Here is a 115343-nt window from a genome sequence, read left to right on the forward strand (position 1 = left end):
TTTCTCTTTTTTAAATAAAATCTGATTTTCATCCTCTAAGACCCGTGCGACTTGCACAATCTTACTTCTTGCTTCGTTGATCTCTCGTAAGGTGACTCGTGGTTTCATATCAAGAATGTCTAATATATCTTCAGCACGGTTTTGGCTCATATTGTTTAAGAATTTTTTTCGAATCTCATCCCCAGCTCCACGAATGGCAAGAGATATGGAAGTATCATCGGCGAGCCTATTGATGAGGATTCGCATTTCCTTATTATCAAGGGAAAGGATGTCTTCAAAGGTATAAAGTTTTTCACGGACAAGGTCTGCCACATCGGGGGAGGTTTCTTCCAATTCGGAGAGGATCGTTTCCTCTGCCCCTTTTTCCATAAAGTTCAAAATGTTCGCAAGGACATGAGCCCCACCGGCTTCGGAGTATTCCTGTTTGTCCCTTTCTTCATACCGTTTCTTCAAAATCCGAGCGATGTTTTGGATCATGTCCGGATGGGTTTTGGATGTGGTAGCGAGCCGCACGGCAATTTTGGCCTGTTCTGGTTTGGGAAAAAGTTTCAAAACATCGGCGGCTTTTTTGGGATCTAGGTGAGAGAGTGTTACAGCAATGATTTGTGGGGATTCGGTTCCGAGCATTCCTTGCAAAACACCCGGATCCACTTGGTTCAAAAATTCAAAATCATTCTTTGTTTCTTCTTTATGGATCTTCTTTAAAATCACATTGGCTTTTTCCGTGCCCACCGTATGTTCCAAAAGGGATTTGGCAGTAGACAGTCCACCGGATGTGGTTTCATTCAAGTCTTCGATAGTATTATGAAATTCTTTTAGGATGACTTCGCGTTCTTCCTTGGAGATCGACCTGATTTTGGACATTTCCAAAATGACAGCTTCAAGCATTGCATCATCTAAGTGTTTGAGAACATCGGCGGCCCTCTCTTTGCCCAGGGATAAAAGGAGTAGGGCGGCTTTCCTTACGCCAGGAGTGGCGGATGTGGGGTTCTCAGGCTTCATGTGACATAATTCTCCCGGTTTCCTGATACTGTCAAAAAAAACTTATCTAATGAGACAAAATTTTCTAAAGGTCTCATAAAAACGTACGATACCCTTTGTAAGTTAGAAAGATAAGGAAATCAAAACCAGATGGACAAAGCACACAAATTCAAAAGCACTCTCGAAAGATACATCCACTACCGGGGAATCGATATCGTTCTCCACCTCAAAGACGGACAAAGCATTGAACTCGATAAAAATCGCCAAATGATGGACGATGTAGTGATCGGGAACTTAGCCAATGGTGTGGTGCGGATTCCCGTCGCTGACATCCAAAGTGCCGATTTTTTCGCCGCTTAAGTTTAACATCTCCTAGTTTCAAATAACACCCGCAATCAGGCTCGGACGTTCGAGAAGGGTCTTTAGGGTTTTTAGGAATTCGGCCCCAACAGCACCATCGATCACTCGGTGGTCGCAAGAAAGGGTCAGAGACAAAACTCTACCCGCAACTACGGCTCCATTTTCCACAACCGGTTTTTCTTCCACAGAACCCACCGCAAGGATGGCGCTCTCCGGTTCGTTGATGATGGCCGTAAACATGCTTATCCCATACATTCCCAAATTCGAAATGGTAAAGGTTCCATTCGAAAATTCTTCCGGTTTCAATTTTCGTTCCCGTGCTTTTTTTGCCAGTTCCTTCACTTCTCTGGAAATCTCTAAAATGGATTTTATATCTGCATTTCGTATGACAGGTGTTAATAGACCTCCATCGAGCGAGACGGCAATCCCGATATCCACACGACCAAATTGCAAAATGGAATCTCCTTGGAAGCTGGCATTCACCTTGGGATGGAGTCTCAGAGCCGCCGCAGTGGCTTTGACTATGATATCATTTAAGCTGACCTTCATTTGTATTTCCGGATCTAAATGTTTTTGGAATTCCAAAAGGTCGGCTCGGAATCCTTCCATGGCTTTGGCATTCACATCTACATTCAAATAAAAGTGGGGGAGATTTTGTTTAGATTCGGTAAGACGTTTGGCAATGGTTTTACGCATTCCATTGAGTGTCACCACTTCATCCGACCGAGAAGCAACTACATTGGAAGATCTGGAGCTTGTTCCTTTGTTCAATGTATCAAGAACATCATTTTTTGTGATTCGGCCTTCGGGACCCGTTCCAATCACTGTGTGTAAGTCGATTCCATGTTCCATGGCAATGGACTTAGCCAAAGGGGAAGCAAGAACTCGTAAGGTCCCACGATTTGCGGAGACTCCCACACTCGCACCGTTTTCTTTGGGGTTTGGTGACTGCGGTTTTGGTTGCGAAGTCAAACCTTTTGTATCTTTTACAGAGGAAACTACCACCGAATCTGCATTTGGTTCTGGTGTTTGATTTTTCGGCGTAGGATTTGTATCTTCCTTAGGATTTACTGCTTTTGGGTTTGGACTTGGGACGGAAGAACTTTTTTGTGGAATTCCAGCTAACAAAGAGTTAATGTCTTCGCCTGGTTTTCCAATCACTGCAAGTGCTTCACCTACCTTTAGTTTGGCGCCTTCGGTGTGCAAGATTTTTAGAATCACTCCGGTTTCAAAGGCTTCCATTTCCATTACTGCTTTGTCAGTTTCTACTTCGGCAATGATGTCGCCGGGAGATACGGAGTCTCCTTCTTGTTTCAACCACTTTACAATGGTTCCTTCCTCCATAGTTGGGGAAAGTTGGGTCATTTCTTGGATCTTTGCCATTACGGTTCTCCTACTGTAACATCTCGCGGATGGTATCGGCAACTCTTGTTGCATTGGGCAAACTCATTCGTTCTAAGTTGGCAGCGTAAGACATAGGTACATCGATTTGTGTCACTCGTTCGACGGGATGGTCCAAATAAGCAAAGGCATTTTTTTGGATGAGGTAAGCAATTTGTGCCCCAAATCCAGCTACTGGCCAACCTTCTTCTACAACCAGCGCACGGTTTGTTTTTTTTACCGATTCATAAATGAGATTTTCATCTAATGGACGTAAGCTGCGGAGATCCACTATTTCCACTGAAATTCCTTCTTTTTCTAAGAGGGCAGCGGCTTCTTCAGCAAACACAAGGGCCCTTGACCAAGTAACAAGCGTAATGTCTGTTCCTTTTCGTTTGATCTCCCCAAGTCCTAGAGGTATGGTGAATTCTTGTTCGGGGACTTCTCCTTTGGCCCCATACAACACTTCTGATTCGATAAAGATCGTGGGGTTATTGTCCCTGATGGATGATTTGAGTAGGCCATAAGCATCCTTTGGGGTTGCAGGACAAACCACTTTGAGGCCCGGGCAATGGGCATACCAGGATTCAAAGGCTTGTGAGTGTTGGGCACCGAGTCTTCCCCCCACACCGCCGGCTCCTCGAAAGACAATCGGCATCGGGAACTGGCCCCCACTCATATAATTGATTTTAGCTGCGGAGTTGATGATTTGGTCAATGGCAACGAGAGAAAAGTTCCAAGTCATAAACTCAATGATAGGACGTAGACCCACCATGGCAGAACCCACTCCAATTCCCGCAAATCCATTTTCTGAAATTGGGGTGTCGATGACACGTTCCTCTCCGAACTTGCCGAGCATTCCTTGGGAAACTTTATAAGCACCTTGGTAGTGGCCCACTTCTTCTCCCATTAAATAAATCAATGGATCTTTTTCCATCTCCTCAACCATAGCACGGTTCAATGCTTCTCTGTAGGTAAGTATGGCCATCTATTTGTCCTCCGCATACACATACTTGTGTAGTTGAGAGAGAGGTGGTTCTGGTGAGGTCTCCGCATACTCGTATGCCTCATCGATTTGGGTTTGGATTTCTAAATCCATTTTATCTAATTCTTCTGTCTTTATCCCTCCTAACTCTAGTTCGTGACGAGCACGCATTAGGGGGTCTTTCTTTTTATAAGCATCCAATTCTTCTTTGGTTCTATATTTTGCCGGGTCAGACATGGAATGGCCACGGAAACGATAAGTAGAAACTTCAATGAGAGTGGGGCCTTCGCCGCGACGAGCTCGTTCGACTGCTACTTGAACGTGGTCTCTTACTTTCCTTACCTCATCGCCTTCGATATGATCCCGTGCCATATCGTAAGCATAAGCTCTGACAGAAACATCTTTGACAGCAAGGGCACGGTATTCGGGAGTACCCATCGCATAATGGTTGTTTTCGCAAATAAAAACTACTGGGAGTTTCCAAATGGCAGCTAGGTTTAAACCTTCATGAAAGGAACCGATGTTTGCTGCTCCTTCCCCAAAAAAACAGATCGTAACGGAATCTTCTTTTTTGTATTTGGAAGCAAAGGCAATGCCGGCAGCAAGAGAGATATGTCCTCCTACGATTCCGTGCCCTCCCATAAAGTGAGCGTTGCGATCAAAAAAGTGCATGGAACCACCGTTACCTTTTGAGATTCCTGTTGCTTTACCAAATAACTCTGCCATCAGAGGTTTTGGATTTAGACCCCTAGCCAAAGCATGGCCGTGGTCTCTATAGGTAGAAACAATATAGTCTTTTGGGGTGAGGGCGGCAATGGAACCAACCCCAACAGCTTCTTGACCGATATACAAATGCAAAAACCCACCAATTTTTCCTACACTATAGGCTTTGGCGGCGGCTTCCTCAAACTTTCGTATAAGTACCATTTGTCTGTAGAACTCTTTCAACTCGCTCACAGATTGTGAGTCTTTTGGGACAGAAGAAACCAACTAGAACCTCCAAAACCAGTAAAAAACTACACCATTTAGACGGAGAATGAAAGCAAAAATCTTGCTCTCAGAAGGATCGTTAAAGACAGTTTCCTTAGGACCTTTATGAAAATTACGAATGCTGGTATCGAATTCTTAGAATTCAATGAATTTAGAAATTTTGCCGTTGATTATGATTTGTTAGGTTCTGTATCTCTCAGTGAACCTGTTGTAGATAAAAATGGTAGTATCTTAATCAAAGAAAAAGTTGCCATAAAAGAAAACATTTTAAAGAAACTGGAAGGGATGGAAGGAAACTACATCCCTTCCTTTAAGTTGGCAATGTCAAAGGATTTGATGAGAATGCTTCGAATGGTTCTTTCGAAAGCCATCCTTAGCCGAATCGAAGATAGATCCAATGAATTTATTTTTCACTTATATGAACAAAATGCGGAAAGAATGGCAAGCCTCAAAGGCATCATTCAAAATGCCTTTTATTCTAAATCCCTAGCACTGTCTTTTTTTCGAATTCTACTCAGCCACAAAGAGTTCTTTAATCACTTAGCTGACTTTGGGCTTTTAAGTTTAGGATCTGTGATTCAAAAACAATACGGCTTTAAGATGGTAAACCGCTTCAGTTTCCTTGCAGGTCTTTGTGCAGATATTGCAGTATCTAAAGAAGGATTGTACAAACAAAGTTTTTTGGGTTCGTCGCTTTCATCTGCAGTCAACCTCTCTTTGGAAATTGCAAGGAAACTCAATCTTCCAGAAGAAGTCATTAGTGCTATCAATAACCATGGTTCGAATGGATTCGAAATTCCTGGTGTTGTTCCTGCCACAGTCAATGTAGAGGACTTACGCAAACACCAATTAAACCAGGACCTACTTGCAGGGAGTGGAATGGAAGATGATTCCAGTGATGATGAAGAAGACGCAGGTGAGTATGCAGATGATACCGCAGCTGTCACTTTAGATGCATTAAAGATTGCTCGTTATATCATGGAAAATTTGAAGGTAACAACCGAGAAGGAACATGTCTCGGAAAAACTCCTTGTTATGTTTACTTACAATGCAGAGAAGGGACTTTTCCGTAAGGATCTGGCTGATCCAATGATTGACCGCTTTAAAGAATTCGACCAGGCAATCAAACGTATTCGTACGATTGCAGAAATTGAAAACAAATGTAAGTTTCCCACTTCTGCTTGGGCCTATCCAAAACCAAAAGCAGCACAGATTCTTTGTAAGGACAAAAATTACCAATGCCCTTGGATTGTAAACGGTTGGGATTTACGGATCATTTCACCACAAGATCCTTTTGGCCATATTGGAACCTCTCTTGATGTAGGAACCTATCCCAAATGTGCTTTAGAGGAAGAACTCCATGCAAAAATCAAGTATACTGACTCTTAGTGGAAATGTAGTTGGGAACGAAAGATTTGAATTAAAGTAGAGAGAATTTTGAAACTGTATGTGGGCTTAAAAAACAAAAACCAACCGAAACTCGGTTGGTTTTCTTTTACAGAAAAAGATGATTAGAAACCTGCTGGTTTTTTAATGTCTTTAGTTGCGTCGTTGATCGCGCCTGTTGCTGCTTTTTTAGCTTCTGCTTCTGCAGTTTTTACTGCTGCATCTACTTTTTTCTCTACTTCTGTAGTTACTTTTTTAGCTGCATCTTCAACAGATTCCATTTTTTCTTCAACAACTGGTTCTTCCTTTTTACAGAAAGCAAGCCCAGAAGCCATAGTGACACCAAGAATTAAAACGAGTAGTTTTTTATTCATTGAAAGTTTTCTCCTAAAATCTTTTAATTCTGCCAAAACTACCCGATAATCATTTCCAATGAAAGAAATTTCTGTATTTGTTTTGAAAATTATGCCTTGGGAATGAACGTAAGGAATTCTTCTACTTCCTTTTTGCTCCCAATAATGAGCGTTGTTCTTTCATGAAGGTCTTTCGGATTTAGGTCTAGGATTCGTTCTCCTTTCACTGTTACCGCCATTCCTCCCGCTTGTTCAGCGATGAAAGCCATTGGGGCCGCTTCGTATAACAAACGTAGTTTTCCGTTCGGATATTTTGATGATTTTGTATCATTAGGATAGAGGAAGATTCCCCCTTTGAGTAAGTTCCTATGGAAATCCGCAACAAGTGAGCCAATGTAACGAGCTGTTTTTGGTTTTTTGCCGCCTTCAATGGATTTGATCTTTTGGAGGTAGGCCTGGACTTCCGGGGACCAATAAGAAGCATTCCCTTCGTTGGCAGAATAAATATCTCCTGATTCTGGCATTTTCATATTGGGATGGGACAATAGAAATTCACCTACACTCGGATCTAAGGTAAAACCTGAGACTCCCTTTCCTGTGGAAAGAACAAGCATGGTGGACGATCCGTAAATGATGTATCCTGCACAACGTTGTAAATGGCCTTGTTGGAGAAGGTCTTTTTCCGTCCCCGGTTCTTTGGAGTTGGGTTCTAAACGTTGGTGGATGGAAAAAATAGTACCGATAGAAACATTTGTATCAATATTCGAAGATCCGTCCAGGGGATCGATCGCCATGGTATACTTTCCGATATTGTAACCCCCAGGGATGGGAATGATGTTTTCGTGTTCTTCACTGGCAAGGACACAAAGGTGGCCACAGATCTTTAGGGATTGGTTGAAGGCATTGTCTGCATATTGGTCCAGTTTCATTTGGGTTTCGCCCTGGACATTGGTGTCTTCTGTGGCACCCAGGATATCGTCCAAAAGTCCCGCTTTTCTGACCTCTCGGCCCACAATTTTGGCCGCATAGACTAGGTGGCTGAGTAGGGCTGTAAATTCTCCGGAGGCATGAGGGATTTTGAGTTGCTCTTCTAGAATGAATTGCGATAGAGAGATAAGTTTTTTTTGTTTCGGTGTTGCGTTCACAGGTTCCCCGATTAGTTTTTACACCATTTTGGGGGCATAACGTCAGGAGCAATCCTTTCTCCTTTTGATTGGTGAAGTCCCAACCGATACTAAAACTAGATTCCGATGATAGATTCAACTCATGTAAGTACTTCCCCCTCCATGCAAATGACAGATTACCATTCTAGGCGTCTTGGCATTAGTTTTGCCAGTGTGGGCGCCCATTTGGGTTGGGTGTATCTTGCCGGCGAGATTGTCTATGAATTTGGCCAAACCGAAAAAGAGGAATGGCTTCGCAGTCTTGTTTCTACACAAATCTCGGATCTTGTTCGAAACCTAGAATATATGGATCCAAAATCCTTAGGGACTTTTTCGGAAAAAGGAAAGGACTTTAAAATCAATATTATGCGTCTTCCTGAAGGAGAGGTTCCCGTTTTTGTCCTGGTGGCCCAAGAAGTGGAACCGGAACTTTCGATGCGAAACTGGGAAGACCTTTCTAACCAAGTGTTGACCTTTTGTGCCACGGGGATTTCCTTACGAGAAAAGAACCTTCTCGATTTCCTAACTATCACAGATCCGATCCGAAAGAAAATGGAACGTTCCTTCTCGGCTGATGTACATTCGGGAGTGATTGCTTTTTTCCATCTCCAAGACCTTTCGCCTTTTTTCAAACCCCTCGGCGTTGTCAAAAGCCAAGAGATTCTTCGGGAAGTCACAGCCACTTTACACAAAGAGACCCGGGAAAACGAATTCAATTTCCAACTAAACCCCCGTTCTTACTTTCTATTCTGCCCAGGAGAAACTCTTGATGGTGCTAACCACCGCTTTGGATCTCTCTATTTTCCGTCCAAACATTTGATTTTGGACTACAAGCTGAAGATTTTTCCCATCGATCGGGAGATTTTGGCTGATGATTCCCGGTTTTCTTCCATTTTTATCGAAAATTTCTGATTTGTTTTTCGGCTGAATTGACAAATCAGAGCGTTTTCCGTTACCGTCAAAACTAGACCATTTTTACAAAAGGACAGTTGTTTGTCTATGACCCCACAAGTAGGGATTTATTTAAAAGAAGGGGAATCAATCGAGGCTGCGCTTCGAAGGTTCAAAAGAGATTGTGCAAACGCTGGTATTATGAGCGAAATCAAACGTAGAGAATACTTTGAAAAACCAAGCGTTGTGAAAAAGAAAGCTGTTGAAGCTGCGAAACGCAAACGAGACAAAAAGAAAAGACTATTCGCTAAAAAAGATAAACTTTAATCTTTAAGTCGGTTTTAGAATGACCCTTCAAGAGACGATCAATACCGATCTAAAGACGGCGTTAAAGGCCAAGGATGAAACCGTCCTGGGAACTTTGCGTCTTTTGAAAGCGGAAATTCAATATGAATTAACCAAAACCGGTGCTTCCGAGCTGACGGATACTGCTGTGATGCAGATCCTCAAATCTAATTTCAAACGCAGAAAGGACACGGCAGTCGAATATGACAAAGCCAATCGTCCCGATCTTTCGAGCAAAGAAATTCAGGAAGCAGAAGTCATCTCTCGTTATATTCCAGAAGAAGTCTCCGATGAAGAAATCTCCAAGGCAGTTGCAGAAGCCATTGGAGAATTGAATGCTAGCGGAGCCCAGGATATGGGAAAGGTGATGGGTAAAGTTATGGCAAAATTTAAAGGACAAAATATAGACGGCTCCAAGGTATCCTCCCTCGCAAAACAAGCACTTAGCGCCCGTTAATACTGTTATACTGTGAATCCTTACCAAAGTTTTAAAGAAAGAGTTCGCAGAGAAGTCTCCATTGACTCATACATCAACAGATTTGTTCCCTTACGTCGTATGGGAAGAAATCTTGTGGGTATCTGCCCATTCCATAATGAAAAAACTCCCTCCTTCAATGTAAATTCAGAAGGTGGATTCTATCACTGTTTTGGATGTAAAGCGTCTGGGGATTTATTTCGTTTTGTGATGGACTACCAGAAGGTAGACTTTCTCAAATCTTTGGAAATTCTTTCTGATTATTCTGGCATTCCTCTTGTAGAAAGAACCAAAGAAGAAGAAGAGTCCGATCGTAAAAAAGAAGCCCTCTACCAAATTTCGCAAAAAGCCTTAGAATACTTTCAAAAGAATTTAAATACCCAGGCCGGCGAAGTGGCACTTAAATATTTAGAATCTCGTGGAATATATGCCGAAGATTTAAAAGTTTTTAAAATTGGATTTGGTCTTCCTGGATTTGGGAATTTACGTCAAGATTTGTTTAAAACAGAAACCGAAGTGAAGTTAGGTGAACAGTTAGGACTTCTCAAACGGCAAGACCAAAATAGAGATCCTTATGATTTTTTTCGCAGTCGCATTATGTTTCCGGTGATTGATACGAAAGGAAGAGTGATTGCCTTTTCTGGAAGAATTTTGGGTGAATCAGAAGAAGCTAAATACATCAACAGTCCGAATTCTCTGATCTACGACAAAAGTCGCACATTTTATAATTTAAATTTAGCACAAGATAGCATTCGGAAAACGAGAGAAGCCGTGATCGTCGAAGGTGTGTTTGATGCCATTGGACTCTTTCGCAAAGGGATTGAGTTTGTTGTCGCTCCTCTCGGAACTGGATTTACGGAAGGGCATGTTCGTATATTGAAGAATCTGGCGGACAAAGTATACTTAATGATGGATTCCGATAAAGCGGGAACCAAAGGTGCCTTTCGGGCAGTGAATCTCCTTTCGAAAGAGGGGGTGAGTGTAAAAGTCTGTCATATTCCGGAAGGAAAAGATCCTTTTGATTATTCCCTCCACCACAACAAACAAGAAATTCGTGATTTACTCGAAGCGGCGGCTCCTGCCTCACAATTTATGATCCGAGAAGTTCTCGGCGGGGCAGGTCCTACTTCCCTTGCCGAAGAAAAACAAGCCAGTGTCAAAAAACTCTTCGAATTTTTGCGCCCCATGGAAAAGGAAACGGACAAACAGGTCTATTTAGAAGAGGGGGCACGCCAACTCGGACTTTCGTTTTCTTCCCTTTTTCAGGACTTTCGTGGCAAACCAGGGGTAACTTCGACCCCCTCCGTGGTCGATACTAAGAAGGAAAGAACACAGGCCAAACCGGGAAAAGTTTCCCCCATTTTGGTTTGTGAACGAAAGATGATCGCCATGCTCATTCAGAATTTGGAACTTTTTAGTTTCGCTGATGATTTGCTGACATTAGAGTTTCGGGATGAGGTATCTGCCTTTCTTTGGGACTATTTATATACTAAGTATTTGCAGAATGAGAACCTAACAGCTGCAGAAATTCTTTCGAGGGAAGAGATTCCTTCGGAATACCTGGGAATGATTGCCGAACATTTTACGGCCGATGATTCGACAAGCCCAGGGCTTTTTAAAGGGATGTTTCTTTACCATGCGGATTTGTTGGATGACGCAAGGATGGAAGAACTTGTCAAAGAGATGGCCAAACCTGACTTAACGATTGAAGAAAAGAACAATCTTTTGTCAGAACTTTCACTGTTAAAAAGTGAAAAAAATAAGAGATCCGTGTATCTCCGAACGATCCAAACGTTAGAAGTTTAAAGAGGATAGAGGTAGAATGGAAAATCTAGCAAGCCTACCAGAAGTACAAAAGATCATCTCGATCGGAAAAGCAAATCGAGAGGTTTCTTATGATGAAATTAATGAAATACTTCCGGATAAAATCTTAAATTCCGAAAAGATCGATGATGTCTTTACTTTGTTGCACGAGATGGGGATTGAAATTGTAGAAGAGTATTCCAAAAAATCTTTGGAAGAATCTAGTTCCCTGACAACGACCAAAGAAGAGACAAACAAAGAAACAAAAGAGAAACCTGCACGTAAAAAAAGAGAGTCCAGTGTTTCTTCAAGTTCCGAAGATCCCATCCGCCTATATTTAAAAGAAATTGGTAAAGTATCCCTTATCTCGGGAGAAACAGAAGTGTTTCTTGCCAAACGAATTGAGAAGGGTGAAAAGATCATTGAAGAAACAATTCTTAGTTCTTCAATACTACGCCAAAACTTTGCAAAACTCATTCCAAAGATTAAGTCCAAAAAGATCAAGGTATATGACCTTGTAAAAGTGGACAAAATGTACGCACTCAACCAAGAGCAAGCGGACAAATTGGAAAAAGTATTCTTTGAAAATATGGAACTCATCCAACAGGATGAAAAAGTATTAAACGAATCCACAAACAGGATTCGTAAGTATTCTGAGAACTCGAAGAAGTTCAAAGAACTCAAAGAAAAAATTGATTTATCCACCGGAAAAATTGACGAAGCCATTCGTAAAATTGGTGTTTCTCAAAAAGAAATCCAAAAGATCTCTCAAAAGATCAAATCGATGGTTTTCCGTGTTAAGGAAATTGAAAAGCATTTCCTTAAAATCAAAGCCAAATACGGACATGATGTTCGTGAAATCAAAGCCCTCAACCGTTTCATCGAAAAAAATGAAAACTTAGATGAAATCGAAAAGATGATGGGTTGTGATATTGATGAAGTTCGGGAAGTCATCAAAGACATTCGCAACAACGAAAGAAAACTCCGTCGTATGGAACAGGAAGCTGGATCTCCTGTTGGCGAAATTAAAGACTGGGGTGAAAAAATCATCAAAGGCGAAAGAGAAATTGCACAAGCGAAAAGAGAACTTGTGCGAGCAAACCTTCGTTTGGTGGTCTCTATTGCGAAACGTTACGCCAACCGTGGAATGCATTTTTTTGATCTCATCCAAGAAGGAAATATTGGTCTTATCCGCGCTGTGGATAAGTTCGAATATAAAAAAGGTTATAAATTTTCTACTTATGCTACTTGGTGGATTAGGCAAGCCATCACTCGTGCAATTTCTGACCAGGCACGAACCATCCGAGTGCCTGTTCACATGATCGAACAAGTGAACAAAGTGATTCGGGAAACTCGTCTCTTTGTCCGAGAGTTTGGCCGTGACCCGTCCAATGATGAAATTGCCGAACGACTCGGCTGGCCTGTTCAAAAAGTTAAGGCTGTGAAAAACGTAGCCCGAGAGCCAATTTCTCTCGAGATCCCTGTGGGTTCGGAAGAAGATTCGGAACTCGGAGATTTCATCGAAGACAAGGAAGTGATCTCGCCACTGAACTCTGCGGCATCTTCTATCCTTTCTGAACAAATCCGTCAGGTTTTACAAACACTTCCGGCTCGGGAACAAAAGGTCATTCGGATGCGGTTTGGTTTGGATGATGGGTATGCGCAGACATTGGAAGAAGTGGGGTATCAGTTTAAGGTGACTCGGGAAAGGATTCGTCAGATTGAGGCCAAAGCACTTCGAAGGCTTCGTCACCCAAGTCGTTCCAAAAAACTCAAAGACTATATCGATTAAGAGAAATTGTTTTTCGCTTGATCGTCCTTTCGTTCAGATTCATGGTTTGACAGTCCATGGGTCTGAACCAATCTACTATTTCTACAATTCTTCCTTCTTTTAGAAATTCCTATCCAACCGTTATTCTTTGGCTCGTAATTTTCCTATCTGTTTTTGCAGGTTTCCAATGTAAGGGTTCCGAAAAACAATTTGATTACTTGCGAACCCAAAGTGTGGGCCAAGTCAGTCCCGAAGAACCGTGGCGGTTCAGTCCAGAATTTTCCTTAGATAACAAACTCACCACGGCGTTTTGTGCCAATTCCAAAGAGGTGGGTTCTGGATTTACTTTGTATTTAAAATCCTATTCGGAGTTTTCCGCCTTACAGATATTCAATGGATTCCATAAGTCTGCTTTGGATTTAAAATCGAATGATGCTGTGAAAAAACTTCGCATTACAACATTTACTATGGAAACAGAAGATTTAAAATCGAAATTGAATATCGGTTCCACAATCGATTTAGAACTGACGAAACCCAAGTTTGGCAAATCGGGATTTCAAGTATTGGATTTAGATTCTAAGTTCCAAGGTAATGTCATTCGATTCGAAATTTTGGAGACCCATGGTCTGGGTTCCACGGGACGAGTTTGTATTTCCGAAGTTTCATTTGGGGAAATAAAAAAAGATAACTTTGTATCTTACCCTTGGGTTTCCTTTGATAAAATTAAAAATACCATCATCCAATTTGGCAAAGCGGAACGCCACTTTTCTGGATTCAAACAACTGGTTTTGGCCAATGAAAAGGGAACCATTTCCTTTTATGACCAAGGAACCATCCTGCCTGTGTTTTTTAAATCCGACCAAACGTTTAGTTTTTCGGAGATGTATGGAGAGGGAGATCCTTTGGGATTTTTACCTTCGATTGTGGGAACTTATAGTATCCTCCAATCCTCAGAAGAGGGACTGGAGCTCAATTTAAGTTATTATGATAATGGTGGGATCGAACGGAATATTTCCTGGATATTCAAACGAGCCGAAGTGGGTGATGAAGACTATGAAAACTTCAAAACCAAACTAGGAACTCAGTTTTCCGAAGTTTTTAATCCCAAAACTCACTACTTACTTGTGTTAAAAGAAAAGGAATCAGGAAGAACTTTTTATCATTACGAACTAGCCAAACCAAAATAGATTTGGCTTTTTAGTTTTTAACTGATCGTTTTCTTTAAATCTTTGATATGATTAAGGATTTCGTTTAAAGAGGATTTTTTCTCTGTTTCCTTCCAACCCAGTTCTTTGCCGAGAGCATTGGCTACGGGAACTGCCAAAGATTCTGCTAGTTTCAAATCCAAAAACACAACTCGCCACCTTCTTGAAAGAACATCAGTAACAGAGAGTGCAAATTCCTTTTTCACAAAATGTTTGATTTCTTCTAGAAAGTAACCGGAGCCTTTTTTGATCTCCTTTGGTTTTTTTCCCAGAATGAAGGAAACTTCGCCGCCATACGCATCCACCAAACGAACGGAAGTTTCATAAGAAAGATCATACAGTGTTTGCACTTTTGCTACAAGATGTTTGGAATACCCATCGGCACCAGGAAAGGCAAAACTTGCTGTCACACAATTCATCTTGGGTGGCAAGTTACCTACGGATATGAGTTTGTCAGTAAGGTCCTCAGCCATTTTGCGAAAGGTAGACCACTTCCCACCAGACATGGTGACAAGACCCGATTCGGAAACAAGGATGGCTTCCTCTCTAGATATTGACTTTGTATCTTTTTTATCACCAGTAGAGATAAGAGGACGAAGGCCAGAAAAAACAGATTCGATATCCTCTTTGGTTAACTTGGTATCCAAATAATCATTTCCGGTTTTGAGTAAAAATTCTACTTCGGATTGGAGAGGTAGAGGTTCCTCATCAATTTTTTGGATGGGGGTGTCTGTGGTTCCGAGAAGGACTTTTCCTTCCCAAGGGATGACAAATACCACTCGTCCATCGGCAGTTTTGGGGATGATCATGGCCGTGCGACAAGGTAACTTTTGTTTGTCGAAGACTAGGTGGATTCCTTGGCTTGGAGCAAGGACGTTTTCTGCTTTTGGGTCGTCCAGTTTACGAAGAGAATCAATCCAAACTCCTGTGGTATTGGCGACGACTTTGGCTTTGATCGTGACTTTCTTTTTTGTGATTAGATCTTTTGCGGTCACACCGGTGATCTTTCCGTTTCCATCTTTTAAGAAGGATATGACTTCGATGCGAGACAATACATCTGCTCCATTTTCTTTGGCAGCTCGCACTGTGGTGACATTGAGTCTTGAGTCATTGAACTGGGCATCGTAATAGGAAATTCCACCCTTTAGTTTTTCTTTTTTTAAAGAGGCAAAATAATCCAATGCTGTCGCTTTGGAAATTCTTTCATGGCCTGGAACAATGGATCTACCCGCAAGGATGTCATACATAGTAAGTCCAATGGAGTAAAAAGGTTTTTCCCACCAAACATAGGTTGGTAATACAAACTGTAGAGGTTTTACTAAGTGAGGGGCATTGATCAGGAGACGTTTTCTTTCGGATAGGGCCTCGTAGATTAGTTTGAAATGGAACTGGGCGAGGTAACGAACTCCTCCATGGATGAGTTTTGTGGACCTGGAACTAGTTCCTGCCGAGAAGTCTTGTTTTTCGAGAAGGGCTACTTTGTATCCGCGAAGAGATGCATCCAATGCCGTACCAGATCCAGTGGCTCCACCGCCCAGTACTAAGACATCGTAGTCAGTTGATTCTAATTGTTTTAGTGTTTGTTTTCTTTCATCTAAATGATTCATAAGGGTTTTTACGTACTTTGGTGGTTGCCTATAGAGATTCTAAGGTTAGTATTGTCAAAAGTCACCATTTCGACCATCGAAAATTTTTGAATTTGTTATGAAAACTGAAAGAGAATTGAACCAAGAATTAGAAACCATCCGCCGAGGCACTGTCGAGATCATTAGCGAGGCAGAACTTTTAGAAAAGATAAAATCCAAACCTAGCCTTACGATTAAGGCGGGTTTTGATCCCACAGCCCCCGATTTACATTTAGGACATTTCGTTTTACTCAGAAAACTGAAACACTTCCAAGACTTGGGTCATGAAGTCTGCTTTATGCTCGGTGATTTTACGGCAATGATTGGTGACCCCACAGGAAAATCAGAAACAAGAAAACGCCTTACGAAAGAAGAGGTATTGGAAAATTCCAAAACCTACCAAAACCAAGTTTTTAAAATTTTAGATCCGAACAAAACAAAAATCCTCTACAACTCTCATTGGTGTTCGGAGATGAAGTTCGAAGATGTTTTGGTTTTAACATCCAAATATACTGTTTCTCAAATGTTGGAAAGAGACGACTTTACAAAACGCCATAAAGCGGGAACTCCGATCTCTATGATTGAGTTTTTATACCCACTGGTGCAAGGTTATGATTCCGTTGCGATGAAAGCGGATGTGGAACTGGGGGGAACAGACCAAAAGTTTAATATGTTAGTCGGTCGCGACTTACAAAGAGAATACGGTCAAAAACCACAATCGGTCATCACACTGCCACTCCTCGTTGGTTTGGATGGTGTGAAAAAGATGTCCAAGTCTCTTGGTAACTATGTGGGAGTGACAGAAAAACCCATCGATATGTATGGAAAGATCATGTCCATCTCAGATGATTTGATGTGGAATTACTTTGAACTTTTGACAGACCTTCCTCGATTGGAAATGGAAAACAGAAAGGCAGGGATCACTTCTAAAACTCTCCATCCCAAAGAAGTCAAAACGGAACTGGCTCTTCTTGTGATGGACCAACTCCATCCAGAAGAGGAAAACAGAAAGGCAGTGGAAGAGTGGACAGCCATTCACAATACGAAAAACCGAGCTCTTCCCGATGAAATTCCGACAGAGAATTTGGATCCTTCCTATTTTGCAGAAAAACCACCGCTATTGGTTTATGTTTTGTCCCAGTTAAAATTCATTCCGAGTGTGTCGGAAGGGCGTAGGCTTATCCAAGCCGGTGGTTTGTATTTGGATGAAGAAAAAATCACTGATCCGGGACTCTCTTTGGAGCTGGGAAAGGAATACCTGATCCGCCAAGGAAAGAAGGGAAAATTTTTAAAGATAAAGACTTAAGGGAGATGGTCGGTCGTTTTAGAACGACTGATCCAAATCCGATATTAGGTAGTAAGGAAACCCATACCCGCATGTCCCTCGACCCGACAAATGAAGAAAAGGAAATTCAGGATATTGTTCATGAACTTTCCCAGGACATCGAGAAGGACCGGTTGTTCGCAAAAAAACTTCGTAAGTTTGCGCTGGTTTCTGCCCTTTCTTTTGTTGGGATTACAGTAATTGTCCTTTGTGGGTATTTACTCTATCTTAGTTTGAGTGTCACCAAACTCGAGTCAGAGGTAAAAGAAAAAGAAAAAAATCTTCGGGAACTCGAACAATCCCTTTTTTCTCTTATGTACCAAGAGCAACTTCGCGAGGAAAAAGCTTTACCGGGAGACAGTGAACCCGATACAGAACTTGCCAAACAAGTAGAAGAGAATGTTCAGTTCTTAAAAGAAGTGAGCCAAAATACAAAAGGGCGCAATGTCCTTCGTGGAAATGAAACACAGAAAGAAATTGCGCTTACCTTTGATTTGGCGACAGGGGAAGAACTTCCCGTATTATACAATTATATCAAAGAACATAAAATCAAAGTGACTCTCTTTCTATCAAACGAGAGGCCTTCTGATATCAATGGTTCCTTCTTTATCCGTCAAAATTTAGAATATATAAAAAAAATGGCAAAAACAGGATCTGTAGAATTTGGAAACCATACCTGGTCCCATTTTAATTACCAACGATCGGTGACAGAAACTTCCTTAAAAAAACGAATGGTACTCGATTACCTTTCCAATTCGGTTCTCGATCTCCCTCGAATGGCAGAAGAGTTAAAACGAGTGGAAGATACCTTCCATTCTCTCACCAAACAAGAATTAAAGAAATACTATCGTTTGCCGTATGGTGCCCTCAGCCAATTGATTTTAGATGCTCATGCTAGTCTTGGATATACGGACCACATCATGTGGTCAAATAATTCTAAAGGGTCACTTGATCTCCCCGATTATATTAGTAAACAATTCCTCTATAAAAAAACATCAAAGGGAAAAAAAGAAGTGGTTCGTAATCCTCATTACAAAACGGGTGAGGAGACACTTACCTTTTTGGAAAATTGGGAAAAGGCAGATGCGAACGGAATGAACGGTGCCATCATTCTCATGCACTTAGGTGGTCCAAGAAAATTTGATAAATTGATTTATATCCTTCCCACATTCATTGAACGAATGAAAGAGAAAGGGTATAAATTTGTAACACTAACTGAAGTGTTAAATGATAAAAAGGATTAATCCTTTTTTGTTCTGTTTCGATTCCCCAATCACAGTTCCTAGTTTTGTTAGAAACCATTATTGGGATTCAATTCATTCTTCTTATACCAATCTCTTCTTTCTTGTATGGTATTTAGCGACCATCCAGTCTTTAAACGAATACAAGTTCAGGTAAAATACAGGCACCATGATGAGGGTGATAAAGGTCGCAAACGCAAGTCCCCAACCAAAGGCCAAAGCCATGGGAACAAGGAAAGGGTCTTTTCCTCCTATTCCATAAGCTGTCGGAAGGAGGCCAAGAACTGTAGTCACTGTAGTTAGCATTACGGCTCTTAGGCGAATGCTTCCCGCTTCTACCAGGAGTTCAAAAGTGGATTTACTCGGATCTTCTATCCTGAGTTGGTTGGCACAATCCACAAGAACAATGGAGTCGTTGACTACCACCCCCGCAAGTCCGATGATTCCAAGGAAAGCAAGGAAGGAGAATGGTTGTCCATGGATTAAAAAAGCAAAAATCACACCAATAACAGCAAAAGGAATGGCGCTCATCACAATGAGAGGTTGTGCCAAAGAACGGAATAGGGAAGCAAGGATCATATAGATAATGAGAAGTCCCACAAGGAAGGCTCGGCCAAGAGATGCCATCGACTCTTCTGTATCTTTATTTTCCCCGGAGAAACGAACAGAATACCCAGGGTATTTGGCGATAATCCCTTCGGTAAGTTTTTTGGCTTCTATATTGACTTGTCTAGAGGTAGAAACCGTTTCATCAATGTTAGACGTGACCGTTAATAACCGTTTCCCATCCAAATGGTTAATGGAAGCTCGCCCCGGCCTTCTATCGTGACTAGTAAGTCGTGAAACTGGGACTAGGTTCCCCGTTAGATTATTCACATACACTTTGTTTAGGTGGGTGAGGGACGAACGGTATTCTTCAGGAAATCGAACCCTAACATCTACTTCCTCATCGGCCCTTTTGATTTTAGTGGAAACTGTTCCTTGAAGTGCGGTGTTGATAGCAAGAGATACTGATTGAACACTGACCCCAGCAAAAGAGGCCAGAGTTTCATCTACAGAAACGCGGATTTCATCTTTTCCTTCATTAAAATCATCTCCAATGTCTGTCACTCCCTTGATTTTTGCGAGCGCGGCCTTGAACTCGGCACCAATTTTTAGTAAGGTGGCAAAATCATCTCCTTTGATTTCGATCGCCACTGGTTTTCCCACAGGGGGACCACCTGCCAGTTTTTCAAATTCTAAGTTTACTAATTTTCCCTTCAAAGGAAGAAAATCTTTCGGAACATCCGCTACGGGAAGGACTTCCTCATTTTTTTTATCAATATTTTCTTTGGCTAACTTCTCTTCTAAAAGGAGGAGGGCTTTCTCATTTAACATAAATTTGGTGTTTTGACGAACCACTTCAATGATTTTTTCTGTGGACCTTTCTCTATTGTCGTCGGGAGTTAAATACACCATTACTTGTGCATAGTTTTTCCCCCGTTTGGTGAATGGATCATTCGGATCTTTTTGGATGATCCCCACTCGGGAAATGTAGTTTTCTACTTCACCTTGGGGAAGTTTGGAAACTGCGTGTTCTATTGCTCGAATGAAACGATCGGTTTCTTCTAATTTTAAACCAGTTTCTGCCGTAACTCTTACTTGGAAGGTTTCAATGGCACCGGGAAAAAGTTTGAATTTTCCGAATTTGATTTGGATGGCGAGAGAAAAAACAAAAAGACCCACAAGTAGGCCCACCATTTTCCATCGGTTCCTGAGTGCAAAACTTAGAAGGGGAAGGTAAGTTCTCTCTTTAAACTTCACAAACCAATGAGATTCTTCTTTGACTTCACCTTTCATGTCTGTGGCTTTACTCACATCATACAAGTGAGAAGGTAACATAAAGAAGGCTTCAAATAGGGAACTACATAAAGATAAAATCACCACAAGCGGAATGGAGTGGATGAACTTACCAAAGATCCCTGTCATAAATAACATAGGACCAAAGGCAGCAATGGTAGTGGTTACTGTGGCTGTGACGGGTGCGAGCACTTCGCTTGTCCCTCGCATGGCCGCTTCAAATGGTTCTTCTCCCATTTCCAAATGTCGGTATACGTTTTCACAAATGATGATGGCATCATCCACTAAAATCCCCACCACAATGATAAGACCCATCATGGAAATTAAATTCAAAGTCAGACCCATATAGTTCATGGCAACAAAGGTCATCGCAATGGAGATAGGAATTCCGAGAGCCGTCATAAGGGCCATACGCCAGCCGAGAAAAACAAATAAAGAAGCCGTTACGAGAAATAGTCCCGAGACTGCATTAGAAGTTAAAACTCCGAGGCGACGACGAATGTATTTAGATAAGTCATTGACAAAGGCATGTTTGACCGTGCCCCCTGAGGACTTTATAAACTCTTCTACTACAAGTTTGGAATCATCCACAACGGTAATGGCATCTGCCTTTTCCCGCTTAATTACCGTTAAAGCAATGGCGATGTCCCCATTGGATTTGTCCAAATAATCCGAGTCTTCAAAGCCTTCAGTGACTCGGGCGACATCACGAATTCGTACAGAACGACCTGCATCATTGGACCGAACAAAAACATTTTCTATTTCTTCGGCAGTATCAAATTCACCAACAGTGCGGACAATGATCTCTCTTGTTTTTTCATTGATATTTCCTCCAGGGAAATTGATGTTTCGAAGACGAAGGGCATTGATCACTTGGGTGGAGGAAAGAGAAAGGCTTCTTAATTTGTCGGGATCTAAGTCGACTTTCATTTCCCGTTCTCGCCATCCGCGTTTGGTGATCCTTGCCACCGTAGGTAGGTCTTTCAGTTTTTCTTCTAAAATTTTGGCTTTATCGCGTAGTTCTTTGGCACTTAACAAAGGTTTGCCGTCTTTGGTAACCGAAGACAAATGGATTTCAATAACGGGTTGTCTTGCTGTTGTGATTTCAGTGACAATCGGATCCTCAACCTCAGTTGGCATATCTTGGATTCGGTCTATGGCCGATTTCAAATCATCGACTACTTTTTGCGTATTTTTTGTATTGGGATCAATAGTAACAATAATCCCTGAACGATTTTCCAAAGAGGCAGAGCGAAATTCTTTGATCCCGTCCACTTCTTTGATGGCATCTTCCAAAGGTTTGGTAACTAATTTTTCTACATCAGCAGGTGCCGCCCCTGGGTAAACCGTGGTCACACTCACAATATCAAAATTGATATTGGGGAAAGCTTCTCTGTTCATCGTGGCAGCTGTAAAACCACCCACAAGAAGAATGAGAAAGGTAAGAAGGTTTACGAATAAACTCTTTGAAAGAAAATATTGAACGATAGATGTGCCCATACAACTCCTTTTGGAGAAAAAAAATTAATCTAACAACTTACCGGCAGTATCAATGTCTTCGTTATACCCGAATAACTTTGTACTTTTGAGCCTATCCACATAAAGAACACCAAAGAGATGATCGCACTCATGTTGTAATACGATGGCACGATAACCAGTAATCACTTCTTCATGTTCCACAAAATTTTCATCCCGCCATTTCATTCGAATTTTATCGGGTCTTTCCACATAACCGCGCATACCGGGAACCGAAAGGCAACCTTCCCAGAATCCTTCTCCGGCTGCAGAAAGCGGTGTAATCTCTGGGTTCAGGATGATTTGGTTCGGAACTTCTGGGGTTCCTGGGTATCTTTCGTTGTCATCGTCTTGGCCAACAACAACTAGTTTTTTGAGCACACCAATTTGGGGGGCAGCAAGGCCTACACCTTCAGCGTGACGCATGGTTTCAAACATATCTCGAATCAGTTTTTTGAAATCCTTGGTTTGGATTTCGGATTCAGTTACGTCTTCGCTCGTTTGACGGAGTAAGGGATTGCCAATCTTGAGGATTTTTCTAACAGCCATAATCTAATATGGAATAGATTGAAAAAGGTCACTGATTGATCAAGTGATCTCCACTCCAAATGAAAAAGAATTTGACAGGGGAGGCTTTGAACTGTGAAATTCCGGGAGGGATTTTGGAGACGAGGGGAATCGAACCCCCGACCTTTTGAATGCCATTCAAACGCTCTCCCAACTGAGCTACGTCCCCTTGTGCTAATCCAAGGTGAGAGACCGCGTTTGTCTGTCAACAGAATCCTAAAATGGCTAAGGAACCAGAGATGTTATGGGACAAGATACAGTAGAAGAACTGACTAAAAAACTGAAAATCCAATCGGATATCATCAGAGGCTATGAAAAAGTTCTTAGACTCAACGAACAAGAATTAGCAAACGCCGATGAGATCATTCGGATGTATGAACAAATTATCGATTATTCACGAGTGGAACTGAGGGAAGCCAAAGAAACTGTGCAAGCAAGTTCGATGGTATCTAACTTAAGTCGGGACGAACTCATGTCTGCTTTCGACAAAATTAAGTCATTAGAAGATGCAAATCGAAAACTAAGAGAAGAATCACTAAAATTTAACAACGATTAAAACATTGAAACCCAGCTTTCTTCCGCCAATCATTCGAAAAAACGACGAAGGCGGATTTTACCTTTCATCTTCTTCCGAATTGGATGACTTGTACCATTTTATTCTTGGTCAAGCAAAACGACTCGTTTCGGCAAAATCAGCAGCTTTTTATTTTCGAAATGAAAGAGGGAACCTGAGTCGTTTTGGTTTAGTCGGCGACAAATCCAGCGCCGGTTTGGTTGCCAAACATGTTTTCAAAACTCGCAAGAGTATCCTTATCAAAAAAGGCTCTCACTTAAAGGATACCGATGGTCCTGTTGCTGAGTCATATATCGCCTGTTACGTGGGAGATGAAATTGGGGATTTGGCTCTCGGAGTACTCGTTCTCGAGGGGATCAAACACTTCCAAAATTTTTCCGAACAAGATTTAGACTTAATTAATTATTTTAGTGCTAACTTAAACGCCTTATTTAAAGACACAGTTCTCTCGGAAGCAGAACCACAATTTTTCAATTCCCTCACCACTTCCATTCTGTTACTCATCGACAATGCCAATATCCACAACAATAATAACAGACTTCAGTATTTTTTAGAGGAAATCATTCGAGTTGCGGTTCTAATCAATACCAGTGTCGATTTAGAACGTGTTCTCGTTATGGTAATGGAATCGGCAAAATCAGTTTTCCGAACGGAAGCAAGTTCCTTGCTTTTGTTAGATGATAAAAAGGAATATCTAATTTTCCATACGGTAACTGGCGAAAAACGTGAAGAAGTGGCTAAAATCAAGGTTCCTGTGGGCCAAGGGATTGCAGGAACGGTTGCTGTCACCAAACAACCCATGATCATTAATGATGCCCAAAATGACAATCGGGTCTTTCGGGATGTAGACAAAGCTTCCAATTTCATTACAAGAAATATTCTCGCAAGTCCTCTTATTGTGGGGGACGAAGTGATTGGTGTGATTGAAGCCATCAACACCATTGACAGAAATAATTTTAGCCAAGATGATATTGATACCTTTTTGTCCTTTTCTAGTGCTTGTGCGGTAGCCATCCAAAAAACTCGCCTGCTCGATAATCTAAATGAAACGAACTTAGAACTCAAACAAAAACTAAGTACTTTGGAATCTATTTTTGATTTGGGCCAAGCAGTCCTTGAATCCCATGATGAACTTGGCCTGATGTCAAAAACATTGAGTATTCTCACCAAAGAGTTGTCATGCGAAGATGCTGGTATGGTCATCATTGAAGAAAAAAACAAAAACCGTATTCAGGTTTACGCAAGACAACTCGGGATTGTTCGGGAGTCATTTTTTCCTATGCCAGAAAGTCGGCTTTTCCTAAGCCTAATGGAGTCGGGAAATCCCAGAATGGCTGTCGTTTCGCCACAACTGGAAGAATCCTTTTTAGAATTAGAAGCTTATACCTTAAAGAAAAATTTTTTAATTTTGCCGATTGCCCCTCGGGGTGGAAATTTAAGAGCAGCGCTTTATGTCAGTGGTAAACAATCCGCACATTCCTTTAATGAAACAGACCTTCGGATGTTAAAAACTTTGTCTTCGCCACTTGCAAAGGCTTATGAAAACTTAAGACTGAACCAAGAAATCATCACGAAAAAATCGATTGAAAAAGAAATCGAGATCACAAGAAAAATCCAGAACAATATTCTTCCGAACTCACTCATCCAGTCTCCTCTATTTGATTTGGGTGTGATGTCTGTTGCCGCCAAAGAGGTGTCAGGTGATTTTTATGATTTCCATTCTTTTGGTGAGGACCAGTTTTCTTTTTTAGTGGCAGACGTTTCGGGAAAAAGTTTACCTGCGGCCATTTTTATGGCGATGTCAAGTTCCATCATTCGCACTTTATCAAGGACCACAGACCTTTCACCTTCAGAACTTCTTTTTCGTGCCAACCAACTGATTTACGAAGATTCCCAATCAGGAATGTTTGTGACTCTTTTTCTAGTGAACTACCAAAGACGGACAAGGACTTTGAAATTTGCCTCCGCTGGTCACAACGACCAAATTTGGATTCGTAAAGATGGAAGTTTTGAACTTCTTAAAGGGAAGGGGGCACCACTGGGTGTGGTTCCGCAAACCAACTACCAAGGGGGAGAAATTCAAATAGAACCGGGAGATATTTTGGTCTTTTATACGGACGGGGCCATTGAAGAAAAAAATCCTGACGAAGAGGAGTATGGCCTCGACAGGTTTATCGATTTTATCATCGAAAGAAGGAATGAATCTTCCCAGAAAATCGTAGAAGATGTATATGACGATATCCGAAAGTTTTCACTTTCTGAGGAACAGTACGATGACTTTACGGTAATGATCCTAAAATTCGCGGAAGTGACGACTTTCGAAATTTCGAAAGTATTCCCGGCCCATCCCGATGAAATTCCCAAACTTCGAGATTTTATTTCTGAACATTTAGAAAACAAAATCACAAAACCCTTTGCCTTTGATGATGTTCTTATATCTTTGGATGAAGCAGCGACCAATATTGTGATGCACAGTTACAAGGACACCGCACTAGCGAAACCTAGTTTCGAATGTCGGCTAGAATTGATTGGAGACAATCTTAAGATTGTACTCATTGACGAGGGGAAACCCTTTGACAGAAAAAAAGTTCCTAAACCTTCCGTAGAAGCCAATGTAAAAGGGGAACGGAAGGGAGGATTTGGCGTTTATCTTATGGAGACTCTGATGGACAAAGTGTCCTATGACTTCAACGGGAAACAAAACATAACCTATTTGGAGAAATCGATCGTATGAATGAAGACAAAATTGGAATCCATTCGGAAGCCGTTGGTGATAAGATGGTTGTACATGTCCAAGGCAATTTGGATGTTCACAATACACATAAAATAGAAAAGGATTTGATGACCTTAGTTAGTGCTGCAGGTAAACCGGTCATTTTCAATTTGAGTGATGTTCCTTTTATATCCTCTGCAGGCCTTCGATTGCTTGTCACAACACTACGTCATTGCCAGGAACAAAAAATAAGCATTTCTATCTGTGGCCTTCAACCGGCGGTAGAGAAAGTATTCGATATCATTGGAATGCAGCAGCTATTTACAATTTATCCTGATTTGAGCTCTGCTCTGAAGTAAAAATCACTTTTCTAAGTGGTCCTAAACAAAACATTGGAAAAAAACTTATGGAAACCAAGCAGTATTCCCTAAACAACCCGTTCAAAGAAACCAAGGCTCCGGAAACTCAAACCGGAATTTATGATGATGCTCTCAAATTAGGAAAGGAACTCATTGAGAAACCTATCCTTGGAGGCGGAGAAGATAGAATCCGCGTCCAACACTCCAAAAACCGTATGACGGTTTGGGAGAGAATCAAAGTCCTTACAGATGAAGAACCTAATATCACGTACCAAAACTGGGGACCCAATTTAGATGGGGCTTCCATTGTTACCGGAATTTTAAATATCAAAGGACGAGATGTCGCCGTTTACGGACATGACTTCACACTTCGTGCGGGTTCTATGGATGCAACGAACGGAAGTAAACTGGCTCGCCTCATCCAGATGGCAGGAACCCATGGGATTCCTTTGATTGGAATGAACGACTCGGCAGGTGCTTATGTTCCTGCGGGAGTGGGTGGACTTGACGGATATTCGGAAGCATTTACCGCACTCAGAAAGATCAGTGGTGTGGTTCCTTCCGTCATGTTAATGTTTGGTTTTAACGCAGGGGGGGGAGCTTACCTTCCGCGCCAAGGATCTTTTATGATCCAGAGTGATGGAACCTTCTTTGGTCTGACAGGCCCTGGTGTAGTCAAGTCGGTTCTCGGTGAGGACATCTCTGCCGAGGATTTAGGTGGACCCAAAGTTCATGGACAATCCGGTGTGGTTGACCTTGTCACAGGTGATGAACTCGGATCTCTCAGAACAGCCATTCGCCTTCTTTCTTATTTGCCGGACAATAATCATAGTTTTGCGCCGTTTTATCCTACTTCAGATCCTGTAGACAGATTCATTTACGAAGAAGACATTCTTTTTAGAAAAACATTCAATTCGCCTACAGGGATGAACACCCCGTTTGATATCACTTTGTATTTACAACAAATCTGTGACCATGGCGAGTTCTTTGAATTACAACCACAAAGAGCAAGAAATATAGTCACCGCCTTTGGTCGAATAGGTGGTCATGTTGTGGGTTTTCTTGCCAATAACTCTGCTGTTTCTTCTGGTCAGATTGATATTGGTGCTTCACGTAAAGGAACTCGTTTCGTTAGATTTTGTAACTTGTACAATATCCCTATGGTTTTCATTGAAGATACAACGGGTTTTTTACCAGGTCGCGACCAAGAGCATAATGGGATTGTTCTAGAGGGTAGAAAACTTCTCGATTCCATCATTGATCTTCGCACTCCAAGACTCACTCTTATCATCCGTAACGCGTTTGGTGGAGCTTATGCAACATTTAACTCTTATTTTACGGGTGCGTCCATGGTGTTTGCACTTCCTACAGCAAGGATTGCGGTCATGGGTCCTGCCGGAAAAGAGTATGTTTACAAAGACGAAATCACCGGAGTCCAAAAAGAATTTTTGGCCAATGTAAAAAAAGGGATGAGTGAAAAGGAAGCCGCTTCCGTTCGTGATACAAAACTTTTTGAAATAGGCCAAAGATACGAAAAAGAACTGATGAATCCAAAAGAGGCACTTTCTCTTGGTTCTGTTTCTTCTATCATTTTGCCAGGATACACAAGAAATGTGTTATCTAAAAACTTGAGTTTCCTGATGTCCAAATACAAACCGGCAGAAATGTCCGGTCCTCAAAGGGAGTTTGAGTAATTTCCATGTTAGATAAGAATTTAAAACGCATTCAGTTCCAAGAGTCCGAGTCCAATTGGATCCGGTCTTTTAGTGTAGAATCGATCAAGTGCCTCATTGTTTGCCGTGGCCCCGTTCGCAAAGAAACCATGGATGTATTTGATGCCATCGGTGTGAAAGAATATGGAATTCTACTTTCAGAAAAAGATTCCATCGTGTATCCAAAGGCTTTGGCACCAGAGCTTCGTAACTTCCGTTTTGCGGAAAATATCCACCGTGTTCCTGACTATATGGGAGCAGGGAAAGAAGAGAAAGAACAACGCATTCACCAAATCATAGGAATTGCCAAAGACAATGGATACACTCATATCTTTGCCGGTTACGGATTTATGGCTGAGGATGCGGAATTTATCGAGGCCATTGAAAAAGCAGGAATTATCTTTATGGGACCAAGTTCCCATGTAGCTAAAGGTGCTGGCGCTAAAGACGAAGCAAAAAAACTGGCAAGAAGTCTGAACGTATCGGTAACCCCAGGTGTGGATAATATCACAGCTCTTGCTTTACTTCGTAAAACGGGAAATTCCAAAGAGGGACTTCTTAAAGTTGCCAAAGAAAACAATTTATCCTTTTCTTTCAATGAATCCAGATCACTCGAAGACAATGCGGAAGATTTACTTCAGCTTTCTTATGAAAAAACCATAGACATCACTTCCATTCCTGATTTACAAAAAGAGTCTGCGATCCTTTGTGAAGACATTTGGAAAAAATATCCAGGAAAACGAATCCGATTCAAATACATCGGTGGTGGTGGTGGAAAGGGACAACGTGTCATCGGTGAAAAATCGGAAATTGATGCAGCCGTTATGGAGATCCTAGCGGAATCTAAAGTCACAGCCGTTGGATCCAATAGAAACTTCCTTATTGAGCTCAATATTGAAAATACACGCCACAACGAGATTCAACTCATCGGTAATGGGGAGTGGTCTTTGTCTCTTGGGGGTCGTGATTGTTCTTTGCAGATGCATGAACAAAAACTTTTAGAAATTTCTCAAACGGTAGAGTTACTCCAAAAAGAAGCAGATCTCGTTCGTTCTACAAATCCTAAAAAAGCCGCAATCTTAGATAAAGACACACAAACTTTAAAAGATATGGAAAACCAAGCAGAAGTGTTTGGAAAAGCAATTCGTTTGAATTCAGTTTCTACTTTTGAATGTATTGTTGAGGGAAATAGTTTCTTCTTTATGGAAGTAAACACAAGGATTCAGGTGGAACACCGTGTCACAGAGATGGTGTACAAAATGAAGTTCACGAATCCCAATGATCCGAACGATTTCTTTTATATTGATTCGCTTGTGGAAGCGATGGCTGTCCTTTCCATTCATGGTCTTCGTGTTCCCAAACCAGAACGAATTTTGCGAAATGTATCTGGTGCGGAAGTCCGAATCAATGCCACAAACCGTGCGTTACAACCACATGCGGGTGGGATCATCCAAAACTGGTCGAATTCACTACCGGAAGAGATTCGAGATGACCAAGGAATTTGTACTCGTAACCCCGATACAGGTGCCTTTGTTCACTACAACCTAGCAGGTGCTTATGATTCCAACGTGGCTCTCATTGTTTCTTATGGAAATTCGAGAACAGAAAACTTGGAAATTTTAGGCAACATCCTTCGCAAAACAGAGCTTAGAGGTCTGAATCTCGAAACCAACTTACTTGTTCACTATGGACTCATCCAGTGGATTTTGGGTAAGGATGCGATGTTCAAACCGTCTACTGCTTTTATGATTTCTTATTTAGCAGGAATCGGAGCTCTGCAATCCATCATCAATGATTTGGATTTAGAATATCTTTGGTCTGAAAAAACAAAGGCCTCTGATCCTGAACTCAAAAAAATCCTAAACAAAAAGATGACTCTTGTCATTCGTCCTATGGAACGCCTTCTTGCCAACCCGCACCTTCTCGGTGGATTTCTTGGATACTTCGATGGAAAACTTTGGACAAGGACAGGAAACAATCTTTCCTTCTCTGAAAACCCCATTCAATTTTTAGATTCTTTGTATTACTATTTGAACTTAGATACAACAGAACAAAAAGCAAGTTCCGAAAAGATTTGGGATCATGATGCGAACCTACTCACAGAAGCAAAAGCATTCTATTCTGAGCTTACAGTTAGAACAGGACTTAGTTCTTGGAAAGAACTCTCTGATGCATTGGCCAAAGGTAAAAATCCTTCGAAAACTCTTTCTGAGGAACTCTGGACTGCCTCTGTTGCAAGCCATAATGGATTCCAAGCAGGTCTTGAAACTCTTTTACTACTTCCCAAAATCGGTATCAAATCTAACTTTTTTGGTTTGGATGTGAATGCAGATTTGGACGGAGTGGTTCCTGACGAATTCAAAAACAAAGAAACTAGAGATGCTTTGATCAAAACTTTGAACCCACCACCGAAAATGTCTGGGGATGAAATTGTGGCACCGATGGGTGGAATGTTTTACTCTAAGGAAGCTCCGAACTTACCACAACTTATCAATGAAGGGGATCATTTCCAAGCGGGACAACCTCTCTTTATCATTGAAGTAATGAAGATGTTTAACAAAATTCTGGCTCCAGTCAGTGGAACCGTTGTTAAAAATCTAATGGTAGATTCCGATGGAAAGATTGTTACAAAAGCACAACCTATCTTCAAAATCAAACCAGACGAAATTCTAAAGGAAGAGTCTCCTGAAGACATTCGATCGAGAAAGGTTAAGGTAACAAAAGAGTTGGGTCTCGGTTAATCAACCGTAACCCACAATTGTTTTATAGATTTCAGTCAAAGGGAGGATGTGGTTTACACCTCCCCTCTTGATTGCTTCTTTCGGCATCCCAAAGACAACAGAAGATTCTTCATTTTGTGCAATGGTATCTGCCCCAGCTTCTTTCATCTCAAATAATCCAAAGGCTCCATCGTCACCCATTCCTGTCATGATGATCCCTTTGGCATTTTTTCCCGCATTCCTTGCCACAGAACGAAAGAGCACATCCACTGATGGTTTGTGGCGATTGACAAGAGGACCATCCGCAACTTCTACATAATACTGGGCACCGGAGCGTTTCACCGTCATATGTCGATTTCCAGGTGCAATGAGGGCGAGGCCTCGAACCACACGGTCTCCATCCTTGGCTTCCCTAACACTAATTTCACAAATGGAATCCAATCGTTTGGAAAAGGTCTCTGTAAATTTTTCGGGCATATGTTGAACGATGACAATACCTGGAGTTTTGTCCCTGGGTAGTTTTGTGAGAACTTCTTCTAAGGCAATGGTTCCGCCTGTTGAGGTCCCGATAGCGACAATTTTTTCTGTTGCCTGTAATTGGGAGATGTCCTGTTTTTTTTCCGTTTTGATGGTGAACTGTTTTTGATTTGAAAAGTTTGGAAGTGCTTTTAAGGAAACCGCTGCCGCTGCCATCACCGCATCGATAAGTTCAATGGTGCTTTCATTTAAAAAATCTTTTAATCCGATTTTAGGTTTTGTAATGATATCACAAGCACCAAGGCTCATCGCAATCATAGCCGTATCGGATCCTTCTGTAGTTAAGGTGGAACAAATGACAACGGGGGTTGGTCTTTCTGACATGATTTTTTTTAAAAAAGACAACCCGTCCATTCTAGGCATTTCGATATCCAAAACAATGACATCGGGCCAATCGTTATTCATTTTATCCAATGCAAAAAGTGGATCCGAAGCACTGCCTAAAAATTCGAAACTCGAGTCGGATTTGAATATTTCAGCTAATACCTGTCTTACGACAGCTGAATCATCGATGACAAATACCTTAATTTTTTTCATAAATTATTTTTTCTCAACCCAGACTTCCCCATCCCAAACAGTAAAATAAATCTTTCTGGATAAAGTCCCGCCAACGTCTTCAGAAATGATTTTGATTTCATTGTCTCTTAGAATCTTTTTGGCAAATTCTGCATTTTTTGTACCAACGTGAGAAGTGGAATTGTCCTTTAAAATCTCTCTTTCTTCGTGTAGAAACATGTTCGATCCTCCGAATATTTTCGCGTAATACTCGTTTGGTGACGATCTATGTTTTTTCATTTCAGCTAAAAAAAAGGAAACCGCATCGATTCCATATTTGTGGGTTTTTTCAGAGTGGAGATCGGCAGGAGAAGGAAGGAGGTAATGACACATCCCACCTAAGTGGCGATTGGGATGCCATAAAACAATGGAAACACAAGAACCGAGTAAGGTTCTGACCCGAAATCCTGAGCCACCGAAGAATATCTCTCCGGGGTTTAGAAAACGGTCTATAACTTCACTCGGTGATTCCATTACATCACATTTGACGATGTTTCTTGGATGGTTTGTAACTCAGAAAGTTCCAGAATTTGGTTCACTTTCAAAATAATCACAAATCTGTTTTCTAATTTTCCAAGTCCTTGGATAAAATCTAATCGGATTTTTGAACCGAAACTAGGGGGGTCTTCGATGGAATCAGGAGGAATGTCGACTACCTCATTGACTGAATCCACAAGGAGACCGACATCTATGATTTCGTTTTCCAACTTGATTTCAGTGATGATGATACAAGTTTTCCGATTGGTTTCTGTTTTCTTTTTGTAAAATCTCATATTGAGATCAATGACTGGAACTACATTTCCTCTGAGGTTGATCACCCCAGGAATGTATTCTGGCATCATTGGAACATGGGTCACAGATTCAAATTCAATGATCTCTTTGATATATAATATTCCGAGACCAAAGAGTTCTTCCGAAATTAGAAAAGTTAAGTATTGGAGTTCCTGCATATAGGTATCCTATTTAATACTTCTGGAACTTGTTATTTTCATCGGTTGAATCCGCCTTTCTGGGGTTAGGTGTTTGAAGCCGTCCAGTAGGTTTTGACGCCGGTTTTGCATGTTTGGAATCAACAACAGATTGGAAGTTTGTTTGTTTTCCCAATTTAAAGAAACTAATAGAAGAGAGGAGTTTCTCTGCTTGGGCTTGTAATTCTTCCGCAATCGCTGCTAATTCTTCTGAGGCACTTGCTGATTGTTGTGAGACTTGGTCCAGTTGTCCCATTGCTTTATTGACCTCATTGACACCGGAGGATTGTTCCTGGCTTGCTGCGGTAATCTCTTGCACGAGGTCGGCAGTTTTATTGATGGCAGGAACAATTTCTTCAATGAGTTTTCCGGCAGATTCTGCAATTTGAACCGAATTTCCAGCCAAACTACCAATTTCATTTGCTGATTTTTGAGAACGTTCTGCAAGTTTTCTGACTTCTGATGCCACTACCGCAAATCCTTTTCCATGTTCACCAGCTCTGGCTGCTTCAATAGCAGCATTTAACGCAAGTAAGTTGGTTTGATAAGCAATATCTTCAATGATTGATATTTTATCTGCAATTTCCTTCATTGCTGATACTGTATTTTTTACAGCTTCTCCACCTTGTTTTGCATCTTTGGCTGACTTTGTGGCGATGGTGTCAGTTTGTTTTGCATTTTCCGCATTTTGGTCAATGGATGCACCCATCTCCTCTAATGAGGCAGATGTTTCTTCCACGGAAGCCGCTTGTTCACTGGCACCTTGTGATAGTGTACTTGCAGTCGATGCTACTTCATCGGCAGCATTAACAAGAGCATCCGTGTTTGTTTTTACATCGTTAATGATATCTACAAGTTTTTTTGCAGTGTTATTGAAGGAATCTCTTAGTTTTGCAAACCCACCATCATACTCATTGGTAATGAGTTGCGTGAGGTCACCATTCTCTAATGCGGACAATCCTATCACAAGATCGTCGACAATACGAGCAGTTTCAATCGCAATATTTTTTTGTTCCGTGATGTCTGTTGCGAATTTTATGACTTTATAAGGTTTACCGTTTAAGTCAAGGATTGGGTTGTAGGTTGCTTGTAACCAAACAATTTTTCCACCTTTACCAATCCTTCTATATTCAGCAGTTTGAAACTCACCTCGGTTTAAACCTGCCCAAAACTGTCGGTAATCTTCTGAATTGACCATCGTTGGTTCCACAAACATTCTGTGATGTTTTCCAACTATTTCTTGTAACCCATATCCCATTGTTTTTTGGAAAATATCATTTGCGGTGATAATGGTTCCATCCATATTGAATTCAATGGTTGCTTGGGCTTTGTTGATTGCTTCAATTTGGCCAATAAACTCTCGGACTTGTTTTTTATTTTCAGTGATGTCTGTTGCAAATTTTATAACTTTGTATGGTTTTCCGTTAGCATCGAGAATGGGAGTATAGGTTGCTTGGAGCCATACTTCTTTTCCATTTTTTCCAAATCTTTTGTATTCGGATGATTGGTAGTCCCCACGATTGAGGGTAGCCCAAAATTGTCGGTAGGCTTCTGAGTTTGCCTCTTGAGTTTCGAGAAAAATTCTATGGTGTTGCCCTTTGATTTCACTTAAACTGTAGTTCATTAGATTTAGGAAATTTTCATTCGCAGCGGTGATGGTTCCATCCATATTGAATTCAATGGTTGCTTGTGACCTTTCAATAGCTTTTGCATTCGCATTGGCTTCGGTTACATCAGCCCATTCCACAACACTTCCCAATCTTTCGCCACTTGGAGTAATGATCGGGTTTGCGATTAAATTGAATTCACGATTCCCGATTTTAATGCTCGACTTGTGTTCTGAGGTAAAGGATCCGAGAAGTTTTCGTTGGTGGCTTGGGTCCTTATGATAACTATCAATATTACTACCCATCAAATCTTTGAGCGAAAAATTGCGTAATTGAGTTTTAATATCAGCTTCCGATTTTCCAAACATAGAATGAATTGCTTTATTCATATAAACTACATTTAAATTGGGATCAGAGATCATTACATTGGTAGAGACACTGTCCAAAGCTGTTTTGATTTGGATGGCATCCTTTAATGGTTTACCGACTTGCCCGAGTAAAAGAAATAGTAGGGCCGCAGTAATGATAAGAAACACAGCACCAGATACAAAAATGGGAAGGAGGATTTCTTTGGGTGACGCAACCTCTTTTGAAACTTCAGTGAGACTATCTTTTGTTAATTGAGCGTTCCATTTGGATATAGAAGCAGAGTAGGGTTTCCACAGTTCAGGAAGATTTGATTTGAGAAGTTCTTTTTTTGTGATATCTTCAGGTTCGTTTAAGTAGGCCTTAATGAGAGCAATATATTCATCTTTTTGAATGGTTGCTGTTTTAAGAATCGCTGATTCCTCTGAGGAGTTTGGGAATGTCGAGGTTTGTTCCCAAGAAGAATTTAGTTTTTCTAAATCATATTTGATTTTGGCAATTGATGTTTTATCTACTTCTTGCGATTGCAGGGTAGTGAAAAGATCGGACTGTATCGATTGGCTTAAGTTCCAAACCGATGTTAGAGTCTCGGTTTTTTGTAGTTGGACTTTTGTTGTTTCTTCCGAGGGTTGTGAACCTGTGATTGTTCCCCAAGAATAAAAAGTAATCCAAACCACAAATAACAATCCCGCCAGAAAAAAACCTATTAGTTTCGTGCTTATCTTTATATTTTTCATATCATCCTCTTCATTTATATAATCTTTCGTTTTCTACAGCTATTGTTCTTTCGAATAGAGAAGGTATGTCTATAATGAGAGCAACATTTCCATCTCCTAAGATGCTAGAACCACTTACACCTTTCACATGGCGAAATACAGATCCCATTGGTTTGATTACCGTTTGGTATTCACCGAGAAGTCGTTCGACAACGATTCCCGCTTTTTTCTCCCCATTCCTAACTATAACAATATTTTCACGTAAATTTTCGCCTGATGATTCCGTTGGGTAATAATCTTTGAGTCGGAGGAAGGGAATTAAATTCCCTCGAAGTGGAAAGAATTGATTTGAATCAGTTTTGTTTTCATCTGTAAAATGAAGGCATTCCAAAACCATATCCATCGGAATAATAAACTGGTTTTTCCCCACTTCAACCAAAAAGCCATCGATGATAGCTAAGGTTAAAGGTAATCGAATGATGAACCGACTTCCCTGGTTCGGAGTGGATTTGACCGTTATGGTTCCGCGTAAAGACTCTATATTTTGTAAAACAACATCAAGGCCCACACCTCTACCGGAAACATTGGTAACTTTGGATGCAGTGGAGAGCCCTGGATGGAAAAGAAGTTTGAATACTTCTTCTTCTGAATCTGGTAACGGTCCAGAAACAAGGCCTTTATCGATTCCTTTTTGCCAGACTTTTTCCTTTTGAATCCCATTACCATCATCAGTGATTTCAAGGACGACACTGCCTGCTTCATGGAATGCATTGAGTTTGATTGTACCTTGTTTTGGTTTTCCTTTTTTTTCTCGTTCTTCAGAAGTTTCCAGTCCATGGTCACAGGCATTTCTGACTAAGTGAGTGAGTGGGTCACCTAACTTATCAACTATGTTTCGATCAAGTTCAGTTTCATTACCTTCTGTGATGAGTTTGATCTCTTTACCAAGATCTTTTCCTAAGTCCCGAACGGTTCTCGTATATTTCTGGAAAGTATCACCAATAGGAACCATTCTGAGTTTTAAGGAAATTTCCCTAACTTCGTTAAGTAATCTCATCGCAAGTAAAGAGGATTCTTGTAAGTTGGAATCTTCTGTATATCCAATGAGTTGGTTCATGTTAGCACAAGATACAACAAGTTCTCCCACTCGATTGATTAGGTTATCAATTCGTTTGGAATCTACTTTTATGGTTGCTGATTTGTTTTGGTCTTTTGTTAGTTGAGTAGGATTTTTGAATTCCAAAATTTCCAGTGGAGATTCCAAAGCCGCAGTCACAGGATCTGCGGATGGAACAGATGAGGTTACAATTCCCGTTTTACGACCTTTTAATTCTTCAAAGTAGTTAATTAAACTAGCGTCCGTTAGAATATTAATTTCTTTCCATGTATTGCCGAGTAAAATTTCTTCCTCCGGAAGCTGCTGGGAAAGATCAACTAAATCTTCTATATTAGAACCTGGGGGTAAAATATGTAAAAAGGAGTCATTTTCTATAAAGTTAAACACTTTGCGGACAGTATCTAAATCGGAATCGGTTACAAAATGAATTTCGAAACCTAAATAACAAGATTCGGGATCATACTCGTCGGAGATGGGAATGGTTTCTGTAATCGTTTTTAAGGAATGAATTTTTCCAATTTTTTTTAAATATCCAATGAAAGAAATAGGATCTAAACCTTGGGCAAAGACATTACGATTGGGTCGAAAGGAAATAAGATAACCTGGGATCACATCATTTGTGTTTGTTTTCGAAGTGAGAGCATTGGATCCAGTAACAGTATTGTTTTGCGTTGTTTTTTCAATTTCTTTATGGCTTCCATTCTTTACTGAAATATCAGCATCAATACTTTGAAACGGCTTCATGAGTTCCAAGATAGAATTACCATGCGTAATTTTGGATTCTGGAATTTTCCCTTTTGTTTCTTCGTTTACTAAATAAGAGAGGTGGTCCTTTGCTTTGAGTAGAATTTCTGTTAGTTCTTGTTGGAAAGGAATTTCATGGGCACGTAACCTATCGAGTAAGTTCTCCACAACATGTGTGAACTTAACAGTCGATTCAAAACCAAACATTCCCGCTGTTCCTTTGATTGTATGAACCGCGCGGAAGATTGCATTTAGGTCTTCGTCTGTGGGGGAGGACACTTCTGTTCGTAGAAGGATTGCCTCCATATCACGAAGGAATTCATCTGATTCAACTAAATAGGCATCTATAACCTCGGTTAAATCCATTAACTAATTTTCCTTGTGCCGTATCGAAATTCCACTTCGTTAGAATGTTCTTTTTTTACTTTAACCCGATCTCCAAAAAAACTAACAAGTCCTAACAAATCCAAAACTTTCAAAACAGGGAGGGAGTGGTTTTCTAGTTTGATCGAAAAATGATTTTGTTGGCTCAAAGTTTTGATATAGATTAAAAACTGTATACCAGCAGAATCGATTCGTTGGATTCCGTTTAGATCTAACTGGATGATTTTTCCCTTTGCGGAGGTCCAAATTACAGAATTTTTTTGCCATTCTTTAATAAAGGGTACAGTTAAATACCCCAACCAAGTGATTGCAAAACCTGAATTTGTTTCTCTGAGATTCTGGACCGGTTCCATGATTATGTTAATAGTTTAGAAATGGTATCTAACAACTCTTCTGGAGAAAAGGGTTTAGTGAGCCATGCTTTAGCACCAGCATCCATACCTTGTTGTTTTTTTTCAGGTTGGGATTCTGTAGTTAACATGATGATTGGTGTGAACTTGTATTTGGGATTTTCTTTTACTTTTTTTATAAAACTGATGCCATCCATATTCGGCATATTCATGTCTGAAACTATTAAATCAACTGCATTGGCTTCGAGTTGTTTTAAACCTTCTAAACCATCACCTGCCTCAATTAAATCGAAGTTTGCATTCTTTAGATGTACAGAGATGATCTTTCGGAATACCGCCGAGTCATCTATAATTAATATCTTTCTATTCATGGTTTGTTTCCTTGTCGTTTTGGATTGGTAAAAATAATTCGGCTATGATGCAGTCGGCTTTCACTTCTGTTGTGTGATCAATTGCATTCCGGATAAAAAACATCCCGTTGTGCCTGTGAAGTATGAAGTCAACCATTGTTAAACCAAGTCCTAAGCTAAACTTTTCTTTTGAGTAAAAACTTTCTACGGGTGGATGAATGCGATAAAACGGTTCTACTAACTTTTTTTCAAACTGAGCTAATTGTTTTGCATATTCATCGTCAATAATGTTGTTTTTTGCAGACAAACAAAAATATCCATCTACAAAAGTTACAAATACATCAAAGTGAGATTTCCTTTTTGAATATTTTAGGCCATTGGTAAAAATTTCGTGAATCGCTACCTTTATCGACTCAAGATCAAGGTCAAGATAGACTGACTGTTTGATTACAGGTAAGTTTACCTTTAATTCTCGTTCAGCAATCTCATCTCTAAAAGTTTCAATGAGTGATGGTAAAAGACCTAGTAGTTCTTCGCTATTAGTTCGCACTAAATTTGTATTATTTTGGATAATGCCTACAGCAAGGTCTAAACCACCCATCATGGCAATGTTATGTTCATGGTTTTCAAAGAGCAGATCCCAAAACTCTTTATTGATGGAATAATCCTTTCCCTGATCCACTTTTATCTGTTGGATAGAGTCAATAATCGTTGACATAGCTCCAAGTCCTGATCCTTGCATTAAAGTGGTCTTTAGATTTAAAATTGAATGAAGTTCGGAATTGATTTCGTTTGTTTTGCGATGTGATTCTTTGTAATTAAGCCATTCCAATTGACTTTTTAGTTCCTTTGATTCCTCATCCATGAGAAGAGATTCCATTCTCTTTAAGTAGACGTATTCTAATGCTTTTTCTATACGGTCGGCCGCAATTTCTATATGAAGAGGTTTCAAAAGATAATCATATACACCCATTTTCATGACTTCGATGATTTCTTCTGTTTGATCGATAGCAGTTTGTACTATAAAGACAGCGGAAGGTTCTAGTTTTTTTCGCTCTTGAATGAATGATCTGCCATCAAGGACGGGCATCATCAAATCCACCAAATACAGGCTATATGGTCGTTTCGTTGCCATCTCAAGCGCAACTTTTCCGTCCTCAGCAATCTCTGTTTCCATACCAATCCGTTTACATATTGCTTCTAAAAGGACTTGGTTTTCCTTTTTATCCTCAATGATTAGGATGGGTTCCTTGGGACGCCTAAGGTGTTCCTTTTTTGGAGCCTTCAATGACTGATTTTGGTTTACATTCGATTCCACCATATAGATTATCGGAAATCCTACGGTAGAATCCTTATTGGTTCAATTCCTTTATTTTATTATTTCAGGTAACTTGAGTTTAAAATTAGAGCCTTGTCCTAGTTGGGAACTGAGTTCAAGCATACCTCCGAGACGGATGGCAAGTCCTTGGGAAATGGACAATCCAAGACCCGTACCTTCCACGTTTCCATCGTCGTTTAACCGGGTGAAGGTATGAAAAATACGGTTTTGATCTTCTTTGGAGATTCCTGGACCAAAATCACGTACAGAAATCTCAAGGAAATCGCCGACCCACTCACAATCAAATTCAATGTAGGGGTGGTTTGCGTACTTTATCGCATTTGAAAGTGTATTTAATAGGATTTGTTGAATTTTTCCCGCATCCGAAGTGATTGGTTTTGAATACACTGGTGGACGGAACCGAATGTCCATTCCTTTCGCTTTCGCTTGTGGTTGAATTAAATCTAATGTTTGGCGATATATATCTTCTGGTTTAAACGTTGTTATTTGGATTTTAATCTGTCCTGACTCGATTTTCATTAAATTTAGAATTTCGTTGATCATGTTCAGAAGTCGCATTCCTCCTGTATAAATATAATTTAAGTATTCTTTTCCTGTTGCATCGGAGTCAGGCAATTCGATAAGTTTCGAAAAACCAATGATTGAGTTTAAGGGAGTTCTTAGTTCATGGCTCATATGTGTCAAAAATTCAGTTTTGACTTGGTAGGCACGTTCCAGTTCTTCTTTCGTTTTTGTGAGATCTAATGTCCTTTCCAAAATCAATGACTCTAGTGCGGATTTATAGCGATTCAATTCCGAAAGATCAGAATCTCTTTGAACAAAAAGACCCATCCACCGACTCACAGTCTGATAGATCAAAAGATTTTCATGTTGGATGGGGGAGTTTGGTTTGTATTTAAGGAAACCCATCACTCCCAAAAATTTATTTTCAAAACGGACGGGAATGAGAAGGAGAGTTTCTGCTTTCGTTTGATCAAAAAACCACTTTTCTCTAGGCATTGCTTTGCCTTGTGTTAAATGAATTGTTTTTCCATTTTTTAATTTATGAATCCAGCGGCCAAGACCTATGTCATACCAGTTTTCATTTTGGCATTCTTGTGGTATGAGAGGGTATTTGGTAGTTTTTCTTTCGTTGACCCAAATTTTAAATCGATCTTCTGCTTCGTTCTTTTCATATTTGAGAAAGAAAATAGAATCCATTTCTGTAAAGTATAGGAGTTGGTAGAGAGCTTGTGGTAGACCTTCTCGTATTGAGTGTTGTTGGATGAGGATTTGGATGGATGAGGCAACACCTAGTTCGAATCGTAACCTCCAAGCAATTTCCTCTTCTTGTCGTTGTTTTGTGGTAATGTCTTTGATACAAAATTTTGTATAGTCCTTGTTTTTTTCCCCTTCCGGAAATTGAAACTTTCCAAACGAGGTTTCAAGAATGGTACCATTTGTTTTATAGATTAGTTCGGTTGAAAAATCATAGTGATCGATCTTTTGCGAAAGAAAACTATCTAAGTCAAACCCAGCTTCTAAAGAGGTAAAAATCTGATTTTTAACTATGATTTCAAATTTTTTCGACGACTTATCAATAGATAGAATGCAGGTCCCTGAATCATCTCCTTCTAAAGAAGCCTTTAGTAATGAACAAGGATCAAAAACCATACTAATATTGTTTCAATAGTTCTTTCGGAAGTTTGAAACTCATTGTATCTTCTCGGCTTTCCGGAAATAAGGAAACTTTTGCATCGGGAAAGTGTTTTAAAATCTCTCCCACTATTTCATCCACAAGGACTTGAGGACTGGAAGCACCTGCGGTGATTCCCAGTATTTTGATTTTAGAATTTTTTATATGGTCGGGGTTGACATCTTCTTTGCGAGAGATTTGGAAACTATCAGGTCTCGTTTTTTTGGCCAATTGACAAAGTCTTACGGAGTTAGATGAGTTTTCTGCACCAATAACTAACATGGCATCTACTGATTCCAACATAGATTGGACTGCTTCCTGTCTTTCTGTTGTCGCATAACAAATATCATCTTTTTGAGGATGTTCTACATGAGGAAAAACTTCTTCAATTTTTTTCACAATGCTCTTGGTATCTGCCACTGATAGTGTGGTTTGCATGAGATAGGTGAGGGGTTTGTCTTTTGTGATTTTACTTTTTAGATTTTCTACATCTTCTGGTGATTCCACTAAAAACATATCGGCTTCTCCCATGGTGCCGATGGCTTCGTCATGGCCTCTGTGAGCGATATAGATGATTTGGTGTGAGTCTTTGATGTTTCTTGCTTTTTTATGAACTCTTGTGACTAGGGGGCAGGTGGCATCGCCAATTTTCATTTTCCTTTGGGTGGCTTCTTTTACCACTTCTGGAGAAACTCCGTGGGCGGAGAAAACGACGGTGGCTCCATCTGGAACTTCTTTCAGTTCGTTGATGAACTGGATTCCTTTTTTTTTCATTTCTTCCACAACTCTCTGGTTATGGACAATTTCTTTACGAACGTAGAGGGGGGTGTTTGGGTTTTCCTGGAAGGCTGTCTCCACATAGGAGATGGCATACTTCACTCCAGCACAAAATCCACGGGGGTTCGCTAAATATATGGTCTCTAACACTTAAAAAAGCCTGCCTTTTTCTGAAATCCACTTCCATAGATTTACTAGGACATATTTTAGAAAAGGGGAAGTTCTATTTTTATTCAAATTTTATTTCTTTTTCCCTATTATCCTCCCTACCGGAATGACCGATCCTTATCTTGAAAGGGCCAAGGATGGCCTCTTCGAAAATTCATCAATTTCTCGGACTCGATTGGTTTTCGGGTGGCGAGAGAACGGATTCAAGGAGGAACCCGGATGATTATCAACCACAACGTAAGTGCGATCTTTGCACACAGAACTTTGAAGTCTAACGACGCGAACCTGAGCAAAGATATCGAAAAGTTGTCTTCTGGTATGCGCATTAACAAAGCAGGAGATGACGCATCTGGACTTGCAGTGTCTGAGAAAATGAGAACTCAGATTGCTGGTCTTCGACGAGCAGAACAGAATACTGAAGATGGTATGTCCCTCATTCAAACGGCGGAAGGATATCTTCAAGAAACACACGAAATCGTTCAACGCGTTCGTGTACTCGCGGTGCAAGCTGCGAACGGTATCTACTCGGAAGAAGATAGACAACAGATCCAAGTCGAGGTTTCACAACTAGTGGATGAGATCGATCGTATCGCTTCTCAAGCAGAATTCAATAAAATGAAACTGCTTACAGGAGCATTTGCTCGACTCAACCCAACTGCTAGTATGTGGTTCCATATTGGAGCTAACATGCACCAAAGAGAGCGCGTGTACATTGAAACAATGAACACTGCGGCATTGGGATTAAGAAACCCTACGGTTCTTACTTTCATCTCTCTTTCGACTGCAGGTAAAGCAAACTCCGTGATCGGACTTTGTGATGATGCATTAAGAGTGATCTCTAAACAAAGAGCTGACCTTGGTGCTTATTACAACCGTATGGAGCATGCTGCGAAAGGACTTATGAATGCTTATGAAAACACACAAGCTTCTGAGTCTCGTATCCGTGATACTGACATGGCTGAACAAATGACCAGCTTCACGAGATACCAAATCTTAACTCAGGCTGCTACATCAATGCTTGCGCAAGCAAACATGAAGTCTCAGTCAGTGATGAGATTGCTCCAGTAATAGGATAAGAGAGACCAAAGGTTGGGCAGGGTGGTTGGGGCCCGTCTTTGGTTTCTCGATTTTCTTTTTTTTCCTTCATATCATAATAAATCCAAAAATACATGAAATTAGATATCGATTCCGCCTACAAAGTACTCCGATCGATTGTATTCAAAACTCCTCTTCAATTCCATTCGAAATTATCCGCAAGTTTCAGTGCCCAAATATTTATCAAACGTGAAGACTTACAAGTAGTTCGTTCCTATAAAATTCGAGGTGCTTACAATTTAATTCAGAGTTTGAATCCAGAAGAAAGGAATCGGGGTGTGGTTTGTGCAAGTGCTGGAAACCATGCACAAGGTGTTGCCTTCTCGTGTAAACTTTTGCACATCCATGGTGTGATTTATATGCCAGAGGTCACTCCCAAACAAAAAATCAATCAAGTGAAGATGTTTGGTGGAGATTGGATTGAAATTGTCCTTGTGGGAGATACCTTTGATGAATGCCAATTCGTTGCTCTTGAATATGCCGAAGCGAATAAAAAAGTATTCATTCCGCCTTTTGATCATATCAAAATTATGGAGGGGCAAGGGACTGTTGGCAAAGAAATTTTAGAGGAAGAGTCTAACATAGATTATATATTTGTTCCTGTTGGTGGTGGTGGGCTCGCTGCAGGACTCGGAAGTTATTTTAAAGAACACTCACCCAAAACAAAGATCATTGGAGTGGAACCAGAGGGTGCACCTTCCATGACAGAAGCTCTCAAACAAGGAAAACCAGTTACTTTAGAGAAGATTCAAAAATTTGTGGATGGAGCTTCTGTAAAAAAAGTAGGAGATCTTACTTTTCCCATTTGTAAAGAGATTCTCACCGAAATGTTACTCGTTCCTGAAGGGAAGGTTAGTTCCACATTACTAAAATTATATAATGAAGATGCAATCGTTGCTGAACCTGCAGGAGCTCTTAGTATTTCAGCCCTTGACCAATATGCGGATCAAATTCGTGGTAAAAAGGTGGTATGTATCTTAAGCGGTGGAAATAACGACATTGATCGGATGCAAGAGATCAAAGAACGTTCTCTTTTGTATGAAGGATTAAAACATTATTTTATTGTAAGATTTGCACAGAGACCCGGAGCTCTCAAACAATTTGTCAATGAGATCTTGGGACCGAACGATGATATTGTCAGATTTGAATTCATTCAGAAAAATAATAAAGAATCAGGGCCAGCCCTTATTGGTATTGAATTAAAAACTAAAGACGACTTCCAATCCTTATTGCAAAGGATGGATGCATTCCACCTTAACTATACCTTAGTCAATCAGGATGAAAATCTTTTCGAATATTTGGTTTAATGAAAAACGCAGATTCGAATTTTATTGTTAGGTGGGTTTTCTTGCCGGGAGAAATCGGTAAACTTATGATTTATTTTAGTATCTAAACTTCGTAAGTAGATTTATTTTTTAGTAAATTTGTGGGAATTCCCTAAAGAATTTTGAGAATCGTTCGATATCTAAAGTGATTGAATGATCGTCGTACAGCTAAAAAGCCCGGAGTGATTGCCGGGCTTTTTTATTAATATGAACTTTTTGAAATAAAAATCCTATCTCTGCGAAATCAGTTTTTCTTTTTGTCGGATGTATGGTAAACAGGCGTTATTGGGTGGCGGGTGGATAACCCCACCCAGTTCGATCAGGGCGGGGAAATTCTACCGTTGTCTCCCAAAACCACCAACTCCCTAAATCCACCACAGATTCCTTTTTCCAAACTAAAAAACTATTATTGAACTCAAACGAAACGTCCCAAACATTGCCTTCGGTGGAGAATGATTTTGTTAATTAAATTTCGATTCTTTACAAAACCCGTATTTTTTCTGTTAGGGATTCTCCTATTTATTGTTTGTTGTAATCCAGATTGGAAACACAATTCTGGAGATCCATTCACAGAGGTATATTGGGAAAATCGATTATTAGATAATGACATCGTAACTTACCCTCGATCATTTCTAGTAGAAGGATTTGTGACTGGCTTAAACCAATCTCCACTAAGAATCCTATCTCCCACTGATGGAAGTTCCATCACCGTGAAAGACAACGGATCGTTTTCCCTATTTGTGTTTGCCTCTCCCAAATATCTGCAATTGGAATTTCCGACACAACCATCGAATGTCCATTGTATCGTATGGGATCGAGGTGATTGGGACGGGTTCAAATTAATCAATGTACATATTTCCTGTCCTTTTGCAAAAACCATCGTTTCTGGAAAAACACTTCTTTGGGATCGTTGCACTTACGGTTCTACCTGGAATCCTTTCGGTACGAGTGTTGGGATCGGGAAGGGAGATTGTTCCATCGGTAGTGCCGAACCATTAAGGTTTTGTACGGCGGCAGAAGGATATAATTCTGCAACGAATCCCAATGCTTGTAATGGAGGGATCAATACACAACTTGTGAGTGCTGGTGCAGTGTATCAATCCTGTGCCAGTCGCAGTTCTGCCAAGGTTTACCAAAGAGATCAGTGGAGGCTTCCCTTATATACGGAAATGTTTTCTGTAATTCGTTGTAGTGATACCAACAATGGAGAAATCACGGGCGAGGATGGGTGTACAACAGTAGGGGATGCTACAACTTATCCAGGAGCCAAGGCCGACCCCATTCTTTTTCCCAATGCACAAGCAACATTTTATTGGAGTTCGCAGACTTACGCGGGAACAGGCGATCGGCAAACTTATATGATCAATTTTGACCTGGGTAGTGAGTCTTATTTAGATAAAGATTTGTTAGGGTTTGTTCGCTGTGTTTCCGATTTATAATTGTTAAATTAGATTGCTTTGGATAAAGGAAAAGTGAAGTCTATTCAATTCAGAAAATTAGATGAGTAAAGAAACATATGGGCTTTGATTTATGCCCGGATCACAAACAGCGCCAATGTAGCAAATAAGTTGGGAAACAATTTAATTTGTCTGGTTCGATTAAAGTATGCTCTGTGCAAAACTTTGATTCGTTCGAAGTCACAAAAATCTTCAAAGTCCTGACCTGACAAGTAGTGTAAGTTCGGTGTGTCATACCAATGGAAGGGCATAAGTTCTGTCACAGGAGTTTTTCCGCTGAGAAGGATAGACGAACGAATTTGCCAATGAGAAAAATTCGGAAAAACAATGATCACTTGTTTTCCAATACGTAAACATTCTTTGATGATATCACCCGGGTTTAATGTCTGTTGTATGGTTTGGTTGAGGATGACAAAATCAAAACTATGATCCAAGTGGTGTTTTAGTCCGTCATCAATATCACCATGATGCACATACAAACTTTTTTTCACACATTGGATGATACATTTATCGTCTTTTTCTATACCTTGAACACGAACTCCCTTGTTTTTTAGGATTAACATCAGTTCGCCGTAACCACAACCAAGATCCAAAACCCTTTCTCCTGGTTTGATTAAATTAGCAATATAAGAAATATCGGGCCGGTTTTTTAGGTCTAATCCGAGGGCTTCATTGGTATGGATATTCAAAGGAAAACTCCTTCATCCGTAGAACTTAAAAAATCTCTGAGTATGGAGTCTTGTTGTTCACTTGGTAATAAAAAACTATCGTGACCGGCGGGATTGTTGAGTTCTACAAAACTAACAGGAACTGCATTGACTTCCAATGATTTTACAATTTCTTCCGATTGGTAAGGAGGATACAACCAGTCCGAAGTGTATGCAACCACCAAAAAACGGCACCTAACCTTGGATAGAACTTTGGTCAGTTCTTTTCCTGTTCCCAAACTAAAATGATCCAGTGCTTTGGTTACATAAATATAAGAATTGGCATCGAACCTATCCACAAACGATTCCCCTTGATAGATCAGGTAACTTCCTACAGCAAAGTCTGTAGATTGGATATTGCCCTTGGGCGGTTTACGACCAAATTTTTCACGCATCATCTCATCACTTAAGTAAGTGATGTGTCCCATCATCCGAGCAAGCGCCAGTCCCTTCGAGGGTCTATTTTCTTGCGTGTACAAACCTTGATTCCAATTGGGATCGGAAAGTATTGCTTGTCTTCCTACTTCATTAAAAGCAATTTGTTGAGCCGAGTGTTCAGAAGAGGAGGCCATGACGATACAATTTTTCAACCGATCAGGATAAGCGACTGACCATTGTAAGGCTTGCATTCCGCCCATCGAACCACCAGCCACAGCAAATAATTTATGGATTCCAAAAAAACTGATTAATTTTTCTTGAGCACCCACCATATCTCCAATAGAAACAAAGGGAAATGTAGATTGAAAGGGTTTGCCGTTTTTTCCGTTGGTTGTGAGTGGGCCACTCGATCCCTTACAACCACCAATGACATTCGAAGAAATGATAAAGTAACGATTGGTATCAAATGCCTTGCCAGGTCCGATATAATAGTCCCACCAACCGGGGCGTTTGTCACCCTCATGGAAACCGGCGGCATGTGCATCTCCCGAAAGGGCGTGACAAACGAGGATCGCATTGTCTTTTTTTTCGTTGAGCGTGCCGTAGGTTTCATAGGCAATTTCGAGAGGAGTGATGGTCTCACCCCCCTCTAAGGTAAAAGATTCAAATCTGACCACTTGCGTCTGTACGACACCTACGGATCCGTGGGAAAACTCGTTCTGTTCGGAGGTAGGCATAGTCTTAATCAGATTTTTTTTAAAGCCTCTTCCAAGTCTACCAGAATGTCATCAATGTTTTCAAGTCCAACGCTTAAACGAACAAAACCAGGTGTTACTCCCGCAGAAATTTGTTCTGGTCCAGTCAGCTGTTGGTGGGTTGTGGATGCTGGATGGATTGCTAAAGACTTCGCATCACCAATGTTAGCAAGAAGACTAAAAAGTTCGAGTCCATCAATGAATTTTTTTGCTTTTTCCACACCACCTTTGATTTCAAAACCAACGATGGCTCCAAAGAGTCCACGTTCATGGTACTTTTTGGCTATCGCATAGTTTTTGTCCGTGGTAAGGCCTGGATAATTAACCCATTCCACCTTAGGGTGTTTGGCTAAAAATTCTGCAACTTTTAAAGCGTTTGCCGAATGTCGTTCCATACGAAGTGGAAGTGTTTCCACACCTTGAATGATTTGCCATGCGTTGAATGGGGAAATGGCAGGACCAAGATCTCTTAGGCCTTGCACTCTTGCTTTTAGAATGAATGCAATGTTCACTCCACCAAATGGTTCGAACTTTCCGAAAACTTCCCAAAACTTAAGTCCGTGGTAGGAAGGATCTGGTTCTGTAAAATTTTTGAACTTTCCATTTCCCCAATTGAAACTACCACCATCGACGATGATCCCACCTATAGAGGTTCCGTGACCTCCTAAAAACTTGGTGAGAGAGTGTACAACAATATCAGCTCCATGTTTCAGCGGGTTCACTAAATAAGGAGATGGCATTGTGTTATCAATCACTAACGGAACTCCCACTTCTTTGGCAACTTTACTTACTGCTGTAATGTCAAGTGTGTCTAGTTTGGGATTTCCTAATGTTTCTGCATAAAATGCTCTTGTTTTATCATTGGAAACTTTGCGGAAGTTTTCCGGATCTGATTGGTCTACGAAGTGGACCTTAATTCCGAGTTTTGGAAAAGTATAGTGGAGAAGGTTATAAGTCCCACCATAGAGTGATGAAGAAGCCACAATTTCTTGCCCAGTTTCAACGATATTCAAAAGTGCTAACAGTTCGGCACTTTGGCCTGATGCTGTCGCCAGTGCAGCTACACCACCTTCTAATGCTGCCACTCGTTTCTCTAAAACGTCAGTGGTTGGGTTCATGAGTCTTGTGTAAATATTTCCAAATTCTTGAAGACCAAAAAGACGAGCTGCATGGTCCGTATCTTTAAATACATAGGATGTGGTTTGGTACAACGGTACAGCTCGCGACGTCGTCGTCGGGTCTGGTTCTTGCCCTCCGTGGAGTGCGATGGTTTCTGGTTTAAAATTACGTGGCATGGTTTCCTCCGATGGTCAGGCCAAACTTGACATACAGCTCTTATTTGTCAAGAAAATATCCAATAAAATAGAATATTGATCTGTTTTATTGGATATTGAGGTCTGTAGATTATTTCTTATTTTCAGGGCAAAACCTTACGATAATGATCGTATCGTGAAGAAATACTCTCTGACTCTAGGCCTGGGAATCCTATTCCTACTACCGATTCTTGCATTAGAAGCGCAAGTGTGGGTGCCCACAGGGACTGAATCGAGACGTGCTTCCGCCTTACAGTTTGATGCCGGTGGATCGAGTTTCCAAAAGGACTACTACGGATATGTTTCACCAAATTTCACTTACAACCATGGAAGTAATTTTGGGTATTCCTTTTCTCTGCCTATCAATGCATTAGCCGTCGATAAGGATCCTCTCCAAATGGATAGCAAAGCCGGAAAGATCCGGGAAATGGACTATAACAGTAAAAATGACTACTCGCGGGTTTTAAATTATATTTCTTATGGCACTTATAACCAACAAGTCCCAGGTAAGGTTACCTATTCAGCTTACACTGGTAAGATGGTCGATGGTTATGTGGGCCACGGAACCATCGTAAACAAATACCAAAGTTCCTCAAGGTTTGATTCCTATAATCCCGGTGTCATGGCTGATTTGAATACAGACTATGTTGGGGTGCAATACTTTGCCAATTCCGTCGTGAATTTTGAAGTAAATGCTGCGAGAGTTTATATCAAACCACTTGCCATAGGCAAATCGCTTTTTTCTTTATTTGATAAGTCTGCTGATTTAGCTTATTTGATGAACCTACGAGGAAATGTCCTCGACGAATCGGGTCGTTTGAGTGTAGAGGAAGAAGCAGGAAGCGAAGAAGCAAAAAACAAAAAGGCAGAAGAGGCAAGAAAAAAAGAAATCCGCCCCATTAGTAAAGACTCTAGAATGGAACTCGTTGACAACGATCCATGGTACAACCGTTTGACGATCGGTTATACTAGAGCTTGGGACCGTGCGGCGCCTGTGCAAATGTCTTATAATACAAATGGATCGCCTGTGACTGAAAAGAACTTAGACAATCCAAAAACCACCCAAGTCACCCGCGCCTCTGTAGAAGGGATGGATATTGAATATCGACTTTTGAATCTGCCTTTTGTAGAATTCACTCCCTATCTAGACTTTAATAAAATCAAAGGACTTGATGGAGCACAAGGGACACATTATGGAAGTGTCTTTCGTTTAGGAACTAAGGATTTAAATATAATTTTAAAACCAGAGTTCCGTCAGATGACAGCAAATTATGCTCCGATGTATTTTGATAGTTTCTACGAAGTGGAACGATTCCAAAAATTTCCAGTTTCATCTCCGCTTCGTCCCAAATATGAATATTTAGAAAACCAATCCAACGCTAAGGTAACGGGATACTATCATACGGTTTATATCAATTTTTATCATTTAGGTTTTGAATTTGCAGTGGAAGACTATGGTCTCAAAGGAAACAAACGTGTGTTTGCTGCCGCATATATCCCACTCGGATCTTCGTTTTTGATGTCCTTTTATTATACAAAAAAAGGTTATGAATCACAAGGAAAAGCCTTTGATTTGGATAACAACACGCAAGCAGCCGCTGAAATCTCCAAATCCTTCGGTCCTATTGTCCTTCGGTTACAAAATTATCGTAAATACTATTTAGATAGCAGCGAAAAGTCTTTTGTTAGCATTGATGAAATTCGATTTTTAGTTTCTGGTGGAATTAGTTTCTAATCGAAAATATTTGGTGTAAGAGGGCAGAATAAGCAAATTCCGTTCGAAGATTGATTTTTCCTAAACTCATTAGTTGAAATCCACTTTCCTTAAAAAACAAAATATCCTCAGGTTTCCAACCAGACTCCGGCCCAAACACAAAGAGAGTCTCTTTGAATCGTTCGCTTTGTTCTTTGACGTATGAACAGAAATCCTCACCTTCTCGATCTAAAACCAACACGACTCCTCGCCATGTTTTTAAAAAATGTTTCCAAGACTGAGTCCTTTCCTGAATCACAGATGGAAATCGACTATTTCCTGTTTGGCTAAGACCCGTTTCTAAATAGGAAACTGTATCTTTGGAGTAAACGGGGGATGTCCAATATTCTTTATTCTTAGTTTCGGTAGCATAAAAGTAAAGTGAGTTCACTCCGTAAGCGCCGCTTAAATGAAAAAGTTTTTTCGCCGTTTGAGGCCTCGGAAGAGAAAAGAAAGTTTGGAGCTCTAATGGTCTTAAAACTTCGGGAAGAGAAATTTCTTTCTGTATTGTTGTCAAGATATCTGCTGTCGATTGGATCCGAAATATATAATTTCCAGAACCAGGAACCACAACCTGAACGGTTTCTCCCACACCCTTTTTCAAAATGGTTTGGATGTGGTTATGCCTTTCTCCTGTTAGATGGACTAGGTGGTTTGTATCTATTTCCTTTTCGTATACAAGGATCCAGTTCAATCGTTAGATCTCGTATGTTGGTTTAGATGGAGGAGGTGATTCTTCTTGCGGATCAATGGGGTCGGATTCCTGATTTGGTTCTTCTGGAATCGGAATCTGGTTTTGTATTTCTTTCGAATCAACATCCAATCTTTGTGTTTCAGGTAAAGACCATTTCCAAAAATATAAAAGTAAGATGGTGAATAAGAGAATGGGTATCCATTGAAACTCACGTTTCTTTGGGCCACGTTTTGATTTTAGGTAATCAATGGGTGCATAGAGTAAATCGAGAATGAGTTCTTTGTAACTCTGAAAAGAAGGTTGAAACTGAAAGGAAGGAATTGAATCGGAAGGATACTGGGAATCTTCCGCTGACTCCAAATCAGGTACAAATGTAAAACGATGAGAACAAACGGGACATTGAACCAAAATGGTTCCCTGAGTGGCAGGGAACCGTAACATCGTGGAACAATTCGGACATTGTTTAACGAGATTCAATTAAGAACCTTCGTTCTTAGTATTTTAAAGAACTCTTCAATGCTTCTACGTTTTTCTTGTAGTGTTTATTGGAATCTCGATCGTTATAATCGAAAAGTTTTGTAAACAGTTTGTCGAAGTAGTCCAAGTTTTTGAAGTAGAATTGTTTTTTTGAAATTATTTCTAATTGGGTTTGTTTTTGTGTTCTCAACATTTGAGAGAATGTATTTACCAACACCTTTTTCAGAAGGAGTTTCTGGAGTTCCCCAAACAGGATAGTCATCATGTTGGTAGAACAATTCAATTTTATCATCGTGTGCAGGAGTTCCGTTAGGGGCCACGTCTGCAATCACAGAGATAATTTTGTCTTCTAACAAAAAGTTGTTTTGGTAAATGTAAGTTCTAATTTTTGTTAGGTTACGTGGTTGTTCTTTTCTTGGATCTGGATCTGCGTTATTGGCACCTTCAAAAAAAAGTTCCATTTTTTTGAACTTGGCACCCAGGTTTTTTCCTGAACGTCCATCTTCACTTCCAACAAAGTCAAAAACTTCTAAATGCAAACAAGTGTTTTCTTGTGCTTCTTGTTTGTCTGTAGCTTCACATCTTTCCCCATCAGCACTTGGTTTCCCTTTGTAAAGGACGGTGCGGTGTGGAAGAGTTTTCACTTTCATTTTAAATAGAACTGTGTGCAAACGAAGTCGTTTGTTTACTTCAGAGATATTTTCATCTAGTTCTTTTTCCGTCACAGCGATGGACTTACCGGATTGAGTGGAATCAATGCCTGCAGAAGTTGAGCCTGTTTCCGAACTACCAGTTTGAGCGAAAACCCCAAAGTTGAGCAAAAGGATGGGGAGAATTAATTTTATTTTCATGTCCGAATCTTCCTAAAAGGTTAATTTGAGGATACCAAAGAACGACCGATGGTCGTAAACAACTATCCTGTAAAAATTATCGGTAAATCTACTAGAAGATTGAAGCCGAAACTCTTACTTTTTAGCGTTTCCATCCAAAATCTGGGAAGGATTCCAAATAAAAGGCAATCCCAGGAGCCTGCAACATTTCGGCTTTTTCCCAGTTTTTTGTGATCCACCGGCGCTCCACATAATCGCAGTAGTCCTTTAGATTTCTGCCGGAGGCTCCTTCTAAGATTTCTGCGAGTTTTTGTCGGTCGTTTCCGCTTAATTGTTTGGCATACCCTTCCAAAATTTTGGCACGTTCTTCCTTATTTGGCAAAGGAAAATAAATCTTTCTGTCAAAACGTGATAAAAGTGCGGAATCCAAGTCGTGTTTACGGTTGGTAGCTCCAATCGTGATGGTTCCACTGCGTTCCGCAAACCCATCTAACTTTCGGAGGAGGACACTGAGCAGATTTCTTGTGGCTTCAAAGAGTCCGTCATCCCTCGAGGTGGCTAGCGAATCAATTTCATCCAAAAAGAGCATACATTGGGGGAAAAGGGCGGCAGCATCAAAAACCATAGCCAAGTTTTGGGAAGATTCTCCATAATACTTACTCAAAATGGACTCGATCGGCACATAGACCATAGGTACTCCGCAGAGATGGGAGACAATTTTTGCCATACTGGTTTTCCCCACACCAGGTTCCCCTTCAAAAAGAACTGCACGGGGAAGGTTCGGACTTGGTTTTTTGCGAGTGAGTTTGGTAATTTCAAAAAAAGGTTCTGGTTTTATAAGAGGGAATACCAAACTTTCTAAAATTTGGGACTTCACTTGGTCGTAACCAAAAACAGAATCAAAACCTAAATCATTCCCTTTTGCTTTTTCCAAATGGGGATCATAGACCTCGGCTCCCAATTGGTGTAGGAGGACCCTTGGATCTTTTGCTGCCTGACCTTCCGCTTTTAAAAAATGAAAGAGGCTTAAGATGGTTTGGATTTCTTTAGTCGAAAAATCTCCATGTTTGGAACATTCCACTTTTAAATCAGATTTAAAAGAAAACCGAATCCGAAACTTGCCAGCTAGGTTCTTTTGTGGGTCAAATAGATTTTCATTTAAGGCTTGGATGCTTAAATATCCTTCTTCAAAATTGTAGATGCGGAAGTTTTCGATATAATTTCGCACAATCCCCAAACAATCCAGGATTCTGTCTTTGCTTGCGTTTTCTGTCCGAAACCGAAATAGCGTCTCTTCTTTTTCCTGAACAAACTGATAATTGGCGTTTTTTAGTTCAGTGGCAAAGAGTTCCTTCGCTTTGAAATAATCCGGATGGGAAGTAGAATTGGACATAAGGAACAAAATGCGGAACTTTCCCTTTTTTTTCAAGGAAGGATTTTGATTTCCTCCGACGAATACATTGGAGAGGTTGTACTGAAATGGGTGAAGGTTCACTATCACATGAAGACATAGACGCACTACTCGGCGGATTTAGCGGAGGTGGGAACGCTCCTGCAAGTGGTGGTTCCGGAGGCGGTGGCGGGCTTGATGATTTGGATGCCCTCGTTGGTGGAGGTGGTGGTGACGATAATGGTCCCTCCTTTGCAGACATTGCAGCAGCCCTTGGTCCTAGTGCCACTCCTTCTCCAGCAAGATCTGGATCCAAGTCTCAGTCCGGTTCTGGAAACAATACGGCCAACCTCAACTTACTATTAGATGTCACTCTTCAATTAACAATAGAACTTGGTCGCACTACCATGTTTATCAAAGATGTTCTCCAACTTACAGAAGGTACTGTAGTAGAATTGGATAAAAACATCGGTGAAGAACTGGATATCCTTGCCAATGGGAAACTGGTCGGTCGAGGAAAACTCATTATCTTAGATGATTATTACGGTGTTCAAATCACACAAATTGTCGATCCCATGGAAAGACTCGGTGGCCCTGCCTTTTTATAGGCTTTGGACTTTTGCGAAAGAATCTGTAAACCCATGGAATTTGAATCTCCTTACACACTGGAACGTATCAAAAATCCTTCGGAAGATTTACAAATAGAACTCTGGAATCTTCTCCATGAATTCAGCGTATCCAAGTTAGGTGACTCGAGTATGGAGAAAAAAGAATTTTTTGCCATACTTGTCAAAGAAGGGGAGACACTCATCGCAGCCTCCCTCTGTTATTTATTTTTCAATGGACTGAATTTACAACTGCTTTGGGTAGCTGAAGAAAAACGTGGGATGGACCTCGGAACCAAGTTACTGAAAGAAATTGAAATAGAGGCACTGAAACTCGGTGCCACTCTTGTTTTTGGTTATTCTTTTGGGTTCCAAGCTCCCAAATTCTATACAAAACTTGGTTACACAGAAGTGGGAAAAATTCCTAATTATCCAGAAGGACAAAACTGTTATTTCCTATGTAAAAAACTTGGAACCTAACTCACTTGACAACTTACCCCTTTGTTTTGAATCTGTAATTTATGTTAATCCTGGCCATTGTGTAGACCGCCAAAACGGTGAACTTGTTTTGGATTCCCCCGCCTAAATTTAATTAGGAGGCGGCTATCTTCGCACAGGCGGTCTATTCCCTCTCATCCACTGTTTTGGTCTCCTATTTTTGTTTTGCCGCAAAAACTGGATATGTCACGTGAATCCGATTTATCTAAATACCAAAAGTTCTCTAAGAAAAAACGTTTTGATGACGAAGACGGAGAAATCCCTTTTTCAAGTTCCAAAACCAAATCCTATCGATTCCGTTCTGATACCGGGGAATTTCGCTGTGTAGAATGCAAACAAATGGTTTTTCCTCCGGGGTATGGGACTGGTCAACGTAACCATTGTCCGAACTGTCTGACGAGTTTGCATATAGACTCTGCTCCTGGTGACAGGTCAGCTGAATGTGGGAGTAAAATGGAAGCGATCTCCATTTGGGTCAGAAAAGGCGAGTGGGTGATTTTACACCGTTGCAAAGGATGTGGGGTAATCCATGCCAACCGCATTGGACCGGATGACAATGAAGCCATGTTGTTGTCACTCGCAGCTCAAGCCATGGCCAAACCAAGTTTTCGATTGTTTGAAGAAAATCCGGCGGAGGTTCCGCCGGAGTAATTCCCGTTAGGTTATGCTTTGGGTTTTCTTGGTTCTGTTAGGTTGGCAATGAGATTGGGTAAGTTCATTACGTCCGCAGGAACGAGAATTTCCGTATTTTCTTTGGCAACATGTAGAAAGTTTTGAATGAAAGCCTTTGTGATTTGTAGTTTGATTGCAGAGGCTCCCCCTTGGTCAGAGATGGCACCGGCAATGGCTTCAATCCCTTTGGCAGTTGCCACGGCAAGGGCTTCAATTTCAGTTGCCTTTCCTTCGGCAGAGTTGATCCTTCTTTGTTTTTCCCCTTCCGATTTGTTTACAGCTTCTTCTTTGAAACCGAGGGAACGGTTGATTCTCGAATCTCTTTCCCCTTCGGAAAGAAGCACCTGTGAACGTTTGGCGATCTGCGCTTTTTTCTCTTTTTCCATGGCATCAAGGACAGACTTAGGTGGAACAATATTGAGAATTTCGTAACGATTCACTTTGATTCCCCAAGGTTCAGATGCTTGGTCAATAGCAGCGACAATTGTAGAATTGATTAAATCTTTTTCTCCGATTGTTTTATCCAGTTCCATCGTTCCAATGACCGAACGCATTGTGGTTTGTGCGAGTTGGATGGCAGCAAATTGAAAGTCCTCAATTCCGTAAGAAGCCCGAACTGGATCGATGATTTTTAGATAAATCACCCCATCCACTTTCACCTGCACGTTGTCATGCGTGATACAAATTTGAGGTTGTACATCGATCGATTGTTCTTTCAGAGTATGGTAGTAGGCATCCCGATCCATGAAAGGAATGAGGATATGAAATCCTGCCCGCAAACTACGAGAGTATTTTCCCATTCGTTCCACGATGAGAACATCCTGTGCCGGGATGATGCGAATGCAGCGAAAGATATTATAGATCAAATAAATGGCAACAATCGCCCAAAATGCTAAGTATACGAACTCCATACTATTCTCCTACCTGTGGAATTTTTGTTGTGATTTTAGAAAGACCTTCAAAAACGCCACCTATGTTTGCTAGAGTTTCGGGAACTACAGTGGTTTTAGATATTTTAAAAATTTGACCCAGGGCATCCATATACTCTTGTGTGATTTGTAAACTCACCGCTTCTTTCCCCCCTTTTTTACTAATGGCTTCCGAGATGAGTTGCAAACCTTTTGCTGTGGCATTGGAGATGACTGTGATCTCTAGAGCTCGTCCTTCTGATTCGTTGACCAATCGAATTTTTTCGCCTTCGGAAATGTTAATGGATTCTTGTCTTTCTCCAATCGAGTGGTTGACCCGAGATTCCTTTTCTCCTTGGGAGATGGTAATCTCTGCTCGCCTTTCCCTTTCGGATTTCATTTGGTTTTCCATCTCCAGTAAAATTTGTTTGGGAGGAGTGATATTACGGATTTCGTATCTTGTGACTTTGATTCCCCAGGGATCTGTGGCACGATCAATATTGGAGACCACGCGACCATTGATTTCATCTCTTTCTGAAAGTAAATTATCAAAAATTAATTTTCCAATTTCAGAACGAAGAGTAGTTTGTGCGAGTTGAGTGGTCGCTAACATAAAGTTATCGATTCCGTAAGATGCCTTTTCTCCATCCACAACTTTTAAATACAAAACTCCATCTACTTCAACGGATACGTTGTCCTTTGTGATACAAACTTGTGGATCAATATCGATGGTTTGTTCTTTTAGGTTTTGGCGGTAACGAATTTGGTCGACAAATGGAATCATAAAATAAAATCCCGATTTTAAAACCCCATTCAACACACCTAATCTTTCTTTAACATAAACACTTTGTTCTGGAACAATGATGATTGTCTTTTTAATGATATAGACAATGACTAAAAATACAACAATGACGGTTGCGCCCATAGTTTCTCCTCTGTGACGTTTGACCATACAAAGGAGAGGGAAAAGAGAAAAGGGTTTTTTTAATTGTGTTTAAAAAAAATGAAATTCTTTGGTTATGAATCCACACGTTCCACAGTGAAGGTAAGATTTTCCCTGGAAAGAATTCTGACAAAATTTCCTTTTGGGATTTTGGAATCGTTAGAGATAGCATCCCAAAGTGTTCCTTGGAAGCGGACTTTTCCCCCATGTCTTTGGACTAAGATATCTGTTTCTACAGGAACAATTTGGTTCAGAAAATCATCCTGGATAAAAGGATCTACAGAAGATTCGGATTTAAAAAAACGTTTTACGGCAGTTCCACCCACGAGGATGGACACTAGGCTTGACACCACCCAAACCACTACTTGAGAATAAAATTCCATCGGAACTAAACGAGTCAAAATTCCTGTAAATATGGCTCCAATTCCTAAAAACATGACAAAGGTTCCAGGCAAAAGGAATTCGGAAAAAAGTAATGTGATTCCAAGGAAAATCCATACATAGGGTGAGTTTGCAAAAATAAAATCCAAAGGGAACCTCTAAAGAAAAGGAACACTGGATTCTAATGTAAGGCAAGAAAAATAATACTTTGAATTCGAACGAAGGCTTAGAACTTGTCTTGTATGAAACGAATTTTCCTTATCTTACTGGGAGTTTTTCTCATACTCCAGTTTTTCCCTGTCGCTAGAACGAATCCTCCCGTTACTTCGGAAATCCAAACCACACCGGAAATCAAAGAAGTCCTGAAACGCAGCTGTTATGACTGCCATTCGAATGAAACGATTTGGCCTAAATACTCTTATATTTTTCCAGCTTCCTTACTCATTTCACACCATGTAGAAGAAGGGCGTGGTGAATTGAATTTTTCCGAATTTGGACTTCTCGCCGAAAGAAAACAAAATAAAAAAATATACGAAGTTTGGGAACAAGTCGACGAAGGCGAGATGCCGCCGAAAGACTATCTTTTATTGCATCCGAGTGCCAAGTTATCCGACAAGGAAAAAGAAATTTTGAAAGTTTGGGCTGATCTGAATAACAAGGAATCTGAATGAAAGAAAAAAAATTATGGGGTGGTCGATTTGACGCACCACCATCTTCTCTTATGATTCGTATTGGAGAATCTATTAGTTTTGACAAAGAACTTTATTCCCACGACATAGAAGGTTCCATTTCGCATTCCCGAATGCTAAAACGAATTGGAATTTTATCGGAATCAGAACAAAGAAAAATTGAAACAGGCCTCATTCAGATCAAAAAGGAAATCGATTCCGGAAAGTTTGAATTTAAAATTGAAAACGAAGACATTCACATGTCTGTGGAATCTCGCCTAACGGAGCTTTTGGGAGATTTGGGAAAAAAACTCCACACAGGCCGCAGTCGTAACGACCAAGTTTCGCAAGACGTTCGTTTGTATATCAAATCGGAAGTGGAAGCCATTTTGGTTTTACTTCTAGATTTACTTTCCGCTTGGATTGGAAAGGCAGAGGCCCATACCAAAACTATCATTCCTGGTTACACACATTTGCAAATTGCCCAACCCATAAGAGCCTCTCATTATTTTTTATCCCATTTTTGGGCCAACGTCCGTGATTTTGAGGACTTTCTCGATGCATATGAAAGGGCCGATGAATTAGTGTTAGGTTCCGGTGCTCTGGCTGGTGTCAACTATGCAACGGATCGGGAATTTTTGAAAAAGGATTTGTCACTATCTCGGATCTCCGAAAACTCCATTGATGCTGTAAGCCAAAGAGACCATATCTTTAAATTCCTTTTTGCGGCCTCTCAGTTTATGATCCATGTATCACGTTTTTGTGAAGAGATTATTCTTTATACATCCCAAGAATTTAGTTATTTCAAACTTCCTGACCATCTCACTACTGGATCTTCCATTATGCCTCAAAAGAAAAATCCTGATGTGGCAGAACTCATTCGCGGAAAATCAGGACGAGTGATTGGAAGTTTGACACACCTACTTGTGATGGTAAAAGGAACGCCTCTTTCGTATAACAGAGATTTCCAAGAAGACAAACTCCCGTTATTTGATACGGTCAAACAAATCAAGTTGAGTATCGAAGGGGTTCGGGATATGGTTCTCGGGATCCAAGTGTTTCCCGAAAATGCACTCCGCAGTTTGCGTTTGGGATTTTCCACGGCCACAGACCTTGCGGATTGGCTTGTGAGTGCAAAAGGAATTCCTTTCCGTTCGGCCCATGAGATTGTTGGGGAACTTGTGAAACATTGTTCGGTCAAAGGATATGATCTGTTTAATATCCCCAGTGGAGAAAGGGGCCAAATCCACGCCGTTCTCACTGATCCTGGGTATGAAGCCGCCATCTCGCTTGAAACCTCTTGTGACAAAAAAGATGTGATGGGAGGGACTTCCTTTTCTCGTCAAAAAGAACAAATCAAACGTGCCAAGGCCAAGGTAAACGAATTGACCAAAAAGCTAAAATCAATAGAATCTAAAGGTAAAAAATATATATGAATCCGAATGTTTTAAATAAAGTTTCCTTCTTCGCATTACTCTTTTTAGTCGCTTCGCAAGCCGTATTCTGCAGTGACCAAAGATTTAAAAGAATCACCTACGAACCTATTTCTTATTCTCCTTCTAAAGTGATTGTCAAACGTGCCGACCAAACCACTGCCAAACTTCCAGAAAAACCAGCCATTTACGCTGTGTTCCATACAACCGCAGGGGATTTGGTTTTAGAACTTTATGATACTGCCGCACCAAAAACAGTGCAGAACTTTATTGATTTGGCCCAAGGCGAAAAAGAATTTCAAACTGACAAAGGTTCCGAAAGACGACCGTTTTACGATGGCCTGAAATTTCACAGAGTCATTGAAAATTTTATGGCGCAAGGGGGATGTCCGAGAGGGGACGGAACTGGAGGGCCTGGATACCAAACCGAAGATGAAATCAACGGGAAAGCACTGGGACTCGACAAAATTAAAATCAAAGATGCCCCACAATACCAAGCTCAATTACAAAGGGCTGTACTTGCAGAATTCAAAATTCAGTCTCGGCCTGAGTTTGAAGAAAAAAGAACCGAAGTGGAAAAGGCTTACCAAGAGGCTATGGAATTACCGGTTTTAGAAGTTTTACACCGAGTGGGTTATCGTTATAACGAAGCCCTTCCTAGTAAAAAAGCTCTGCGAGGATCTTTGGCCATGGCCAATGCAGGTCCAAATACCAATGGATCACAGTTTTTTATCAACCAAGTTGACACTCCTCATTTGGACGGCCTCCATACAGTGTTTGGATTTTTAGTTTCTGGGTTTGATGTACTTGACCGAATCATTGAAAAAGGGAACCTTCAGACGACCATCCGAAAGGTTGTCATCATAGACAAAAGACAATGAACTACTTAGAAGGAATCGAAGTCATCCAAAAATACACATCGGGTTCTTCCGTGGAACCGGTGTTGAAATTCATTATGACCATACCACATAATGAAGAGGCATTTGCCAATGCCTTGGATGAGGTGGGGGGAATCAATCGTTACCCCGATACCTTTGTCGGACTCCTGAGTTTTATCAGTTTCATCCTAGGCCAGAAATCAAAAATGAGCCAACTCTATGAAACTTCTTTGGATCGCTATGAAACCTTAAACCAAGTGACCTCTAAACGCAAACCGACAGAAGAAGAGTCCAAAATAAAACGTACGTTAACCGATTTTATTCTAAAAATTGAAAAGGTATTTGAAATTCAAGATCTTACAGACGAAAGTTTGGTAAAGGAACTGAACCGGTTTGTTTCCGAAGCAAATCTTTACGGGGTGACAGACAATGAGATCAAAAACTTAAAAGTTTCCTCTAAAACTGTGGCCCTCGTGGAACCCCATTTGGACAAACAAAGGGAAAATTACTATCAATACAAAAAACTAGGTGCTGTTATGACAAGGCTCATCCGAATCGCAGACTATATTTTGGCAGAAGCCAAAATGGGAACTGGTTAAGCCTTTTTATGTCCTAAAAATTCTTTCGGAAATCTCAATTATTGCCGAAATCTTAAAGTGTATGCGGTCTCTGCGAACATATATCATTTTAGGAATTCTTTTGCCAAGTTCCCTATTTGCATTTCCTGATAGGGATGCTCGCGGGGAACGAATTGATAACTTTGTCTCCTTACAGTCAAAAATCAGTTTGTCTTTGACAAAACGAAGTTACCAGTCAGGCGAAAGAGTCCCATTGACCTTCACTGTCACGAACACCGGTAAAGAAGTGGTTCGTATTTTCCCTTCCTTTGACTACCGCTATTCCTTTCAAATCATTGTAAAAGATGAAAATGATCGTATCCTCACACCCATAGAGGATCCCGAATTCCCTGACCCCATTCTCAAACGTAGAACCACCATTGTGAATTTAGTGGGGGATGAGAACAAAGAAGTGAGCCTCCACCGCAACGAGTCCTTTTCCAAAACCATTTATTTAGATGAACATTATAGTTTTTTACCGGACCAAAAGTTTTATGTGACTGGTTACTTTTATCCCAATTATACAGAAGATAAATCGGCTTTCCTTCGTTCTGGGAATACTGTAGGATTTCTATTTCAGAATTCAAAAGCTGAGAGAAAGGAAACAATCACTCGCCAAATCACAGAAAACGGTGGGCTTTCTCCCGAAGAGACCATCTTCCTTTTCCTCGGTGCCGAAATGAAAAAACACTGGGAATACCACTTCAAGTGGATCGATTTTTCGGAATATATTTTAGCCTATGATCGTTATAGCAGCGCCTATACCGAAGCTGGTGTGGGTGAAAGGGAAACCATCATCGAGGATTTTAAAGAGTATTTGACGGAGACACCCTCCGGTGTGTTAAAATACTTTAAGGTCATGAATGTGGATTATCCCTCCAAACGGGATGCAAGAGTCCAGGTCTATGTAGAAAGAATGATGGGTCGGTTCAAAACAAGGTACGAATATATATACACCTTGCGACAAGAAGAAGGAAGCCGAGTTGGATTTTGGCAGATTAAAAACTTACTCGTAAAGGTAAAAAAATGACGGAAATCCTTTCTCAAGACGAAATTGATGCCCTGTTAAACGCCATCTCCTCTGGGGAAGTCTCCGAGGATGAATATTCATCGGTTGGGGAACAAAAGAAAGTCAAAATCTACGACTTCAAACGTCCGGATAAATTTTCAAAAGACCAAATTCGTACTCTACAGATGATGCACGAGACCTTTGCTCGTTTGGCAACCACAGGACTTTCGGCACAACTTCGTGCTCTCGTTGTGGTGCACGTAGCATCAGTGGATCGGTTGACTTATGAAGAATTCATTCGTTCCATTCCCAATCCCACTACACTTGCGGTAATCAATATGGATCCCCTTTGCGGATCTGCCATTTTAGAAATTGACCCTTCCATTTCCTTTACGATCATTGATCGTCTGTTTGGTGGTAAGGGAGAATCATCTAAAGTAAACCGAGAACTTTCTGATATTGAGTTATCGGTAATGGAAGGGATTATTGTAAGGATCCTTGGAAACTTAAGAGAGTCTTGGTCTACGGTAATCGACTTACGTCCGAGGCTCGGAAACATTGAAACAAACCCGCAGTTCGCACAAGTAGTTCCTCCGAATGACATGGTGGTATTAATTACCTTCGAAACCAAAGTGGGAGAAGTCGAAGGGATGACAAACCTTTGTATTCCTTACATCACAATTGAACCAATCATTAATAAACTTTCTGCTCAGTACTGGTATTCCTCGATTCGTAAAGGGGAAGTGGATGAAAACCGTGCGGTCATCCAAGAGCGACTCGACCAGGTCAAAATCCCTTTGATTTCTGAAGTCGGAAGTGTGGACATCTCACTCAATGATCTCATGAACCTACATGTCGGGGATGTGATCAAATTAGAAAATACGCCGATTAAAACCGACCTAATGGTAAAGGTGGGAGATCGCAGTAAGTTTAAAGCCACACCGGGAAGAGTGGGAAACCGTCTAGCCATCCAAATCGGGGATAGCATCGAAGATATTCCAGACGAACTTCTTGGCTCCACACGTTCGGAACAAGAATACTGATTAAATTCGCTTAACACACTTTATGCGAAGATTAAATGCATTCAAAGTAGTATTTTATTTACTCGGAAAGTTTGTGTTCGATTTATTTCTCTCTTTAGGAAAAATTCAACATGATAAATTTTCCCTTTTTGGAATCCTGGTATTCTTCGTCTTAAGTGGAACAATCCATGCCAAACCGAAAAAAAACTCGGATTCATTGGAAAGGAAACCTTCTAAGGTTCGCCCAACCATTGTTTTATCGATCGATGGATTCCCGGCTTATTATTGGTCTGATCCGAAATACCATGTATACTTTCCCCATTTAAGCGAACTCTTCCAAAAATATGGAGTTTCTGAAATCGAAACGGTCAATCCTTCCGTGACTTATCCCGCACACACTTCAATGGTGACGGGTTTTGATCCCGCGAAACATGGAATTTATAACAATACGCTAGTGGACCCTTTTGAGAAAAATGATGGGGGATGGATGTGGTATGCAGAAGACATTCGAACTCCTACACTTTGGGATTTGGCAAAAGCAAATCGGAAAACTACTGCCAATGTATTTTGGCCAGTGACTGTGGGTGCAGACATTGATTGGAACCTTCCGCAGTATTGGAGAAAAAAAAATCCAGAAGACGACAAACTCCTTCGGGCGCTTTCCACAAAAGATTTACATAAAGAAGCAGAACTTGCCGTTGGATCTCCGTTAAACGATGTGGCAAAAGATGAAATCAAATTAAAAACAGCCACCTGGCTCTTTCACAAAAAAAAACCTGATTTACTATTTGTTTATACTACGGATTTGGATACCAACCACCACGGATTTGGTCCAGGCTCGGAAAAAGCTTTGTTACGTTTGTTGGAACTTGACAAAGTCATTTATGATTTTTTGCAATCTGTAGGAGCCTTTTACCCGAAAGGACCTGCCGTTGTAATTGTTTCTGACCACGGTTTCCATTCGGCAGACTCCGTTTGTGCCCCGAATGTAATTTTGAAACAAAAGGGATATATCAACGATGAATCTGGCACCTACCAGCTAACCTTTAAAAGTTCTGGGGGAACTGCTATCCTTTTGCCGGCACCGAATGCTGTGATCTCGCCATCGGAGCTCGAAGGGGTCATGACTGAAATTCTAAAGGCCTGTCCCGGCTCCGAGTGGGTTTCGGCAACTCCATCGAATTTAAATTTTCCTGCTGCATTGGGAGTCCTTCGCACCTCACAGAAGTTATTCTTTAGTGGCACAAGAAAGGGGGAGGTGTTTTCCCAATCGCAAACCCAGGTTCACGGGCATGGATACTGGAATACTCTCCCTGAAATGAAAACCATTGGTTTGGTTTATGATCCGCGTGGGAAAGAACATACTTTCCAATCGGTCAAAGATGTATTTGGGATTGTGAAAGATCTATTAGACCTTAAAGAGAAACAAACCAAAGGGCCTAAAAGCAAATAGAAAATCCTTTGTGATTTGGGATGGTGAGTTTTGAATCACATCCGATCACTTGTGGATGGTGTGAAAACTTGAGACCTAATGCTTTTTCCAGTGGATACATTCCCCTGGGCATTCATCCATTTCCTTCTGCACCTTTTTTGTATCTTCCTCTGGGATAGCCGCATCATTGATGGAAGCACCAGCGATATGGGTTTGAGATACATCATCCTCATCCATCATAAAATACTTTGGCATATTATCTGCACACTGATTACAAGAAGTACAATTGTCTTTGTCTACATAAGCCTTTCTCATGTTTTCTCCTCTGTTGTAAGTTTATAATATAAAATAATTGATACGAAAAAAATGGTAACTGCATTTGCGAGAATGATGGGAAAATCAGATCGCAATATTCCATAAACAAACCACAAAAGTACACCTAAAAAAAACATAATGTACATATTGCGACTGATGTCTCTAGTTTGTTTGGTCATGACAACCCGTAACACTTGAGGAAGAAAGGAAACTGTGGTTAAAAATGCAGCAATATAGCCAATTAGGTTTTCCATTTAGGCCTTATACTCTCGCTTCACAATTGTTTTCACACCGCCCCGAACGTTGTAATCACCCACCACTTTCACATACATTGGGTTTACGGCGGCAACAAAGTCTTCTAAGATTTTGTTCACTACATTTTCGTGGAAAATTCCCACATTTCGGTAGGACATCATGTATTCTTTCAGAGATTTGAGTTCCACACAACGATCTCTCGGAATGTATTCAATAAAAATGGATCCAAAGTCAGGAAGGCCCGTTTTCGGGCAGACGGCGGTAAATTCTGGGATGGTAAATTCGATATTGTATTCTTTTCCGGCATAAACGTTGGCAAACCATTCGATTTCCGGGGTTTTCCAGGACGGGATATGGTCTTGTTTGTCCTCGTAAGAAGATTCTGATTTTTTTTCCGACATTTGTTTACCCCGACAATTGCAAAATTATTTTGGAATCATCCCATGAAAAGTGATAAAAAAATTGCAGTCGTCGATTTCGGCGGTCAATACGCTCACCTCATCGCTTCCCGTATCAGAAGGCTTGGAGCCTATACGGAAATCCTTTCCAATGAAGAACCATTGTCTGTTTATGCGTCCTATGCTGGAATCATTCTATCAGGAGGACCGAGCAGTGTTTATGAAAAAGGGGCACCACTTCTACCAGAAGGTTTTTTTAAAACATCAGTTCCCATTTTAGGAATCTGTTATGGTCACCAACTTTTGATGAAAGCTCTTGGAGGAGAGGTTGTTTCTTCCAATTCCAAAGAATACGGTCCAGCCATTCTCGAAATTCAAAATCCAAATTCATTACTTTCGAGGTCACTTTCTCCCAAAACAAAAGTTTGGATGAGCCACGGGGATGAAGTCGTTCGAATGCCCGAGGGGTTTAAAATTGTAGCTTCATCAGATAATTGTCGTTATGCGTTTGTTTCTAATGAGTCCAAAAAACAATTTGGGATCCAATTTCATCCTGAAGTCACTCACTCCGAAGAAGGAGAAGTTCTCCTGAAGAACTTTGTGAATCTTTGCGGGGCTGGTTCGAGTTGGAGTATCTCACAATTTTTAGAAAAACAAATCTCCGAATTACAGAAGAAAGTTCCTGTAGGTAAAAATGTATTTTTATTAGTTTCTGGAGGAGTGGATTCTTCTGTTGCTTATCTACTTTTGGCCAAAGCTCTTGGGAAGGACCGAGTCAAAGGCCTTCTTGTCGATACAGGTTTTATGCGTAAAAATGAAGTGAAAGACTTAATGGACAATTTACACCATGTAGGTTTTGATCTCACCATTTGGGATGAAAGTGAAGTCTTTTACCAACATTTACAAAATGAATTTGATCCAGAGAAAAAACGCCGCATTGTGGGAGATCTATTTTTAGAAGCGCAAAGTAAAGCTACAGATTCCCTTGGTTTGGATTCCGAACATTGGCTTCTTGGTCAAGGAACCATTTATCCTGATACCATTGAATCTGGTGGAACTAAACATTCTCATAAAATTAAAACCCACCACAACCGTGTTCCACAAATTGAGAAACTCATCCAAGAAGGAAAGATTGTAGAACCGATTGCAGATTTGTACAAGGATGAAGTAAGGGAACTCGGTAGGCTTTTAGGGTTACCAGAACGTTGGATCGAACGCCACCCATTTCCAGGCCCTGGCCTTGTTGTGCGAATGATTGCGAGTCCCGAAACCCATCCTCCCAAGATTGATTTTTCTGATTTGGGGCTAACAGCCAAGAAGGCAGAAGTTAAAATTTTACCGATTCTTTCAGTGGGGGTGCAAGGCGACCAAAGAAGTTATGCGCACTGTGCGGTTTTAAATGATTTTACAACCAACTGGAACGAGTTAGACAAGTCTGCTGTTGAGATAACAAACTTTAAACGAGAAATCAACCGTGTGGTATTTGCCCCAGGGATCTCTACTTTTTCCGGCCCTTTTTATTATACCAGACTGAGTTTGGACAAAGGTCACTCGGATATCTTACGGGACGCAGATGCGATTGTGAACCAAATTCTTTACGATGAATCGATTCACAATTCGATTTGGCAGATGCCAGTGGTTTTAGTTCCCGTGGGTCTGCGGGCAAATTCTTATGGAGTGGTGCTTCGGCCAGTGGAATCTACAGAAGCCATGACTGCTAATTTTTACGAGATGGATCGTAAAATTTTAGATCGTATCACCAAAGAACTGTTAGCATTGCCACAAATCTCTTTAGTGTTGTATGATCTCACACACAAACCACCAGGAACGATAGAATGGGAGTAGGTGGTTTTTTTAAGTTTAATATACGTGTGTGATTAAGGTAATAAAAGCCAAAGGAGAGCCATTCCACCCATAGCGAATTCAGGAAGTTTTCTTCTGAAAAAACTCTGGTTTTCTGGGTTTTCTTTTGGTTCTTCGGATTTTGCCACTTCTGTCTTTGTTTCTTCTTTTGTTTCTTTGGATGAAAACAGAGAACCAAAAAATCCAGGTTTTGTTTCCTCTTTCGGCGTTTCCCAAACTACGGGAAGGGACACAACGTCCACAGCATTCTTTTTATATGCCTGTTTGGTTCCGTCTTTAGATTCTACTAAAACAGAATTGGCAGTCGGAGAGGAAGTTTTGACGTTTTCCAAAACCTCTTTGGTTGCTTTCACAGTCACTGTGTCTGCATAAGAAACTTGAGATACAATCGATAGAATGGAAACAGATAGTAGGGTCTTTACGTTCATATTTACAGCGCATTCTCTAGAAAGGGGGAAGCAATTTGATTTTTCTCTGAATTGTTACAATCTGATGAAAAGTGAAAACAGTTTCCATTTGACACCAGGCCTTCCTATTTTAGCCTATCCAAAGTCACGATTGGCGTCGTGGCCAAGTGGTAAGGCATGGCTCTGCAAAAGCTTGATCGCCGGTTCGAATCCGGCCGACGCCTAATCACGGATCATTCGCCTGGATGGTGGAATTGGTAGACACACAGGACTTAAAATCCTGTGGGAGTAATCCCGTGCGGGTTCGATTCCCGCTCCAGGTATAAATCGAACGATTGCGAGTCAAAAAAAACGTAGCGACCCATAGGGAGCGTAAGCGTTTTTTCCGAAGGCAGGAAGCCTGAGGTGACGAGTAGGACGGGCTTTAGGTCGAAAGGCCAGGATGGCCGGAGACCGAAGCGATTCCCGCGGACCATCTCAATCACACAAAACTAAAATCAACATCTCTTAAAACGTAGCGACCCCGCGCAGGCTTTATAAAAGCCGGAGGCGAAGTTGGCCTAAAGGGCCAAGGGTGGATGGAGCGTGAAGCCATTTTTCCGAAGGCAGGAAGCCTGACACTAATCGCAATTTCCTGAAATTTCAATCGCCGGTAGGAAAGGATTTTCTCCTTTCCAAGAATATAAAAATCCAAAATCAATAAATTCCACACCGGATCCCAAGTATGCTTTCGGGTTAACAAGAATTGAAACGATTTTCCTATCATTTAGAATTGTTTCCTTCTTCACAATTCGCTCTGACTGGACTCGGTATTCTTTGTCTTGGTCAAAACTTTCTCTTTTTCTTGTCTCTAGAACCAGTGAGTCGGGCAAATCCCCTTCAATTGTCCCTTCCCAATGGATTTTGATTTGGATTGGGTTTTCACGCACTTGGGCATCCGTATCAAAGTTGATCTTGTGGTCCAAACATCCTGAGAGTTTAAAATACAATTCCTTCGTTCCTGAAGGGAGAGCGACTGGACCATTCGCATTGATTGACGACTGTGCTAAGGGAAAGGGGGAATTTGTTTCCGTCCGCACTCTGTGGATGAAAAGTTCCTTTGCAGGAGTTTTTGTTAAATAAAAAGCACCAATACTTGAAATAAGAATCCAAAATAGAAGCAGACCATACACTTTGTTTTGAATTTTTCTGATCTGTCTTTTTTCTAGATCATCACTTTTGGGTTTGGATTTCGGCAAAAGGCATAAAATCCCAAGGAAAGGTAAGAGAACTTCATCATCTAACAAAAAACATTGGAAACTGCCGGCAAAGATTATGGTGAAAAAACCCAAATAGAAAAAAGTGTGTTTGTTTACAGTTAAGATGTTTTTTGTGGTTAAGTATAAAAAACCAAAAAAAGAAATTACAGATACCAATCCTCCCAAAATCCAAAAATGCAAAAAGTCAAAATGAGCATGGGATTTTGGCGTAATGGACAAATCATAATACAATTCTGGCCATTCTTTCACCAATGGAATTGCTTTTGATATAAACTCCGAAGGATAATTCCCACTACCGATCCCCCCAAAAAAAGAATCTTTTAAGATACCAAAATTCATTTTATGAATCCATACTCTTTGGTTCTCTAACGAACGTTTAGCGAATATATCATCAATGGCCCTTTGGAATAACCAGTTGTGCTGGTAGAGTAGAAAAGACAGAAAAAGGATCCCAAGGAGACCAAACCCAATCCAGGGAAGGATTTTTTTAATAGAAACCTTTTTTTGAAGAGAAAGAAGTATGAAACCGAAAAGTAATCCAAACCAAACCGATCGACTTTGGTTAAGAAAGAGTAAAACCAAACCTAAAAAAGAAAACCCAAGTAGATAAATGAGACTTAGCTTGTGTCTGGCTTTTTTTCTAAAGATATTAAAATTTCGCAGAGTTCTTACAAAGATTGAGGGAAGATATAGTGCCAGTAATCCACCATACGTTAGGTGGGTACTTTGAAATCCAATCGGCAAATAAAGAGGGAACTTTCCCATAACGTTTGCCAGTTGGTGGGGGAGGCGGCGGCCGGTTAGATACTGAAATCCATCCATCACAAAAGGAGCCAATCGGTAGGGAAAAAGAAGGGAAATAATTCCGGAAAGGATGAGAAATACGGCTCCTATTTCCACGGCTCGTTTTAATATTTTTTTCTGATTCCAAGTCAGACGAGAATGGTGTAACAATAGAAAACCCATCCAAATATCACCAAACTCGGATTTCATAAGAGTTCGTTTCCAATCAACAACATCCCAATGCAAAACTGGGGTGATTAAAAAACTGAGATAAAGAAGGAGCCAAAAAAGGAAATGAGATTCAAATCTTGGAAGCTTTTTTTGCCAAGCAGAATCCAGAAACAAAAAGAAAAGCGAAGTACCGGCAAAAATTTGGGAAAGGCTAATCGAAAACGGGGAAAGAATAAAGAAAAGGTATAGAAAAACAACGGAAATCTTATGAAATGTTTCTTTCCCAATCATATTTGGTTCTAAGAATAGGTTTTAACTCGTATGGAAGGCAAGAGAAAAAGAAAATTGTCGGTGGCCATCATCACCTTCAATGAAGAAAAAAATATCGGGGATTGTATCCGGTCCATCGAATCTGTAGCGGATGAAATTATTATTTTGGATTCTTTAAGCACAGACCGTACCAAAGAAATCGCAACTTCCTTTTCCAAAGTAAAATTCTACGAGTCTCCATTCCCTGGCCATGTCGAACAAAAGAACAAAGCCATTGGTTTTTGTTCGAACGATTGGATTCTTTCCCTTGATGCCGATGAACGCGCAGACAAAACTCTTGTCCATTCAATTGATTCCTTTTTAGAGTCAGAAGCCACGATGGTAGATGGATTTAAAATTGCTAGACTAACCTATCATTTGGGCCGTTGGATTCGGTATAGTGGATGGTATCCTCTCCGCAGATATCGATTGTTCCAAAAAAATGCCGCCACTTGGGTGGGGGAAAATCCGCATGATTACATCGAGTTAAAACCAGGTTCGGTTGGCAAAGTAATGAAAGGAGATATCCTTCATTATAGTTTCACTGATTTTAGCCACCAAATTACAACCATCAATCAGTTCTCCAGTATCGTTGCTTATACTCGTTATGCGAAAGGGGAAAGGTTTTCACTTGCCAAAACAATGTTTAAACCCTTCGGTAAGTTTTTAGAAATTTATATTTTCAAATTTGGTTTTTTAGACGGAATTCCTGGGCTTTGGATTGCCATTGCCTCTGCATTTTCGACCTTCCTTAAATTTGCTAAACTGTATGAACTAGATCGGAAGTATGTGGAACGGCCTTCCAATGTAAGAAAAGAGTATGGCAAAAACTAAAAAATCTTCTAAGAAAAGTTGGTTCACGAGGATTTTATCTTTTTTTGGATCCAAAGGGAAAACAAAAGAAGAAGACCCAGGGAAAAGAAAAAAAGAACCCAAAGCCTTTGCTTTGGAATGGGCCATGGCAATCGAGAATTGGAAAAAGAAACTCCGCACAAAACAAGTGGTTACGGGTGTGGTATTGGAAACACCCAAGTTTCGCTTAACAAAAACAAACGATAAATTGTTCCGGGCGGAAGGTGAAAACTACAGCCTAATTTTGGTTACAGGAAACCATTTGTATAAAAATAAAGAGGATAAGTGGGCTGGGGTATTATTTGTAGATGAAGGTGAGTTAGACAAAAATATTTCCAAAGACCTATCGGGACTTGATGGTTTACTTGCTGCGTTATCTATACCAAAAACTGATTTATTTTTAGATTCAGATAGTCCTAAAGAGGATTGGCGAATGGTTCTTTCTTGGAAAAGGTTTTGGCAAGAACAATTGGTTTTACAGATGAAACCAAATTCTATGGCTCTTGTGATGCTTGCCATCGGGGAGGAATGTCGGATTTTTTTTGAATCGGTTGCCACAGATAGGCAGAAACGATTGGTTAGAGACGAACTATTTTATTTGAATTTGGGAAATACTGACGAGAACAATCCTTATTCCAAAGCAAAAAACCTATTCGGATTTGGGACAGCCCTTGTCGAATTTGGAAATATCATAAGTAATATAAAAGAAAGAATGGAAAAGGAAGAAAACCATGAATCATAAATCACTCATTCAATCACAAATCGAAGATTCGATTGCCGTAAAACAACAGTTACTACCAGTCCTTTTGCCTTCCATTGAATCTGCTGGAAAATTGTTAGTAGAGTCTTTAAAACAAAATGGATTATTATACTTTTGTGGGAATGGTGGATCTAGTTGCGATGCTTCACATATTGCAGCAGAGCTTGTAGTTCGTTATAAATCGGGAAATGAAAGAAAAGCCATTCCTGCCCTTGCTCTCAACAGTGACCAAGCAGTTCTTACTGCTTGCTCCAATGATTATGGTTATGAATATGTATTTCAGAGGCAAGTCCAAGCCTTTGGAAAACCAACGGATGTTTTCGTTGGCCTGACGACTTCAGGGAATTCGCAGAACATCGTTTTGGCGGTAGAAGAGGCTAGAAAAATTGGAATGAAGGTTGTCCTTTTTTTAGGTGGGGATGGGGGAAAATTAAAAGGCAAAGCCGATGTGGAAATCATCGTCCCTTCCAAAATTACGGCAAGGATCCAAGAATGCCATATTCTCATTGGTCATATCCTTTGTAGCATCATTGAAAAGGAACTCTTTGACCTCGATTGATCCAAATGCTGTCCAAATTAAAAATGCCACCATCGAAACCAGTGATGGGCAAAAAATTTGGAAGGGAATTTCTTTAGAGATTAAGAAGGGGGTTGTCCACGGCATTATCGGTGAATCCGGATCGGGAAAATCGACACTCGGATTTTCTTTGTTTGGAATGGTTCCCAAGGGTTGTCATTTGTTTTACGATGTATTCTCTGTGCTCGGAGAAGATGTTTTATCGAAACGTTTAGGTTCTCGCTTGTTTTTGGTGCCACAAAATCCCAACGGAGCCTTCCATCCCTTTCGAACTATAGAGGCACAAATTAAAGATTTTTTTAAACTATCAGGACTTGATTCTGTATCGTATGAATCATTGTTTTTGATTTGGGACCAGTTGTCGATTCCTAGAAACCACTGGAAGGAATATGCAAGGACACTGTCTGGTGGTGAGAAACAGGGAATCCTTCTTTCTTTAGCTTTTTTACGAACTCCTGAAATTTTGGTATTGGATGAACCAACAACAGGCCTCGATGCCTTTTCTGAAAAAATTGTCTTGGAAACCGTCCAAAACCTTGCAAAAATGGGGATGACAGTTGTTTTTATTACGCACGAGTTTCGGATCGTCGAAAGTCTGGCCTCCCAAGTTACGATAATGAAACAAGGGGAAGTCGTAGAAACCATTTCGGTTCTAAACCAAAACCTGGAGCCAAAAACAGAATATGGAAAACAACTTAAGGAAGCTTCGCTACTTTTTCAGTAATTGGCATTTTCTGTTCCTTGTTTTGATTCCGACGGTTCTTTCTGCTGATCCTGGATTCAAACTTCGTTCCGTGGATGTTGGTTCCTATCCAGAAGTTAAAATCAGATTCCACTCGAACACTTCTTTTGATTCCAAAGGATTTGTTCTTTCAGAAAAATTGGATTCCAGTGCGCGGCTTACTGAGTCCTTTCGATTCGAAAAAACTGACTTAAAAAACCCAGTCCACTTATATATATCAATTCCTAGTTATACGAATGCTGAGGACAGGCGTTGGATCATCCAATTGGCAAACCAGTTGGTTAAGGTTGGCGAACAAAGTGGTGGAACATCCAAGTTACAAATCCAGTCTGATGAGAACAAACATTCCTTCGAACGAATTCGTTCTAATGTATTAGATATTTCTTTTCCATTTCCTAAAGTACCAGCTCCTAACTATCCGATTCGGAATTGGGAGAATTTTCTTGAGGGCATTCCCAAAAACCAGTCCTCCGAAGACCATATCCTCGTCTTTGTCAGTTTTGCTCCCGAATGGCAGGATCGTTTTGAAATTCCGGAACTGGCAAAACGAATTCGGAATAAGAATTTGCAGCTAATTGTACTCGCACCTAGCTCTTTAGAAGCCACCAAACTTGCAAGTTATGCGAATGGAAGGCACTATCCTATTTCCAAATCAGATAGTTATTCTGATTTGTTTTCCTATCTACGTGCTCTGGGTCATGAAGATTATGAATTGGTTTATTTTTCCCCATGGAACCTTTCTCGATGGAAAACAAACTTTGTCTCGGGGGGACTCGTTTCTGTAGACCAGGGCATTCGATTTGAATTCCAATACGAACTTTCTTTTTTCCGATCGTTATACTTACAAATATCCGATCCTTTATTCTTTTTTCCTGTGAGTTTCTTTCTCATTTTTCTTTGTTTGGCGGCGTTATACTATTTACGTGGATACGAAGAATCAAGTCGAAGTTTGGTGTCCGTAACAAATACTGAGTCTGAATTTTCGGAACGAAAAGAAGAACTCCAAGTTTACGACCGGATGTATGGGGAGACTATGGAAAAAGCGGCTCGCGACCGTGAGATTGCTTTGGCTATTGCAGAAAAGGCGACTCTTCCCGGAGCATCGTATTCCTATGCTGTCCTTATGATAAGAGATGGAAATCATTACCCAGACCAATTTCCAATACAATTTGACGAAGTGACCATTGGAAGTTGGGAATCAAATCATCTTGTCCTCCAGGACCCTACAGTTGCAGGTATTCACGCGAAGATAAAAAACAGAAAGGGTAAGTATATATTGTTTGATTGTGTATCACAATCAGGGGTATATTTAAACGGTAGGAAGTTACTTCGTCCCAAGGTTCTCCATAATTTGGACGAGATTCAAATTGGTAAAACAATCCTGTCGTTTCGAGGTAGGTAGAGAATATGAATTGGATGATGAGTAAGATTTTTATTTTCCTATTGGTATTTGTTGTAATTTTGTCCACGGTTCATTGTTCAGGTGAGACCTCCAAGAATGATACAGCCACATCATTATTATTAGCCAAAGAATCTGGCACTAATGGTTGTACGGTGGCAGGACTTGGAACCCAAATTAAGGCAGGTTATACGGGAATCACAACCACAGCTAAATCTGTTTCCTTTGGTCTTTCTGGGGATACACATTATGCAGTGATGCAGATAGCAGGAGCGCAGATTGGAACAAGAGTCGTACTTTCTCGTTATGCGAAACTAACTGTTTATGTTTCCAGCAGTTGCCCATTGGATTTATCATCAGCGATTTTAGCCAAAGATGGCACGGAATACACAAAGGTAGAATCACCTGAAACAATCATTAATTTTACAAAATCGGGAAGTTACTTAATTTACCTTTACCAAAAGGAAGATCCAAGCTCCTATCCTTTGACGGTTCTCACGGATGGAACTCCTGTCCAGGTTATTTCCGATTCCGATCTAACTGATATTTTGAATGGCGGGTCTACAAAAACATTTAAATTTGCCTGTGATTTGGGATCTGGGGTTTGCCAAAACTATTACGGGTATCTGACTAGTTGTCTATCGGGAACCAAACAGACAGCCAAATGCACTGAGACCGGTGCCGTGGGTTCCTGCAAAGTAACTCAGTCTGGAGTGGGTTATATCATCAGTGTCTATACGGCTCCTCTCACCGGTGGAGGCGGTGGAACTGCCGCTACAGATTGCACTGGAGTTTCAGGAACCTATCTAGACGGATCTACCATCCAAACCCCTTAGAACTTCTCTATTTTTCCAAATTCCCTGGACATACCACCCCATGTCCGAGTTATGACTGGAAGTGAGGGAGTCTAGTTATGAAAACCATGTTTGAGAAGATTTGGAATGACCATTTGGTCCACGAGGATGATGGGACCTGCCTCATCTATATCGACAGACACCTCGTCCATGAGGTAACAAGCCCGCAGGCCTTTGAAAGCTTAAAATTAACCAACCGAAAAGTGCGTCGTCCCGATGCTACCTTCGCCACTATGGACCATAACGTTTCTACGAGAACTCGTGATTGGAAATCTGTGGATCCCATCTCTGTCCTTCAAATGCAAACGCTGATGGACAACTGTAAAGAAAACGAAATTACCTTATTTGATATCAACCATCCAGACAATGGAATTGTTCACGTGGTGGCGCCAGAACTTGGACTCACACACCCAGGTATGACTATTGTATGTGGAGATTCGCATACAGCAACTCATGGTGCTTTTGGTGCACTTGCATTTGGAATTGGAACTTCGGAAGTGGAACATGTTCTTGCTACACAAACCCTTGTCCAAAAGAAACCAAAAACTTTAGAGATTCGAGTGGATGGAAAACTTTCTCCACTAGTTTCTGCGAAGGACATTGTTCTTGCGATCATCGGTAAAATTGGAACTGATGGGGCGACCGGTTATGTGATCGAATTTACTGGTGAAGCAATTCGTTCTCTCAGTATGGAAGGTCGTATGACCATTTGTAATATGGCCATTGAAGCGGGCGCTCGTGCTGGTCTTATTTCACCTGATGACACAACCATAAGTTATATCAAAGGAAGAGACTTCGCTCCGAAAGGAGAAGAATTTGATGTAGCAGCTGCTAAGTGGAAAGCGTATGCAACGGATGTTGGTGCTCAGTTTGATAAAACGGTTACGCTAAATGCAAGTGAAATTGCACCGATGGTATCTTGGGGAACTTCTCCAGGCCAAGTGATTCCTGTGACATCTCCCGTTCCTGGACCTGCGGATTTCACCGATCCGATTCAGAAAAAATCAGCAGAGTCAGCACTTGCTTATATGGATTTAAAACCAGGGCAGAAACTTTCCGATGTAAAGGTGAATAAAGTTTTTATTGGATCTTGCACGAACTCTCGTATCGAAGACCTTCGAGTAGTAGCAGACACCGTTAAGGGTAAGAAGGTAAGTAAAGAAGTCGAAGCCATCATTGTACCCGGTTCTGGTCGAGTGAAACGACAAGCCGAACAAGAAGGTTTAGATAAGATATTTTTAGAAGCTGGTTTCCAATGGAGAAACCCAGGTTGTTCTATGTGCCTTGCGATGAATGATGATGTACTATCGCCGGGAGATCGTTGTGCTTCCACTTCGAACAGGAATTTTGAAGGAAGACAAGGGAAGGGGGGACGCACCCACCTAGTAGGACCTGCGATGGCAGCAGCTGTCGCAGTAGAAGGACATTTTGTAGACATTCGGGAGTGGAAATAAGATGAAAGCATTTACGAAATTAAAAGGAATCGCAGCCCTTCTTGATAAGGCAAACGTAGACACAGACCAAATCATCCCCAAACAATTCCTTCGTAAAATTGAAAGGTCTGGATTTGGACAACACCTCTTCCATGACTGGAGGTTTTTAGACGATGCTGGAAAAAAACCAAATCCCGAATTTGTGCTTAACGCACCAAGATACCAAGGAGCAAACATCCTTGTGACTCGGGACAACTTTGGTTGTGGATCTTCTAGAGAACATGCTCCTTGGGCTTTGGAAGATTATGGATTTCGTTCCATCCTTTCTCCGTCCTATGCAGATATCTTTTATAATAACTGTTTTAAAAATGGTATGTTACCCATCGTATTGCCAGAAGCACAGATAGAAGAAATCTTCCAAACCATCGATAAAAAACCAGGTGCCAACTTGGAAATCGATTTAGAAAACCAAGTGGTGATCACAGAAGAGGGTAAAAAATATCCATTCGAAGTGGATGCCTTTCGTAAACACTGCCTTCTCAATGGTTTGGATGATATTGGACTTACTCTTCAAAAAGCCGATTTTATTCAAAAATTTGAGGTAAAGAACCAAAAAGAAGTTCCCTGGTTGTACGCAAAAACTGTATAATTGTTGTATGAAACTGTTTTCTCTTTTTGTAGGTTTTTTATTTTTAGCAAGCGGACTTTCTGCTGAAGAGCTTCTTATCCAGGACACCAAACAAGGATTAGGAAGAGAGGCCATTCGTGGAACGACAGTAGTCGTTCATTACACAGGAAAGTTAACCAATGGTAAGGTATTTGATTCTTCTGTGGATCGTGGTGAACCTTTTAGTTTCCAACTGGGCCAAGGTCAAGTCATTCAAGGTTGGGAACGTGGGATCGTAGGAATGAAAGAAGGTGGAAAGCGAAAGTTGACCATTCCTCCTCAATATGGTTATGGTGCTCGTGCCATTGGACCGATTCCTGCCAACTCAACACTTATCTTTGACGTGGAACTGATTAAAGTAAAATAATGATAGATCCAATTTCCAAAGGCATCGACGACTTAGGCAATAGCCTATTGCAAGCGTTGAATAATGTACAAGGTATCTTTGGAAAGGAACTTTCCGTTGCAAAACCCATCCATGACAATATCCTACAACTTATTGGAAACACACCGCTGATTCGATTGAATCGAATTGGATCAGAGTATACGGGTGTACAGTTTTATCTTAAGGCCGAATTTTTAAATCCTACTGGTTCTGCCAAAGACCGAACCGCCCTAGCAATGTATATGGATGCGGAAAGAAGAGGGAAACTAAAAAAAGGAATGTCAGTCGTTCTTGTGGGTGCAGGTTCCTCTTCGGTTAGTTTTACTTGGATCGGGAAAGTAAAAGGGTATCCCGTGTATTGTCTCGTTCCCCTCCAGACAACTCCAGATCGCATTCAGTTATTACGTAGTTATGGGGCCGAAGTCACTGTCAGCAATGAATCGGATATTGGTCGGCTCACAGAACTTGCCGAAGAAAAAGCCAAAAAGTTGGGTGGATGGATTCCCGATGAGGCTTCTAATCCTGCAAATCCCAATTTTCATTTCAAAACGACTGGCCCTGAGATTTGGAGAGACCTACAAGGAAAAGTGGGTGCTGTGATTTCTGCTCCCGGATCAGGCGGGGCGATTACGGGAATTGGCCGGTATTTAAAATCCCAAGACCGTAGGGTCAAAGTCATTATTGCTGGAAAACAAAACTCACCATTTATGGAATACGGAAAAACGGACAACCCTAAAGAAAGGGAAAGAATCCAACTCCCGGCGGTTTATGATCCAAAATTGATAGACCACTATTTCCATGTCACAAAGGATGAAGCCTTACACTTGCAAGCTGACCTTTATGAAAAAGAAGGAATCTTTGCTGGACTCACAACAGGCACCGTGATCACGGGGGCCCTTCGGTTTTCAGAATCAATTCCGGAATCTGAAAGAAACGAAAGAAACCCCTTTAATATTGTGATCCTCTCTCCAGATAAAGATTAAGTTTTTTCGCTAAACAATTGTCTGAGTTCTGGTAATGAACTTTTAGTGACCGTTTCTCCTAATTGGATGAATTCGTTACTTCTCCAAAACTCAAACCAATTGGAATTCGGCAGAATTGGATTCAAATACACATCTGCTTCCTGAGCACTGTACTTTCCGATCCGGTATTGGAGGGAATATAAACTATTCACGATGATATCCAAAACATTCAAATTGAGTAGTTTGTTTGTTTTCATCTCATCTTTGGAACTCGGCATAGAATTGATGGCGATGATCTTCTGGACCCCTTCATGAGTTAGGGCGGACACTGGTAGGGGGTTCACGATTCCTCCATCCACATAAGTTTTCCCATTCTCTTGGGGTTGAGGGACAAAAACTCCTGGGATGGATATACTTGCCATTACGGCATCGAGAACCTTTCCTTCTGAGAGAACAATTTCTTGCCTAGTGGAAATATCACAACTAATGAGTCTTAGTTTAATGGGGAGGTCTTCAAAATATAAATCCCCTAGATACTTTTCAAGTAGAGACCGTACATGTTTTCCGTGCAAAAGTCCCTGGCCTGGAAAAGACAAATCCACAAGTTTGAACATTTTGAAGATACTATCGATTTCAGCAAGAAGTGGTAAAATGCCTTTGTAACCGAGTCCGCTAGCCCAGAAAGCGCCAATGACGGCTCCAATACTTGTTCCCGCGATCATATCGGGAATGATTCCTTCTTCGTCCATGACCTTCATGATTCCCACTTGGGCTAGACCCAAGGCAGCACCCCCACCCAGGGCCACACCAATTTGGACACCGGAGAGTTCTCTTGCCTTTCTTCTGATATGAATTTCCCATTTTCCGTGGTCGATCAAATCTCTGATATTGGTTTCATGATAGAGAATTTCATTTTCCTTGGATTCACTGGTAATGGAATCACATAGATTGATTTTTTTATCGGGGGAAAGATAATTTTCAATATGATCAGCTTCTTCGATTAACAGTTGTTTTAGGTCTTCGTCTGTCTCTGGAAACACTTCCAAAAAGATAAAAGAATGACTTGCATAATGTTTGCCGAGAGTTTCTTTGATTCGATCAGAGTCTTTGAATTTATAAGATTTAACATAAGGATTGTCGGTTTGGCCATTTTGGGAAAAGTGTAGGATTACTGATTTTTTTCCCGATTCCACTTCTATGGATGCAACCAATTCCTCAGCCAAACGGTCTTTGGCAATAGGGTCAGAATGTACAAGGCAAACGACTGAATTGCGAAAGTATTCTCGTCCGCCGAGGAGCTCTCCCCGGAGAGACTTGGTGAGCATTTTGGAAAAGGTGATGGATAAATAAGGAATTTTTTGGATTAATTTTTGGAATCCTGATTGGGACAAAACAAGAAATCTTGATTCCGTAACAGTAACGGCCGTATGGTTGTGTTTTTCTCCTGTGAGTAAGGATTGGATTCCGAAGTATTCTCCTTTTTTGAGATATTGAACTTCTTCCTCGCGTTTTCCTTCTCCTTTTTTTGGGAGAAACAATTTGATCCCACCAGAAAGAATTAAAAATAAACTTCGATTCCCATCTCCAGCAGTGAATAAAACTTCCTCACGTTCGGATTCGACTATATGAACCGCTTCGGCCACCCAAACCTTTTCCTTCCGAGAGAGACTTCGAAACAAGGGTAGGCTTGAGACAAGGTGGATTTTTCCTTCTAGATCTTTCATAGGGGCCTCTTCCACCAGAATTTCAAAGAGGAAAGTGAAAGAAATTTCGTTTTTTGTTAATTTCTAAAAAATTTCATTGACTACTTGTATGTTAAGTAGTAATTGTATGTTTAGCAAACAGGAGTCTATATGATCACACATTTGAAAATTAAAGATTTTGCACTCTTCGAATCCCTAGAACTTTCCCTTTCGGATGGTCTCACTGTATTTACTGGTGAATCTGGTGCCGGAAAATCCTTAATTTTCGATGCATTGGCCTCTTTGTTTGGAGGGCGATGTTCAACGGCCAATATCCGGCAAGGAAAAGAGAGGTATTCTTTACAGGCAGTCCTTTCTCTTACCGGTCAAAACTTGGCCAAAGATTATTTGATGGAACAGGGCTTTCGTTATACGGGAGATGAAATTGTCATCACCAAAGAGCTTATGAAGGATGGAAAGGCTCGAGTGAAAATTGGGGAGAGTTTGGCCTCCACCACCCATTTACGGGAACTCGGAAAAACAATGGCCGAGATCCACTGCCAAAACGAACAACTCTTCCTACTCGAAAAATCCAACCAACTGGAATTTTTAGACCGTTATGGCAATTTGGAATCGCTTAAGTTCAAATTCAAATCAGCGTTACAGCAGTATAGGCATTGGAAACAGAAACTTTATGATTTTGAAGAAACCAGAAGGACCATGCTCAAACGAAAAGAAATTTTAGAATATGAAATTGAAGAAATTGAATCTATTTCTCCAAAAGAAGGAGAAGATGAAAGTTTATCTACAGAAGAATCACTTTTGGCCAACGGGGAAAAACTAGCAGAAAACTACCGTTTGGTGTTAGAGGAATTGACCGAAAAAGAAAACTCGATTCTCAAAGTGTTCCCAACTCTCATCCATGCCATTCAGAAAGTATCCATTTTAATTCCAGAAAAAAAGGAAATGTTAGAAGAATGGGAAGAAGTTTATGATAGGTTAAAATCTCTCAAGTCCGTCATTAGAGAAGAAGAAGAGGAACTTTTTTTTAGCCCTGAAAGATTGGATATGGTTCAGTCTAGACTCCAAGACATTAAAAAGCTAAAGAAAAAATACAATGTGAGTTTAACTGAGATCAATCTTTTACTGGAAGAAAAAAAATCCGAACTCGAACGTTGGAACGAACAAGCGGGGGATGAGGATTTTCTACGAATTAAAAAAGACCAATGCCTAACGGAGATGAAAGAACTCGGCTTCCAACTTTCGAAGTTACGCCGCAATGTGATCTCACAGTTTGAAGAAGATGTTCAAAAGGAGATGGCCGATTTGGGACTAGAAGGCGGAAAACTCCAAGTGGTCCTCCGTTGGGAAGAGAATCCAGAAGGGGAAGTGGAAGAAGGATCCAAATCCTATTTCCTTTCGGAATCGGGACTTGACCAAATCGAATTCTATTTTAGCGCCAATCCTGGAGAAAAACCACGTCCACTGAGAAAAGTAGCTTCTGGTGGTGAGTTGTCTCGGGTGATGCTTGCCCTTCGGAGTGTTCTTGGGAAACAAGCTCCTTCTCCGCAAATGTTAGTTTTGGATGAAGTCGATACTGGCCTTGGAGGGGAAGCAGCGGAGGCTATGGCAACAAAGCTTAAAAAACTAGCAAGAAACTCACAAATTCTCCTGATTACGCATACCCAGCAGGTAGCAGCGTCCGGAGACCACCAAATCAAGATCGAAAAACGCCAGGAAGGTGGAAGGACAGTGTCTTTTGCTTCTATTCTTGACTTTGAGGAACGGAAACGGGAGCTCGCGAGGATGATCGGAGGCAAACAACTGACTTCGGCGGTGCTAAAAGCTGCCACAGATCTACTCATGAAAAAAGCCGGGTAGTGATGTAAAAATAGTATTTGGCGAAAAAGGGAAGACTGAAAACTCTATTCGTAATCCTTCAATGGGGTCCCATTCATGTTTTTTCCTTTCGCTAAATCAGATTCAATCATTTCCTCGGTTCCTCCGCAAACCATTCCCATTCTAATCATCTTTGTATCCATCGTTGGTTTTACCATCATTGTGGAACGACTTGTTTACTACTGGAAACTAAAAGCCATTCCGCAAGACCATTTCCGTCGTGTCAGGGAATTGGCTCGTGAACAAAAATGGGATGAAGCAAAGGATGTGCTCGGTCAAGACGTTCAGTCTCCGGCAGCAGTTCTCCTTCGAATGGCATTTGATCTCAAACGCCGTGGAATTCAGTTTTGGGAAGAAGACATCCGTCAAGAAGGCTTCCGACAAATCTATTTGATGGAACGTTATTTGACTGGTCTCGGTACAATCGCTACCATCGCTCCCTTACTTGGTGTTCTCGGAACTGTCATCGGGATTGTGAGGTCTTTTGCAGAAGGTGCAGGGACACAAGGTGCCGAAGTCGGTATTTCAGAAGCATTGATTACCACAGCTATGGGTCTTGGAATCGCCATCCCTGCTTACATTTTTTATAATCTTTTTTCTCGAATGAAAGAGGAAAGAATTACGGAAATGGAAAACGTTACTGATTTGGTGTTACCACACCTAAACAAATAAACAAACTAAATGAAATTTCGCAAAACGCAAAAATCATTTAATAACATTGAGCTTGCTCCTTTAATTGATGTTATATCCTTTATAGTGATTTACTTTTTGATGAACGCAACATTGGAAAAGAATACGGCTTTGAAAGTGGAATTACCTCGTTCTTCCAGTGTTGCTAAAGAAAAACAAAAAGATGAACTTGTGATCACTGTGGACAAACAAGGGAAAATTTATTTGGACCAAAGTTCGGAACCAGTTCCGTTAGAAGGCCTTACGGAAAAAATCAATGGGTTCCTTGGTCCCGAAAAAGAAAGAGACCCTAAAAAAAACAAAGTCATTATTCGTGGAGATGGTGGTGCGTCCTACCAAGTTGTGGTTAAGGTAATCGATGCAGTCAATGCTGCGGGTGTTAGTCGATTTAACCTAGCGATGGTAAAAGGCACATCAAAGTGATTTTTTGAATATTCGAAAAAAAATAAAAATTGTAAGTCTTTTTGTTTTATCCCTCCTATTACTTGTTTCGGCGGAGTGGGTATCCCTTTGGTCGAACCGAACTGTATACCTAGATAAAGTCATTACCAAGGTTGAGTTTAAGGGAAATATCAATACTTCCTCTGACGACATTTTAGATTTAATGGACATGCGTCCTGGGATGCAGTTATCTCAAGGGCTTTTGAATGCAGATATGCGTGCATTATTTGTTTCTGGATTCTTTTATCATATTGATATCCAAGGGGAGGCCGATGGCGAGGGAGTTAAAATCCTTGTAGTTGTGAAAGAACGACCGCGAGTAAAAGATATCGATTTTATTGGTGCAGATGAAGTTTTTCCTTCTGATTTACGAGATAAAATCCCCTTAAAAGAAAATGAAGTCATCACTCCGAAGAAAGTAACTCTCTCGAAAGAAGTAATTTTAAAAAAATACAGAGATGAAGGTTTTTTTCTAGCTTATGTTCGATTTGAAACTGAACCTGTAAATCCAGATACTAACACGGTTAAGGTGAAGTTCATTATTGATGAAGGGGAAGAGATTCCGGTCAGCAAAATCAATATTTTTGGAAATAGCGAAATTGATACCTATGATATTCAAGGTATCATGGATTTAAAGGAAAGTGGAATCATTGAGTCGGGTGTGTTTAAAGAATCTGCGTTTGAGTCAGATAAACAAAAAATTTCTGCTTTTCTGAAATCCAAAGGGTATGTCGACGCAGAACTTAGTAATGAAGGAACCAATTGGGAAATCCGCTGGGAAAATCCGCAAAAGAAAGACAAACGCGTTGTTATTGTTAATTTTAAGATCAGTGAAGGTGAGCAGTATTTTTATAACGGTTATACCACAAGTCATGACATGACCATTGCTCCTAGTGGGATGCCACAATTCTTAAACAAAGAAAATAATCCAGTGGGAACTCCAAAAGAGGAATGGTCTCCTGTTTATCCTGTTAAATATTTGGAGGACCAATTTGAATTTGCACCTGCCGATGTAGGTGAAGTTTTCGATGAAACTAAATTTCAAAAAGATAGAGCTTCGATCAACGAAGCTTATTCTGCCAAAGGATATTTGTTTGCCCAGGTGATTCCTCGCCGGAAAGTGATAGAACTCAGTGATGGTTCATTATCACGTTATGAGAATTGTGACAAACGAGGCAGTGAAGATGCAGTTTCCGATTGTAATGAGGAATATAAACGTCTCAATGTTGCTAGGTTAAGAAAGGTTTACGAAGACGAACCAAAACTCAGAGGGAAAAAATTCATTCACGTAGATTTTACGATCCGTGAAAACAATTTGGCCTTTATCGAAAATATCATTATCAAAGGTAATAAAAAAACTCAAGACCGTGTGGTTCGAAGAGAGCTTCTTTTTAAGCCCGGTGATCTTTTTAACTCCACTCTTGTGAACAGGTCAAGGGAACGTATCTTTAACTTAGGTTATTTTAAAGAAGTAAACTTTAATATGCGACCTGGTTCCGATGAAACCAAGATGAACCTCATTATTGAACTTGTGGAACAACCCACGGGAACTGTATCAATGGGGGGAGGTTATGGAACCATCACTGGATTTTCCATTTTTACTCAGTTAGGTGAGAATAACCTAAATGGAACGGGCCAACAAATCACGGGTCGTGTGGAATTTGGACCTATCCGCCGTTATTTGCAAATTTCTTGGACTGAACCATGGTTTATGGACAAACCTTGGTCACTCACTCTTTCTGCTTTTTATTCTTCCAGAACTTTGTTTGTAGGTGCCACTTCTATTACCGAGAACAACAACCAAGGGATTAAGGAAGTTGCATCATACGAACGATCTGGGGTGGGGGTCAGTGCAGGACTTGGTCATAGGTTCCTCATCAACTGGACACACTTCCATCGTTATTCACCCTCATTTTTTGCATCAACTCGACCCACGTCTCTTGTATCTGACCAAGTACTTGCCGAAGTAGATCGTGGTTGGCAGTTTCGTTCTCAACTTACCAATGGTATCGCTTACGATAGTAGGGATAACGTATTCAATTCGACCCAAGGTTTTAATTTAATTTTCTCTGTAGACAATGTGGGTCAATTTCTTGGTGGAGAGTCCCATTTTGACCAATTCAGTCCTATTTTGGAGTACTATCATACTTGGTTTGATTATACATTTTTTGGACTCATTCGCAAAAACGCACTTAGGCGGTGGCGTGTGGTTCAACAATTCCGAACCTCATCTGTTTTTACATTTGAAAGAACTCCTAAGTATAAAAATCAGGATAAAGAACGAATTCCTTACATTCAAGTGCAGGACAGGTTATTTCTTGGGGGATATGAATCTCTCCGGGGCTGGTTTTTTGACGATAAATACTATCCAGATGAATGGAAAGATGGTGCTTCTAGCCGAGTTTTGTTTACTTCTGAGTTAAGATTTCCTATCGAACCTTCGTTACTTTGGTTTGTCGTTTTCTTCGACGGAGGTGCTATGTATGAACAAATCAACCGGGCAGTCGGCGAAAGAAAAGAATTCTTTAAAAACTATGATTCGTTAGTTCGAGCGCAAAGAGTGTCGGAACCTGTGGAAACCTATTTGTATGAGAATTACAATTCCTATGGTCAAAAACTTCCCGAATCACCTCTGATTGTTAATGATCCAGGCAATTTAGTGCTTTCAAGTAAAAACTTATCTATGTCAAACTTTCGATTTTCTTGGGGTTTTGGACTCCGCATCCAGATTCCAGTATTACCCCTTCGTTTGTATTTTGCACAAAGGATTCGTTATACGGGCGTAGAAGAGAGACCCTTTGGACTTTATCCAGACAATAACAGTTTTCAGTTTGTTTTTGGTATTGGGGATATGCGATTCTAAGTGGAGTTAGTTGGACTCAATGCCGAACAAAAAAGAGCTGTTGAATCAGTAGAAGGACCGCTACTCATTTTAGCAGGTGCGGGTTCAGGTAAAACTCGAGTCATTACCTACCGGATTGCAAATCTAATTTTAAACCATAAAGTTTACCCCAACCAAATTCTTGCGGTTACTTTTACCAACAAAGCAGCAGAGGAGATGCGAATTCGTTGTAGGAGTTTGTTACCGGAAGGCAATAGCGAACCTTTCGTTCGCACCTTTCACTCACTTTGTTTGTATTTGTTACGCAGAGAAGGTAAGGTTTTGGGCCTTGGGAACAATTTCACTGTTTATGACAGTGATATGCAAGAGTCGCTCATCAAAGAGATTTTAAAATCCAAAGATATGGATACAAAAGAGTTTCGCCCCTCTAGTCTTGCCAATACTTTCTCTGCTGCAAAAGATTCCTTTATGACTGCTGAGGAATACGCAAAAAAGAAAGCGGATGATTCTTATACAAAAACCATTGCCTCTGTTTTTTTAGAGTATGAAAAACGAAAAGATTTAAGGAATGCATTAGATTTTGGGGATTTGATTTTAAAAACCGTTATATTGTTTCGTGATTTCCCTGTGATTTTGGAAAAATACCAAAGGCTTTGGAAATATATCATGGTAGATGAATACCAAGATACAAATAAAATCCAATACCACCTTGTCCAATCTCTATCTTCTTTTCATAAAAACCTTTGCGTTGTTGGAGACGATGATCAGTCCATTTATTCATGGCGTGGTGCAGATATTTCGAATATTCTAAATTTCAAAAAGGATTATCCGGATGCGGTCGTTGTCAAATTGGAAGAAAACTATCGTTCGACTAAAACCATCATTGAAACTGCGGCAGCTCTCATTTCTAATAACAAACAAAGAACAAATAAAACCCTTCGGACAGAAAATCCTATGGGAGATAAAATCAAAGTCACTTCTTACCAAAACGAAATGGAGGAAGCGGAAGGGATTGTTCAAAAAATCCAAGCAGGCGTGAGAAGGGGGCAAAAATATTCCAATTTTGCCGTGTTTTATCGAACCAATTCCCAGTCTCGATACTTTGAAGAAGCTTTGCGAAAAAGAGCGATTCCCTATAAAATTTTTGGTGGGTTTCGGTTCTTTGATAGAAAAGAGGTAAAGGACTTAATTGCTTATCTTTCTGTTGTTGTAAATCCTGTGGATTCCACTTCACTACTTCGTATCATCAACTCACCACCTAGAGGAATTGGAGATACAACAGTGAGTCGATTGTTATCCTATTCCGTAAACGAAGGTTTGTCTTTGTTTGAATGTTTGGGAAAAACTGTCCCTGAAATTAAAAAGGGAACCTTGCAGAAGTTATCTTCTTTGTATCGAATGTTTGATTCGGCAATGGAAGACCTTGGGAAAAAAACTCCTTCCGAAATTGCTTATGAAGTTTTAGAACATTCTGGTTATAGGGAATTTTTAGAAAATGAAGGAACAGAAGATTCGTTCTCTAGACTTTCCAACTTAAATGAATTTGTAAATGCTCTTAAAGAATTTGAGGAAAACAATCCTGAGGCCACACTCGAAGAATATCTTGGTAATATTTCGCTTATCACCAGTGAAGACAATACCAAAGATTTGCCAGATTATGTGATCCTTATGACTGTCCACAATGCAAAGGGTCTGGAATTCCAACATGTATTTATGGCAGGAATGGAAGAAGGAACTTTCCCTCATTTTCTTTCAATTGATTCGCCAGATGGAGTAGAAGAAGAACGAAGGCTTGCTTATGTGGCGATCACCCGAGCGCGAAAGAATTTAGAAATTAGTTTTTCGAGATTTACCAGAAAATTTGGCGATGTGGATGCAAGACTTCCTTCCCAATTTTTGGAAGAACTACCTAGTGAGTTTGTAGAAGGTGAGTTTACTGAGAACCGGTATGGAGTGAGAAGGCCTGAGTTTACACCGAGGGCCGAAAGGTTTCAAAAATCGGAAGAAAAGTTCGAATCTGTGCAGGCAAAGGTCGGTGATGGAAACTTCCAAGTGGGAACAAAGATACGGCACAAGGTTTACGGAGAAGGACGTATCTTATCGATTTCCGGGTCGGGAGACAACCGTAAGGTAGAAGTTCGATTTGGTTCTCATTTGGATAAAAAATTCTTATTGGCATATACACCATTAGAGATAATTTCATGAACTAGAAGAGGAATGACAATGAAACGAGTTTGGATTTTAAGTATTTTAGTATTATTGCCGGTAAGTTTTGTTTATGCACAACAAAACTCTGGTTTGGCGGAAGAGTTTACAAAACTAGAAGACTACCTTAGAAATCCAAAACTTACCGAAGAACAGAAAAAGAAAAATTTTGAAAACAATATGGTAAGTTCTGTTCGTAGTACACTATCTAAACGCCTTTCCAATCCCAAAAAAGATTTAAAAGACCTAAAATTCCAGGACTTACAAATGGAACGTCAAGAAGGAACCAATACTTTTTTTGTAAAATATAAGAACTTCTATTTTCAATATCTGTTTCCCGTAGATCCTGAGACTTACATAACATCTCCATCTGAAGAAATTGTTTTGGAGAAACCGGACGGTTTAGACCTCGGTTCAAACGCACACAAAGAAGAAAAAAAGAATTAGTTTTCTCGATAAGGACGGAATGGAAGAAAGAGATTTCAGGGAAGTTTGGCGGTGGGTATTATCTGTTGGGGACTCAATCCTTTCCATTTATAAATCGGACTTTCAGATTCGTGACAAAGGTGGCAATGACCCAGTCACGGAAGCGGATTTGTTTGCGAGTGAGTTCCTTTTCGAAAAAATTTCTGCACGTTTTCCAAGTCATGGTTTTTTATCAGAAGAAAAAACTGATACGAACAGGCGTTTGGACAAGGAATGGGTTTGGATTTTAGATCCAATAGACGGAACACGTGAGTTTGTAAAAAAGAATGATCAGTTTGCCCTCAGTTTGGGGCTTGTTCGAAATGGTGAAGCCATTTGGGGAGTGATTTTCAATCCAGCCACGGGCGAGTTTTTTTCTAAAAATCGAAATACTTTTTTTGCAAAGTTACAACCCCCTTTTGCAACAGAGGAAAATTTTAGAACCTTAGTTGTCGAAAGCGGTTCCGTATTGCATCCGTTAGAGGAATCAAAACCTATTGCCAATAAACCAATTCTTCTTGTGTCTTTATCAGAAATGAAAGAAGGCTTATTTTCTGATTCTTTTTGGCGTGAAGATTTTGAAATTCGTTCCATGGGAAGTATCGCCTATAAACTGGGGCTTTTATCAGCCGGTTTTATCGATCTCATCGTTTCCCTAAAACCAAAGAACGAGTGGGATATTTGTGGTGGGATTGCCCTTTTGGACGAAGAAAACTTTACTTGTTTCCCTTTGAAGGATAAAGGATATCAATTCAACCAAGCACAAACCCTCTCTTTTGGTTTGGTTGCAGGAAAAAAAACAGCAGTCAATTATTTGGAATCCAAAATTGATTTTCACCAACTGTCCCTTAAGGTAAAGGAACGATGGTAAAAACAAAACGCATTGGCCTAGATGCAAGACCTTTGTCCACAAGGGTGTCTGGAGTGGGAAGGCTCATTGCCGAAACCTTAAAGGCATTCCCACATAAAGACGAGTATGATTTCTTTTTATTTTCTCATTTGCCCATCCATGAAGACCATAAGGCGGTATTAGATCTACCCAATGTAACCTTGGTTTCGGGTGGGGGTTTTTTGAAATGGAAAGGAGGTTTGTATTACAATCTCTATATTCCATTTTATTTGCTAAAAAACAGATTGGATCTTTTCTGGGGTTCCCAACAAGTATTACCTCCTTTTTTACCACGGGCCTTGCGTGCAGTCCTTACTTATTGCGATTTGGTTTTATACTTATATCCTGAGACCATGCGTTGGATTGCCAAAGTCCAACAGAGACTTTTTCAAAGTTATTCTGTTAGGCGATCAAGTTTTATTCTTTCGATCTCTAAACAAACGAGTGATGATATGTGTCGTAAGTTTGGATACCCCGCAGACCAAACCGGTGTGTCATACCCTGGTGTGAATCCTCTGGAGATGACAAAACTTTTGGAAACAAAACTCTCCAACCGAGTGAAGGATTTAGGAACAGATTTTCTCTTATCTGTTTCCACGATTGAACCAAGAAAGAACTATCCTTTTTTACTGAATGCTTATCGTGAATACCGGAAAAAAGATCCGCACCACTACCGTCCTTGGGTGATTGTTGGAAAAATTGGTTGGGAGTCGCCTGAGTTTATCGAAGAATTATTACAAGAACGTGCTTTGTACAACGACATTTATATTTTAGATTCAGTTTCCGATTCCGAACTACAACATCTCTACAAAAGAGCAGGTTTATTTGCTTTTGCGAGTAAATATGAAGGGTTTGGAATTCCGATGGTCGAGGCTATTTTTCACGGATTAAATTGTGTTGTTTCTGACATTCCTACCTTCCATGAAATTGGAAAAGAAGGTGTTACTTATCTTCCTTACCAAACCAAAGAAGATGCAAAACTTTGGGCAGAAACCATTAAAAATTTCTTTGAACATCCAACACCACCGGCGGTATCGATTCAGGTATTTACTTGGGAAAATGCAGCAAAGATTACCGAAGAGGTCTTTCGTAAAGTTTTAGAGGAATGAGAATAGTCCCTTCTTTTTTGCGACAACCCCGGAATACAGGATTTTAGATTTATCTGATTTCGGAAGTACATGCAGATGAAACCTATCTTTTGTCATAGCTTGGATTTCACATTCCCAATCTGCATCTTTTGCTATGAGTTTGATTCTGTCGCAAAGGACATCTGATTCGAGTAACCAAATCAGAGAAAATTCTGACTTACCCCGTTTGAAATAAGATTTGATTTCCTTGGGGTTTGCTTTCCAGGTAACGGTTGTTTCATCACCTGTTTCATAAGGTTGTATTGTGGACGGAATCATAGAAATTCCTTTTCCACTCCAGTTTCCCTTTACGTAATCATTCCATTCGTCAAAATTGGAAAAGTAATTATAAATCAGTGAATTCAAATATGATGACCCAGGCTTTTTTCAACCTTAGATCCAGCTTTTATCTTATCTTTATCCTTTCTCTCCTTTTTTGTAAACCAGAAGGAACAACCAGTGATTTTTATCCCGAACCTCTACCGACCCTCGGAGGAGGAAAAGAACAATTGGACTCTTTTAAAGGTAAAGTGGTTGTATTGGATTTTTGGGCGACTTGGTGCGAACCTTGTGCAAAGGCAGTTCCGACCATCAACAAGTGGAAGGATTCTGTTTCGGATAAAGATTTTGTGTTTCTCGGAATCAATACAGATACCACGGAATCTTTAGAGAAAATCAAAAAAGATAGGGAACGATTGAAAATGAATTACCCCACCTTACTGGATAAAGACTGGAAAATGACAGATTTTTATCATGTAGAGGGAATTCCATGCCTGCTGGTCTTTGACAGGTCAGGTAAAATCGTGTATAGGCAGTATGGACTTGTTGAATCGGACCTCTCTGGCCTTGTCATTCGCTCCCATGTATGGGCCGCGTCGGAACTGCCATAATTGTGCAATGCGAAACAACATTTTGATTTTCTATTGAATTCGATGACAAGATTGAAAATGTCTTGACTCATGTTCGTTAAAAAAGTCCCTTTAAAGATACCTTTTTACGTTTTCTTTTGAGAAAGGAGTCAGAATAATGCCAGCCAATTTGCCCGAACTCTTCCAGCAGAGTGCTGAAAAATTTGGGAACCGCCCCGCGTTCGTTAGTAAAGACGAATCTAAGTCCTATAAACCCGTCACTTTTAAAGAAGTATATGATCTTGGTATCAACTTAGCAGAAGCTCTCATTGATTTGGGTGTTTCTGCGAAAGAGAATGTTGCCTTGCTTGCCGATAACCGATTGGAATGGATTGTTTCCGATTATGGAATTCTTATGGCCGGTGCAGCAGATGTTCCGAGAGGAACTGATATTACCGATTCAGAAATCGCTTATATTCTAAACCATTGTGAAGCAAAAGTTGTGTTTCTTGAGAATGATAAAATGCTCGAGAAATTTCAAAAGAATCGCTCCCAATTGGAATTTGCAAAGACCCTTATCGTTATGGATAAAAAATCCACAGCAACTGGTGTTCTAAAACTATACGATCTGATTGAAAAAGGAAAGGAACTTCGCGCAAAGGGTTCTAAAAAAGCAGAAGAGCGAATGAAAGCCATTGCTCCTGATGACCTATTTACGATCATTTATACTTCTGGAACGACTGGGATGCCAAAAGGTGTGATGTTGAAACACAGCAACATGATCCACCAAACTTCTGTCATTCTCGGTAATATGATCGAAATCAAAGAAGATGAAAGGATGTTGTCCATCCTTCCTGTTTGGCACGTATTCGAAAGAGTATTTGAATACTTAGCGATTGCTGCCGGTTGTGCTACATACTACACCAATGTCCGAGACCTTCGTGATGACATGAAAAAGTCAAAACCTACGTTTATGGCCTCGGCTCCAAGACTTTGGGAAAGTATTTATAACGGAATTTATACAAGAATCAATGATCCAAAACAAACTCCGGCGATCCGTCGTGGTCTGTTCAATTTGGCTTATTTTTTCTCTAAACATTTCAATGCTGCCACAAGGTTTTTAAAAGGAAACCAAGTCGACTATGTAGGAAGAAACCCAATCGTTTCTCTCTTCAAAGGGTTTTACTATTTGGTTTTAGCCATTGTTTTAGCAGTTCCTTACTTCCTACTTGATTTGGTGGTGCTTTCTAAAATTAGAGAAGCTACTGGTGGGGAGCTCAAAGCTTCTGTTTCCGGTGGTGGTGCTTTACAAAGACACGTAGATGCATTCTTCAATGATATTGGAATCAACGTACTAGAAGGTTATGGGATGACGGAAACTTCTCCGGTTATTTCTGTAAGAACTTTTAAAAAGTTAGTCCAAGGATCTGTGGGTCTCATTACTCCAGAAACATCCGTACAAATTCGGGATGATTTGGGAAAGGTTCTCACTCATGTGGATGCCAATCAAAAGTTAATCTCTGGTAAATACGGTGCTCGTGGTGTGATTCACATTCGTGGACCACAAGTGATGAAAGGATATTACAAAAATCCAGAAACCACTGCGAAGGTTCTAAAAGACGGTTGGATGGATACGGGAGATATTGGAATGTTCAATTTCAAAAAGACCCTAACCATTACTGGCCGTGCTAAAGACACTGTGGTTCTTCTCGGTGGAGAAAACGTCGAACCGGTTCCGATTGAGGACAAACTCACCGAATCTCCTTTCATTGCACAGTGTATGGTCATTGGACAAGACCAAAAGAACTTGGGAGCCCTTGTGGTCCCTGATTTTGACAAGTTGACCGAGTGGGCAAAAGAAAATGGAATTTCTGAGACGGACAAACAGAAACTCATCGACCACCCTAAGGTTCTTGATTTCTACAAAAAGGAAATCAAAGCCCTAAACAATACCAAAACTGGATTTAAGTCTTTTGAACAAGTAACTCCGTTTATCCTCATTACCAAACCGTTTGAAGTGGGTGATGAATTGACAAACCTGTTCAAAATGAAACGCCACTTGATTACAGAAAAATACAAAGATAAAATCACAACTTTGTATGCTGCTGATTAAGAGAGTTTAATTTTCTTTACCGCCCGTGCACTTGCGGGCGGTTTTTACTCTTCTGTTTTTCTCCTCCAGTCGATACTCTTATTGTGAATCGATCGGACGGATCTTTAGTTTCCTCATCTACAGGCGTTTTTTACCCCTACCAACACCAGGACTTTTATGCGATGGATTCCTTGTTTTTATCTCACTTGAAACAGGAAGAAGTCTGGGACTTCCAATCAGTTTCGCAGGTGCATTTAGGTTTCCTTGGTTTTTTGACCTTACGTGGTTTTTTACGGGAATCTTTATCCTTACCTAAACTCCAAGTACAAGGTTTATCCAAACATTGGAAGACCTACCTCGCAAAAGTGAATTTTTTAGGCAAAGGAGTTCCTTGGGAATCCAAGGATTTTATTCCTAACCTGGTTTCTGATGTGACCTTACCTTTGACGGAGTTTGGTGGTAAAGGCCACTGGGCAACCGAGTTCCATTGGGAAAAACAAGATAAAGAATCTACTTCTGTTTTTTTTGCTGCCACCGACAAACAAAGTGATGGTGATGTTGCCATCAGTGATCTGATGAAGGATTTTTTACATTATTCTCAAACCAATCATTATTTGGAAAGGGCCTATATCAGGAAAGAAAATTCCAGTTATCTATATTTGAATTCTAAAGAAGCCAATCCGCGTGTTTTCTTTCGCGAAAATCCAACAGACTTACCAGAATTTTTGTTTTTGGTGGCTGAGTTAAAAACAAAACCATCTACTCACTCAAATTAAGACCGAGGAGAACCGTTTTTAAAAGGTCTGCTTTGGTTTCTAAATGAGTGGTTTCTAAAATGGTTTGTTTTGTTTTAAAATCGAAGTAGATGAGAGATGCAATAAAATCAACTGGATAGGGATGAACCAAAATTTGATTCATTTTTAGGATCAGGTCCTCTTCGGCCCCTTCCGCAAGTAAGATTCGTTTGGTGAGAACAAGTAACTCTTCAATTTTTTCTTTTAAACTATCCGATACATTTTTATTTCTTTCGTGTTCCCGGCGAACCATTTGGGCAATGTAAAAGGGATCCGTAGAATCTAAACTGATGATCTCGGCTGTACCAATTCCTTCTAAAATGATATTGGACCTTCCATCGGGAAGAGATTCTTTTTGGATGATATGCCCATAACCCACAACTTCTGGGATGGGGGGAAAGCCAGAACCAATCCAATTTTTAGGATAGGGTGCCATTCCTAGTTCTCCTCCGTTTTCTATACAAAAATCGAGCATCATCCGATACCTTGGTTCGAATATATGAAGTGGCAAAAACATTCCCGGGAACAGAAATACATCTGGGAGGGGAAAGAGAGGTAAGGGGAAGGTTGACACAGAGAAAGGTTTTAGATTCTCTGTTTAGTTGTAAACCAATTCAAGGATCTGGCTTTGTTGAAAATAAAGAAAACTTCACTTCGTAAATCTTTTGAAGATTTAGGCAAAATCAAAGTGCTTGTGATCGGAGATTTGATTTTAGACGAGTATTTAATTGGCTCAGTGGAAAGGATTTCCCCGGAAGCACCAGTTCCTGTGGTTTGGGTTCGAAACGAAAAACAATCTTTAGGTGGATCGGGCAATGTAGTTCAGAACTTATCTTCCATTGGTGTTTCTGGTGTGGTTTTTGGTCGGATTGGTTTAGACAAAGCCGGTGATTCTCTGGAAGGGCATTTACTCGCAAATTCAGTAACTTCCAAAGATTTAGTTTTATTAAAATCCAAATCTTTACCAACCATTCTAAAAACTAGAATCATTGCCTCACACCAACAGATTTGTCGGGTGGACCGAGAAGAAGTGGTCCCACTCACGATAGAAGAGGAAAAAAACATTCTCCTTCAATTTGAAACTAAATTAAAAGAATGTGCGGCAGTCATTCTTTCCGATTACGACAAAGGGTATTTAACACCTTCACTCATCCAATCGGTCATTGCCCTTTGTAACAGGGAAAATAAAATTGTGACAGTGGATCCGCAAGTAAGCCATTTTTTCTTATATAAAAATATCCATATTATGACTCCAAACCACCACGAAGCAGGAAAAGCTCTGGGACGAAAACTCACGAGTGATCTTGAAATTGAAACCGCTTGTCGGGAAATCTCGGAAAAACTCACACCCGATGCGATGATGATCACTAGGGGCGAAAAAGGAATGTCCATTTACGAAAGGAAAACAAATTCCTTTTATCATATTCCTACAGTTGCCAAAGAAGTATTTGATGTTACGGGGGCGGGAGACACAGTCATTACTACCTACACTGCCTTTATTGCAACGGGAATGCCGATTGCGGATGCGGCTCTCATTTCCAATGTCAGTGCTGGTATCGTTGTTGGTAAGTTAGGTGCCGCAACAGTCACTCAAAAGGAAATAGAAGAAGGGCTCAAGACCTTAGGTTACTTGGAAGTGGAATCATGAGTTTTTATTCGAATCTTCATTCTAAAATCATCTCTTTTGACCAGATTGAATCCAAAAGGAAAGATTTAGAAGGCAAACGCATTGTTTTTACCAATGGTTGTTTTGATATTTTACATCCGGGACATGTGACCTACCTGGCCCAAGCAAGGGATTTAGGGGATTTGTTATGGATTGGTGTCAACTCGGATGCAAGTGTTAGGCGACTGAAAGGGGAATCCAGACCCATCAATTCTTGTGAAGACAGGATGTTAGTGCTTGCTGGTCTTGGCTCCGTGGATTTTGTTTCCTCTTTTATAGAAGATACCCCTCTTGAAATCATTAAAAAAGTAAAACCATCCGTCCATTCGAAAGGTGGAGACTACCAAGTCGAAACCCTGCCGGAATACCAGATTTTAAAAGAGATGGGTGCGGATATTCAAATTTTACCTTTCGTTCTCGGAAAATCCACTACGAAGATTTTAGAAAAAGCCAAATCTCCTTCCTAAACGTATTGATTTTGGACCCAAATCCCGCCAGTCTGTAAAAAACATTCTTTTTTGAGGTCCATTTTGTCCAAGACCAGATATATTTTTATTACCGGTGGCGTTTCCTCTTCCTTAGGAAAAGGGGTCACCGTTGCAGCTCTCGGCTGTTTGTTAGAAGCCAGAGGTTATAGTGTCTCTTTACAAAAAATGGATCCTTACATTAACATTGACCCAGGTACAATGAGTCCGTACCAACATGGGGAAGTGTATGTTACGGAAGACGGAGCAGAGACCGATCTTGATTTAGGATACTACGAACGATTTACCAAATCAAAATTTTCTAGAAAGAATTCGGTATCCACCGGTCAAATTTACCATGCTGTCATTGAAAGAGAAAGAAAAGGTGATTATTTAGGAAGAACCGTACAGGTTGTACCACATATCACTAATGAAATTCGTAGCCGAATATATAACCTAACACGCGACCAAGAAACAGACTTTGTCATTGTTGAAATTGGTGGAACTGTCGGTGACATTGAATCAGTTCCCTTCCTCGAAGCTATCCGCCAAATGCGATACGAACATGGGGCAAGTCAAGTTTTGTTTTTGCATCTAACTCTTGTCCCTACGATCACCGCCGCTGGGGAAGCTAAAACGAAACCCACACAACATTCTGTAAAAGAACTTTTGGCACTTGGAATCCAACCTGATATCTTAATTTGCAGAATCAATAAACCTATGTCCAAAGAGATGAAAAATAAAATTTCCCTCTTTTGTAACGTAAAAGAACAAAATGTAATTTCCGCCGTTGATATTACCACTTCCATCTATGAAATTCCTTTGATGTATCGGGAAGACAAATTAGATGAAGTGGTCCTTAATGCATTAGGAATGGACCTTCGCAAACTTAATTTTTCCCAGTGGGAGAATATGGTCAAAAAAATTCGTAATACGAAAAAGACCGTAAAAGTAGCGTTAATCGGAAAATATATTTCTCTTCAAGATGCCTATCGTTCTGTGTATGAGTCTTTGGCTCATGGTGGGATTGCCAACGATGTAGAAGTAAATGTAATCAAAATCAATCCAGAAGATATTGATGCTAAAAATGTAAAAGAACACCTAAAAGGTGTTCATGGAATTTTGGTTCCTGGTGGATTTGGAGAACGTGGGATCGAAGGAAAAATTGCAGCAATCCAATATGCAAGAACCAAACAAATTCCGTTCTTTGGAATTTGTCTTGGAATGCAGTGTGCTGTGATTGAATTTGCAAGGAATGTTCTGGGATTCAAGGATGCAAATTCCACTGAATTTAAACCGAATGTAAATTTCCCAGTGATTTCCATGATCGAAGAACAAAAGGAAATTGAACGTATGGGTGGTACGATGCGACTAGGTGCCTATCCTTGTGTGGTCAAAAAGGGAAGCCTCGCCTATACAGAATACAAAGCGGAAAGGATATCCGAAAGACATAGACATAGGTTTGAATTTACTTTGCGTTACAAAGATGATTTTGAAAAAAAGGGAATGAACCTTACTGGTTTTTCACCTGATGGAAGTTTGGCGGAGATAGTAGAAGTTCCTAACCATCCTTGGTTTGTCGGTGTTCAGTTCCACCCTGAATTTCAATCCAAACCCACAGACCCGCACCCACTTTTTGCAGGTTTTATCAGAGCCGCATCCAAACTAGCTAAAAAAACGGAGGATTAAGATGTACGATTTAATTGAAGAAAGAGAATTTTTCGGTAAAAAAATCGGGGGTCGTAATCCCTTTTTTCTAATTTCCGGACCTTGTGTGATGGAAAATAAAGACCTACTCGACAGAGTGTGTGGTGAGATGAAAGCCATCTGTGATGATTTGGGGATTGTATATATTTTTAAGTCTTCCTTTGATAAAGCAAACCGTTCCTCCATTAATTCCTATCGGGGACCTGGTTTGGAAGAAGGTAGGAAACTTCTCGATTTTATCAAAAATAAATACAATGTTCCCGTGCTTACTGACATCCATGAAACGATCCAAGTTGATCCATTGAAGGATACCGTAGACATCTTTCAAATCCCTGCGTTCTTAAGTCGCCAAACGGACCTAATTGCGAAAGCTGCAGAAACGGGAAAATGGGTGAATGTAAAAAAAGGCCAGTTCATGGCCCCGGATGACACCCGTCATATCAAAACAAAAATCCAAGAGTCGGGATCGGAAAAATATATGGTAACGGAAAGAGGTGCCAGTTTCGGATATGGAAATCTTGTATTTGACCTTCGTGGAATTCCTATGATGCATAAACATGGAATCCCCATTGTTTTTGATGGAACTCACTCGGCTCAACTTCCGGGAGCTGCGGGAAACATCACTGGTGGAGTTCGTGAATTCATTCCACATATGGTTCGTGGGGCCGTTTCTGTTGGTGTGGAAGGACTCTTTATGGAAGTGCATCCCGATCCAGAAAGGGCACTCTCTGATGCTACCACACAATTTCCACTAGCGAAAGCCAAAGGTCTGTTAACGCAGCTATTGGAATTAGATCGTTTGGTAAAAACGAAATTTTTAGAGGATTAAGATACCCATGATACGAAGGATATTCGTTCTTTTCTTTCTTTTGGCAATAGTCAATTGTAAAGATAAGGAATACCTTCGTATTGAAGTAGAAAAAGAATCGGGTTCTATGATCTCGATGAGAAATTTTTCTCGTTCGTCTTATAAAGAATCTGGGGAATTGGAGTGGAAATTGAAAGGTGCAGAATCTTATATATTTCCCAAAGATAACAAAACTATCGTTTATGGTTTTGAATTCAAACAAATGGAAAAGGGAAATGTGACTTCTGCGATGACAGGAGAACGAGGGGAAATCAATCACTCCACAAAAACAGTAGTTCTGAATGGGAAGGTCCGATTAAAGACCAATGATGGTAAATACATCGAGTCGGAATCCTTAACTTATAATCTAGATGAAAAAACCTTATCTTCCGAAGAAGATGTTCTTGTATATTCTGATGGAACCACCATTCGCGGAAAAGGACTTCGTGCTGATAGAAATTTGAATAAATTTACCATCATCCAACCAAAAGCTGTGACTGTGGGGGGAAGTAACCCCCTGAAGGATAAACCATGAAGAAACAAATTATACTTTTTGTTTTTTCATTTTCTTCCCTAATTGCAAATCCTTCACCTATACCTTTGTTATATGGTTCGGAAGACCTTTTGAAGAAAGAAAGTTCAATTTTTTCTCCAGAGAAAAAAAAAGAGAACAAGGATAAAATTCCAGTAATGTGGGGAGGAAGTAGTCTTACCCAAGAGGAACGAACCATCAATGGAATCCCCATGAAGGTATTTATTTTGGGTGGTGGTGCCTATATTATGCATAAAACCATCAAACTCAGTGCCAGAGAAATTGAAATCATTGGTGAAGATGCACTTGTTGGGAACTTAAAAGGTCAGGTTGTTGTGGAAGACTTTCAAAATGGGGTTACCTTAACTGCTGCCAAAGGAATTTATAATAAAATGGCTGGAACTGTCAGTTTAGAAAACAATCCCGTTCTTATACAAAAGAAGGATGGTAAGATTGTTAAAATTCAGTGCCAATCCATCATTCGGTATTTAGAGGAAGCCAAAACTAGCTTAGCAGGTAAAGTTGTCGTAACCTCTGACGAGTTTCAGGTGTTTGGTGAGGATGCCGTGTTTTCAGAAAAGGATGACCGGATCGATCTTGCAGGCGAACCTTTTTTGTTTTCAGAAAACCGCTTTTTGATTGGTAAAACACTAACCTACTTTGTAAAAGAAGGAAGTATCCAACTAGAGGGCGATGCAACAATTTACCAAGTTTCTTACGAAAACAAAAAAGACAAAGAGAAAGATACCACGACCAAAGAACGAGTGCTGACTTTGTTTACGGGAAAAACATTAACCCACCAAAACAAAGGCAAAGATACGATTACCTCAATGAATGGGGATGCCTTTATGTATAGAAAAACCTCTGAGTTCAAGGCTAATCTACTAGAAAGTCGCCGTAATAATAAAGACATTAAAGCAACAGGTAACGTAAGTTATTTGGATCGTGAAAATGCCTATCGAATGGAAGGTGGGTCTTTATCTTATGATAAAGATAAAGGATATTCCTATCTAACGGAAAATCCTCGGATCGTTTTTTTAGACAAAAAGGAACTGAGTGAACGTGGGCAACTGACAGCAGTATTTTTGGAAAGATTTGATGAACGTTTTGAAACCGTGGCTCGGGGGGATGTCCAAGTGGAAACCCAAACGGCTACGGCCACGGGCGAGTTTGCAACTTATTATGAAAAAAGAGATGAATTGGTTTTAGAAGGGAATCCGACTCTTGTAAAAGATAACACCAAAGTTTCAGCAGGAAAGATCATTCTCTTTCCAAAATCGGACAGAGCCTACTTAACTGATGGGCTTAAGGTAATACCGAATGGCGAAAAAAAATAAAACAGAAACTCAAACTGTCAAACGGGATATAGATCCGAATGTAAAAACATTTCGGATGGAGAATCTTGTTAAAATCTATAACAAACGTAAGGTTGTAGATGGTGTTAGTTTTTATATTCAAAAAGGCGAAATTGTAGGCCTTCTTGGTCCCAATGGTGCCGGAAAAACGACCAGTTTTTATATGAGTGTTGGGTTTGTGACCCCTGACGAGGGTCATGTGTTCATTGATAATGAAGACCTTACCAAAGCACCCATGCACATTCGTGCAAGGATGGGGGTCGGGTATTTAGCCCAAGAAGCAAGTATTTTTCGTAAATTAACTGTTGCTGAAAACTTGGAAGCCATTTTAGAAACCATGAATCTTCCTGGAGACGAAATCATTCGCCGTCGGGATGAACTTCTTATGGAATTACAAATCATGCGTGTTGCCAACCAAAAAGGTTACACACTTTCTGGTGGAGAAAGAAGGCGATGCGAAATAGCAAGGGCTCTTGTCACTAATCCAGACTTCATCCTGTTAGATGAGCCTTTTGCAGGAGTGGATCCGATTGCAGTTAAAGATATTCAAAATGTAATCCAATCTTTAAAGGAAAGAGGGCTTGGAATTTTGATTACGGATCACAACGTAAGAGAGACTTTGAAAATTACCGATAGGGCTTATATCATGTATAGCGGACGGATTCTCATTTCTGGAACCGCAGATGATTTGATTAACGATCCAGAAACCAGACGAATTTATCTCGGAGAGGATTTTAAGTTATAAATGAAACTCGGGGCTTCACTTTCACAACGCCAAACGCAAAAATTAGTGATGACCCAGGACTTACGTCAGTCCATTGAACTTTTGTCTTTATCTACTTTAGAACTTTCTGATAAAATCCAAAACGAACTGTTGGAAAATCCACTTTTAGATGAAGTGGGTGTAGATGAAAAAACCAAGATGCCGGAACTTTTCTCTATCGATGAAGTAAAACGATTAGAGAAACTAAATCATGAAAAAAGTACAGATGTCAATTGGCAGGATTCCTATTCATTAGAAGGTCCCAGGTCTTATGATACAGAAGCGAGTGACAGAAACCAAAAATATATCGAGTCATCCACTCGTGGAGAAACTTTAGAAGAACATTTGTTAAACCAATTACGAATGATCAAACTTACTAAGTTGGAGTTTGAAATTGGTGAAGTTCTCATCAGTATGATCGATGATAAAGGATTTATCACTGATGATTTAGGCATTGTTTCCAAGGAAATGGGATATCCAGAGGCAAAAGTTAGACGAGTTTTACAAGTGGTGAATGAACTAGATCCTATCGGTATTGGCGCCAAGGATATGCAAGAAACCCTTCTCATCCAAGGGAAAATCCTTTTTCCTGATAATACTCTTCTGCACCAATTGATTGGCGAATTTTTATCAGACTTAGAAAAAGTAGATTATAAAAAAATTGCCAAAAACCTCAAAATCACGGAAGAAGAAATCTTAACACTCGCACGTTTGATAAAAAAATTAGAACCTTATCCTGCCACTACCTACCAAGGAAGGAAGGTGGATTATGTGGTAGCAGATGTTGTTGTTAAGGAAGTGGGCAGTGAGTTTAATATTTTTATCAATGATGAATGGTTACCAAAACTATCCATCCAAGAAGAATACAGAGAACTATTAAACCATAAACTCCCTCCCAAAGAGAAAGAATATTTTCAAACTAAATATAGTTCAGCACAATGGCTCATTCGTTCCATTCAACAACGAAGGCAAACCTTACAACGAGTCGTAAGTTGTATCATTGATTTTCAGGTTGATTTTTTTCGGGGAGGGATTGGATTTATCAAACCTTTAACATTAAAGGAAGTTGCTGAAAAACTAAACCTTCATGAATCTACAATTTCTCGTATAACAACAAATAAATACATTCAAACTACCTGGGGAATTTTTGAACTTAAATGGTTTTTTTCTTCTGGAGTTAAGTCCACAGAAGGAGGAAAGGAAAGTTCAAAAAAAATTCATGAAATCATTCGTAATTTGGTGAAAGAGGAAAATGAGAATAATCCTCTGTCAGACCAAGACATCGTTGAACTTATGGAGAAAAAAGGAATTGAAATTGCCCGTCGGACAGTCGCAAAGTATAGAAAGGTCTTAAGAATCCTTCCTTCTAACGAAAGGAAACGGATCAGTTCTCTAAAGGGGTAAACCAATGCCAGTTCCTGGGATCACTGTTGACACGATTTTACGAGATCATGATGATCTTCAATTGATTTTGATTACTGGAGAAGCCGGACTTACCAACCGGATCAACAACGCAGAAATCAATCGCCCCGGGCTTTCCCTTACGGGGTTTTTCGACTTTTTTGCTAATGACCGCATCCAAATTTTAGGAAAAGGAGAATGGGCCTATCTTAACTCATTATCAGAAGATAAACTCCATGAAATCACCGAGAAATTTTTTGAATTCCATTTGAATTGTATCATTTATACACATGGGAACGAACCACAAATTCCTTTTGTGGAAAGAGCCAAATCGAAAGGGATCCCACTTTTTAAAACAGAAATTGCAACCCATCGTTTCATCACACTTATCTCCCAAATTTTAGACAGAGCCCTTGCTCCGAGGACCATGCGTCATGGTGTTCTTATTGAAGTTTTTGGAATTGGAACTTTACTGACTGGGCGATCCGGTGTTGGAAAAAGTGAAACAGCACTTGAACTTATTGAACGTGGTCATAGACTTGTAGCCGATGATATGGTAGAGATTCGTCGCCTAAGTGAAAGTTATTTGATTGGATCTTGTTCTGATCTACTTCGCCATCATATGGAAATTCGGGGTTTGGGGATTTTGAACATTAAAGATTTGTTTGGTGTTGGTTCTGTTCGTGATCATAAACTCATTGAACTCATTATAAATTTAAAAGAATGGGAAGAACAAACCTCTGGAGAATATGAACGAACCGGAATCGAACAAAGTATGGAAGAAATCCTCGGAGTTTCTGTTCCCTATATCGAAATCCCTGTCAAACCAGGAAGGAATATTCCTATTATTGTTGAAACGGCAGCAATGAACCAACGTTTGCGTAAAATGGGAAAAAATAGTGCTAAAGAATTTTCTAATAAACTAAATACATACATACAACAGAGTGCCATTGAAACAAATCCAATTAAAGATTAGAGAAGACAGCAGTGGGTTACATGCAAGACCGGCATCGTTATTTGTTAGGGTAGCAGCAAGTTTTCCTTGTGAAATTTTTGTAGTTAAAGATGACATAGAAGTCAATGGAAAATCCATTATGGGCCTTATGATGTTAGCATTAGGACCAGGTTCTGAATTTTATGTTAAGGCAGATGGAAAACGAGAAGAGGAGGCACTTCTTGCTTTAGAGGTTTTGGTTGCGCAAAATTTTGAAACCAATGCAACTTAAATTTTTAAAAATACTTCCGCGTTTGTCTGATGAAAACAGATACTATTTACGCGATATTTTTATCTTTTTCCTCACTTTAGGAGTTTCCATTGGTTTTTCTGAATTAGTTTTCTTCAGACAAGAGGAAGATATATCCTTCTTCTCGAAACTCGATACTTATTTATTTATCCTGATTCCTTTTTTCATCCTCTCACTCATTTTAAGTTATGTTTATCGCAATCGCCGAAACAGAGAAACTGGAAAAATACGGAGTTCTATTCGCTACCGCCTAACGCTTGCTTTTTTGTTTGTGGCCCTTGTTCCATCTTTACCTATTTTCATCCTTTCCTCTAATCTTACGGGTAAACTCATCGAAGGTTTCTACCGAGTGGATATTTCCAATGCACTTCGTTCGGCGAATTTGATTGTCGAAAATGAAGAAAAGGGAACCGAGACAGAATTTATCGAAAAAGTGAATACATTGCGTTCGAGGTTATTTGGACTAAACACTGATGGATACACCGTTTTCCGGAAAGGTGTGGAAAATGGGTTGTTTGAAAAAAATGAATACTATTTGGGGTTTGTGGAATCGAAAAAACTTCGTTTTGAATCTAGAGGTTTGTTCCGCAGTATTGAGGGGCTTGATTTTATAGAATCAAAACGTCCCGGTATTTTTGTCAGTCGTTTGTATTTGAGTGATAGGTCCTATATCCTATGTAAATTTTTTTTAGAACAAGGGAAGGAAGTTTACGTAGGTCAAAGAATTCATCAAGGTATGGAAGCCGATGTTCAAAATATCGTAAATGCGACTTCCACTTATGAAAAGGTCAGCCTTTGGAAAGAAAAAATTCCTTTTAGTGTTCGTATAACGATTGCCACTTTTTCTTTTGCAATGTTTCTTATTGCAATTTTATTTTCCTTTCTATTTGCGCGTAGAATTTCAAAGCCAATCATCAACTTAGCAAATGCTACTAAAAAAGTTTCACTCGGGGAATCTGATATTCGTTTGGAAAAAACGGAAGAAGGGGAAATGGGGATTCTCATTGATAGTTTCAATCAGATGGTCAGTGATTTGAATGCAAAGTCCGAAGAACTGATGCATACCCAAAGGATTGCAGCTTGGAAAGAAGTGGCGCAACGTATGGCCCATGAAATCAAGAACCCTCTAACACCGATTCAGTTGTCTGCCCAGAGAATCCAACGTAAATTTCAAAATCCCAAATCAGAGAATTTAGAGTCTGTCATCTTTGATGCGACGGAAACCATTATTGGCCAGGTGCGTGTATTGGAACACCTAGTGAAAGAGTTTAGTGAATTTGCGCGTATGCCTGTTCCTGTTCTAATTAATCAAAATTTAAATCCCATTTTGGAGGAGGCGGTTGCTCTTTTTAAGGATACCACCGATATTGAGTTTGAATTGAAACTAGCTGAAAATTTGCCCGAAGTTTTTCTCGATAAACGGTTGTTTTTGGGCGTTATCAATAACTTAATCAAAAATGCTGTTGAGGCTATCCAAACATCTGAAAATTCAAAAGAGGAAATGGATATTTTAAGCCTCAAAAGAAAAAAGATTCGTATCATGTCCAAATTACAAAAGAAGGCCCTACGGAAATCTATAGTGATTGAAATTGATGATTCCGGGCCAGGCCTGAAATCAGAATGGAGGGAAAAAATATTTGAACCTTATTTTTCTACTAAGGAAAAACATGGATCAGGTATTGGCCTTGCCATTGTTCAAAAAACAATCATTGACCATCATGGCCACATTGCTGTGGAGAATTCCAAGTTAGGTGGTTGTAAATTTAGAATTGAACTTCCTTTGGATATTCACTAATGCAGAAATTAATTTATATTTTAGATGATGAAACAGAAATTCGAAAGTCTTTACGTGTGATTTTGGAGGATGAAGATTATTCGGTGGAAGATTTTGCCAATGGAAAGGCATTACTCAAAGCTCTATCGAAAGAAAGACCATCGCTTGTTTTGTTAGACGTATGGGTGGGAAAAGAAGATGGACTCACCATTTTGGATGAATGCAAAAAACTATATCCTGGATTGCCGATCGTAATGATTTCTGGTCATGGAACCATCGAACTTGCCGTTAATGCAACAAAAAAAGGAGCCGTAGATTTTTTGGAAAAATCACTATCTATTGAGAAAGTGATCCAAACGATTGAATCTGCTTTAGAGAAAACAAAGGATACAGAGATTCCTGAATTCAAATTGGAAGTGGATGAAATTCTTGGTGAGTCCTCTTCTATCCAACGAGTTAAGTTCGCAATTTTCCAAGCGGCACAAACCAATGCTCGTGTTTTTATCTTTGGTGAAAATGGAACTGGAAAAGAGTTAACAGCAAGAGCCATCCATCAAAACTCCAAACGTAAAAATGAACCTTATATTGAATTTAATTGTGCTGAATATTCGGAAGATATCTTAGAACAAGAGTTATTTGGCTCGGAGAGTTCTGGTGTAAGTGATTCCAGTGAAATTAAAATTGGAAGATGGGAAGCGGCTCAGAATGGGACTTTATTTTTGGATGAGGTTTGTGATTTAACCCCCGCCGTACAATCCAAAGTTTTGAAAGCCATACTAGAGCAGAGATTAGACCGAGTGGGCGGAAAGGAAGCGGTGTCGGTCGATGTCCGAATCATTGCCGCCACCAATTCCAATGTGGAAGAAGCCATTCGGGAAGGCCGCTTTCGAGAAGACTTGTATTATGCATTAAGTGTGATCCCTATGGAACTCCCCCCTCTTCGAGATAGAAACCAAGACATCCCTTTACTTGCAGAATATTATTTAAAAAAATCCATTACTGAAAACAAACTTTCATCTAAAACCATTGATCGGGAAGGACTCGATGCACTCACTTCTCATTTTTGGCCTGGAAATGTCAGGGAACTAGGAAATATTCTGGAACGACTGAGTATTCTGGTTCCAGGAGAAACCATCCGAGCAAAGGATGTAAAGGAAGCGTTACATGGATTCAAAAAAGCCAATGAAATGGTGGCTCGCGGTGATTTAAAACATGCAAAGGAAGAGTTTGAACGTCAATACATCATTAAAACATTACAAATTTGCGAGGGAAATGTGACTCGCACTTCCAAAGCATTAGGCATTGAACGCACACATTTATATAGAAAATTACGTTCCTTAAATATTTCAGTGGAACAATTGAACGAAGGTTAGTATGGATCAAAAATCAATCTTAACACGATTTACAGACATTCTAACAGAGGCTAAATTTTTACTTCAAAACAAGGCTGTTTCTGTTTACCGATTTCAAGAAGAACAGGATCCTAATGATTTTGTTTTTCCTTGGAAATCGAAAGTACCTGAATCTATAGAAATTCAAAAGAAACAGCAAAAGGAAAACCAAAGAAAGAATAAAGATTTGGTAAACTTTTCCTGCACTTTTTGCCAAGGAAAACTCAGCGGAGTGCGCCAATTTCTGCACAAAGGAAGAAAACCGGTCCTTATCCTTCACTATACAGGAGCCACGAATCCAAAAGAAAAACCTTTTACCAAAACAAAACCCAATCAAATTTTTAAGGATAAACTAACAGAAAGTAGTTGGGGAGATCTTGTTCAAACGGTGTTTGGTTTTTCCTTTGAAGAATTTTTTTACCAAGAATATCCTGCTTGTACTTTCTCTCATACGGATTCCAAAGAAACTGACTGGTCGGCTCGAGTAGAAAATTGTAAATTCCATGTAAAGGAAACGGTCGAAGAATACGGGATCAAAATGATTGTGGTTCTTGGATCTTCCGCCAAACTTTTGTTTGGACCCGAGAAGGCCAAAGAACTTCTTGGAAAACAAATGAATTGGGATTTATCAGGTCTATCCATTCCCATTGTCACCACAAGATCTCCCGAAGCACTTGTATTTCTTGGTGAAAAGGCCAAAAAAACAGATTCTGAATCCAATCTCTTTCAATATGGAAAAGAGAAACAAGAATTGGAAGAAAGTTTTATCACTCATCTATCACTTTTAAAACCTTATCTCTAATGATCCAATACGCAGAAGTTGCTTTAAACCTTTCCTGGGAAAGTAAAACACTGACCTATGAAATTCCGCAAGGAATAGAGAATTTGGAGCGTGGAGTTCGCGTGTTTGTACCTCTTAATGGAAAGGAATGGGAGGGGGTTGTCACAGAAATCCATTCGAATGAACCTAATTACGAAACCCTATCCATTCTAAAGGCCATTGATTCGGAACCAGTGCTTACAGAAGAACAATTGGATCTGGCTCAGTGGATGGCAGATACCTATCTGTCTTCGCTTGGTGAAGCTTTGTTTCTTATGGTTCCTAAAGGGAAAAAAAGAAAAAAACAAAATGGGACGCCAGTCCAAATCCATTCTGAACTATTACATCCGTTAAATGGATCGCAAAATAAAGCCCTAGAAGAAATCAAAACCGGTTCGAAAGCACAAACCCATTTATTGTATGGAATTACAGGCAGTGGGAAAACCGAAGTTTATATGCATCTTATGGCAGAGGTTTTGCGTAAACCCCAAGGGTCTGTGATTTTTCTTGTGCCAGAGATTTCTTTAACCTATCCCACTATCGCAAGGATAGAAAGAATTTTCCCCGGACAGGTGGCAGTCCTTCATTCGCATTTACGTACCTCAGAAAAGTTCCAAAACTATTTGGATTTGAAAGAGGGAAAAAAACGGATTTGTATCGGAACTCGGTCTGCTGTTTTTGCACCTTTGTCCAATATCGATCTTATCATTTTGGATGAAGAACATGACGCATCCTACAAAGAACACGGCTCTCCCCGCTATCATGTACGCCAAGTTGCCTTACAAAGAATTGGAAAAACTGGCGGAAAACTTTTGTTAGGTTCTGCGACTCCCAGTGTGGAGATCTATTATCTTGCCAAAGCAGGTCAGATTGGTTATTCGGAACTGAAAGAACGAGCCAATCCGCAAGCCTCCCTTCCTTCTGTGGAAATTACCGATAAAAAAGAAGACTCAGACCTTCTTTCGGGGGACTTACAATTTAAAATTGCCGATCGCTTAAAAAAAGAAGAACAAACCATCATTCTCTTGAACAGGCGCGGGTACAATCCCTTCATTTATTCCACAACCACAAAAGAATTCATCCATTGTCCTAAGTGCACTGCCACCCTTTGTTATCATTCGGATAAAACTGTCAGGTGCCATCTCTGCGGTTATAAATCCACCTTACAAAGTCTAAAAGCCATTCATGGAGATGATTTGGATCTATTTGGTGCGGGAACACAAAAATTAGAAGAGTATCTTCTTTCTCATTTTCCAAAAGCAAGGATCGAACGATTGGATCAGGATAGTTCCAAAAATAAAGAGGTCACCCGGGACGTATTGGAAAAGTTAGGCGAAGGAAATTTAGACATTCTTACCGGAACCCAAATGATCGCCAAGGGACTTGATTATGCAAACGTAACCCTTGTAGGAATCCTTAACGCCAACCATGGACTTGGGGTTCCTGACTTCCGCAGTAGTGAAAGGACGTATTCACTCATTTCCCAAGTGGCGGGTAGGGCGGGGCGGGGTGAAAAACGGGGAGAGGTGATTATCCAATCCAATGATCCAGAACACCCCGTTCTTAAAATGGCAATGGAACAGAACTATCCGGCTTTTTTTGAATGGGAACTAACTTTTAGAAGGGATTTGTTCTACCCACCTTTTTCTCGTTTGGCGAGGTTAGTTTTTCGATCCAAATACGAAGAAATTGCCAACAAACAATCTGTTTTGTATGCGGAAAACTTAAAAGAAGGGATTGATGAATCAGTCATTCTTCTTGGACCAAGCCAATGCCCTTTTTACAAAATTGATAATAACTACAGGTATCATATTTTGTTAAAATCAAAATCCATCACTACTTTACGAAATCTCCTGCGAGATACCAAATCAAAATTTAAAGTCGATTCCAAATGTTATATTGAATACGATTTGGATCCTCTGGAACTAGTATAATAGGAAAACAAATATGAAACTTTCGATTGGATACTTTGGATCCCCTGAACACTCAAAAGAATTATTATCTCTTTTAATCGATGCGGGAATCCAGGTTGATTTTGTTGTCACCAACATCGACAAACCAGTGGGTCGAAAACAAACCATCACACCCACACCCGTAAAGGAATTGGCCCTGGCCAAAGGAATTCCCGTGATCCAATCCCCAAAACTAAGAACCGATGAAGAGGCTCAAAAAAAGATTTTAGCTTATGGCTCTCCCATCCACATTGTTTATGCTTATGGATCGATTGTTCCAGAAATAGTCTTCGAAGATCCTAAGTTTGGTAGCATCAATCTCCATGGAAGTCTGTTACCAAAATACCGTGGGGCCTCGCCTGTACAAAGTTTCCTCCTCAGTGGTGAAGAGAGATCTGGATTTACCATTCAGTATTTGGCCAAGGAAGTGGATTCGGGGGATATCATCTCGCAGAAATCGTGGCAGGTGGGTCCATTGGAAACCACAGCTTCTCTATTGGAATCGATTACTAAGGATGGGGCGACGGAACTCATCCGCCTCCTAAAACAATTGGAATCCACAGATACCAGGTGGAAATCCCAGCCGCAAGATGGAATGCAAGCCACCCATTGCAAAAAGATCACGGGAGCCGACAGGCCCGTTTTATGGACAGAATCTGCAATGAGTATCCATAACAGGATTCGAGCACTCTATCCTGATCCTTTGGCGATCACTGAGTTTCGGGGAAAAAAACTCATCCTGATTTCCTCCTATCTACCAGATGAGTCTGTAGAACCCATCGTTAAACCGGAAGGGCTCATCCCCGGTTCCTTTTTCCTATACCAGAAAAAAAGGCTTTTCTGCCTCTGTGGAGACGGAAACCTGCTTGGTATAGATACCTTACAACCCGAAGGTAAAAAACCCATGAAAGGATTTGAGTTTTTCAATGGGGCGCGGGTTTTAGCCGGAGAATCATTTACGTGAAAGAAAAGTTTCTAAAAATTCTACCTTACAGTGGTTATGTTCTATTTGTTGGTTTAGGGCTCCTTGTTTTTTTTGTGGCTGCCTTCCTAGTGGTCGTAGTTCGAACCAAAGAAGAACAAAAGGTTATGATGCCTTATGTGATCGGTAAAAACTACATTGAAGTTCATAACGAACTCCAAAGACTCCAACTCAAGGTCCGTTTGGAAACCCAGCGCATTCCCGAAAAAACAGATGGAATCATTCTTTCGCAGTCCATTGATCCGGGTAAGGAAGTGGAAGCAGGATCAAAACTCTATCTCACTGTCAATATTGGATTTGATCGGGTGACGATCCCTGATGTCAAAGGTCAGGATTTAAAACGCGCCAAAGCCATTTTAGAAAAAGTACTTTCTGGGGAAGTGTATGTTCCTCTGGAAATTGGTGGGATTACTTATGTGCCAGCTGTGGGGGATGAACCTGCTGATACCATTATTGACCAAATTCCTACGCCGGGGAAAGAAACTCATTCCGGCGAAAAAATTTACTTACTCGTAACAGAAGCAAATCCCGAAAAAAAATCCAACCAATCGGCCAATGAACCGACTGATTCGACAAAGTTTGTCGGCACTCCCGTTCCCTTTGTGATCGACTATTTACAGAGAAAAAAAATTCCTTACCTTTTGAAAGAAACCACCAAACCAGAGTTTCGTGAATCCCATGGCCTTGTTTCTTCTTTTGAATTAAAACCCACAGGGGCCGAAGTGGGAGCCTTCTTTTTGAAACCTTCTGAGTCTTTCGTCCAAGATTATGAATTCCTTACGTATGAAGTGGATGATGATGATGTCTATTCAGCTAAAGTCAGTTACACAAAACCGGGTGAAGATACTGAAATCGAAAAAGAGATTCTAACAAACCAAAGTTTGAAAGAAGATGAACCAGTTCGTTTTCTTATCTACCGTGCAGGGAATGTTAAAGTGACACTCACGGGAAAAGAATCTGGTGTGGCAAAGGTTTGGAAACTCAAAGGAACTTATTAAGATGAAAATCTCTGCCTCAATCCTCGCTGCAAAACTTACGGGACTAGCCCAGGAGCTTCCCACTTACAAACAAGAGAGTATCGACCTCATCCATATTGATGTGATGGATGGAAACTTTGTGCCACAAATTTCCTTCGGCGAAGCCTTTACCAAAGAAGTAAAGTCCCATACCCAAATCCCACTCGATGTGCATCTCATGGTCAGTAATCCTGAACTCCATGTTCCCAAATACTTTGATCTAAATCCCTATTGTATCACCTTCCATATTGAAACCACGAACTTCTCTGTGAGACTTGCAGAAGAGATTCGAAAAGCAGGAATCAAAGTGGGAGTTTCTCTCAATCCGCAAACTCCACCAGAGTCTATTTCGCAAATCCTTCCATATTTAGATCTTGTACTTCTTATGACTGTGGATCCTGGTTTTTATGGACAGTCCTTTGTGAAATCGGGGTTTGAGAAAATTGCCGCAGTTCGTAAACTCACGAAACCTTACAATATTGAATTGGAAGTAGATGGTGGGGTGAACGAATCCAATATGGAAGAACTGGCACGTCTTGGTGTGGACATCACCGTTGTGGGTTCTGGTCTCTATAAAACAGGAGATCCGAATGCACAGGGTAAAAAATTAAAGGAACTCGCTGTTAGTGTCAGAACTCGCTCTTGACAGATCGTCCCGATTCAAAAAACTCGCTATAAAAGGGGTATTTTTCCTTGGTTAAATTAAGATTACAAAGAACGGGAACAAAAGCAGACCCGCACTATCGCATCGTAGCAGCAGACATCCGTGCTCCTCGTGACGGAAAGTTCATTGAAGCGATTGGGCATTTCCACCCATCTACTTCGTCTGTGAAAAAAGCAACTTTCAATGAAGAAAAAACAATTTCTTGGTTAAAAAAAGGCGCGCAGCCTACGGATACGGTTCTTGCTCTTTTGAAAAAAGACGACGTTTGGGCAAAATTCAAAGGTTAATTGATACATGGAATCCTTGGTTCGTTATATCGTTACATCTCTCGTTGACCAACCAGAACAAGTGGCAGTCAACCAAGTCCCCGGAGAGGAAGAAACAGTGATCGAACTTCGGGTAGCCGCAAAAGACCTCGGGAAGGTTATCGGAAAAAACGGAAGGATTGCAAAATCTTTGCGTACAGTGTTACAAGCCGCCGGTACCAAACAAGGTAAAAACTATACTTTAGAAATTGTCGACTAAACCAAGTTTAGTGAAAGTGGGGGTCATTGGATCCTCACATGGAATCAAAGGGCTCATCAAACTGTTTACAGAAGGTGACACCCTTCAATACGTAAAAGCACCGCTCACCTGCACTGTAGAAGACCCGCGTGGAAATCAATCCACAATTCAAATTGAAGAAATCAAACAGAACGGAAACCATTTCCTTCTAAAATTGAAAGGGTATGACACTCCTGAGACGGTTGTCAAATACCGAGGATTTTCTTTGTTATGGAAAAGGGAAGAACTACCCAAACCAAACGAAGGCGAAATTTATACAGAGGATTTGGTTGGGCTTCTTGCCATTTCTAAAGAATCGAATACTTCTCTTGAATACATTGTCACCCAAGTGATTGACAACCCTGCCCATCCGATTTTGGAATTAAAACCAAAATCCGGTGAGGGGGAAACGGTTCTTATTCCTTTCCTAAACCGGTTTGTGGGGGATTGGAATTTAGAATCCAAAACTTTAGAAATCATTCATTGGGAGCAGTGGTTTGAAGTTTAATTTCATCACTCTCTTTCCTGAAAAAATCACATCCTATTTTGAAACCGGGATTCCGGGAAAGGCGGTCAAACAGGGGGTTGTAGAAATTAACACAATCCAACTTCGAGACTTTGCCGACAACAAACACCAAAAGGTAGATGATACCATCTACGGAGGTGGTCCCGGGATGCTTTTGCAAG

The 115343-nt window shown here is 40.4% G+C and carries 108 protein-coding genes, 3 tRNA genes and 1 pseudogene (2 of these 112 running past the window's edge); 74 read left to right on the forward strand and 38 right to left on the reverse strand.

Features of this window, described 5'->3' with window-relative positions; translation table 11 throughout:
- Positions 1-1002 carry the 5' portion of a flagellar motor switch protein FliG gene (gene fliG, locus LEP1GSC199_RS15195; RefSeq protein WP_002987461.1) on the reverse strand. Its footprint begins 18 nt before the window's first position, so 1002 of the gene's 1020 nt are visible here — the first part of the coding sequence; its start codon is at positions 1000-1002; its stop codon lies off the left edge, out of view.
- 129 nt (positions 1003-1131) lie between these two features.
- On the opposite strand from fliG, the gene LEP1GSC199_RS15200 reads away from it, so the two are divergent.
- Entirely contained in the window at positions 1132-1341 is a 210-nt protein-coding gene (locus LEP1GSC199_RS15200) for a hypothetical protein (protein ID WP_002987008.1), read from the forward strand.
- Positions 1342-1359: 18 nt separating this feature from the next.
- Here LEP1GSC199_RS15200 and LEP1GSC199_RS15205 read toward each other — a convergent pair whose 3' ends face one another.
- The 3 genes from LEP1GSC199_RS15205 to pdhA are packed head-to-tail and all read right to left on the reverse strand — an operon-like array spanning position 1360 to position 4696.
- The gene (locus LEP1GSC199_RS15205; RefSeq protein WP_002987147.1) at positions 1360-2724 is read right to left on the reverse strand and encodes a pyruvate dehydrogenase complex dihydrolipoamide acetyltransferase; all 1365 of its coding nucleotides are present in this window, start codon (positions 2722-2724) and stop codon (positions 1360-1362) included.
- A gap of 10 nt (positions 2725-2734) precedes the next feature.
- Complete coding sequence (locus LEP1GSC199_RS15210; protein ID WP_002987280.1) at positions 2735-3709, reverse strand: pyruvate dehydrogenase complex E1 component subunit beta; 975 nt, start codon at positions 3707-3709, stop codon at positions 2735-2737.
- Entirely contained in the window at positions 3710-4696 is a 987-nt protein-coding gene (pdhA, locus tag LEP1GSC199_RS15215; RefSeq protein WP_002987407.1) for a pyruvate dehydrogenase (acetyl-transferring) E1 component subunit alpha, read from the reverse strand.
- Between the two features lie 105 nt (positions 4697-4801).
- Here pdhA and LEP1GSC199_RS15220 point away from each other — a divergent pair, with 105 nt between their 5' ends.
- Entirely contained in the window at positions 4802-6085 is a 1284-nt protein-coding gene (locus LEP1GSC199_RS15220; protein WP_002987469.1) for a hypothetical protein, read from the forward strand.
- A gap of 122 nt (positions 6086-6207) precedes the next feature.
- On the opposite strand, the gene LEP1GSC199_RS15225 is transcribed toward LEP1GSC199_RS15220, so the two are convergent.
- The gene (locus LEP1GSC199_RS15225; protein ID WP_232420804.1) at positions 6208-6492 is read right to left on the reverse strand and encodes a hypothetical protein; all 285 of its coding nucleotides are present in this window, start codon (positions 6490-6492) and stop codon (positions 6208-6210) included.
- A gap of 53 nt (positions 6493-6545) precedes the next feature.
- Positions 6546-7580 (reverse strand): class 1 fructose-bisphosphatase, encoded by a 1035-nt coding sequence (gene fbp, locus LEP1GSC199_RS15230; protein ID WP_002987080.1) that lies wholly within the window; start codon positions 7578-7580, stop codon positions 6546-6548.
- A gap of 141 nt (positions 7581-7721) precedes the next feature.
- Here fbp and LEP1GSC199_RS15235 point away from each other — a divergent pair, with 141 nt between their 5' ends.
- The 6 genes from LEP1GSC199_RS15235 to LEP1GSC199_RS15260 all read left to right on the forward strand — a co-directional run bounded on the left by LEP1GSC199_RS15235 (position 7722) and on the right by LEP1GSC199_RS15260 (position 14070).
- Positions 7722-8510 (forward strand): hypothetical protein, encoded by a 789-nt coding sequence (locus LEP1GSC199_RS15235; RefSeq protein WP_002987077.1) that lies wholly within the window; start codon positions 7722-7724, stop codon positions 8508-8510.
- Between the two features lie 87 nt (positions 8511-8597).
- Positions 8598-8816, forward strand: a complete 219-nt coding sequence (rpsU, locus tag LEP1GSC199_RS15240) for a 30S ribosomal protein S21 (protein ID WP_002973784.1) — start codon at positions 8598-8600, stop codon at positions 8814-8816.
- Between the two features lie 19 nt (positions 8817-8835).
- Positions 8836-9291 carry a GatB/YqeY domain-containing protein gene (locus LEP1GSC199_RS15245; RefSeq protein ID WP_002987263.1) on the forward strand — a complete coding sequence of 152 codons (456 nt, stop codon included), beginning with the start codon at positions 8836-8838 and terminating at the stop codon, positions 9289-9291.
- A gap of 12 nt (positions 9292-9303) precedes the next feature.
- The gene (gene dnaG / locus LEP1GSC199_RS15250; protein ID WP_002987443.1) at positions 9304-11115 is read left to right on the forward strand and encodes a DNA primase; all 1812 of its coding nucleotides are present in this window, start codon (positions 9304-9306) and stop codon (positions 11113-11115) included.
- 16 nt (positions 11116-11131) lie between these two features.
- Complete coding sequence (gene rpoD, locus LEP1GSC199_RS15255) at positions 11132-12904, forward strand: RNA polymerase sigma factor RpoD (protein WP_002986950.1); 1773 nt, start codon at positions 11132-11134, stop codon at positions 12902-12904.
- Positions 12905-12960: 56 nt separating this feature from the next.
- On the forward strand, positions 12961-14070 hold the full coding sequence (locus LEP1GSC199_RS15260; RefSeq protein ID WP_002987115.1) for an NADase-type glycan-binding domain-containing protein: 1110 nt from the start codon (positions 12961-12963) through the stop codon (positions 14068-14070).
- Positions 14071-14087: 17 nt separating this feature from the next.
- Here LEP1GSC199_RS15260 and LEP1GSC199_RS15265 read toward each other — a convergent pair whose 3' ends face one another.
- A complete protein-coding gene (locus tag LEP1GSC199_RS15265; RefSeq protein ID WP_002987271.1) occupies positions 14088-15695 on the reverse strand; it encodes a glycerol-3-phosphate dehydrogenase/oxidase in 1608 nt (535 codons plus the stop codon).
- Between the two features lie 97 nt (positions 15696-15792).
- Here LEP1GSC199_RS15265 and tyrS point away from each other — a divergent pair, with 97 nt between their 5' ends.
- Complete coding sequence (tyrS, locus tag LEP1GSC199_RS15270) at positions 15793-17019, forward strand: tyrosine--tRNA ligase (protein WP_002986983.1); 1227 nt, start codon at positions 15793-15795, stop codon at positions 17017-17019.
- Between the two features lie 71 nt (positions 17020-17090).
- Positions 17091-18281 (forward strand): polysaccharide deacetylase family protein, encoded by a 1191-nt coding sequence (locus LEP1GSC199_RS15275; protein ID WP_002987269.1) that lies wholly within the window; start codon positions 17091-17093, stop codon positions 18279-18281.
- 81 nt (positions 18282-18362) lie between these two features.
- Here LEP1GSC199_RS15275 and LEP1GSC199_RS15280 read toward each other — a convergent pair whose 3' ends face one another.
- From LEP1GSC199_RS15280 to LEP1GSC199_RS15290, 3 genes are all read right to left on the reverse strand, one after another.
- Positions 18363-21617 carry an efflux RND transporter permease subunit gene (locus LEP1GSC199_RS15280; RefSeq protein WP_002987170.1) on the reverse strand — a complete coding sequence of 1085 codons (3255 nt, stop codon included), beginning with the start codon at positions 21615-21617 and terminating at the stop codon, positions 18363-18365.
- A gap of 24 nt (positions 21618-21641) precedes the next feature.
- On the reverse strand, positions 21642-22181 hold the full coding sequence (gene def, locus LEP1GSC199_RS15285) for a peptide deformylase (protein WP_002987179.1): 540 nt from the start codon (positions 22179-22181) through the stop codon (positions 21642-21644).
- Positions 22182-22295: 114 nt separating this feature from the next.
- Positions 22296-22368 (reverse strand) — tRNA-Ala (locus tag LEP1GSC199_RS15290).
- A 75-nt stretch (positions 22369-22443) separates the two neighbouring features.
- On the opposite strand from LEP1GSC199_RS15290, the gene LEP1GSC199_RS15295 reads away from it, so the two are divergent.
- The 5 genes from LEP1GSC199_RS15295 to LEP1GSC199_RS15315 are packed head-to-tail and all read left to right on the forward strand — an operon-like array spanning position 22444 to position 30298.
- A complete protein-coding gene (locus LEP1GSC199_RS15295) occupies positions 22444-22755 on the forward strand; it encodes a hypothetical protein (RefSeq protein ID WP_002987446.1) in 312 nt (103 codons plus the stop codon).
- Between the two features lie 4 nt (positions 22756-22759).
- A complete protein-coding gene (locus LEP1GSC199_RS15300) occupies positions 22760-25507 on the forward strand; it encodes a SpoIIE family protein phosphatase (protein WP_002987429.1) in 2748 nt (915 codons plus the stop codon).
- The gene (locus tag LEP1GSC199_RS15305; RefSeq protein WP_002987138.1) at positions 25504-25845 is read left to right on the forward strand and encodes an STAS domain-containing protein; all 342 of its coding nucleotides are present in this window, start codon (positions 25504-25506) and stop codon (positions 25843-25845) included. The genes LEP1GSC199_RS15300 and LEP1GSC199_RS15305 overlap by 4 nt, the downstream gene beginning before the upstream one ends.
- 47 nt (positions 25846-25892) lie before the next feature.
- A complete protein-coding gene (locus LEP1GSC199_RS15310) occupies positions 25893-27539 on the forward strand; it encodes an acyl-CoA carboxylase subunit beta (protein WP_002986942.1) in 1647 nt (548 codons plus the stop codon).
- A gap of 5 nt (positions 27540-27544) precedes the next feature.
- Positions 27545-30298, forward strand: a complete 2754-nt coding sequence (locus tag LEP1GSC199_RS15315) for an ATP-binding protein (RefSeq protein ID WP_002987361.1) — start codon at positions 27545-27547, stop codon at positions 30296-30298.
- On the opposite strand, the gene LEP1GSC199_RS15320 is transcribed toward LEP1GSC199_RS15315, so the two are convergent.
- The 10 genes from LEP1GSC199_RS15320 to ispH are packed head-to-tail and all read right to left on the reverse strand — an operon-like array spanning position 30299 to position 41912.
- Entirely contained in the window at positions 30299-31351 is a 1053-nt protein-coding gene (locus LEP1GSC199_RS15320) for a protein-glutamate methylesterase/protein-glutamine glutaminase (protein WP_002987405.1), read from the reverse strand.
- A 3-nt stretch (positions 31352-31354) separates the two neighbouring features.
- The gene (locus LEP1GSC199_RS15325; RefSeq protein WP_002987292.1) at positions 31355-31843 is read right to left on the reverse strand and encodes a chemotaxis protein CheD; all 489 of its coding nucleotides are present in this window, start codon (positions 31841-31843) and stop codon (positions 31355-31357) included.
- Complete coding sequence (locus tag LEP1GSC199_RS15330; RefSeq protein WP_002986937.1) at positions 31843-32319, reverse strand: chemotaxis protein CheW; 477 nt, start codon at positions 32317-32319, stop codon at positions 31843-31845. The genes LEP1GSC199_RS15325 and LEP1GSC199_RS15330 overlap by 1 nt, the downstream gene beginning before the upstream one ends.
- Before the next feature lie 13 nt (positions 32320-32332).
- Positions 32333-35047 carry a methyl-accepting chemotaxis protein gene (locus LEP1GSC199_RS15335; protein ID WP_002987278.1) on the reverse strand — a complete coding sequence of 905 codons (2715 nt, stop codon included), beginning with the start codon at positions 35045-35047 and terminating at the stop codon, positions 32333-32335.
- A 10-nt stretch (positions 35048-35057) separates the two neighbouring features.
- Positions 35058-37253, reverse strand: a complete 2196-nt coding sequence (locus LEP1GSC199_RS15340) for a chemotaxis protein CheA (RefSeq protein WP_002987387.1) — start codon at positions 37251-37253, stop codon at positions 35058-35060.
- Positions 37253-37624 carry an STAS domain-containing protein gene (locus LEP1GSC199_RS15345; RefSeq protein WP_002986966.1) on the reverse strand — a complete coding sequence of 124 codons (372 nt, stop codon included), beginning with the start codon at positions 37622-37624 and terminating at the stop codon, positions 37253-37255. The genes LEP1GSC199_RS15340 and LEP1GSC199_RS15345 overlap by 1 nt, the downstream gene beginning before the upstream one ends.
- 2 nt (positions 37625-37626) lie before the next feature.
- Positions 37627-37992, reverse strand: a complete 366-nt coding sequence (locus LEP1GSC199_RS15350) for a response regulator (protein WP_002987040.1) — start codon at positions 37990-37992, stop codon at positions 37627-37629.
- Positions 37985-39292, reverse strand: coding sequence for a response regulator (locus LEP1GSC199_RS15355; RefSeq protein WP_002987231.1), 1308 nt, complete (start codon positions 39290-39292; stop codon positions 37985-37987). The genes LEP1GSC199_RS15350 and LEP1GSC199_RS15355 overlap by 8 nt, the downstream gene beginning before the upstream one ends.
- Positions 39293-39340: 48 nt before the next feature.
- Positions 39341-40963, reverse strand: coding sequence for a GAF domain-containing sensor histidine kinase (locus tag LEP1GSC199_RS15360; RefSeq protein WP_002987336.1), 1623 nt, complete (start codon positions 40961-40963; stop codon positions 39341-39343).
- A 1-nt stretch (position 40964) separates the two neighbouring features.
- Positions 40965-41912, reverse strand: coding sequence for a 4-hydroxy-3-methylbut-2-enyl diphosphate reductase (gene ispH, locus LEP1GSC199_RS15365; protein ID WP_039927038.1), 948 nt, complete (start codon positions 41910-41912; stop codon positions 40965-40967).
- Positions 41913-42149: 237 nt separating this feature from the next.
- On the opposite strand from ispH, the gene LEP1GSC199_RS15370 reads away from it, so the two are divergent.
- The 3 genes from LEP1GSC199_RS15370 to LEP1GSC199_RS15380 all read left to right on the forward strand — a co-directional run bounded on the left by LEP1GSC199_RS15370 (position 42150) and on the right by LEP1GSC199_RS15380 (position 45789).
- The gene (locus LEP1GSC199_RS15370) at positions 42150-42998 is read left to right on the forward strand and encodes a flagellin N-terminal helical domain-containing protein (RefSeq protein ID WP_002974229.1); all 849 of its coding nucleotides are present in this window, start codon (positions 42150-42152) and stop codon (positions 42996-42998) included.
- Positions 42999-43099: 101 nt separating this feature from the next.
- Positions 43100-44332 carry a threonine ammonia-lyase IlvA gene (gene ilvA, locus LEP1GSC199_RS15375; RefSeq protein WP_002987056.1) on the forward strand — a complete coding sequence of 411 codons (1233 nt, stop codon included), beginning with the start codon at positions 43100-43102 and terminating at the stop codon, positions 44330-44332.
- 470 nt (positions 44333-44802) lie between these two features.
- Positions 44803-45789, forward strand: coding sequence for an Lcl C-terminal domain-containing protein (locus LEP1GSC199_RS15380; RefSeq protein ID WP_039927043.1), 987 nt, complete (start codon positions 44803-44805; stop codon positions 45787-45789).
- A gap of 89 nt (positions 45790-45878) precedes the next feature.
- Here the strand turns inward: LEP1GSC199_RS15380 and metW are convergent, their stop codons facing one another.
- Genes metW through LEP1GSC199_RS15395 form a run of 3 tightly spaced genes read right to left on the reverse strand, consistent with a single transcriptional unit; the run spans position 45879 to position 48942 of the window.
- Positions 45879-46496 carry a methionine biosynthesis protein MetW gene (gene metW, locus LEP1GSC199_RS15385; RefSeq protein WP_002987331.1) on the reverse strand — a complete coding sequence of 206 codons (618 nt, stop codon included), beginning with the start codon at positions 46494-46496 and terminating at the stop codon, positions 45879-45881.
- The gene (gene metX, locus LEP1GSC199_RS15390; RefSeq protein WP_039927045.1) at positions 46493-47629 is read right to left on the reverse strand and encodes a homoserine O-acetyltransferase MetX; all 1137 of its coding nucleotides are present in this window, start codon (positions 47627-47629) and stop codon (positions 46493-46495) included. Before metX ends, metW begins: the two co-directional genes overlap by 4 nt.
- An 8-nt stretch (positions 47630-47637) precedes the next feature.
- Positions 47638-48942: an O-acetylhomoserine aminocarboxypropyltransferase/cysteine synthase family protein gene (locus LEP1GSC199_RS15395; RefSeq protein WP_002987109.1), complete on the reverse strand. Its 1305-nt coding sequence runs from the start codon at positions 48940-48942 to the stop codon at positions 47638-47640.
- 154 nt (positions 48943-49096) lie between these two features.
- Between LEP1GSC199_RS15395 and LEP1GSC199_RS15400 the strand changes: the two genes are divergently transcribed.
- On the forward strand, positions 49097-50695 hold the full coding sequence (locus tag LEP1GSC199_RS15400; RefSeq protein ID WP_051999781.1) for a hypothetical protein: 1599 nt from the start codon (positions 49097-49099) through the stop codon (positions 50693-50695).
- Here the strand turns inward: LEP1GSC199_RS15400 and LEP1GSC199_RS15405 are convergent.
- From LEP1GSC199_RS15405 to LEP1GSC199_RS15420, 4 genes and pseudogenes are all read right to left on the reverse strand, one after another.
- On the reverse strand, positions 50685-51407 hold the full coding sequence (locus LEP1GSC199_RS15405; protein WP_002987440.1) for an RsmE family RNA methyltransferase: 723 nt from the start codon (positions 51405-51407) through the stop codon (positions 50685-50687). The two genes, LEP1GSC199_RS15400 and LEP1GSC199_RS15405, sit on opposite strands and share 11 nt — an antisense overlap.
- A 3-nt stretch (positions 51408-51410) precedes the next feature.
- A complete protein-coding gene (locus LEP1GSC199_RS15410; RefSeq protein WP_002987034.1) occupies positions 51411-51848 on the reverse strand; it encodes a hypothetical protein in 438 nt (145 codons plus the stop codon).
- Between the two features lie 52 nt (positions 51849-51900).
- A pseudogene (fcpB, locus tag LEP1GSC199_RS15415) lies at positions 51901-52735 on the reverse strand (flagellar-coiling protein FcpB).
- Positions 52736-52856: 121 nt separating this feature from the next.
- Positions 52857-54107: an AAA family ATPase gene (locus LEP1GSC199_RS15420; protein ID WP_002987391.1), complete on the reverse strand. Its 1251-nt coding sequence runs from the start codon at positions 54105-54107 to the stop codon at positions 52857-52859.
- A gap of 86 nt (positions 54108-54193) precedes the next feature.
- Between LEP1GSC199_RS15420 and fliN the strand changes: the two genes are divergently transcribed.
- The 3 genes from fliN (at position 54194) to LEP1GSC199_RS15435 (ending at position 55858) form a co-directional block, all read left to right on the forward strand.
- On the forward strand, positions 54194-54712 hold the full coding sequence (gene fliN, locus LEP1GSC199_RS15425) for a flagellar motor switch protein FliN (protein WP_002987251.1): 519 nt from the start codon (positions 54194-54196) through the stop codon (positions 54710-54712).
- 33 nt (positions 54713-54745) lie between these two features.
- Positions 54746-55189: a GNAT family N-acetyltransferase gene (locus tag LEP1GSC199_RS15430; RefSeq protein ID WP_002987167.1), complete on the forward strand. Its 444-nt coding sequence runs from the start codon at positions 54746-54748 to the stop codon at positions 55187-55189.
- Between the two features lie 201 nt (positions 55190-55390).
- Positions 55391-55858, forward strand: coding sequence for an RNHCP domain-containing protein (locus LEP1GSC199_RS15435; RefSeq protein ID WP_002987239.1), 468 nt, complete (start codon positions 55391-55393; stop codon positions 55856-55858).
- An 11-nt stretch (positions 55859-55869) separates the two neighbouring features.
- Here LEP1GSC199_RS15435 and LEP1GSC199_RS15440 read toward each other — a convergent pair whose 3' ends face one another.
- The 3 genes from LEP1GSC199_RS15440 to LEP1GSC199_RS15450 all read right to left on the reverse strand — a co-directional run bounded on the left by LEP1GSC199_RS15440 (position 55870) and on the right by LEP1GSC199_RS15450 (position 58260).
- Complete coding sequence (locus LEP1GSC199_RS15440; RefSeq protein ID WP_002987069.1) at positions 55870-56790, reverse strand: SPFH domain-containing protein; 921 nt, start codon at positions 56788-56790, stop codon at positions 55870-55872.
- A 1-nt stretch (position 56791) separates the two neighbouring features.
- A complete protein-coding gene (locus tag LEP1GSC199_RS15445; RefSeq protein ID WP_002987185.1) occupies positions 56792-57712 on the reverse strand; it encodes an SPFH domain-containing protein in 921 nt (306 codons plus the stop codon).
- Positions 57713-57804: 92 nt separating this feature from the next.
- Entirely contained in the window at positions 57805-58260 is a 456-nt protein-coding gene (locus LEP1GSC199_RS15450; RefSeq protein WP_002987001.1) for an NfeD family protein, read from the reverse strand.
- A gap of 93 nt (positions 58261-58353) precedes the next feature.
- Here LEP1GSC199_RS15450 and LEP1GSC199_RS15455 point away from each other — a divergent pair, with 93 nt between their 5' ends.
- From LEP1GSC199_RS15455 to LEP1GSC199_RS15485, 7 genes are all read left to right on the forward strand, one after another.
- Complete coding sequence (locus LEP1GSC199_RS15455; RefSeq protein WP_039927052.1) at positions 58354-58782, forward strand: heme-binding domain-containing protein; 429 nt, start codon at positions 58354-58356, stop codon at positions 58780-58782.
- The gene (gene argH / locus LEP1GSC199_RS15460) at positions 58779-60215 is read left to right on the forward strand and encodes an argininosuccinate lyase (RefSeq protein WP_002987235.1); all 1437 of its coding nucleotides are present in this window, start codon (positions 58779-58781) and stop codon (positions 60213-60215) included. Before LEP1GSC199_RS15455 ends, argH begins: the two co-directional genes overlap by 4 nt.
- The gene (locus tag LEP1GSC199_RS15465; RefSeq protein ID WP_002987123.1) at positions 60212-61093 is read left to right on the forward strand and encodes a peptidylprolyl isomerase; all 882 of its coding nucleotides are present in this window, start codon (positions 60212-60214) and stop codon (positions 61091-61093) included. The genes argH and LEP1GSC199_RS15465 overlap by 4 nt, the downstream gene beginning before the upstream one ends.
- Positions 61090-61689 carry a hypothetical protein gene (locus tag LEP1GSC199_RS15470; RefSeq protein WP_002987028.1) on the forward strand — a complete coding sequence of 200 codons (600 nt, stop codon included), beginning with the start codon at positions 61090-61092 and terminating at the stop codon, positions 61687-61689. Before LEP1GSC199_RS15465 ends, LEP1GSC199_RS15470 begins: the two co-directional genes overlap by 4 nt.
- 61 nt (positions 61690-61750) lie before the next feature.
- A complete protein-coding gene (locus LEP1GSC199_RS15475; protein ID WP_002987421.1) occupies positions 61751-62737 on the forward strand; it encodes a hypothetical protein in 987 nt (328 codons plus the stop codon).
- Entirely contained in the window at positions 62734-63759 is a 1026-nt protein-coding gene (gene fliM / locus LEP1GSC199_RS15480) for a flagellar motor switch protein FliM (protein ID WP_002987288.1), read from the forward strand. Before LEP1GSC199_RS15475 ends, fliM begins: the two co-directional genes overlap by 4 nt.
- 22 nt (positions 63760-63781) lie before the next feature.
- The gene (locus LEP1GSC199_RS15485; protein WP_002986977.1) at positions 63782-65191 is read left to right on the forward strand and encodes an alkaline phosphatase family protein; all 1410 of its coding nucleotides are present in this window, start codon (positions 63782-63784) and stop codon (positions 65189-65191) included.
- A 75-nt stretch (positions 65192-65266) separates the two neighbouring features.
- Here the strand turns inward: LEP1GSC199_RS15485 and LEP1GSC199_RS15490 are convergent, their stop codons facing one another.
- The 3 genes from LEP1GSC199_RS15490 to queF are packed head-to-tail and all read right to left on the reverse strand — an operon-like array spanning position 65267 to position 66141.
- The gene (locus LEP1GSC199_RS15490; protein ID WP_002987396.1) at positions 65267-65485 is read right to left on the reverse strand and encodes a ferredoxin; all 219 of its coding nucleotides are present in this window, start codon (positions 65483-65485) and stop codon (positions 65267-65269) included.
- Positions 65482-65739 carry a SemiSWEET transporter gene (locus LEP1GSC199_RS15495; RefSeq protein ID WP_002987187.1) on the reverse strand — a complete coding sequence of 86 codons (258 nt, stop codon included), beginning with the start codon at positions 65737-65739 and terminating at the stop codon, positions 65482-65484. The genes LEP1GSC199_RS15490 and LEP1GSC199_RS15495 overlap by 4 nt, the downstream gene beginning before the upstream one ends.
- The gene (gene queF / locus LEP1GSC199_RS15500; protein ID WP_002987252.1) at positions 65740-66141 is read right to left on the reverse strand and encodes a preQ(1) synthase; all 402 of its coding nucleotides are present in this window, start codon (positions 66139-66141) and stop codon (positions 65740-65742) included.
- Positions 66142-66183: 42 nt separating this feature from the next.
- Between queF and guaA the strand changes: the two genes are divergently transcribed.
- Positions 66184-67983 (forward strand): glutamine-hydrolyzing GMP synthase, encoded by a 1800-nt coding sequence (guaA, locus tag LEP1GSC199_RS15505; protein ID WP_002987259.1) that lies wholly within the window; start codon positions 66184-66186, stop codon positions 67981-67983.
- A 32-nt stretch (positions 67984-68015) separates the two neighbouring features.
- Here the strand turns inward: guaA and LEP1GSC199_RS15510 are convergent, their stop codons facing one another.
- Positions 68016-68429: an LIMLP_04285 family protein gene (locus LEP1GSC199_RS15510; RefSeq protein ID WP_002987103.1), complete on the reverse strand. Its 414-nt coding sequence runs from the start codon at positions 68427-68429 to the stop codon at positions 68016-68018.
- Positions 68430-68561: 132 nt separating this feature from the next.
- On the opposite strand from LEP1GSC199_RS15510, the gene LEP1GSC199_RS15515 reads away from it, so the two are divergent.
- Positions 68562-68632, forward strand: a tRNA-Cys gene (locus tag LEP1GSC199_RS15515).
- Between the two features lie 15 nt (positions 68633-68647).
- Positions 68648-68731, forward strand: a tRNA-Leu gene (locus LEP1GSC199_RS15520).
- A 297-nt stretch (positions 68732-69028) separates the two neighbouring features.
- On the opposite strand, the gene LEP1GSC199_RS15525 is transcribed toward LEP1GSC199_RS15520, so the two are convergent.
- On the reverse strand, positions 69029-70912 hold the full coding sequence (locus LEP1GSC199_RS15525; protein ID WP_002986940.1) for an O-antigen ligase family protein: 1884 nt from the start codon (positions 70910-70912) through the stop codon (positions 69029-69031).
- A 30-nt stretch (positions 70913-70942) separates the two neighbouring features.
- On the opposite strand from LEP1GSC199_RS15525, the gene LEP1GSC199_RS15530 reads away from it, so the two are divergent.
- The 10 genes from LEP1GSC199_RS15530 (at position 70943) to LEP1GSC199_RS15575 (ending at position 79582) form a co-directional block, all read left to right on the forward strand.
- The gene (locus tag LEP1GSC199_RS15530; RefSeq protein ID WP_002987474.1) at positions 70943-71764 is read left to right on the forward strand and encodes a glycosyltransferase family 2 protein; all 822 of its coding nucleotides are present in this window, start codon (positions 70943-70945) and stop codon (positions 71762-71764) included.
- Positions 71751-72524: an LBBP_01157 family protein gene (locus LEP1GSC199_RS15535; RefSeq protein ID WP_002987294.1), complete on the forward strand. Its 774-nt coding sequence runs from the start codon at positions 71751-71753 to the stop codon at positions 72522-72524. Before LEP1GSC199_RS15530 ends, LEP1GSC199_RS15535 begins: the two co-directional genes overlap by 14 nt.
- On the forward strand, positions 72514-73101 hold the full coding sequence (locus tag LEP1GSC199_RS15540) for a D-sedoheptulose 7-phosphate isomerase (protein WP_002987403.1): 588 nt from the start codon (positions 72514-72516) through the stop codon (positions 73099-73101). Before LEP1GSC199_RS15535 ends, LEP1GSC199_RS15540 begins: the two co-directional genes overlap by 11 nt.
- A complete protein-coding gene (locus LEP1GSC199_RS15545; RefSeq protein ID WP_002986990.1) occupies positions 73088-73843 on the forward strand; it encodes an ATP-binding cassette domain-containing protein in 756 nt (251 codons plus the stop codon). Before LEP1GSC199_RS15540 ends, LEP1GSC199_RS15545 begins: the two co-directional genes overlap by 14 nt.
- A complete protein-coding gene (locus tag LEP1GSC199_RS15550; RefSeq protein ID WP_039927057.1) occupies positions 73803-75263 on the forward strand; it encodes an FHA domain-containing protein in 1461 nt (486 codons plus the stop codon). Before LEP1GSC199_RS15545 ends, LEP1GSC199_RS15550 begins: the two co-directional genes overlap by 41 nt.
- 5 nt (positions 75264-75268) lie before the next feature.
- Positions 75269-76096, forward strand: a complete 828-nt coding sequence (locus tag LEP1GSC199_RS15555) for a hypothetical protein (RefSeq protein WP_002987284.1) — start codon at positions 75269-75271, stop codon at positions 76094-76096.
- Positions 76097-76173: 77 nt separating this feature from the next.
- Positions 76174-77568 (forward strand): 3-isopropylmalate dehydratase large subunit, encoded by a 1395-nt coding sequence (gene leuC / locus LEP1GSC199_RS15560; protein WP_002987038.1) that lies wholly within the window; start codon positions 76174-76176, stop codon positions 77566-77568.
- Between the two features lies 1 nt (position 77569).
- A complete protein-coding gene (gene leuD / locus LEP1GSC199_RS15565) occupies positions 77570-78196 on the forward strand; it encodes a 3-isopropylmalate dehydratase small subunit (protein ID WP_002987154.1) in 627 nt (208 codons plus the stop codon).
- A gap of 7 nt (positions 78197-78203) precedes the next feature.
- Positions 78204-78581 carry an FKBP-type peptidyl-prolyl cis-trans isomerase gene (locus tag LEP1GSC199_RS15570; RefSeq protein ID WP_002986999.1) on the forward strand — a complete coding sequence of 126 codons (378 nt, stop codon included), beginning with the start codon at positions 78204-78206 and terminating at the stop codon, positions 78579-78581.
- The gene (locus tag LEP1GSC199_RS15575; protein ID WP_002987302.1) at positions 78581-79582 is read left to right on the forward strand and encodes a PLP-dependent cysteine synthase family protein; all 1002 of its coding nucleotides are present in this window, start codon (positions 78581-78583) and stop codon (positions 79580-79582) included. The genes LEP1GSC199_RS15570 and LEP1GSC199_RS15575 overlap by 1 nt, the downstream gene beginning before the upstream one ends.
- On the opposite strand, the gene LEP1GSC199_RS15580 is transcribed toward LEP1GSC199_RS15575, so the two are convergent.
- Positions 79579-81285 carry a patatin-like phospholipase family protein gene (locus LEP1GSC199_RS15580; protein WP_002987413.1) on the reverse strand — a complete coding sequence of 569 codons (1707 nt, stop codon included), beginning with the start codon at positions 81283-81285 and terminating at the stop codon, positions 79579-79581. The genes LEP1GSC199_RS15575 and LEP1GSC199_RS15580 overlap by 4 nt on opposite strands.
- Before the next feature lie 129 nt (positions 81286-81414).
- Here LEP1GSC199_RS15580 and recN point away from each other — a divergent pair, with 129 nt between their 5' ends.
- The 8 genes from recN to LEP1GSC199_RS15620 all read left to right on the forward strand — a co-directional run bounded on the left by recN (position 81415) and on the right by LEP1GSC199_RS15620 (position 91783).
- Positions 81415-83124, forward strand: coding sequence for a DNA repair protein RecN (gene recN, locus LEP1GSC199_RS15585; RefSeq protein WP_002987171.1), 1710 nt, complete (start codon positions 81415-81417; stop codon positions 83122-83124).
- A gap of 75 nt (positions 83125-83199) precedes the next feature.
- Positions 83200-83814: a MotA/TolQ/ExbB proton channel family protein gene (locus LEP1GSC199_RS15590; RefSeq protein ID WP_002987042.1), complete on the forward strand. Its 615-nt coding sequence runs from the start codon at positions 83200-83202 to the stop codon at positions 83812-83814.
- Positions 83815-83823: 9 nt separating this feature from the next.
- Positions 83824-84255 carry an ExbD/TolR family protein gene (locus LEP1GSC199_RS15595; RefSeq protein ID WP_002987320.1) on the forward strand — a complete coding sequence of 144 codons (432 nt, stop codon included), beginning with the start codon at positions 83824-83826 and terminating at the stop codon, positions 84253-84255.
- A gap of 4 nt (positions 84256-84259) precedes the next feature.
- The gene (locus LEP1GSC199_RS15600) at positions 84260-87136 is read left to right on the forward strand and encodes a BamA/OMP85 family outer membrane protein (RefSeq protein ID WP_002987346.1); all 2877 of its coding nucleotides are present in this window, start codon (positions 84260-84262) and stop codon (positions 87134-87136) included.
- On the forward strand, positions 87137-89320 hold the full coding sequence (locus LEP1GSC199_RS15605) for an ATP-dependent helicase (protein ID WP_002986992.1): 2184 nt from the start codon (positions 87137-87139) through the stop codon (positions 89318-89320). It abuts the gene before it with no gap.
- Between the two features lie 18 nt (positions 89321-89338).
- The gene (locus LEP1GSC199_RS15610) at positions 89339-89767 is read left to right on the forward strand and encodes an LIC11625 family surface-exposed protein (RefSeq protein ID WP_002987050.1); all 429 of its coding nucleotides are present in this window, start codon (positions 89339-89341) and stop codon (positions 89765-89767) included.
- A 19-nt stretch (positions 89768-89786) separates the two neighbouring features.
- On the forward strand, positions 89787-90656 hold the full coding sequence (locus tag LEP1GSC199_RS15615; RefSeq protein ID WP_002987129.1) for a 3'(2'),5'-bisphosphate nucleotidase CysQ: 870 nt from the start codon (positions 89787-89789) through the stop codon (positions 90654-90656).
- Entirely contained in the window at positions 90650-91783 is a 1134-nt protein-coding gene (locus tag LEP1GSC199_RS15620) for a glycosyltransferase family 4 protein (RefSeq protein WP_002987047.1), read from the forward strand. The genes LEP1GSC199_RS15615 and LEP1GSC199_RS15620 overlap by 7 nt, the downstream gene beginning before the upstream one ends.
- Here the strand turns inward: LEP1GSC199_RS15620 and LEP1GSC199_RS15625 are convergent.
- Entirely contained in the window at positions 91772-92167 is a 396-nt protein-coding gene (locus tag LEP1GSC199_RS15625) for a hypothetical protein (protein ID WP_002986964.1), read from the reverse strand. The genes LEP1GSC199_RS15620 and LEP1GSC199_RS15625 overlap by 12 nt on opposite strands.
- Before the next feature lie 2 nt (positions 92168-92169).
- Between LEP1GSC199_RS15625 and LEP1GSC199_RS15630 the strand changes: the two genes are divergently transcribed.
- From LEP1GSC199_RS15630 to LEP1GSC199_RS15640, 3 genes are all read left to right on the forward strand, one after another.
- Positions 92170-92691, forward strand: a complete 522-nt coding sequence (locus tag LEP1GSC199_RS15630; protein WP_002987312.1) for a TlpA family protein disulfide reductase — start codon at positions 92170-92172, stop codon at positions 92689-92691.
- A gap of 136 nt (positions 92692-92827) precedes the next feature.
- Complete coding sequence (locus LEP1GSC199_RS15635; protein ID WP_002987416.1) at positions 92828-94762, forward strand: AMP-dependent synthetase/ligase; 1935 nt, start codon at positions 92828-92830, stop codon at positions 94760-94762.
- A gap of 83 nt (positions 94763-94845) precedes the next feature.
- Positions 94846-95517 carry an LIC11631 family protein gene (locus LEP1GSC199_RS15640; RefSeq protein WP_002987136.1) on the forward strand — a complete coding sequence of 224 codons (672 nt, stop codon included), beginning with the start codon at positions 94846-94848 and terminating at the stop codon, positions 95515-95517.
- On the opposite strand, the gene LEP1GSC199_RS15645 is transcribed toward LEP1GSC199_RS15640, so the two are convergent.
- On the reverse strand, positions 95501-96052 hold the full coding sequence (locus LEP1GSC199_RS15645; RefSeq protein WP_232420806.1) for an LON peptidase substrate-binding domain-containing protein: 552 nt from the start codon (positions 96050-96052) through the stop codon (positions 95501-95503). The two genes, LEP1GSC199_RS15640 and LEP1GSC199_RS15645, sit on opposite strands and share 17 nt — an antisense overlap.
- Positions 96053-96166: 114 nt before the next feature.
- Between LEP1GSC199_RS15645 and rfaE1 the strand changes: the two genes are divergently transcribed.
- From rfaE1 to trmD, 21 genes are all read left to right on the forward strand, one after another.
- Positions 96167-97183 (forward strand): D-glycero-beta-D-manno-heptose-7-phosphate kinase, encoded by a 1017-nt coding sequence (gene rfaE1, locus LEP1GSC199_RS15650; protein WP_002987454.1) that lies wholly within the window; start codon positions 96167-96169, stop codon positions 97181-97183.
- On the forward strand, positions 97180-97668 hold the full coding sequence (gene rfaE2, locus LEP1GSC199_RS15655; RefSeq protein ID WP_002987371.1) for a D-glycero-beta-D-manno-heptose 1-phosphate adenylyltransferase: 489 nt from the start codon (positions 97180-97182) through the stop codon (positions 97666-97668). Before rfaE1 ends, rfaE2 begins: the two co-directional genes overlap by 4 nt.
- A gap of 63 nt (positions 97669-97731) precedes the next feature.
- Positions 97732-99354 (forward strand): CTP synthase, encoded by a 1623-nt coding sequence (locus tag LEP1GSC199_RS15660; RefSeq protein ID WP_002987200.1) that lies wholly within the window; start codon positions 97732-97734, stop codon positions 99352-99354.
- Position 99355: 1 nt separating this feature from the next.
- Positions 99356-100201 carry a 3-deoxy-8-phosphooctulonate synthase gene (kdsA, locus tag LEP1GSC199_RS15665; protein ID WP_002987105.1) on the forward strand — a complete coding sequence of 282 codons (846 nt, stop codon included), beginning with the start codon at positions 99356-99358 and terminating at the stop codon, positions 100199-100201.
- 7 nt (positions 100202-100208) lie between these two features.
- Positions 100209-100754, forward strand: a complete 546-nt coding sequence (gene lptC / locus LEP1GSC199_RS15670) for an LPS export ABC transporter periplasmic protein LptC (RefSeq protein WP_002986979.1) — start codon at positions 100209-100211, stop codon at positions 100752-100754.
- Positions 100751-102088, forward strand: a complete 1338-nt coding sequence (locus LEP1GSC199_RS15675) for an LptA/OstA family protein (RefSeq protein ID WP_002987452.1) — start codon at positions 100751-100753, stop codon at positions 102086-102088. Before lptC ends, LEP1GSC199_RS15675 begins: the two co-directional genes overlap by 4 nt.
- 55 nt (positions 102089-102143) lie before the next feature.
- The gene (lptB, locus tag LEP1GSC199_RS15680) at positions 102144-102851 is read left to right on the forward strand and encodes an LPS export ABC transporter ATP-binding protein (RefSeq protein WP_039927115.1); all 708 of its coding nucleotides are present in this window, start codon (positions 102144-102146) and stop codon (positions 102849-102851) included.
- Positions 102852-104273, forward strand: a complete 1422-nt coding sequence (gene rpoN, locus LEP1GSC199_RS15685) for an RNA polymerase factor sigma-54 (RefSeq protein ID WP_002987060.1) — start codon at positions 102852-102854, stop codon at positions 104271-104273.
- Between the two features lie 4 nt (positions 104274-104277).
- Positions 104278-105246 carry an HPr(Ser) kinase/phosphatase gene (gene hprK, locus LEP1GSC199_RS15690; RefSeq protein ID WP_002986936.1) on the forward strand — a complete coding sequence of 323 codons (969 nt, stop codon included), beginning with the start codon at positions 104278-104280 and terminating at the stop codon, positions 105244-105246.
- A complete protein-coding gene (locus tag LEP1GSC199_RS15695) occupies positions 105221-105496 on the forward strand; it encodes an HPr family phosphocarrier protein (RefSeq protein ID WP_039927061.1) in 276 nt (91 codons plus the stop codon). The genes hprK and LEP1GSC199_RS15695 overlap by 26 nt, the downstream gene beginning before the upstream one ends.
- Positions 105486-107309, forward strand: a complete 1824-nt coding sequence (locus tag LEP1GSC199_RS15700) for an LIC_11548 family sensor histidine kinase (protein WP_002987438.1) — start codon at positions 105486-105488, stop codon at positions 107307-107309. The genes LEP1GSC199_RS15695 and LEP1GSC199_RS15700 overlap by 11 nt, the downstream gene beginning before the upstream one ends.
- Complete coding sequence (locus LEP1GSC199_RS15705) at positions 107309-108661, forward strand: sigma-54-dependent transcriptional regulator (RefSeq protein ID WP_002986975.1); 1353 nt, start codon at positions 107309-107311, stop codon at positions 108659-108661. The genes LEP1GSC199_RS15700 and LEP1GSC199_RS15705 overlap by 1 nt, the downstream gene beginning before the upstream one ends.
- Position 108662: 1 nt before the next feature.
- A complete protein-coding gene (locus LEP1GSC199_RS15710) occupies positions 108663-109481 on the forward strand; it encodes a hypothetical protein (RefSeq protein ID WP_002987125.1) in 819 nt (272 codons plus the stop codon).
- Positions 109481-111433, forward strand: coding sequence for a replication restart helicase PriA (priA, locus tag LEP1GSC199_RS15715; RefSeq protein WP_002987304.1), 1953 nt, complete (start codon positions 109481-109483; stop codon positions 111431-111433). Before LEP1GSC199_RS15710 ends, priA begins: the two co-directional genes overlap by 1 nt.
- A 13-nt stretch (positions 111434-111446) precedes the next feature.
- Positions 111447-112415: a methionyl-tRNA formyltransferase gene (fmt, locus tag LEP1GSC199_RS15720; RefSeq protein WP_002986948.1), complete on the forward strand. Its 969-nt coding sequence runs from the start codon at positions 111447-111449 to the stop codon at positions 112413-112415.
- A complete protein-coding gene (locus LEP1GSC199_RS15725; protein WP_002987007.1) occupies positions 112412-113431 on the forward strand; it encodes a PASTA domain-containing protein in 1020 nt (339 codons plus the stop codon). The genes fmt and LEP1GSC199_RS15725 overlap by 4 nt, the downstream gene beginning before the upstream one ends.
- Before the next feature lies 1 nt (position 113432).
- Complete coding sequence (gene rpe, locus LEP1GSC199_RS15730; RefSeq protein ID WP_002987150.1) at positions 113433-114095, forward strand: ribulose-phosphate 3-epimerase; 663 nt, start codon at positions 113433-113435, stop codon at positions 114093-114095.
- A gap of 47 nt (positions 114096-114142) precedes the next feature.
- A complete protein-coding gene (gene rpsP, locus LEP1GSC199_RS15735) occupies positions 114143-114400 on the forward strand; it encodes a 30S ribosomal protein S16 (RefSeq protein ID WP_002987273.1) in 258 nt (85 codons plus the stop codon).
- 7 nt (positions 114401-114407) lie between these two features.
- Positions 114408-114638: a KH domain-containing protein gene (locus tag LEP1GSC199_RS15740; RefSeq protein WP_002974362.1), complete on the forward strand. Its 231-nt coding sequence runs from the start codon at positions 114408-114410 to the stop codon at positions 114636-114638.
- Positions 114628-115164, forward strand: a complete 537-nt coding sequence (gene rimM / locus LEP1GSC199_RS15745; protein WP_083901962.1) for a ribosome maturation factor RimM — start codon at positions 114628-114630, stop codon at positions 115162-115164. Before LEP1GSC199_RS15740 ends, rimM begins: the two co-directional genes overlap by 11 nt.
- Positions 115154-115343, forward strand: the 5' portion of a protein-coding gene (gene trmD, locus LEP1GSC199_RS15750; protein ID WP_002987146.1) for a tRNA (guanosine(37)-N1)-methyltransferase TrmD. 464 nt of this gene lie beyond the right edge of the window; only the first 190 of its 654 coding nucleotides appear in the window; it begins with the start codon at positions 115154-115156; its stop codon lies off the right edge, out of view. Before rimM ends, trmD begins: the two co-directional genes overlap by 11 nt.

Origin of the sequence: Leptospira vanthielii serovar Holland str. Waz Holland = ATCC 700522 (genome assembly GCF_000332455.1) — a bacterium.
Taxonomy (GTDB): Bacteria; Spirochaetota; Leptospiria; order Leptospirales; family Leptospiraceae; genus Leptospira_A; species Leptospira_A vanthielii.

What these genes read in the sequence shown, in the direction of transcription:
- LEP1GSC199_RS15200 (WP_002987008.1), top strand. Translation starts at nt 1,132, where the DNA reads ATGGACAAAGCACACAAATTCAAAAGCACTCTCGAAAGATACATCCAC.
- LEP1GSC199_RS15205 (WP_002987147.1), bottom strand. Translation starts at nt 2,724, where the DNA reads ATGGCAAAGATCCAAGAAATGACCCAACTTTCCCCAACTATGGAGGAA.
- LEP1GSC199_RS15210 (WP_002987280.1), bottom strand. Translation starts at nt 3,709, where the DNA reads ATGGCCATACTTACCTACAGAGAAGCATTGAACCGTGCTATGGTTGAG.
- LEP1GSC199_RS15220 (WP_002987469.1), top strand. Translation starts at nt 4,802, where the DNA reads ATGAAAATTACGAATGCTGGTATCGAATTCTTAGAATTCAATGAATTT.
- LEP1GSC199_RS15235 (WP_002987077.1), top strand. Translation starts at nt 7,722, where the DNA reads ATGCAAATGACAGATTACCATTCTAGGCGTCTTGGCATTAGTTTTGCC.
- rpsU (WP_002973784.1), top strand. Translation starts at nt 8,598, where the DNA reads ATGACCCCACAAGTAGGGATTTATTTAAAAGAAGGGGAATCAATCGAG.
- LEP1GSC199_RS15245 (WP_002987263.1), top strand. Translation starts at nt 8,836, where the DNA reads ATGACCCTTCAAGAGACGATCAATACCGATCTAAAGACGGCGTTAAAG.
- rpoD (WP_002986950.1), top strand. Translation starts at nt 11,132, where the DNA reads ATGGAAAATCTAGCAAGCCTACCAGAAGTACAAAAGATCATCTCGATC.
- LEP1GSC199_RS15260 (WP_002987115.1), top strand. Translation starts at nt 12,961, where the DNA reads ATGGGTCTGAACCAATCTACTATTTCTACAATTCTTCCTTCTTTTAGA.
- LEP1GSC199_RS15265 (WP_002987271.1), bottom strand. Translation starts at nt 15,695, where the DNA reads ATGAATCATTTAGATGAAAGAAAACAAACACTAAAACAATTAGAATCA.
- tyrS (WP_002986983.1), top strand. Translation starts at nt 15,793, where the DNA reads ATGAAAACTGAAAGAGAATTGAACCAAGAATTAGAAACCATCCGCCGA.
- LEP1GSC199_RS15275 (WP_002987269.1), top strand. Translation starts at nt 17,091, where the DNA reads ATGTCCCTCGACCCGACAAATGAAGAAAAGGAAATTCAGGATATTGTT.
- LEP1GSC199_RS15280 (WP_002987170.1), bottom strand. Translation starts at nt 21,617, where the DNA reads ATGGGCACATCTATCGTTCAATATTTTCTTTCAAAGAGTTTATTCGTA.
- def (WP_002987179.1), bottom strand. Translation starts at nt 22,181, where the DNA reads ATGGCTGTTAGAAAAATCCTCAAGATTGGCAATCCCTTACTCCGTCAA.
- LEP1GSC199_RS15295 (WP_002987446.1), top strand. Translation starts at nt 22,444, where the DNA reads ATGGGACAAGATACAGTAGAAGAACTGACTAAAAAACTGAAAATCCAA.
- LEP1GSC199_RS15305 (WP_002987138.1), top strand. Translation starts at nt 25,504, where the DNA reads ATGAATGAAGACAAAATTGGAATCCATTCGGAAGCCGTTGGTGATAAG.
- LEP1GSC199_RS15310 (WP_002986942.1), top strand. Translation starts at nt 25,893, where the DNA reads ATGGAAACCAAGCAGTATTCCCTAAACAACCCGTTCAAAGAAACCAAG.
- LEP1GSC199_RS15315 (WP_002987361.1), top strand. Translation starts at nt 27,545, where the DNA reads ATGTTAGATAAGAATTTAAAACGCATTCAGTTCCAAGAGTCCGAGTCC.
- LEP1GSC199_RS15320 (WP_002987405.1), bottom strand. Translation starts at nt 31,351, where the DNA reads ATGAAAAAAATTAAGGTATTTGTCATCGATGATTCAGCTGTCGTAAGA.
- LEP1GSC199_RS15325 (WP_002987292.1), bottom strand. Translation starts at nt 31,843, where the DNA reads ATGGAATCACCGAGTGAAGTTATAGACCGTTTTCTAAACCCCGGAGAG.
- LEP1GSC199_RS15330 (WP_002986937.1), bottom strand. Translation starts at nt 32,319, where the DNA reads ATGCAGGAACTCCAATACTTAACTTTTCTAATTTCGGAAGAACTCTTT.
- LEP1GSC199_RS15335 (WP_002987278.1), bottom strand. Translation starts at nt 35,047, where the DNA reads ATGAAAAATATAAAGATAAGCACGAAACTAATAGGTTTTTTTCTGGCG.
- LEP1GSC199_RS15340 (WP_002987387.1), bottom strand. Translation starts at nt 37,253, where the DNA reads ATGGATTTAACCGAGGTTATAGATGCCTATTTAGTTGAATCAGATGAA.
- LEP1GSC199_RS15345 (WP_002986966.1), bottom strand. Translation starts at nt 37,624, where the DNA reads ATGGAACCGGTCCAGAATCTCAGAGAAACAAATTCAGGTTTTGCAATC.
- LEP1GSC199_RS15350 (WP_002987040.1), bottom strand. Translation starts at nt 37,992, where the DNA reads ATGAATAGAAAGATATTAATTATAGATGACTCGGCGGTATTCCGAAAG.
- LEP1GSC199_RS15355 (WP_002987231.1), bottom strand. Translation starts at nt 39,292, where the DNA reads ATGGTGGAATCGAATGTAAACCAAAATCAGTCATTGAAGGCTCCAAAA.
- LEP1GSC199_RS15360 (WP_002987336.1), bottom strand. Translation starts at nt 40,963, where the DNA reads ATGGTTTTTGATCCTTGTTCATTACTAAAGGCTTCTTTAGAAGGAGAT.
- LEP1GSC199_RS15370 (WP_002974229.1), top strand. Translation starts at nt 42,150, where the DNA reads ATGATTATCAACCACAACGTAAGTGCGATCTTTGCACACAGAACTTTG.
- ilvA (WP_002987056.1), top strand. Translation starts at nt 43,100, where the DNA reads ATGAAATTAGATATCGATTCCGCCTACAAAGTACTCCGATCGATTGTA.
- LEP1GSC199_RS15380 (WP_039927043.1), top strand. Translation starts at nt 44,803, where the DNA reads ATGATTTTGTTAATTAAATTTCGATTCTTTACAAAACCCGTATTTTTT.
- metX (WP_039927045.1), bottom strand. Translation starts at nt 47,629, where the DNA reads ATGCCTACCTCCGAACAGAACGAGTTTTCCCACGGATCCGTAGGTGTC.
- LEP1GSC199_RS15395 (WP_002987109.1), bottom strand. Translation starts at nt 48,942, where the DNA reads ATGCCACGTAATTTTAAACCAGAAACCATCGCACTCCACGGAGGGCAA.
- LEP1GSC199_RS15410 (WP_002987034.1), bottom strand. Translation starts at nt 51,848, where the DNA reads ATGTTACGGTTCCCTGCCACTCAGGGAACCATTTTGGTTCAATGTCCC.
- LEP1GSC199_RS15420 (WP_002987391.1), bottom strand. Translation starts at nt 54,107, where the DNA reads ATGTCCAATTCTACTTCCCATCCGGATTATTTCAAAGCGAAGGAACTC.
- fliN (WP_002987251.1), top strand. Translation starts at nt 54,194, where the DNA reads ATGGGTGAAGGTTCACTATCACATGAAGACATAGACGCACTACTCGGC.
- LEP1GSC199_RS15430 (WP_002987167.1), top strand. Translation starts at nt 54,746, where the DNA reads ATGGAATTTGAATCTCCTTACACACTGGAACGTATCAAAAATCCTTCG.
- LEP1GSC199_RS15435 (WP_002987239.1), top strand. Translation starts at nt 55,391, where the DNA reads ATGTCACGTGAATCCGATTTATCTAAATACCAAAAGTTCTCTAAGAAA.
- LEP1GSC199_RS15440 (WP_002987069.1), bottom strand. Translation starts at nt 56,790, where the DNA reads ATGGAGTTCGTATACTTAGCATTTTGGGCGATTGTTGCCATTTATTTG.
- LEP1GSC199_RS15445 (WP_002987185.1), bottom strand. Translation starts at nt 57,712, where the DNA reads ATGGGCGCAACCGTCATTGTTGTATTTTTAGTCATTGTCTATATCATT.
- LEP1GSC199_RS15455 (WP_039927052.1), top strand. Translation starts at nt 58,354, where the DNA reads ATGAAACGAATTTTCCTTATCTTACTGGGAGTTTTTCTCATACTCCAG.
- argH (WP_002987235.1), top strand. Translation starts at nt 58,779, where the DNA reads ATGAAAGAAAAAAAATTATGGGGTGGTCGATTTGACGCACCACCATCT.
- LEP1GSC199_RS15465 (WP_002987123.1), top strand. Translation starts at nt 60,212, where the DNA reads ATGAATCCGAATGTTTTAAATAAAGTTTCCTTCTTCGCATTACTCTTT.
- LEP1GSC199_RS15470 (WP_002987028.1), top strand. Translation starts at nt 61,090, where the DNA reads ATGAACTACTTAGAAGGAATCGAAGTCATCCAAAAATACACATCGGGT.
- LEP1GSC199_RS15475 (WP_002987421.1), top strand. Translation starts at nt 61,751, where the DNA reads ATGCGGTCTCTGCGAACATATATCATTTTAGGAATTCTTTTGCCAAGT.
- fliM (WP_002987288.1), top strand. Translation starts at nt 62,734, where the DNA reads ATGACGGAAATCCTTTCTCAAGACGAAATTGATGCCCTGTTAAACGCC.
- LEP1GSC199_RS15485 (WP_002986977.1), top strand. Translation starts at nt 63,782, where the DNA reads ATGCGAAGATTAAATGCATTCAAAGTAGTATTTTATTTACTCGGAAAG.
- LEP1GSC199_RS15490 (WP_002987396.1), bottom strand. Translation starts at nt 65,485, where the DNA reads ATGAGAAAGGCTTATGTAGACAAAGACAATTGTACTTCTTGTAATCAG.
- LEP1GSC199_RS15495 (WP_002987187.1), bottom strand. Translation starts at nt 65,739, where the DNA reads ATGGAAAACCTAATTGGCTATATTGCTGCATTTTTAACCACAGTTTCC.
- queF (WP_002987252.1), bottom strand. Translation starts at nt 66,141, where the DNA reads ATGTCGGAAAAAAAATCAGAATCTTCTTACGAGGACAAACAAGACCAT.
- guaA (WP_002987259.1), top strand. Translation starts at nt 66,184, where the DNA reads ATGAAAAGTGATAAAAAAATTGCAGTCGTCGATTTCGGCGGTCAATAC.
- LEP1GSC199_RS15510 (WP_002987103.1), bottom strand. Translation starts at nt 68,429, where the DNA reads ATGAACGTAAAGACCCTACTATCTGTTTCCATTCTATCGATTGTATCT.
- LEP1GSC199_RS15525 (WP_002986940.1), bottom strand. Translation starts at nt 70,912, where the DNA reads ATGATTGGGAAAGAAACATTTCATAAGATTTCCGTTGTTTTTCTATAC.
- LEP1GSC199_RS15530 (WP_002987474.1), top strand. Translation starts at nt 70,943, where the DNA reads ATGGAAGGCAAGAGAAAAAGAAAATTGTCGGTGGCCATCATCACCTTC.
- LEP1GSC199_RS15535 (WP_002987294.1), top strand. Translation starts at nt 71,751, where the DNA reads ATGGCAAAAACTAAAAAATCTTCTAAGAAAAGTTGGTTCACGAGGATT.
- LEP1GSC199_RS15540 (WP_002987403.1), top strand. Translation starts at nt 72,514, where the DNA reads ATGAATCATAAATCACTCATTCAATCACAAATCGAAGATTCGATTGCC.
- LEP1GSC199_RS15550 (WP_039927057.1), top strand. Translation starts at nt 73,803, where the DNA reads ATGGAAAACAACTTAAGGAAGCTTCGCTACTTTTTCAGTAATTGGCAT.
- LEP1GSC199_RS15555 (WP_002987284.1), top strand. Translation starts at nt 75,269, where the DNA reads ATGAATTGGATGATGAGTAAGATTTTTATTTTCCTATTGGTATTTGTT.
- leuC (WP_002987038.1), top strand. Translation starts at nt 76,174, where the DNA reads ATGAAAACCATGTTTGAGAAGATTTGGAATGACCATTTGGTCCACGAG.
- leuD (WP_002987154.1), top strand. Translation starts at nt 77,570, where the DNA reads ATGAAAGCATTTACGAAATTAAAAGGAATCGCAGCCCTTCTTGATAAG.
- LEP1GSC199_RS15570 (WP_002986999.1), top strand. Translation starts at nt 78,204, where the DNA reads ATGAAACTGTTTTCTCTTTTTGTAGGTTTTTTATTTTTAGCAAGCGGA.
- LEP1GSC199_RS15575 (WP_002987302.1), top strand. Translation starts at nt 78,581, where the DNA reads ATGATAGATCCAATTTCCAAAGGCATCGACGACTTAGGCAATAGCCTA.
- LEP1GSC199_RS15580 (WP_002987413.1), bottom strand. Translation starts at nt 81,285, where the DNA reads ATGAAAGATCTAGAAGGAAAAATCCACCTTGTCTCAAGCCTACCCTTG.
- recN (WP_002987171.1), top strand. Translation starts at nt 81,415, where the DNA reads ATGATCACACATTTGAAAATTAAAGATTTTGCACTCTTCGAATCCCTA.
- LEP1GSC199_RS15590 (WP_002987042.1), top strand. Translation starts at nt 83,200, where the DNA reads ATGTTTTTTCCTTTCGCTAAATCAGATTCAATCATTTCCTCGGTTCCT.
- LEP1GSC199_RS15595 (WP_002987320.1), top strand. Translation starts at nt 83,824, where the DNA reads ATGAAATTTCGCAAAACGCAAAAATCATTTAATAACATTGAGCTTGCT.
- LEP1GSC199_RS15610 (WP_002987050.1), top strand. Translation starts at nt 89,339, where the DNA reads ATGAAACGAGTTTGGATTTTAAGTATTTTAGTATTATTGCCGGTAAGT.
- LEP1GSC199_RS15615 (WP_002987129.1), top strand. Translation starts at nt 89,787, where the DNA reads ATGGAAGAAAGAGATTTCAGGGAAGTTTGGCGGTGGGTATTATCTGTT.
- LEP1GSC199_RS15620 (WP_002987047.1), top strand. Translation starts at nt 90,650, where the DNA reads ATGGTAAAAACAAAACGCATTGGCCTAGATGCAAGACCTTTGTCCACA.
- LEP1GSC199_RS15630 (WP_002987312.1), top strand. Translation starts at nt 92,170, where the DNA reads ATGATGACCCAGGCTTTTTTCAACCTTAGATCCAGCTTTTATCTTATC.
- LEP1GSC199_RS15635 (WP_002987416.1), top strand. Translation starts at nt 92,828, where the DNA reads ATGCCAGCCAATTTGCCCGAACTCTTCCAGCAGAGTGCTGAAAAATTT.
- LEP1GSC199_RS15645 (WP_232420806.1), bottom strand. Translation starts at nt 96,052, where the DNA reads ATGTTTTTGCCACTTCATATATTCGAACCAAGGTATCGGATGATGCTC.
- rfaE2 (WP_002987371.1), top strand. Translation starts at nt 97,180, where the DNA reads ATGAGTTTTTATTCGAATCTTCATTCTAAAATCATCTCTTTTGACCAG.
- kdsA (WP_002987105.1), top strand. Translation starts at nt 99,356, where the DNA reads ATGTACGATTTAATTGAAGAAAGAGAATTTTTCGGTAAAAAAATCGGG.
- lptC (WP_002986979.1), top strand. Translation starts at nt 100,209, where the DNA reads ATGATACGAAGGATATTCGTTCTTTTCTTTCTTTTGGCAATAGTCAAT.
- LEP1GSC199_RS15675 (WP_002987452.1), top strand. Translation starts at nt 100,751, where the DNA reads ATGAAGAAACAAATTATACTTTTTGTTTTTTCATTTTCTTCCCTAATT.
- lptB (WP_039927115.1), top strand. Translation starts at nt 102,144, where the DNA reads ATGGAGAATCTTGTTAAAATCTATAACAAACGTAAGGTTGTAGATGGT.
- rpoN (WP_002987060.1), top strand. Translation starts at nt 102,852, where the DNA reads ATGAAACTCGGGGCTTCACTTTCACAACGCCAAACGCAAAAATTAGTG.
- hprK (WP_002986936.1), top strand. Translation starts at nt 104,278, where the DNA reads ATGCCAGTTCCTGGGATCACTGTTGACACGATTTTACGAGATCATGAT.
- LEP1GSC199_RS15700 (WP_002987438.1), top strand. Translation starts at nt 105,486, where the DNA reads ATGCAACTTAAATTTTTAAAAATACTTCCGCGTTTGTCTGATGAAAAC.
- LEP1GSC199_RS15705 (WP_002986975.1), top strand. Translation starts at nt 107,309, where the DNA reads ATGCAGAAATTAATTTATATTTTAGATGATGAAACAGAAATTCGAAAG.
- LEP1GSC199_RS15710 (WP_002987125.1), top strand. Translation starts at nt 108,663, where the DNA reads ATGGATCAAAAATCAATCTTAACACGATTTACAGACATTCTAACAGAG.
- priA (WP_002987304.1), top strand. Translation starts at nt 109,481, where the DNA reads ATGATCCAATACGCAGAAGTTGCTTTAAACCTTTCCTGGGAAAGTAAA.
- fmt (WP_002986948.1), top strand. Translation starts at nt 111,447, where the DNA reads ATGAAACTTTCGATTGGATACTTTGGATCCCCTGAACACTCAAAAGAA.
- rpe (WP_002987150.1), top strand. Translation starts at nt 113,433, where the DNA reads ATGAAAATCTCTGCCTCAATCCTCGCTGCAAAACTTACGGGACTAGCC.
- LEP1GSC199_RS15740 (WP_002974362.1), top strand. Translation starts at nt 114,408, where the DNA reads ATGGAATCCTTGGTTCGTTATATCGTTACATCTCTCGTTGACCAACCA.